Below are 115,343 nucleotides of genomic sequence, written 5' to 3'. Positions count from 1 at the left end.
GTCATATGGTGCAGGGTGTTGGCCAGCTTGCTCAGTTCGCCACAGGCCTGGGCGATCTGATGGGCGCCCTGGGCATTCTCGTCAGCGGCATTGTGAATGTTGACGATGCTGCGGTTGAGCTCTTCTGTCACCGCGTTCTGCTCTTCGGTGGCGGTGGCGATCAGAGTATTCATGTCGGTGATGCGCACTACGGCACCGTTGATGGTGTCGATACTGGTACCGGCATCCCGCGCCAGACCGACGCTCTCCTGCATCTGGTGACGGCTCAGTTGCATGGCGTTGCCCGCCTCGGCGGCACGGCTCTGCAGCAGCTCGATCATCTTGCTGATCTCGGCGGTAGAGTCCTGGGTACGTTGGGCCAAGGATCGTACTTCATCCGCAACGACTGCAAAGCCACGGCCCTGCTCACCGGCACGGGCAGCTTCGATGGCAGCGTTAAGGGCCAGCAGGTTAGTCTGACCGGCGATATCGCGGATCACATCCAGCACCACGCTGATGTTGGCGCTGTCGGCTTCGAGCTGCTGCACCACTGTGCCCGCCTGTTCAATCTTGACCGACACCTCTTCGATGCTGGCGATGGAGCTGCGTACCACTTCGCTGCCGGCAGCGGAGGTGCGGGAGGCATCCTTGGCAGCGCTCATGGCATCCGTGGTGTTGCGTGCCACTTCGTTAACGGTGGACTGCATCTCGTTCATGGCAGTCGCCACCTGGGAGACTTCATTCTGCTGAATGGCCATGCCGCTGGCAGACTGGCTGGAGATGGCGCTCACCTCCTCCACCGCGCTGCTGAGCTGGCTCACGGAACCGGCGATCTCGCTCACCAGATCGGAGAGGGAGCCCTGCATCCGGTTGATGGCGGCACCCAGTTGACCCAGTTCGTCGCGGTTGAAGCGGCTGTCACGGATCCACTGCTGCAGTTCGCCCTGACCCAGCTCGCCATTGGCGATGCGTTGGGCCTGACGGGCCAGCATGATCAGCGGATCGCGGATCTGACGAGTCAGTACCATAGAGAGCACCACCACCAGTACCAGACCGAGCACCAGCGCTATGGTGACGCTCAGCTTGGCGGATTGATAAGATTCGACCACATCCCCGCGAGACTCGGCTGCATAACCGTGGTTGATCTGGATAAGGGAGGCCACTGACTTGCTCAGCGCGGTGTAAAGGGGAACGCCCTCCTCAAGGAAGATGCGTTGGGCTTCGGCAAGCTGCTCGCTGTCTTGCAGCTGTTTGACTCGCTGGTGCAGGGCGACATAACGATCCCAGTCAGATTTCACCGTATCGAAGGTACGGCGCTCCGCCACATCCTCAGGCCAAATGGTCTTGTCATGGGCACTCAACTGCTGCGCGATCGAGTTAAGCTGTTGACTGGCAATATTCCGATATTCAGCCCTTTTTAGCGGCTCGGCTGCCACCATGAAATAGCCCAGCTCATAACGACGCAACTCACCGAGAGAATCCCCGATGGCACTGGTACGATTGACCGCAGGCAGAATACTGTCGGTAAACCGGATTGCCACATCATTCATATTGCCAAACTGGACAAGGGCAAAACCGCCAATAAAGGCGACCATCAAACCGAGCACGGCAAAGCCGGCGGTGAGTTTTTTACCTATGGTCATGGTACTGGTATTCATGGGATATCCTGGTGGTCGTTAAATTAAGTAGCACGCGTCAGGTCCATGCCCTCCAGGCATGCACAATCTGGCCACATATCTGTGGCATACCATCCAACCTTGATGAATATCTCTGAAATCCATGAGCTGCAGCGAGAAACGTGAGGGCGGTAGAATAGCCGGATTATTGCGGTTCGGAAAGAGTCTTTTGATTAAAATTCACCCAACCCAAATGACCCCCGTGCAAAACAGGGGCCTTTTGGATAAAAGCTCAACGATAAAGGAGTAACAACCTCAATAGCGGAAGCGCCCAATCTTGTCCATCACATCGCTAGCCAACTTATGCATCTGCTGACTTTGTTCATCCTGCTGGTTAGCCAAACGGGTCGATGCGGTTGCCGCTTCATGAATGTTGCTGACATTTCGACTGATATCATCGGTCACCTTGGACTGCTCCTCTGCCGCACTGGCGATCTGGGTCGCCATATCCTGGATCCGGTCTGCCGACATCACGATTGTCGCAAGCTCGGTCACGGCAAGCTCTGCATCCTGCAATGCCAGCTCACTCAAGTTTTTCCCCTCGCCCATAGTGCTCACAGCTTCTGCCGTGGTCTGACGAAGGCGCTCGATCATGCCCTGGATCTCTTTGGTTGATGCCTGGGTTTTGGACGCCAACCCCCTGACCTCATCCGCAACCACCGCAAACCCCCGGCCATGCTCCCCAGCACGAGCAGCCTCAATCGCTGCATTCAGAGCCAACAAATTTGTCTGTTCCGAAATGGTACGGATCACATCGAGAATCGAACCGATCTGTTGACCCTGTTGCTGCAACTCGGCAATCCGCTGTGCCACGACATCTACTTGCACACTCAGTTCACGGATCCCGCCAGCTGAATTACTCACCACATACTGACCTCGATGTACCGCTTTGCGGGTCTCATCTACTGCATCAGCGGTAATCTGTGCACTGCTGGAGACAGAATCCGCCGTCGAGGCCATTTCGTGGATGGCAGCTGCAACCAATTCAATCTCTTCCAATTGCCGATGGCTGTTGGACAATCCTTGCTGAGCCAGCTCGGCAGATTGGCGAGCAGCGAGCTGCAGGTCGCGGCCGCTTTGTGCCGTATCACTCACAATATGATGAATGGTGCTGACAAATCGGTTGATCCCTTCAGCCAACTCGCCAGTCTCATCTCTGCGCATTACATTGAGACGTTGGGTCAAGTCCCCTCCGGCGGCAGAAAGGCGTCCGACCATGCTGGCGGTCTGTTGTACCGGGAGGGAGATGGACCCGGCAGCCCAGGCCAGACCGACAAGACCAAGGCATGCCACCACGATCCCAACCAGCAGTTGCATCCAAAGACTCTCGCTGAAACCAGCGGCTCTCGCCTGTTCAGCCTGATCAGCATCTGCAAACAGCGCCGTATCAGCCACCTCTATGATGATCCCCCAGGCTTGAGTAACCCCTTTAAGATGGATTGGCACCAGCACGCGCAACTGACCCGAGACTTGCTGACTACTGGCCTCTCCCTTGTTGAGCAGAGCCATCAAGCCAGACTCTTCAAGCCGCCCCCCGATCACATCAGGTTGCGCCGAATCCGCGGCGATGATGCCGTGTGGACTGATGATCCTGACCCGGCTCTGGCCAGAGAACACCTGGCCACTTACCTGCTTGGCCAACTGTTGTAGGTAATTGAGGGAGTAGTCGACCCCGACCATCCCCAGATAACGGCCCTGATCCAGAACGGGCACCACAAAAGAGGTCAACAGCGTCGGTTGGCCATTCACGGTATAAACGGAAGGGTCGACAGCACAGGCTGCCTTGCCCTCCATCGGACAGAGATACCATTCCGATGCCCGGATACCGGTCTTGCTCAAACTCTTGCTGTAGTAGTCGCCCAGCGGTTTGATGGTGAACCCGGCTGGGCCACGACTCCAGTAGGGGGCAAAGTTGCCAGTGGCCTGGCTATGAACCCCGTCAGTCAAATATGCACTGTCCTGACCATCAAAGGTATTAGGCTCCCAACCACTGTAGATACTGAGAAAGTCTCTGTTCCGTTCAGCAACATCCTTGAGCAACGCCGTAACGGTAGCCCGGTCCAATGGCCTGGGTTGATGAACATTGCCAGCCAGCATGGCGGCAAGTGTCTCTGCTGTATTAAGGGCTTGTTCAAAGGTACCTGCAATCTCGCCGGCTTGTTGACCAGCCAGAGCCATCAGCCATCGCCCGGCATCCTGACGAGTTGTCTCGCGCATTTCGCCCTGAATACCACCTTGCATGGTCGCAAGAGACAGATAGCTATACCCGACCACACTCAACACGGTAGCCAGTAAAATACAGCCACCAAAAAACATGACCTGATGTTTGATTGAACGAAACACGGCGACTCCAACCTGTAAATGATGCCCTGCTGGTAATGGCAAGCATCTTAAGAGGAGATAGGTTGGTTCCGAAGAGCTACCAGTCAGAATTTTCACACTTTGAGCGTTCGATCACGAACATTAAATATTCGCTTACGAAAATAGAGAAAGTGGTCGATACAGGCTCGCCATCTCTGACCATCGTCCATAAAAAACGCCAGCAATGGTTGCTGGCGTCTCGTTTATTCAGATGAGTGGTTACAAAATAACCGTTACTATATCTTATCCGCGCAGGCCACCGAGAAATTCGGCCCGGGTATCAGGCTGGGTCTTGAATACCCCACCCAGCGAGGTGGTGGTGGTATGGGAGGTGGAATCCATCACCCCGCGCGCCTTGACGCAGTAGTGGGTCGCCCTGATGCTGATGGCCACGTCTTTGGTACTGAGCAGGGTCTGCAGCGCAAGCAAGATCTGCTGGGTCAGCCGCTCCTGCACTTGGGGGCGGCGGGCAAAAAACTGCACGATGCGGTTGATCTTCGACAGGCCAATCACCTTGCCGCGAGGGATATAGGCCACATGGGCCAGCCCGTCGATGGTGACGAAGTGGTGTTCGCAGGTACTGGTGAGGCTGATGTCCCGCACCATGATCATCTCATCCACCTGCATCTTGTTCTCGATCACCGTCACCTTGGGGAAGGTGGAATAATCGAGGCCAGAGAAGATCTCATTGACGTACATCTTGGCGATGCGGTGCGGCGTCTCGGCCAGACTGTCATCGGCCAGATCCAGCCCCAGCGTCTCCATGATGGAGCGCATATGGCCTTCGATCTTCTCCCGCTTCTGCTGGCTGTTCAGCTCGTTGGCGACCAGGGGAGTTTCCAGTCCCTGGGCTTCGAGGGCAGCCCTGACCAGCAAGGCTTCCTGACTAAGTGTTGTCATTCTCTTCTCTCCCACGCTCAGGGACTATGTGAGGGCCGCTCGTCGAGCGACCCCTTATGTTATGGCGACGCACAGAGCCGACGGCATCGTTGTAATGGTAGCCACATGAGATGTGACGGCCATCTGTTATGGCGGTATAGTAAACGGCCATTGCCGCCAAGATTCAAGTCAACTTGTGCGTCACCTCATACTTTATGGCCATCTCACCCCGTTTCAGCGCTGATTACCTCGAGATTCCCTTGAGATAACCTGCCCATCCCCGGGGAATTTTGTGATAATCCCGCCTTCAATCATAGAAAGAGGTCATGACGATGGGATTTGATACCAGCGGACTACTCCCCTTAAGCGATGCCCTGCAAGGGATGCTGGAGCAACTCGCCTGCTGCTGCGACAGCCAGCAGCTGCCCCTGCCAGAGGCTCTTGGCCGGGTACTTGCCAGCGATATCGCCTCCCCCCTCGCCGTGCCTCCGTTCGACAACTCCGCCATGGACGGTTACGCCGTGCGCCTTGCGGATCTCGCCGCCGGCACCCCGCTCATCATGGCGGGCAAGGCCTTTGCCGGTCAGCCCTATCAGGGCGAATGGCCCGCTGGCCACTGCGTGCGGATCATGACCGGCGCCCCGGTCCCCGCAGGGACGGATGCGGTGGTTATGCAGGAAGAAACGCAGGCCGACGGCGATCGGATCACTTTTTTGTGTGAACCGACTGCGGGGCAGAACATTCGGCTGGCGGGTAGCGACATCGGCAAGGGCGCCTGCGTCCTGCCAGCCGGTACTCGTCTCACCCCAAGAGAGATGCCGCTGCTGGCCTCCCTCGGCGTGGCCACCGTCGCGGTGCGCCGCCCACTGAAGGTGGCCATCTTCAGCACTGGCGACGAGCTCAAACCGGTCGGCACCCCGCTTGCCCACGGCGACATCTATGACTCCAACCGCTACGGCGTGCGAGCCATGCTGGCGCGCATGGGCTGCGACTGCCTCGACCTTGGCATCATCCCGGACGATCCCGCCCAGCTGCGCGCCGCCTTTATCCGTGCCGACGAAGAGGCCGATGTACTCATCACCACCGGCGGCGTTTCGGTAGGGGAAGCGGATTTTACCAAACAGCTGCTGGACGAGCTCGGCGAGATTGGCTTCTGGAAGCTCGCCATCAAGCCGGGCAAGCCATTTGCTTTTGGCCGCCTGCCCCGCGCCTGGTTCTTTGGCCTGCCGGGCAACCCGGTCTCCGCCATGGTCACCTTCGATCAGCTGGTGCAACCGGCGCTGGCCAAGCTGGCCGGTCAACAGTTCGTGCGGCCACTCCAACTGCAAGCCATTGCCGTCGAGCCACTCAAAAAGAGCCCGGGCCGACTCGACTTCCAGCGCGGCATTCTGAGCCAGGGACCAAACGGTCTCGAGGTGCGCAGCACCGGCTCGCAAGACTCTGCCGTGTTCAGCTCCCTGTCGCAGGCCAACTGCTACATCGTTCTTGAACGGGAGCGGGGCCACGTCGCCGCGGGCGAGACGGTGACCATCGAACCGTTCGGGGGATTGCTGCTGTGAGCGAGATCCTCAGCGATGCCGAACTGCTGCGCTACAACCGCCAGATCATCCTCAAATCCTTCGACTTCGAGGGACAAGAGGCACTCAAGCAGGCCAAGGTGCTGGTGATCGGTGCCGGTGGCCTTGGCTGCGCCGCCAGCCAGTATCTGGCGGTGGCCGGGGTTGGCCAGCTCACCCTGGTCGATTTTGACAAGGTGGAGCTCTCCAACCTGCAACGCCAGGTGCTGCACAGCGATGAGCGTATCGGCCACCACAAGGTGGACTCTGCCGCCCAGTCCCTGCGCGCGCTCAACCCCTGGCTGAACGTAGAAACCCATGCCGCCGTGGCCGATGAGGCGCTGCTCGATACCCTGCTACCCCTGCACCAGTTGGTATTGGATTGCACCGACAATCTGGCCATTCGCAACCTGTTGAATCAGAAGGCACGCCAGCACAGGGTGCCACTAGTCAGCGGCGCCGCCATCCGGTTGGAGGGTCAGCTCTGCAGCTTCACCTGGCAGGAAGATGAGCCCTGTTACGCCTGCCTCAGTGCCCTGTTTGGCGAACAGGCCCTCACCTGCGTCGAAGCGGGAGTCCTCGCCCCCGTAGTGGGGCTGGTGGGTAGCCTGCAGGCGCTGGAGGCGATCAAACTGCTGGCGGGCATGGGCAAAAGCTACAGCGGCCGCCTGCTGATGATCGATGGCCTCAGTGGCACCTTCCGCGAAATGAAGCTACCCAAGCGCCCCGACTGCCCGGTCTGCTCCCATCCTTAAACCCGCGCGATGTGTCTAGTCCTGAAATAGGTTTACACATTTTCGGCTAGCCTTTCTCCACTCAGAACCCCCGATGCACCGCATCGGGGGTTCTGTATTTCAACGCATGATGCGGTCGCTCCACGTTGTAAATATCCACCGCCTCACGCACCATCTCCCGCGCTTGCACCAGGTCCTGCGGGCTTTGCAACAACAACTCTCCTTTCAATATCCCGTTCACCCGTTCTGCCAACGCATTCTGGTAACAGTCATACCCATCCGTCATCGAGCATTTCACCCCGTGCCGTTCATGTAATGACTGATACAACCCCGAGCAATACTGCACGCCGCGGTCTGAGTGATGGATGAGTTCACCGCCGCCACGCCGTTGCTTCAGTGCTTTCTTGAACGCCATCGCCACCGACTCGGCATGCATCCCCTCGTGCACGTGATGGCCCACTATCTTGCGTGAATAGGCATCCGTCACCAGGCTCAAGTACAGCGGCCCGCTCCTGGCTGGCAGATAGGTGATGTCGGCGACCCACACTTGCTCTGGGGCCACCGGCGTAACCTGCTCTGGCCCAGCCTTGAGCAAGTTGGGATGACGATAGAAGCGGTGAAAACTGTGGGTGGTCTTGTGATACGCCCGTCTGGGCTGCACCAGCAGGCGGTGCTCGGCCAATATCCGAAACAGCCTGTCACGCCCTACCTTGAGCCCGCCATCATCCTGACCCTGCAGCAGATAATGCAGCTTGCGAGTGCCCACCCGAGGTTGTCGCAGTCGAACCTGACGCACAAAGCGCACCACCTGCAATCCCTGTGCATGGCGCAGGTCGGCGACTCGATTGCGCTTGTAGTAAGTCTGCCTGCTTATCCCCAGAAACAGGCAAGCCCTGACAATGGTCAGCCTCTCGACTTGCCGCTGCGAGAGGACTTGCCGGGTCGCTTTTTTACGATGGAGACGCCGTAGTCATTCTTCAGTACATCGACGACGGCCTCAAAAAACTGGGCCTTCTGACTCATCAGCGCCAGCTGCTGCTCGAGTTCCTTGATACGCTGTTCGGGCATCTGGTTGTCGGGGTCAGGCATGGTGATGCTCCTGCCGGCACGCACAGAAGCCCCCTGGCTCCAATCTTGCCGACCATGTTTACGCAACCATACCAGAACGGTTGAGCGGCCCTGAATGCCATAACGCACCTGAGCCTGTTTGTAGGTGAGCTCGCCTTTTTCAATCTGCTCGACCAGCGCCAGTTTAAAAGTCAGCGAGTAATCGCGCAGTGTCCGTTTCACACCTTGTCCCATCGGGTTCTCCATTTATTGGGGGGAAAGGTGTAAACCATATTCAGGACGGGACAATGCCTACAAAAAAGCCGAACCCTGTGGTTCGGCTTTTTGCATCAAGCTTGCGCAGATTAACCGGCGCAGTAGACCCGAGCCTCGCGCGGGGTGTAGATACCGAAGGTCACTACGGCCAGCAGCCCATTGACGAAGGTATGCTGTGCTTCAACACGCACAACCTTGTCGGCACCATTGCAAACGGTGGCCGCATCGATAGTTTTGCTCTGGCCCAAACCAGAAATGAAGAAATGATGAGTCACTTCTTTGGTGGGCTCTACTGCATTACCGGAATGCACGGTAAACCCTTGTTGGGCACAGCCGGTAATCATCATTGCAACGGCCGCAGTCAACACCATTTTTTTCATTTTATTATCCCTGACAATATTATTGTTCCGGCTTTTCCGGTGCCATACAAAGAGAAATTCATGCTTATTATCAATAAGATAAATAGAAAAACCCTAAGCTGTTGGCACACTATCAAAATCCGGACAGGGCAACAAGGCTTTATTTGAGACTTAACGTTACCAAATATCAGGTCAGAGATTGCAATAAACTCGGGCCGTTCTTGGGGTGTAAATGCCCAGTGTCAGGATAGCCATCAGCACATCTTGCGGACTCTGCTGCATTTCCACACGCACCACTTTTTTCGGGTCACCATGGCAGGCTAGTGAGGCATCAACCATTTCACTCTGGCCGATTCCCGCCAGTACAAAATCATGGCGCGCTTCTCTTGTTGGCTGACCCGGGTTTCCCTCGTGTACGAAGAAGGTCTGCTGGGCACACCCCGACAACAGCAAGGCGCAACACGCCATCCATACTACTTGTTTCATGCTTCTTATTCCTGGCTACTGCCATTGCGGGAACCTTAGAAGATCCCCTTGGCTTTGACCTTTTTCATATTGGCGACCTGACTCGAGAGATCCTCGATCAAGGGTTCTGCCTCCGTGCCGACAGCATTCTGTCGAGCGGGGGCACTGGCCAACCGCTGGATCAATCTGTGCTGCTCGCGGATCAGTCGGGATTGCTCTTCCAGTTGACGAGAGAGCAGTTGGATACTGCTGGCAAGGGGAGCAAGATCCTGCTCGGCCCCTGTTAATGGCAGTTTGCCAGCGATGGCTTCGGCCAGCTGATCATGATCCAGCACGGCTGGCAGTCCTTGTCTGAGTTCATCCCACATCTCGGCGGGTTGCTGCTCGCCAAGCCGGCTGACAATCTCGTCCACCAGTGACGTGGTATCACGCTGTCCCAGCTGCGGCGCCAGCCTGGCCACTATCTCGTCGATCATCACATCAGCGGCAGGCTGCGCATCGCCAGCCACCTCGCCCAGATTGAAACCACAGCTGGCAAAGGCATGACGCAGGGTAGTCATGCTCACCTGCTCCGGCCCCAACGCATTGGCGATCGCTTTGCAGAGGTTGGGTGCCAGCACGTACATGAACATGCCGGAGAGGTAGATATCCTTGTGAAAACGGCTCCTGGAGAAGTCAAACTCCTCGCTGCTATCCTGGATCTTGCGCGCCCGTTGATACCAGTTCTGCAATACCCCGACCGCATAGCGATCAGACTCCAGCGCACCCGGATCCATGTAAATGGAGAAGGTCATGCGCTTGAGTTGACTACTCATCATCAACCTCGGCCATCACAGACGCTTCGCGATAGACTTCATCCTCTTCAGTGGTGTAGAGGCAGATCTCGCGAGCCAGCGCGGACTGGGCATCGTCCAGCAGCTCGACACGGTCACCCAGGGTCGGATAGGCCGCCTTGATCGCGTCATAAATCAGGGACGCACCGCCACCGACCAGATAGACACGGTTCGGGTTCTTGGCAAACTTCTTCGCTTCATGTGCAACCTGAGTACCCAGCTCGTCGATTTTGTTTTGCATCTTCTCGAGGATTTTGGGGATCTGGCTCTCGTCGTTGACCACATCACGCACAAAGCTCATGTCGTGGCGACGCTTGATAAACTCGTTGGCCACCAGATAGCTGGAGTCGCTGTCTGCTGCGGCCAGCGCCTTGCGGGTGGCGTCGGTGACCATGGAGACACCGATCTCGTTGTTGCCGTAGACATCAGACACATCATCAAACTCGCCGACGATGATCCCCATATCCAGGGTGGTACCACCGCAGTCGATCACCAGGGTTTTGGTGAACTCGTTGCAGCCAGAGCCAATCAGGCGGGAGAGCGCAGCAGGCAGACTCTCCGGCATCACTTCGACGCTGACGATATTGAACAGTTCACCCTTGTTAAGGGTGATCGGACGCATCAGGTTGCGGCGTTTCTTCTCGATCTTCTCTTCGTTGCGCTGGCAATCGTCCGGGTTGTAAAACTCGGTGATGGGCAGGGTCACGGTGATGGCCACATCGCAGGGGGTCACCCCGCTCTGCAGCAGGGCATGATGAACGGAGAGCAGATTGAGATCGTCATACTGGTACTCCACATGGGTGGTTGCCAGAGACTTATCGGAGGTCGCGTCGTAGGTGTACTTGGTGTTGCCTATCTCGTAGTTATAGATCTTCTTGTCTTTACGCAATGCGGCGCTCTTCCAGTCCTTGCGAAAGGAGTTGGGAGAGATGACGGTCTTGAGCACCTTGTTCTCAATCCAGCTCACCTTGACGTTGGTCGAGCCATCATCGATGGCCATTTTCATTACTTCAGACATGAGGAAACACCTGTTAATAGATCAAAAATAGGTCCGATTGCGTTGCCTTATGCCCTTGGCAAGGCGATCGAACCAATACATACACGGTTAAAAGGGCGACAAGTTTAATGGGTTTCTAAAATCCGGTGAAGCAAATGATTAAAACCGGAAGGATCTTCCGCGGGCCAGGCGTGGTGACCGTTGGGGGTGTGGATGGTGGCGTTGGGCAGGGCGGCAAACTGCTCCACCCGTTTGGCCAGCGGCAGGTAGTCGTGACTGGTAGAGATGATGGCCACCGGCTGCCAGATGCTGCCGAGCCGAGCGCGCACCGACCAACCGGGTAGCGCCTCCAGCAGCGCCTTGTAAACCTTCTTTTTGTTGCGCACGAAACGCAGCCGGAAGGTATGGCGCACCTGCGCCAGATCCGGGCCTGGGAAGAGCTCGCGCCCCAGCCACCAGGCGAGCGGCCGCATGCCAAACCAGCGCAGCCACTTGAGGCGCTGGGCGTAGCGCTCCTGCTCCCTCGGCGTTTCCAGCAAAAATTCGCTGACACCGTTGACCAGCACCAACCCTCGCACCTTGTGTGGGAGTTGCAAAGCCAGCTCCAGCGCCACCATGGCCCCCAGCGACAATCCCACTACCCAGGCGGGCTCAGGTTGCTCATCGAGCCAGTTCGCCACATCAGCCGCCAGGGTTGATACGTCGAACGGCCCCTCCTGCATGCTCTGACCATGGCCGCGCAGATCCAGCGCCACCACCCGGTAGTGTTCGGAAAACCGTTCGATCTGCGCCTGCCAGTCGAGGCTGGAGGAGCCCAGCCCGTGCAGCAGCAACAGCAAGGGGCCCTCCCCCGCACTGCGCAGGGCAAGACCGTTGAATTTCATCACCTGATTGCGGCGCATCAGTGTATTGCCTCTCGACTCATCACCTGAACCATCTCTTGTTGTTATGTTGCCCGTGGCCATCCTGCCACGTTATCAGCGCGGCGCCCAATCAGCCTTCGCTGACCAGACTCACCGCCTTGATATAAGCGTAGATCTGCTGCTCCGGCGCCAGTGCCAGGCGCCTGGCAGAGCGGCTGGTGATCCGGGCCAGCAGTATCTGCTCCCCCAGCGCCAACTGCAACAGGGTCTGGCCGGGGCGCACCTCGCGCACCGCCAGCAGACGGGTGACGAGACAGTTGGAGAGGCTGGAGTGCTCGATGGGTGCTGTGGCAATCACCACATCTCGCCCTGCCACCTTGATCTGCAAGGGGCCGCTCTCGTCCGGCACATGGGTCATGGTGACCCGCAGCCGCTGCTCGCCGAGCTGCAGGGTCGCCATCTGCTCGTCCTCATCGTAGTGGGCCAAGGTAGCGTCCAGCATCACCCCGGCATCGTCACGGCTGGCGAGCGAGAGATCGGTACGGGCGAAGATCTCGCTCGGGCGCCCCTGCGCCTCGACCCTGCCACTTTCCAGCAGCACCAGCTGATCGCAGAGCAGGCTCACCTCCTCCATGGCGTGGCTAACGAAGATCATCGGGATGCCACTCTCCTGCTGCAAGCCTTTGAGCACATGGGCCTGATGGATGCGGCTGCGCCGATCCAGCGCCGAAAAAGGCTCATCGAGCAGCAGCAGATCAGGATCGGCCAGCAGCGCCCGCCCCAGCGCCACTCGCTGGCGTTGGCCGCCAGAAAGCGCATGGGCAGGCTGTCCCAGCAGATCGGCAAAACCGAGTCGCGCCGCCAGCGCCTCGGGCTGCCAACGCCCTCGCCCCTTGCGGGCCGCCAGTTGCAGATTGCCGAGCACCGACAGATGGGGGAAGAGGCGCGAGTCCTGAAACACCAGTCCGATACGACGCGCTTCGGGCAGCAGTTCTGCGCACTCCCGCCCGCGCCACAGCAAGCGATCCCCGCTTTGGCGATCGAGCCCGGCGATGATGCGCAGCAGGGTGCTCTTGCCGCAGCCGGAGGGACCAAACAGACCGAGGATCCCACCCAGCTCGAGGGTCAGTGCGCAATCGAGGATAAAGGGACCAAACACGCGCCGGGCACTGAGGTTCAGGGCATGGCAGTGTAGGGCGTTGCCTGGCAAAATCGTGGCTGGCTGGTTCATCCGAACACTCTCCGCTGTCTGCGCTGCAGCACGCCGTAGACCAGCACCAGCATCACCAGCGAGAAGCCCATCAAGCCCCCCGCCAGAATATGGGCGTTCTGGTAATCCATCGCCTCCACATGATCAAACAGGGCAATCGAAAGCACCTGGGTCTCGCCGGGGATATTGCCGCCAATCATCAGCACCACGCCAAACTCCCCCAGGGTATGGGCAAAGCCGAGGGCCGCCGCCATCACGAAGCTGGGCAGGGTCATCGGCAAAATGATATGGAAGAAGCGCTCCAGCGGGCCGAGCCCCAGAGTAGCGGCGGCCTCCAGCTCCTTGTTGCCCATGTTGACGAAGGCGGAGGTGAGCGGCTGCACCACAAACGGCAGCGAATAGAGGATGGAGGCAAACAGCAGGCCGAGAAAACTGAAGGCGAGCGGCGCACCGAAGTTGTCGCGCCACCAGGCGCCGAAGCCATATTCGGGGGAGAAGGCGAGCAGCAGATAAAACCCCAGCACGGTGGGGGGCAGCACCAGCGGCAGCGCCACCAGCGCTTCCACCAGCGGTCGCAGCCGGTTCTGGCTGCGCGACAGCCACCATGCCAGCGGCGGCGCCAGCAACAGCAAAATCGCGGTGGTACAGGCCGCAAGCTTCAGGGTGAGCCAGACCGCCAGCAGATCCCCGTCACTCATCGGACTCACTCCCAACGCCAGGTTCAGCACCAGACACGGCAAACGAGCCGCACTCCCGGCAGACCTGATCCTGAGTCAGGCAGGTCATCGCCAGCAGCTCTCTACTCATCGTCCGGCTCCCGGTTGAATGCGGCCAACGGCATGGTCTCTATCCTCATTGCAAAGAGTGGCCGACCACTCAGGGTATCGCGTCAGCCCCAAGCCCTTATTGGGGCAGGGCATAGCCCGCGGCCTTGATCTGCCCTTGACCCGGCCCCTTGAGCCAGGCGACCAGCGCCTCCACCGCAGCCCCTTTCTTCAATACCAGCCCCTGCTGCTTGATGGGTGGATAGAAGCTCGCAGGCACCGCCCAGGCTTCGCCGGTCTTGCCCGCTTCTACCAGATTGGCCCAGGCCACGAAGCCCAGCTCGGCATTGCCGGTATCGACAAACTGCCAGGTCTGGCTGATATTGGCGCCGGTCAGCAGCCGGTACTGCTTGGCATCGATCTTGAGATGGGCGAGGGTCGCCATGGCGGCAGCGCCGTAAGGGGCGGTGCGGGCATTGGCGATGGCGAGGTTGCCTTTCCAACTGCGCAGGGTCGCCTCGTCAGGGGCTGGGCCGCCCTTCTTCCACAGCCCCAGCTGGCCGATGGCGTAGGTGAAGCGATCGCTCCCCTTGCCCTCTTTTTCCAGCTTCTCGGGGGTCGCCACATCGGCGGAGAGGAAGAGATCAAACGGTGCTCCGTGACTGATCTGGGTGTAAAGCACTCCGGTGGCGGCAGACGAGATGGCCAGGGTATGGCCGGTCTTGGTGGTGAACTCCTTGCCGATACGCTCGATGGTGCCCTTGAAGTTGGCAGCCACGGCCACCTTCACTTCATCGGCCTGCACGGCACCGGAATGCAGAGCTGGGGCGCAGACCCCCAACATGACAACAGATAACAGCGGTTTCATTCCCTTTCTCCTGATGGGGCCCGCACATCCGCGCCCCGAAACGGGGCCATGGTTCCCGTTGAACCTGCGCCCCTCGTGATGAACAGGTCAGGCTTTCCAGCGGGCAGCGGCGGCGTTGTCGCGATCAAGCGCCTCGACCCAGCGTTGTACACCCTCGGCGGTCAGCTCTTTTTTCCAGAACGGCGCCCGGGTTTTCAAGAAATCCATGATGAAGTGACAGGCATCAAAGGCAGCGTCGCGATGGGCACTGCTCACCGCCACCAGCACGATTTGATCGCCAAGCCACAGCTCGCCGATACGATGAATGAGGGTACACTCCTGCAGCGGCCAGCGGCGGCGGGCCTCCTGCACGATATCGGCCAGCGCCTTCTCGGTCATGCCGGGGTAGTGTTCGAGGGCCAGCCCCTTCACCTCCTCCCCCTGATTGAAGTCGCGCACCTTGCCAACGAAGGTGACGATGGCGCCACTGTCGGCGCGGGTCGCAAGACGGGCATATTCGTCGGCCAGCGAGAAGTCCTCCCGCTGCACCACAATGCGATCTGTGATGGCTACGTCGTTCATGGCTCAGCCTCCGGTCACCGGCGGGAAGAAGGCCACTTCATCGCCATCATTGATAGGGGTATCGAGGGGCACCAGCGTCTGGTTGACCGCCACCAGCAGTTTGCCAGCCTCGAGGGCCAGTGCCCACTTGTCGCCGCGCTCACTTAAGTCGCAGCGCAGTTGCTCGGCGGTGGCGTAATCGCAGGGCAGGCTCAACTCGTCACAAGCTACTAGCTCACGCACTTGCGCAAAAAACAGTACCTTGATCATGCTTGCTCCCCGCTCGTTGACCCCAACTGAAAATGGCCTGACTTGCCGCCCTTCTTCTCTACCAGTCGCACCTGCTCGATCACCATGTCTTTTTGCACCGCCTTGCACATGTCGTAGATGGTCAGCGCCGCAACAGATGCCGCCGTCAGCGCCTCCATCTCCACCCCGGTCTTGCCGGAGAGCTTGCAGAGGGTGCGGATATGCACCTTGTGCTGCTCGGGCAGCGGCACTATTTCTACCTCTACCTTGGTCAGGGCTAGCGGATGGCAGAGGGGGATGAGATCGGAGGTCTTCTTGGCCGCCATGATACCGGCGATGCGGGCAGTGGCGAACACATCACCCTTGTGATGCTGGCCGCTCAGGATCAGCGCCAGGGTCTCGGGGGCCATGGCGACAAACGCCTCGGCACGAGCTTCACGCTCGGTCACCTGCTTGTCGGTCACATCCACCATATGGGCTTCGCCGCTTTGATTGATATGAGTCAGGTTGGGCTGGGTCTGCTTGGGATCGGTCTGGTTCATCGTTTGCTCTCAAAGGTGGGAGACAAAGTTGCACGGCTTGGTACGGGCATCGAGCTGATCGCGAATAAGCTGCTCCCAGCCCAGCCGGCACGCACCGGGGGAGCCCGGCAAACAGCAGATCAGGGTGCGATTGGCAAGACCGGCCAAGGCACGACTCTGCATGGCTGAACCCTTGATCTCGGCAAAGGAGAGCTGGCGGAACTGTTCGCCAAAACCTTGCACCGTGCGCTCGAACAGCACGCCGACCGCCTCAGGCACCCAGTTTTGCTCATTAAAGCCGGTGCCACCGTTTATCAGGATCGCCTGCACTTCGCTGTCGGCGATCCAGTCACTGACCAGCGCCCGAATTCGAAACAGGTTATCAGCACACAGCGCCCGACCTGCAAGCTGGTGTCCTGTCGCAGTGAGGGCTGATACCAGATAGTCGCCCGAGCTGTCATCGGCAGTAGTGCGGCTGTCGGAAACCGTCAATACGGCGATCTTGAGGGGAATAAATTCGTTGTTGTTCTGTCCCATCGGGCAGCTCCTTATGGCTATGGGCCGTCAACGAGGCAAAATGAGGAGGGGGAGCAAACAGTCATAGAGAGCAACAAGAACCCGCGTCTCCATCCCGTTAGCCCACGTGCCCAGACGTTTGACGGCGGGCTGATTCTACCAAAGGTTTCACGGGATATGGGATTTAAAAGATACACAAATCTGATGTTTGTCTCAGATATCAGTAAAACGCAGGCCGGGCGAACCCGGCCTGTGATGAGGGCGGATCAGAATCCCTTCACCCCTGTCATGTCGGGTAGCTGGTGCGCAATCCCCTTGTGACAGTCGATGCAGGTGCCCTGTCCCTCCTTGCCAAGATTGGCGGAGTGCATCTGGGCAGCCCGTTTACCTTGCAAAGAGAAATCCATGTACTCGAAGTTGTGGCAGTTTCGGCACTCGCGCGAGTCTGTCTCTTTCATCCGCTGCCACTCCCGCTCGGCCATCGCCCGACGATGGGTTTCGAACTTCTCGGGGGTATCCACCTTGCCAGTGACCATGCCCCACAGTTCTTTGGAAGCCTGCACCTTGCGGATGATCTTGTAGGTCCACTCGTGCGGCACGTGGCAATCAGGACAGCTGGCCCTCACACCGGAGCGGTTGGCGTAGTGGATGGTGTCGCGGTACTCCTCGAACACGTTGTCCTTCATCTCGTGACAGCTGGTACAAAACTTCTCGGTGTTGGAGGCTTCCATGGCGGTATTGAAGCCGCCCCAAAAGATCACTCCACCGAAAAATCCCATCATCAGCAGCACCCAGAGGGCCGCTTTTGACGGTGACTTGAAGGTGGTCCACAGACGCTGGATAAAGCCGGGTAATTTCATTGATGGACTCCTTAGTTCAGTGCTTCAACCGGCTTGAAAGTATTTTCCACCAGCGGCTTGGCATCCGCTTGCGGCACATGGCACTGCAGGCAGAAGTAGCGACGGGGTGAAACCTCACCCAGGGTTGTACCATCACGGGTCTCGAAGTGAGTCGGGCTGATCTTGGGGGCCTTCATGGCGCTGGCATTCTTGAAGCTGTGGCAGGCCAGGCACTTGTTGACCTTGTTATCCACCTCGTAGTTACGAATATCGTGGGGGATCAGCGGTGGCTGATGAATGTACTGGCGATCATACATATCACCGTCTTTGCGAAAATTCTTCAGTGGTACGGCATCCGCCTCGATCACCAGATCGGTGGCCCCCCGCTCGGATTTGATCCCTCCGGTACTATTGGTGATCTCGGAGGTGGCGGCCATCAAGGATCCCGCCATCAGGCAGGCCAGCATTGCTCCAATCAGCTTTTTCATTATTTATTCTCCAACGTTTTTTCTGCCTTGACGGCAAAACCTACAGTGATTTCAAAAACTTGTTCCGCGCAGACATCGATGCAGCGGCCACAGTTGGTACACTCCTGAGCCGCAATCAAGGGCCCGTGACCGCGCTTGGCACCGTGAACCGGCCCGCGCAGAATTGGGCGCTCCGGGCAGACCGCATAACAATCCATGCAGTTGCTGCACCGCTCGCGCCCCTTGGCAGAAATCTTGATAAATCCGACCCGGTTGACCAGGGCATAGAAAGCACCCACCGGACAGAGATGACCGCACCAGCCCCGCTCCAGCACGAACAGATCGAACAGGAACAGCGCCGCCAGCAGGGCCCAGCCCGCCCCCATGCCAAACAGCAGACCGCGCATGGCCAAGGACACAGGATTGACCAGCTCCCACGCCATCACCCCAACCACCGCAGGCACCACCAACACCATGGCCAGCAGCCAGTAGCGGGTCGTGCGGCTAAACTGGCCGTTGCCCTTGAGGCCAAGTCGCCCCCGGAGCCAGGCCGCGGTATCCGTGATAAGGTTGACCGGGCAGACCCAGGAGCAGAACACCCGCCCCCCGATCAGCCAGTAACCGGCCAGCACGATGGCGGCCCCCAGCCAGAGGGTGGTGATGGGCCAATGGCCCGCCGCCAGCGACTGCAACAGGGTCAGGGGATCGGTCAGCGGCACCGTCTCCAGCAACAGCGAGCTGGAGAGGTTGCCCTTGAGGATCCAGATGCCCGCCAGCGGCCCCAGCAAAAACAGCCCGAGCACGCTCAACTGACTCAGCCGACGCAGCAGCAGGAAGCGGTGAGCACGCCACCACCCCAGCTTGATGCGCGCCTCCTCTCCCGGATAACGACTCATAGCCCCTCCGGTTTGCGTGTCGGCAGGGTGAGCCTATCGCCGATGAGCGACTTGTTTCCCGCCTTGGCCTTCTCTTCCCAGCCGAGCCGGTAGTGATGACCCAGCTCACCCTTGGCGAGCTGACGGGGCACTACCTTGATGGCAGACTCCTCCAGCACGCAGGCGTGCTCGCACTTGCCACAGCCGGTGCAGGCATCGCTGTGCACCGTGGGCAGGAACATGGCATGCTTGCCGGTGCGCTGGTTATGCTGCAAATCGAGGGTGATCGCCTTGTCAATCAAGGGGCAGACCCGATAACAGACATCGCAGCGCAAGCCCAGATAGTTGAGGCAGGTCTCGTGATCTATGAGCACTGCCACCCCCATCCGCGCCTGATCGATATCGGTCATCTGTTGATCCAGCGCCCCACTCGGACAGGCCACCACGCAAGGGATGTCATCACACATCTCGCAGGGCACAGCACGCGCCTTGAAGTAAGGGGTGCCGGTGGTCACAGGGTCAAACAGCCGGGCGAGCTTGAGGGTGTCGTAGGGGCAGGCCAGGGCGCAGAGCCCGCAGCGCACGCAGGCGCCGAGAAACTCCGCTTCGTCGAGAGCGGCGGGCGGACGCAGCGCCTGGGCAGGCACAGCTTGTGCCTGCTGGCGGGCCACGCCACCGAGCCCCATGCCAAGCAGGCCCACACCGCAGGCCCCTTTTGCCATGTCGGCCAGAAACTGGCGACGACTACGACTCATCTCGCGCTCCCCCGCCTCAGGCCTTCATCACCTTGACGGCGCACTTCTTGTAATCGGTCTCTTTGGAGAGCGGATCGGTGGCGTCCAGGGTCAGCTTGTTGACCAGTTGGCTGGCATCAAAGAAGGGCATGAACACCAATCCCTTAGGGGGTTTATTACGGCCACGGGTCTCGACTCGGGTCTTCACCTCACCACGGCGGGAGGAGACGATCACCTCTTCCCCACGACGCACGCCGCGGGCCTTGGCATCGTCCGGGTGCATGAACAGCACCGCATCCGGGAAGGCGCGATAGAGCTCGGGGACTCGACGGGTCATGGTGCCGGTGTGCCAGTGTTCCAGCACGCGACCGGTGGAGAGCCACAGATCGTACTCCTGGTCTGGCGACTCGGCGGCAGGCTCGAACGGCAGGGCGAAGATCACCGCCTTGCCATCAGGCTTGCCATAGAAGCGCACCCCCTCGCCCGCTTTCACGTAAGGGTCGAACCCTTCGCGATAGCGCCACAGGGTCTCCTTGCCATCCACCACCGGCCAGCGCAGACCGCGCGCTTCGTGGTACTGATCGAACGGCGCCAGATCGTGACCGTGGCCGCGACCGAAGGTGGCGTACTCCTCGAACAACCCCTTCTGGACGTAGAACCCGAAGTGCTCGGCCTCGTCGTTCAGCAGCCCCTTGCTCTGCTCTTTCGGGAACTGGTTGACCTGACCGTTGGCATAGAGCACATCAAACAGGGTTTTACCCTTCACTTCCGGCATCTTCGCAATCAGCTCAGCCGGCCACACTTCCTCGACCTTGAAGCGCTTGGAGAACTCCATCAGCTGCCACAAGTCAGACTTGGCCCCTTCCGGCGCTTTCACCTGCTGATGCCAGAACTGGGTGCGGCGCTCGGCGTTACCGTAGGCCCCCTCTTTCTCTACCCACATGGCGGTGGGCAGGATGAGATCAGCCGCCTGGGCGGTGACGGTCGGGTACGGGTCGGAGACCACGATGAAGTTGCGCGGATCACGATAGCCAGGCAGGCGATCGGTATTCATGTTGGGACCGGCCTGCATGTTGTTGTTGCACATCACCCAGTAGGCGTTGAGCTTGCCATCTTTGAGCATGCGGTCTTGCAGCACAGCGTGGAAACCCACCTTGTCGGGAATGGTCCCCTCCGGCAGTTTCCAGATCTGCTCGGCAATGGCACGGTGCTTGGGCTCGGTCACCACCATGTCCGCAGGCAGACGGTGGGCAAAGGTACCCACTTCCCGCGCGGTGCCACAGGCAGAGGGCTGACCGGTCAGGGAGAAGGGGCCAGAGCCCGGCTCGGAGATCTTGCCGGTGAGCAGGTGAATGTTGTAGCAGAGGTTGTTGGCCCAAACGCCACGGGTATGCTGGTTGAACCCCATGGTCCAGTAGGAGACCACCTTCTTGCTCGGGTCGGCATAGATCTGGGCCAGCTTTTCCAGCTTCTCTTTAGAGACGCCGGAGAGCTTGGCGACCGACTCCACATCGTAATCCGCCACAAACTTGGCAAACTCGTCGAAGGTCATCGGGCTGGCATCGCCGCTGTCCGGGTTCTTCGCTTTCTGCTGCAGCGGATCGGTCGGGCGCAGGCCGTAACCGATGTCGGTGACCCCCTTCTTGAACACTGTGTGCTTGTTGACGAAGTCCCAGTTCACCTTGTCGTTCTGAATGATGTAGTTGGCGACATAGTTGAGGATCGCCAGATCGGTCTGCGGGGTGAACACCATGCCGTTGTCCGCCAGCTCGAAGCTGCGGTGCTCGAAGGTGGAGAGCACGTGCACCTGCACATCCGGGTTGGAGAGACGGCGATCGGACATCCGCGACCAGAGGATGGGGTGCATCTCGGCCATGTTGGAGCCCCACAGCACGAAGGCATCGGCCTGCTCGATATCGTCGTAGCAGCCCATCGGCTCATCCATGCCGAAGGTACGCATGAAACCAACTACCGCAGAGGCCATGCAGTGACGGGCGTTGGGGTCGAGGTTGTTGGAGCGGAAACCGGCCTTCATTAGCTTGGCGGCGGCATAGCCTTCCCAGACGGTCCACTGGCCGGAGCCGAACATGCCGACCGCAGTCGGGCCCTTCTCTTTCAACGTCGCCTTGAACTTCTCGGCCATGATGTCAAACGCCTGATCCCAGCTGATGGGAGCAAAGTCGCCATCCTTGTCGAACTGGCCGTTCTTCATACGCAGCATCGGCTGGGTCAGGCGATCCTGGCCGTACATGATCTTGGAAAGAAAGTAACCTTTGATGCAGTTGAGGCCACGGTTGACCGGCGCATCCGGATCACCCTGAGTCGCCACGACCCGACCATTCTGCGAACCCACCAGCACGGAGCAACCGGTACCGCAGAAGCGGCAGGGGGCTTTATCCCAATGGATGGCGGTCTTGTCGGTACTGGTGATGAGATTGGCCGCCAGCGTGGGGGCACTGACACCGGCCACGGCAGCGGCAGCAGCCACCGCGTTGGCCTTCATAAAGTCGCGTCGACTCAGCTTCATGGCATATCCTCGCATTGCTTATCGCGTAATAGTTGTCGAATCTGTCGAACGGGAGCCAGCCAACAGCGGCAGAGGGCACGCCCGGCATCCCATCACTCTTTTCAGTGACCGCCGAGTTCATCGAACTGGTGGTAAATCAGGGCGGCGGAGAGCACGCCCGGCATCGCCTGTATCGCATCAATGGCCGCCATAATCGGCCGCTGGCTCGGACCTTCCAGGGTCACCACCAGCTTGCCCTCGTCACTGACGGCGTGGATCTCGGCCCCTTCCAGGGCGCCAATCTGCTCGGCGAGCTGATGGCGCAAGGGGGGCTGGGTCAGCACCACCAGACTCGATACATGGAACTCCTGATCCATTGTGGCTTCTGTGTCACACGGTTTCTGACTCATTCTGACTCCTGCTTGAGGGTGGGCTGGCTGGCACCACCGGATGGGGCGGCTCGCCCGTCGACCTTGATGCTGCCAACCGGACAATCCTGCACACAGGCGCCGCAGCCGTTACAGCGATCCGGCTCCACCGTCGGGGTGGGCACTCGCCCCAGCACCGGAATAAAACGAATGGCATTGGGCTCGCAGCTGTCCTGGCAGCGCTGGCAGAACACCTGACCATTGGCCAGACAGTTGGCCTCGATATGGGCCTTGTAGTGCCAGGGAGAGTCGGTGGTCGGGCGAAACAGCGGCGCCTTGCAGACCGTGACGCACTCAGTGCAGAAGGTGCACTCGCCACGCTGGAAATCGACCACCGGAAAACCGCCCTCGCCAATCACCAGGATCTGCTCCGGGCAGGCGGCCAGACAGTCCCCACAGCGGGTACAGTCGGCGACAAATGCCGACCAGTTGACTGACCAGGGCAACTGCACCGGCGGTTCGGCGGTTCTCAGCCGCCCCCGAAACAGGCCGCGGCGGGCAAGATCGATCTCATCCGGCATGTTGACTCCTGTTCTGGTGAGGAAGGGTGCAGTGCGAGTCCATGATTGGCATTTTCGATACCAATTATAAGAGTGGGTGTATATTGCGATCCTGACAAGGTGAGGGATATACCACCAGGGAGATAAAAAGGGGGGATTCTTGCGCTAGATCAAAGCCTTGCAGCGCAATAAAAATGGAGGTATCGGTTAAAATACCTCCATGTGAGGATTGCTATTTAATCGTTGGGGATTTTTTGCAGTTATCCGCCGATGGAGGCGAGATGAGGAGTGATGCCGGCATTGCCTTCATGAAGCCGATGGCTAGCACTCTTGCCCGCCAGCGCGGCGCGAATGCGCTGTTGCAGCTCATCCGACTGCGCATCTGCGCTGAGCAAGTCCCGCAGATCGACGCCATTGTCACCAAACAGGCACAGATGTAGCTTCCCCAGCGAGGAGACCCGCAGCCGGTTGCAACCGGCACAGAAATCCTTGCTGTAGGGCATGATAAGACCGACCCCACCCTGGGATTCCGAGTGCATAAAGACCTGAGCGGGGCCGTCATCCTTGCCCCGCAACTGCTGCACCCAGCCACTCTCCAGCAAGCGCTGTTTGATCTGCTCGCCGCTGACATGGTGGTCGCGAAACAGGGTATCCATCTCGCCGGTCTGCATCAGCTCGATAAAGCGCAGCTCGATGGGCTTGTGCTTGATCCAGCCCAGAAAGGCATCGAGCTGGTAGTCGTTGAGCCCCTTGAGCAGCACCGCATTGATCTTCACCGATTTGAAACCGGCGGCCAGTGCCGCTTCGATCCCCTCCATCACCTCCGCCAGCTTGTTCTCACCGGTGATCTGGTGAAACTGGCGCGGGTCGAGACTGTCGACACTGACATTGAGGGCGTTGAGTCCGGCATCAAACCACTCTTGGGCCCGCTCCTTGAGGCGATAGCCGTTGGTGGTCATGGCGACCTTCTCGATGCCCGGCGTGGTGGCGATCACATTGACGATCTCGGTGAAATCACGGCGCAGGGAGGGTTCTCCCCCCGTGATGCGCACCTTGCGAGTGCCCATGGCGGCAAAACCGCCCACCACGCGACGGATCTCGTCAACCGAAAGAAAAGATTTACGCCCCTCTTTGTGGCCTTCCGGGGGGCGATAACCGTCGGGCAGGCAGTAGGTGCAACGGAAATTGCACACATCGGTCACTGACAGACGCAAATAGTAAAAACGACGGAAAAAACCATCTTCAAGTGGCAACATAAACACCTTTCCAAATACGGGAGGCCAGGGCATTTCTTTCCTGACCCTTACAGCTCGACCATTAGGTTCAACAATCGGCTGACGGCTGGTTTTCCCCTATCGCAAGGACGTAGGCAAAACAGCTCGGAGTTCATCTAGTTTTTCGATGCTAACACAAGTTGAAGTACACTCCCACGCATCTTGCAGAGTCATTATTACTGTCCAGAGGTGTTCATCAGCATGGGAAAACGGTTCAGAGTCCATTCGGTCAGCGGCGCCATCGGCCGTGCCATGGTGTTGATCCTCTTCATGGCCAGCCTGATCGCGCTGGTCGCCATGGTGACCCTCTTCTACTCGGTCCCCGATGCCAAGGCGATCAACCTCTCCGGCTCACTGCGGATGCAAGCCTACCGGATGGCCTACGAGATCGAGCGAGGTGACAGCGTGTTGGGGCGGCTCGCCCAGTTTGAAGAGACCCTGCACGCCGAAGAGCTGCAGGAGACCCAGCGCTGGATCACCCCCGCCTCGTTGCGCCGCACCTATGGTGAAGTACTCGGCCAGTGGGCGGTGATGCGCCAGCATATCGAAGAGCGCACCCCCAGACGGTACACAGATAACACCGAGCGGTTTGTGGCGGCCATCGACAATTTCGTCAATCAAATGCAATACCACGTGGAATTCAAGGTACGGATGCTGGCCCTGGCGGAGGGACTGGGGCTGCTCTCCATCATCACCATCGCCTGGTTTACGGTGCGCTTTACCCGCCAACAGGTAGTCGCCCCCCTCAATCAGCTGGTCTACTGCGCTCGCCAAATCCAGCGCCAGGACTTCGATCTCCAGCTGCCCGCCCACGGTGAAAATGAGCTGGGGGAGCTATCACGGGCTTTCGTCACCATGGCGGACGAGCTAGGCAAGCTCTATCGGGAGCTGGAGAACAAGGTGGAAGAGAAAACCGCCAAGCTGCAGCAGGCCAACGATACTCTCTCGTTTCTCTACTCGACCGCCCAGAAGCTGCACGCGGCACCGCTCAGCACCCGCACCCTGATCAAGTTGCTGGATCGCGCCGCCGCCCACCAGCATATCGACCATATCCGGCTGACCCGCTTCGAACACAACGCCATGCCGGTCTACATCTCGGGGCGCACCGGCTGGCCCGGTGATCTCGATGCGGTCGCCAACTTCTATCTGCAAATGGATGAACAGGAGTTCGGCCGGCTCGATATCATCAGCCAGCACCCCATCGACGAGCGGTTGATCAAGAACTTCACCATGCTGCTGGCTCAGGTGCTGCACAAAGACCAGACCCTGCTGCAACAACAGCGGCTGCTGCTGATGGAGGAGCGGGCAGTGATCGCCCGAGAGCTGCATGACTCGCTGGCGCAAGCCCTCTCTTATCTCAAGATCCAGTCCACCCTGCTCAAGCGCTCCTACGCCAAGGGACAGCAGGAGAAAGCACAAGAGGCGATGCAGCAGATAGACGAAGGGCTCAGCAATGCCTATACCCAGCTGCGCGAACTGCTCGGCACCTTCCGTCTCACCATTGGGGATGCCAATCTGGGGGAAGCAATCCGGGTGATGCTCGATCAGCTGCAACCCCAGACCCAGGCAAAAATAAGGTGCCATTACGAACTGGCCGATAGCGATTTGGAAGCGGGCCAGCACATCCATATCCTGCAACTGATCCGCGAGGCCGTCCTCAACGCCATCAAACATGCCAACGCGCAAGTGATTGATGTTAGCTGTGAGACCCTCGCCAGTGGTAACATCAACGTTCAGATTTCAGATGACGGTGTCGGGATCGGACTCGCCAGCTCGGCGATCAACCATTACGGTTTGAGCATCATGAACGAGCGCGCCAGCAAACTGCATGGTCTGCTGACCATCAGCGAGCTACAGCCACAAGGCACCTGCGTGCATCTGACCTTCCCCACCAGTCTAGCGAGAGACGCCTGATGGACGAGATGAAATACACTGTTCTGGTCGTAGATGACCATCCCCTCATGCGCAAAGGGATTGTGCAGTTGCTGGCTCTGGAAGAGAACATGGAGGTGACCGGTGAAGCCTCCAACGGCACAGATGCCGTGGCGCTGGCCAAGGAGTCCGAGCCGGACCTGATCCTGCTCGACCTCAACATGAAGGGACTATCCGGCCTCGATACCCTCAAGGCGCTGCGAGCCGAAGAGATCACCTCCCGGGTGGTGATCCTCACTGTCTCCGATGCCCGTCAGGATGTGGTGGCCCTGCTCAAGGCCGGTGCCGATGGCTATCTGCTCAAGGATACCGAGCCTGATCTGTTGCTGGCCCAGCTGGCAGACGTGATGACCGGCAAGCAGATCCTGAGCGAACCGCTGCGACCCTATCTCGAAAATATCTACGAGCTGGATCACCTGCAGCAGAAGCTGGAAAGCTTAACGCGTCGCGAAATGCAAATCCTGCGCGAAATTGCAAAAGGCCTGTCCAACAAACAGGTTGCCTCGGTACTCCATATCTCCGAGGGAACGGTCAAGGTTCACGTGAAGAGCCTGCTGAAGAAACTCGAGGCGCAAAGCCGCGTGGAAGCGGCTGTCATGTATCTGGAACAGCGTAACTAAGCGCCCTCTTCCTCCCGAAAAGCCACCCTCCGGTGGCTTTTTTCATTCTCTGGCACAGTCGCTGCATTGTCATATTCAGCAACTACTCAATGGAGGATGGAACATGAAACTACAACCTTTGGCACTGTTCCCCTTGCCTTCCCACATACTGCCGGGCGGCAAGCTTCCACTGCGTCTGTTCGAGCCACGCCACCTGCAGATGCTCAAAGAGTCATTCATCAATGATCAGGGTTTTGGCATCGTGATGGAAGAGTCGACCACCTCGGGACAATCCGGCCGCATTCTGCCGGTGGGCACCCGGGTCAAAGTGACCGATTTTTACACCCTCAATGATGGCCTGCTGGGGGTGACGGTGCTGGGCCTGGAACGCTTCTGCATCCACGAGATGGAAACAGATGAGATGGGCCTGCGCCGCGCCAAGGTGGAGCTGCTGCCCAACTGGCCGAGCACCCACTCCGATTTCAACGACAAACTGCTGGTCAACCGCCTGCGCGAAGTGTTTGAACAGTATCCGGAGCTTGATGAGCTCTATCCGGACAAGCGCTTTGAAGATGCCGCATGGCTCTGCCAGCGCTGGCTAGAGATATTGCCGATGCCGATTTATGAAAAGCAGATGCTGATTGCCAAACAGAACAGCGAAGCGGCCCGTAAATTCCTGCATCGCCTGATTTCGCAATAACAAAACGGCGTTGCAAAATGCAATTATTCCAAAAATGAAAATCACAAATTCGCATTTTGCAACGAGGTAGGAACATAACAAGAGAGAGCCGCTGCGCTAAACGGCCAATATGAACACAAAAGAGTCACTAAAAAGTTGGCATGGATTTTTCATATAAACTAATACAACCCGATTTATCCCGTGCTCTCTTCAGTATTTGCTGAAGAACTGGTCAACCCACAAAGTTGACCATTTTTTTTATCCGCGAATTGGCAAGCGTTGGCCAAAGTGGCGTAGCAAGCACTCTCGCAACCGCGATAACGTAATGGGTTTGGCAAGAAAATCATCCATCCCCTGCGCCAGGCAACACGCCTTGTCTTCAGCCATCGCATTGGCCGTCAGGGCGACGATAGGCATAGTGCATCCCAGCTCCCGCAACCGTCGGGTGGCTTCCAGCCCATCCATCAAAGGCATCCGCATATCCATCAGGATCAAATCCGGTAGCTGTTCATCCACCTGCGCCAGTGCTTCCAGACCATTGGCAGCCAAACGCACCTTGCTCACCAGTTTTTGCAGCATCAGCGACACCACCAGCTGGTTGACCGGGCTATCCTCCACCACCAGCACATCCAGCGGCATCAGCGCAGCCTGGCTCTCCTCTTGCCTTGGCCGACAATCACAAGGCAGTGCCATGCCTGATAATTCGAACCAGAAACAGCTCCCCTTACCAGGCTCACTCTCTAACAAAATCATCCCCCCCATCAGCTCAACCAATCGCTTGCTAATGGCAAGGCCAAGGCCGGTGCCGGAGAAACGGCGGCTGGCCGAATTATCGACTTGAGAAAAGGGCTCAAACAGCCGAGCTTGATCCGCCTGCGCTATGCCAATCCCAGTATCGGACACCGAAACCCGCAACTTGCCGTCCTGCCAGCCCAGGTGCAGGCTCACCTGCCCCTGATCGGTAAATTTGATGGCATTATCCAGCAGATTGCCCATCACCTGCGACAAACGCATGGGGTCACCCTGCAGGGCTAAAGGGACAGCCTCATCAATGTGGTAAACCAGCGAAATGCCTTTAACGCTGGCGCGGCCCTGCAGTGGCTCGACCAGGGATTGGCAAAGCTGGATTGGCTGCAGGGTCTCGCAGTGAAACGCCAGGGTTTGCGACTCGATTTTCGAAAAGTCGAGCACGTCGTCGATGATGGTTTGCAGCAATCTGGCCGAATGGGTGGCATGGCGCAGCAGGCTCTGCTGCTCAGGTGCCAACTCGGCATGTTGCACCAGATCGAGCATCCCCAACACCGCATTCATGGGGGAGCGGATCTCGTGGGTCATCATGGCCAGAAACTGGGATTTGGCACGGTTGGCGGCTTCGGCCTCATCCCGTGCCCGCGCCAGCTCCTCTTCCCGGCGGATCTGGGTGCTGATATCACGGGCGGTACCGCGATACCCGGTAAACAGGCCATGGTGGTCAAAACAGGGCTCGGCGCTCACCTCCATCCAGCAGGGGCCATCAAGCAGCGCCACCTGCATCCGCACCCCTCGCACCGACAGGCGCTGTTCCAGCAGTCGCAGGTATTTCTGCGCCTCGCTGCTCTGCTTATTGCAAACGTAGTCATAGAGAGTCGGCCGGGTCGCCAGCGGGGTCAGATCATCGATATAACCGGGCTCGGAGGCATAACTGAGGCGATGTTCGGCATCGGTCTCCCAAAACCAGTCAGAGGCCATGGCGGCGAAACTGCGAAAACGACGCTCACTGGTCTGCAGCGCGTCGGTTTTCACCGCGACTTGATCCTGCAGACGAGCCCGGTAGGTGATGTTGACCAGCGCCTGAGCGATAAGCGGGCGGCAGCGCTCAATGGCAGCCTTGCTGTTGAGATCGAAGGTACCCGCCCGTGAGTGACGGCAGATGAGAGTAGCGGTAAACCCTGGCGCCTGCAGCCCGGTAAGCATCACGCTGGCCCAGCCCGGCTCGCTCGCCAGCGGTGCCAGCTCGGGTAACTGGGAGGGGTCATAAATCACCAGAGTTTCACCCGCGATGGCACGAGTAAATGCCGGGGTCATACGCCAGCTACGGGCAAATATCATTGGCTCGGTACTGAGGTGGGTGATCCCGAGCTCACCTTCCCAAGCCACCACATCCGCATGTTCAAAGCCAATAAAGGGTTTGAGCACCTGGATAAGGCTCTCCAGCACCTCTTCAAGGGTTTTGGCATCAGCGAGAGTTGCCACCCCGCCCAGCAAGGTCTGGGATTCTTGCCGATATTTGGCCTCCCGCTCACGACAGCGCACGAGATCGACCAAGGTGGTCTGCAATTTATCGCCAAGGGCTTCCAGTTCACTGTTGCCAATCATCTTGTTGCCTGCTCTGTTATGTTTTGCCGACTCAAGGGGTCAGGAAAATCACGCTCGATACCATCAGATTGCCATGGGCCAGCTCGCCATTGGGCAGCCGCCCCTGCTCGCCGAAGGTAAAGGGGGTAATAAACGGGATCTTGCCGAGGCGAGCCTGGCTCTGTTCGACAAATTGGCACAACATATCACCTAGCGCCAAACGGCAACCAGCACAAAAAATGATTAGAGCACCGATGGGCTGCAATTCCACATCGACCCCATAGCCAGGCTCGACGCGCATGGCATTGAGGCTGCGCTGCAGCAACCCCTCCTGACTGCTGTACATCAGCAGCAGACGCTCCCCTTGCACCACATCGGTAAAGAGCCGCAGCCCGCCCTGTTCGGTCACCGCTTCGGGATGGGATAGCTTGTAGTAGGGAATGCCATCCAGTGCTCCCACCTGACGAGCCAGCGGGGTGAGCGTGGTCTCCCGCAAAATCGCCCCCACCGGCCAGGGCTGCTCGCGCCCGCACCAGCGGGCATAGACCTCGGCGGCGGGCTGGTGATCGATGGTGAGCACCTCCCGCCCGTCGCAGGCGGTGATCTCGCCGCTGAATTCGGCGGGCACATAACCTGAGTGAAACTGAAAGGCCAGCTGGCAATAGGGATAGAGCACCGCCAGACCGATGCCATCCTGACTCACAGCGTCATCCCAGCAGAGCTGCCAGTCACCACTGACACTGTTGTCTGCCGCCGAGCCGCCCACCACAGGTACCGATGCACCAAGTTCGGCCTCGATACCGGCCAGCAGCCCCTCCTCCTTGCCGGGACTGGCGTGAAACAGGATCAGCTGGGGCAACTCGCCCGGTCGACCGCAGTCACTCATGGCACGGCGCAGTAACTGCCGCACATCCACCTCGTCACCGCTGGCACCGGCCACCCCGAAGGCCCCTTTGTCGTCATACAGGGCCGCCACCGCCAGTCCATATCCGTCTCTGGCGTGGTGCCCCATCTCGGTCATGACGCCACCGCAGGAGCTGCACCCCAGCAGACGGGTGGTCGGGAACTGGCGTTTGAGCGCTTCGCGCAGTATCACCCCGTCATGGGCTTGGGTAAAATAGAGTAACAGCAGGGAGGGGGCCTGATTGGCATGGTGACGCAGCTGCACGCAGATATCTTGGGCCGCCAGCGATGAATTCTGGGCGAGGGAGTGAACGGTCAGAAATTTCAACACCATCTCCTTGTTTTATCGAATGGCGGTCTCAAGCAAAAATCATACCTTTATCAAACAATTATCTCGCTTCACTTGCTAACATAGCTGTCAACTGAGCCCAATTACAGGACGCCCATATGTGGCAAAAAAACATCAATGACTTCGATCGGGTCGTTGCCATCGGTGGTGGCCACGGCATGGGTCGAGTGCTCTCGTCCCTCTCGTTCCTCGGTCAACGACTCACCGGCATAGTCACCACCACCGATGATGGTGGTTCGACCGGACGCCTGCGCAAGAGTCAGGAGTGCATCGCCTGGGGCGATCTGCGCAACTGCCTGAACCAGCTGGTCACTGATCCCAGTATCGGCAGCCTGTTGTTCGAATACCGCTTCGCTGGCAAAGGCGAGCTGGCGGGCCACAACCTTGGCAACCTGATGCTGCTGGCGCTCGATAATCTCTGTGTCCGTCCTCTTGATGCTATCAAGCTGATCAGTGACATGCTCAAAATCGAGTCACAATTGCTACCCATGTCTGAATTTCCCACCGATCTTTGCGCCCATATGGAGTGTGGCACCCAGATCCTGGGAGAGGTCTCCATCGATCAACTGGCAACACCACCCCTCTCCCTCGGCCTGATGCCGGAGGTACAAGCGACCCGGGAAGCGGTGCTGGCACTGCAGCAGGCGGACATGATCATTCTGGGGCCGGGCAGTTTTCTCACCTCCATCATGCCGCCACTGCTGCTGGCCGAGATCGCCCAAGCCATCAACGAGAGCAGCGCCATGCTGGTCTTCGTCTGCAATCTGGTGGCGGAAAACGGCCCGGCCAGCCAGCTGGATCTGATGAGTCAGTGTCGCTGGCTGGAGTCGAGGGTGGGTCAGGGTCGGCTGGACGCCATCCTGGCTCCCCAGGGCACGGGTGATGCGGGGGCCTGGCAAGGGCGGTTAATCGAAGCCGAGCTGGGTGAGCTTGAGCTGCCCCATCGGCACGATCGGTTGAAGCTAAAACTGGCGCTGGACAGGATCATCCAGCAACTGCTCAACCAGCATTAAGCAACAGCCACGGCGCCACGGCATCCCTGCATGGCGCAGCTATTGATAATCAGCAAGAAACGCGAGCACTTGGGGCAAGGAGACTTCCAGCAGTTGCAATTGGCGCTCGGCCTCGGCCACATCCGCCTGCTTGCTGGCCATCTCCAGTGCCATCACCTGCTGGTAGCTCGGCATAGCGCCGTAGCTGCCACAGGATGATTTCATGCTGTGGGCCACCCGAGCCAACGCCTCCCACTCTCCCTGCTCATAGAGGGGTCTGAGCTGACTCAGCTGCTCGCCCACCTCTTCGATAAACACAGCAATAACCACCGGCAACATCTCTTGGCCTATATCATCGGCCAACTGCTGCAACACCTTGCGATCCACCCACTCCATGTCAGGCCCCTCCAGAAAGGTATTCAAACAGACCATACTATAGATAGTTTTCGAGCCCGTCACTCACTACCCGGTCACTCATCAGTGTCACACTCAGGACGCCAATTGGATGATGCTGGGGATCAAACAGCAATAAATGTGATCCGCCTCGAAAGAGTGACACTGAATGCCTTATGTAAACAACAAGTTAATTGCCAATAATTAACACGTGAGTAACAATCTTTATCGTCAGCGTGCTGCTGCTCAGCAACACCTCTCATCCCTTTTGCCATTTATGGCTGCTGCGAAGAACCAGGGTAGGAATCTACCCTGGTATTTTTTTATCTCGAGCAGCCACTCTGACTGGTCGCGACCCGTTCACCCATGCGGAACAGATTGAATTCGCCGGGTGCCATTCTGACCCAGTTTTCATTACCGGTCAGCGGGCGGGTGGTGATCAGAGTCACCACATCGTTGGGGGTGGTCTCGCTTTGAAAGTCGATCACCACCTCTTCATCCAGCAGGCTCGCCTCGCCAAAGGGCGCACAACGGGTCAGCCAGTGCAGGTTGTTGGTGCAGTAGCTCATCACATACTCCCCGTCGGAGAGCAGCATGTTGAACACCCCGAACGCTCTCAGCTCATCACACAGGGTGGCGAGATAGCGAAACATGGCGGGAAAGTTGGCAGGACGCTTGGGATATTTTTGCTCCAGCCGATCGAGCAGCCAGCAGAAGGCGTGTTCGCTGTCGGTATCCCCCACCGGACGGTGGCGACCGGTTGGCAGCTTCTTGTAGCGGGTCAGCTGACCGTTGTGGGCGAAGGTCCAGTAACGGCCCCACAGCTCACGGGTAAAGGGGTGGGTATTTTCCAGTGACACGCAGCCACGGTTGGCCTGCCGAATGTGGCTGACCACGGCGCAGCTCTTGATGGGCAGCGCCTGTACCAGTCTGGCGATGGGAGATTGGGCGCTGGGCTCGGGATCCTTGAAGGTGCGAAAGCCCTTCCCCTCGTAGAAGGTGATCCCCCAACCATCCTTGTGGGGCCCTGTCTTGCCGCCGCGCAGCATCAACCCGGTAAAGCTGAAGCAGATATCGGTCGGCACATTGGCACTCATGCCGAGCAGTTCGCACATATCTGGCAGACTCCTTTCATGATTTGGCTGGTGTCATATCCGACCCCCAGCCGCGTTGACAGACAGCAGGGGAAGGTGCAATTCCTTCCCCTGTGACTGGCAGCAACCAGCCAATGGCGAACCATGCAACCGGAGCTGCCCTTGTCTCAGCGCGATAACCTGATTACTTGGCCATCTCTTTTTCGACCAGCTGGATCAGGATGTGGATCACCTTGATGTGTACTTCCTGAATGCGGTCGGCATAACCGAAGTGCGGCACCCGGATCTCGACATCCGCCAGACCCGCCATCTTGCCGCCATCCTTGCCGGTCAGGGCGATGACTTTCATGCCTTTGGCGTGGGCCGCCTCGATAGCCTTGAGGATATTACCGGAGTTGCCGCTGGTGGAGATACCGAGCAGCACGTCACCACGACGGCCTACCGCTTCCACGTAGCGTGAGAAGACATAGTCATAGCCAAAGTCGTTGGAGACACAGGAGAGATGGCTGGGATCAGAGATAGCGATACCGGCGTAACCCGGACGGTTTTCGCGGTAACGACCCGTCAGCTCTTCAGCAAAGTGCATGGCGTCACAGTGGGAACCACCGTTACCACAAGAGAGCACCTTGCCCTCTTCTTTGAAAGAGTCAGCCAGCAGTTTGGCGGCCGCTTCGATGTTTTTCAGGTTCTGCTCATCAGCCAGGAAGGCCTGCAGCACACTGGCAGCTTCGGTCAATTCATTGCGGATCAGTTCTTGATACATGATGTCTCTTCCACTATTTGGGTCACTTATCGCTGGCGGCTATTCTCGCACAAGCCAATCCCGGAGTCGCCCCCCTACCCACCACGGCACGGGTGCCTCATGAACGTTACGGGGATCACAGAGAGAAGGTAATGAACTTGTAAACAGCTTGATAACTTTGTGCGTATCAATTACAACAGAGGCCATATCCAACAGGTCAGACCTCTGGATCAGTGATACCACGTTGGCAACTTTATACACGCAAGGAGCAAGCAATGACGACGACCCTCACTCTGCTTGGGGTGATCCTGGTTATCGGAGCCCTGGCCTATCGCCGGGCATCCCTGTTCATCTCCACCCTGGTCACCGGCGCCGCCCTGGTGCTTGGCGCCATCTATGGTCATGTGCCCTTGCTGGTCTGGGCGCTGTTTGCGGTGCTCGCCATCCCGCTCAACATGGTGGAGTTTCGCCGCAACCAGCTGACCAAGCCGCTGTTCAAGATCTACAAATCGATCATGCCGGAGATGTCCCGCACCGAAAAAGAGGCGATCGAAGCGGGCACCACCTGGTGGGAAGCCGATCTGTTCGCGGGCAACCCGGACTGGAAAAAGCTGCACGCCATCCCGGTAAGTACCCTCTCTGCCGAAGAGCAGGCCTTTATGGATGGGCCGGTCGAGGAAGTGTGCCGCATGGTGAACGACTGGGAGGTGACCCACGAGCGCGCCGATCTCTCCCCCGAGGTATGGCAATACCTGAAGGACCACAAGTTCTTCGCCATGATCATCAAGAAGAAATATGGCGGCCTCGAGTTTTCGGCCTATGCCCAGTCCTGTGTGCTGCAAAAACTGACTGGCGCCAGCGCCGTACTCGCCTCCACCGTCGGCGTGCCCAACTCGCTCGGCCCGGGCGAATTGCTGCAGCACTATGGCACTGAGGCCCAGAAAGACCACTACCTGCCCCGTCTGGCAGTCGGCAAAGAGATCCCCTGCTTCGCCCTGACCAGCCCGGAAGCGGGTTCTGACGCCGGTTCCATCCCCGATTTCGGCATCGTCTGCAAAGGCGAGTGGGAAGGCAAAGAGGTGCTCGGTATGCGCCTGACCTGGAACAAGCGCTACATCACCTTGGCCCCCATCGCCACCGTGCTGGGTCTCGCCTTCAAACTGCGTGACCCGGAACACCTGCTGGGCGAGGAAGAGGAGCTCGGCATCACCTGCGCCCTCATTCCAACTCATATCAAGGGTGTCGGCATTGGCCGTCGCCACTTCCCGCTCAACGTGCCGTTCCAGAACGGCCCGACTCAGGGCAAGGATGTGTTCGTCCCGCTCGACTTCATCATCGGCGGCCCGGCCATGGCCGGTCAGGGCTGGCGCATGCTGGTGGAGTGCCTGTCGGTCGGTCGCGGTATCACCCTGCCCTCCAACAGCACCGGTGGCGTCAAGATGCTAGCCCTGGCGAGCGGTGCCTATAGCCGCATCCGTCGCCAGTTCAAGCTGCCTATCGGCAAGATGGAAGGGATTGAAGAGCCGCTGGCTCGCATCGGTGGTAACGCCTACATCATGGGCGCTGCCGCAACCCTGACAGTGACCGGTATCGATCTGGGGCAAAAGCCCTCGGTCATCTCTGCCATCGTCAAATACCACCTCACCGACCGCGCCCAGAAGTGCATCATCGATGCCATGGACATCCACGGCGGCAAGGCGATCTGCATGGGCCCCAACAACTATCTGGCCCGTGGCTATCAGGGTGCCCCCATCGCCGTCACGGTGGAAGGGGCCAATATCCTGACCCGCAGCATGATCATCTACGGTCAGGGCGCCATCCGCTGCCACCCGTATGTGCTGCCGGAGATGCTGGCCGCCAGCCATCCCGACAAGGAGCAGGCACTGAAGGATTTCGACAAGGCGATGTTCAGCCACGTCGGCTTTGCCATCAGCAACCTGGTGCGCAGCTTCTGGCTGGGGATCACCGGCGCTCGCTTCGCAGCAGCACCTTACAAGGATCAGACCAAGGGCTACTACCAGCAGCTCTCCCGCCTCTCGGCTAACCTGGCATTTCTGTCAGACATGGCGATGGGCACCCTGGGTGGCGAACTCAAGCGTAAAGAGCGGGTCTCCGCTCGCCTTGGCGACATACTGAGTCAGCTCTATCTCGCCTCCAGCGCCCTCAAGCGCTATCAGGACGAGGGACGCCAGCAGGCCGACCTGCCGCTGCTGCACTGGGCTCTGCAAGATGCCATGTTCAAGGCGCAAGAGGCGATCGACGAGCTGCTGCGCAACTTCCCGAACCGCTGGATTGGCCTTGCCCTGCGCGCCGTGGTGCTGCCACTGGGCCGTGACCTCAACCGTCCGTGCGACAAGCTCGATAGCCAGGTCGCCCGTCTGCTGCAAACCCCGAGCGAAACCCGCAGCCGTCTGGCCAAGGGGCAGTATCTGACCCGTGAAGAGGGTAACCCCTTCGGACTGCTGGAGCAGGCGCTCGATGACGTGCTGGCCGCCGAGCCGCTGTTTGACAAGGTCTGCAAAGCAGATGGCATCAAGCGTCCCTTCACCCAGTTGAACAAGGTGGCCGACATTGGCCTGGCCGCTGGCGTACTGACCCAGAGTGAAGCGGAGCTGCTGCGCCGCGCCGAGGTGAGTCGCCTGCGCACCATCAACGTCGATGATTTTGACCCCATCGATCTGGTGGCCAACAAGAAGCTGTTTGAAGCCTCCGCTTACCATCACGCGGCCTGATAACCACGCCTCGACAACGCCTCCCTTGTGGAGGCGTTTTTTTATCTTCTCTCACCCCGGTCAATGACCTCCAATGCCATTGCCCGCGATCACAGCTCCCCCGACCAGCTGCGGGCCCCGTGTGGTCAGCCGGGAAAAAAGGCACAATAGCCGATAAATCGAATCACCAAGGAAGCCAAGATGACCCTTGAGCACCTGATCCTGTGGCGCCGCGACCTGCACCGCCTGCCGGAAGCCGCCTGGAAAGAGTTTCGCACCACCAGCCTGATTGCCCACCACCTAAGCGAGCTCGGCTATCGCATCGTGCTCGGCGACAAGCTGCTGGCCAGCAACCTGATGATGGGTCGTGATGTGGATGTGGCGGCCGAAAAGGCTCGCGCCCGCCGTCAGGGAGCCCATCCCGACTGGCTGGAGCGGATCGGCGATGTCACCGGGCTGATGGGTGAGCTGGATACCGGCCGTCCCGGCCCGACCTTGGCCTTTCGCTTCGATATCGATGCGGTGGAGGTAGAAGAGTCCAACGCCGAACAGCACCAGCCGCAGCAAGAGGGCTTTGCCTCTCACAACAAGGGGTGGATGCACGCCTGCGCCCACGATGGCCACACCGCCATCGGCATGGGGCTGGCCAGCCAGTTGATGGCGATGAAGGTGCAGCTGTGCGGGCGCATCAAGCTCTTCTTCCAACCCGCCGAAGAGGGGTGTCGCGGTGGCAAGGCGCTGGCCGCCGGGGGGGCACTCGATGACGTGGATGCCCTGCTCTCGCTCCATATCGGTATTCACGCCGGTAGCGGCGAGCTGGTGATCAACCCCACCGAATTTCTCTGCTCCACCAAGTTCGACGTCCACTTTATGGGCACCGCGGCTCACGCCGGGCTTGAGCCCAACGCTGGCAGCAATGCGCTGGCCGCCGCCTGCATGGCCACCACCGCCATGCTTGGCATTCCCCGCCACCGCGACGGCATGACCCGCATCAACATAGGCCAGCTTCACGGTGGCAGCGGGCGCAACGTCATTCCCGATCATGCCGTGCTGCACGGTGAAACCCGTGGCGCCGACAGCACCCTCAACGACTACATGTTCAGTCAGGTGCAGCGCATCGTCGAAGGCACCGCCCTCGCCCACGGCGTCACCTACCGCATCATCAAACAGGGTGAGGCAATTGCGCTGGAGAACAGCCCGGCACTGCAAGCCGAACTGGCGGCGCTGGCCCGCAAGCAGGGGCTCGCCACCATCCAGACTCGCCGCTTTGGCGCCAGCGAAGATGCCGGTTTTCTGATGGAGCGGGTGCAAAAACAGGGGGGCGAAGCAGCTTACCTCATTCTGGGGGCCGATCTGGCTGCGCCCCACCACCACAACGCCTTCGATTTCGATGAGCGGGTGATGCAAAGCGGCGTCGAGCTGCTGGCCGCCTGGGCCCGCGCCCGCTTGGGTGTGGCAGAACCAGTCCTGGGCTGACGCAGCCCGCCCTTGATATCTCTCGCAGTCCAATTACTGACTGACGGGATCAAAAAAAGGCGCCTCGGCGCCTTTTTTCTGCAAGAAAAACCTGAACGCTATTCGCTGCGTTTGCGATGCACATCGGGGCGACCACCGGTCACACTATCGGCTCTCCCCTCCTCCTTGGCCTTTTCTGCGCGCTTTTTACGCATCTCGCGCGGATCGGCGGTCAAGGGCCGATAAATCTCGATGCGATCCCCATCGTGCAGCAACTCGCCACCTTTCACCGGACGGCTGTAGATGCCGAACTTGTTGACCGCCAGATCGATCTCGGGGTGCTTTTGCACAATGCCGGACTGCTCGATGGCTGCCTGCACGCAGGTCTCGGACGGCACGCGTAACGCAATCACCGTCTGCTGTTGCGGCAAGGCATAGACAACCTCGATATTGAGCTGGTCAGACACCGTAGACCTCCTTCGCCCGCTTGGAGAAGGCGGAGACCATGGAGCTCACCAGATCGCGGAACACCTGACCAAATGCCATCTCGATCAGCTTGGAGGTAAATTCGAAATCGAGATCGAACTCCACCTTGCAGGCATCCACATCGAGCGGGGTAAAGGTCCACCAACCCGCCAACTTGCGAAACGGGCCATCGACCAGCTCCATCCTGATCTGACGGTTCACATCCAGCTGATTGCGAGTGGTAAAGGTCTTGGCAATGCCAGCCTTGGCCACATCCACCGATGCAGTCATGTAGTCATCACCCGCCTCGTGGACACGGCTGCCGACACAACCGGGCAAAAATTGCGGATAGGCATCCACATCGTTAACCAACTTGAACATCTGTTCTGCACTGAACATCACCAGGGCACTGCGCGTAATCCGGGGCATGGCTTTTCCTCATCCAATCGGCGCGATTTTATCACCATGTTTCCGGTTGTGGAGCGAAAACCTCAGCCAAACCGCTCATAAAGCCACCAGTTGACTTGCAGCGCGTTTTACAGCCGCTCACGCCTACGTATAATACGAGCCTCCTAGTCATTGCCGGAAATCGCCCGTCATGAGCAAAAAAAACAGTAAAAACAAAGCCGGGTCCAGCACCATTGCTCTGAACCGAGCCGCCCGCCACGAATACTTCATCGAAGAGAGAGTGGAAGCTGGCTTGTCCCTGCAAGGGTGGGAAGTCAAATCCCTGCGGGCGGGCAAGGCCAATATCAGCGAAGCCTACGTCATCTTCTTGCAGGGTGAAGCCTTCCTGTTCGGCTCCAGCTTCCTGCCGCTGAACGCCGCGTCCAGCCATGTGGTCTGTGATCCGACCCGCACCCGCAAACTGCTGCTGAGCCGCCGTGAAATCGACAAACTCGAAAGCCTGACCGCCCGTCAGGGCTACACCATAGTGCCACTGGCTCTCTACTGGAAAGAGTGCTGGGTCAAGGTCGAAATTGGACTGGTGAAAGGCAAGAAAGAGCACGATAAGCGCGAAGATACCAAGGCGCGCGAATGGGATCGGGAAAAATCCCGCATCATGAAGAACAAAAATCGCGGCTAATCTCCGGTTATCCGGACTCACACTCCGGATGTTCAGGGCCAGCAAGTCATTCTGCTCCCCCCTGCGCAGTTGACCCAAGTCAGCTGAGCACAATAAATCAGCAAACAGCCAAATGACCAGAGGGAATGGTTATCAACGCCTTGCTATAACAGCATTTTTGCGTACAATCGTTTCTAACAACTTGGGGCTGATTCTGGATTCGACAAGATTCACGAAACCCAAGGTGCATGCCGAGGTGCGGTAGGCCTCGTTAACAAACCGCAAAAAAATAGTCGCAAACGACGAAAACTACGCACTAGCAGCTTAATAACCTGCATAGAGCCCTTCTACCCTAGCTTGCCTGTGTCCTAGGGAATCGGAAGGTCATCCTTCACAGGATCGTGTGGAAGTCCTGCTCGGGGCGGAAGCATTAAAACCAATCGAGCTAGTCAATTCGTGGCGTGTCTCTCCGCAGCGGGTTGGCGAATGTAAAGAGTGACTAAGCATGTAGTACCGCGGATGTAGTAATTTTGGACGGGGGTTCAAATCCCCCCAGCTCCACCAAATAATGTTCCGGTCGGGAACGAAGAAGTACAGAAACCCGCACAGCGTAAGGCTTTGCGGGTTTTTTGTTGTCTTATACTGTCCAATGGGATGCGTTGCCATCCAGCCCTTTTAGGCATATCGTTAGGCATATCGTTTTGTATGCCTTCCGGAGCGTATGCCTATGCCTCGAATCACCCGCCCTTTGTCCCCAACCGAGATCAAAGCAGCCAAGCCCAAGGAGAAGGAATACACCCTCTGCGACGGAGCTGGCCTGGAGCTCGTCATCAAGCCCAATGGTTCTAAGTTGTGGCGCCTGCGCTACTACCGCCCTCTCACTAAGCAACGAAATATGATCAGCTTCGGCTCTTGGCCGGAGATGTCGTTGGCTGACGCGAGAGAGAAACGCTCCGAAGCTAAAACGTTGCTGCAACAAAACATCGATCCCCAACACCATCGTGATGAGCAGGTCTCCGCCGCGTTATCGCTGAGCGAGCATACTTTTGAGGCTGTCGCCAAGCGCTGGTTTGATGTCAAACGCCCTTCCGTCACCCCAGCCTATGCCGAAGATCTCTGGCGTTCGCTCGAAATGTACCTGTTCCCCGAGATAGGCACAGTGCCCGTGATGGAAATAAAGGCACAGCGAGCCATCAAGATCATCGAGCCCATCGCTGCTGCTGGAAAACTCGAAACCGTGCGTCGCCTCACGCAACGGGTGAACGAGATCATGACCTTTGCTGTTAACTCTGGTCTGATCGACGCCAACCCTTGCTCGGGGATCAGCAAGGTATTTCAGCGTCCAGCCAAACAGCACATGCCCAGCATTAACCCCAACCAGTTACCTGAACTGATGAACCGGCTTTCCAAGGCAAGTATCAATTTGCAGACCCGCTGTCTCATCGAATGGAGCCTGCATACCTTGGCTCGCCCCAGCGAGGCGGCCGGAGCTCGGTGGGCAGAGATCGATATGGAAAAGAAACTCTGGCGGATCCCGCCTGAGCGAATGAAGAAGCGCAGAGGGCATGACGTCCCCTTAACACCACAGACGCTTGCCTATCTGGAACTCATGCGACCGATCAGCGGCCATCGTGAATTTATCTTCCCTGGTATCCGTAATCCCAAAACGCACACCAACGAGCAAACGGCTAATGCGGCCTTGAAACGAATGGGGTATGAAGGGACCTTGGTCGCTCACGGCCTGCGAGCTTTGGGCAGCACGACCCTTAACGAGAGAGGATTTGATCGAGACGTTATAGAATCCGCCTTAGCGCACTCTGACAAAGACGAAGTACGTAGCGCATACAACCGCACGGATTATCTGGAACGTCGCCGAGAAATGATGGTCTGGTGGTCAGAGCATATAGATGCCGCATCCAGAATCGGCTCGGCGCTGACATGGATACCACCAACAATGGCGGGTTGAATCGCCACCAGTGCTCTAGACACGTCCCAACCGTTCTAGGGCAGGATCGTCTACTGGAGCGAGGTCCGTCTATCTATCAAGTGATCCTCCGTCCGCGGGTGGTGTTCCGAGTGAGACCAAGCTCAGTTCCAGCGATTCTGGAGAACTTAGGAGACGAGGCTCACACTTCCACAACTCAGCCTTAACTGTCCGTTTTCGGTGTGGTACTCAGTAGAGCATGTAGTACCAGCTGGAAACACACATGAAAACGACCAACAGTGATGGCATCAAACTGCGCGATAAGCTCAAACACCTACATGGTGCGGCACATGATCTAAAAAACAAGCTGCTCAAATTTAAGTTTATCTCTCGAAATGACTTACTGCTCACGATGCAAATCAGTCGAGAGCTTCTACGTAATGAACGACGGCTGGGTGCTTGGCAAGTTCATGGGGAAGCGCCTAAGCCAACCGATTTACCTTTGTTTGAATCAGAAAAGGGGCACTATGTAAATTGCCCTAAGATCCTGATGCCTGCTCGCCTATATCTACGACTTGCCTACTTAGGCCTCCGGCAGCAGCAGTATGAGCAAGCATGGAGCAATCTCACCCAAGCCAGCTATTACATCGGTGTTGTCGATACGGCTTTTTACTTCCTCTCACTTAGCAAACAAGCACAGGCTAAACGGGGAGGAAACAAACTGTTCGAAGTTAAAGCACGAGCCCGAGAATTGCTTACAGAACTGCAGCCCAGTGGTAAGACCGCAGAAGGAGGCTTGAGAGGGTGGAACAAAGATGTCGACGCGGCTGCAAATGCCATCGCTAGCAAACTGATAGAAGAAGTTAAGCTAGGTCAGCTTCGCTGGGGAAAAGACCTCACTGTTGTGGTCAACTAAATCCGGACACTTGGTTAGGCCGATCCTCGGCTTTTGCTGGCGCGATCCCGTCATTGTGTTGATGTGGACGCCGCCAGTTGTAGTAATCCATCAGGTAATAGCTGATATCCCGCTTCGCCTCCCGCAGGTTCATATATCCCGTTGTCGGGAGCCACTCTGTCTTCAGACTCCTGAACAACCGCTCCATCGGTGCATTATCCCAACAGTTGCCACGCCGACTCATGCTCTGGGTCATGCGATAGCGCCACAGCCGCTGCCGAAATGCCCGGCTGCCATATTGGCTGCCTTGGTCGGAGTGAAACAGCACACCTGATGGGCAACCCCGCTGCTGATAGGCCATCTCGAGCGCTTTTATTGCCAGCTCTGCATCAGTCTTGTCAGACATCGCCCAGCCCACGACTCGGCGGGCATAAAGGTCGAGCACCACCGCCAGGTAATTCCAACGACCACCTGCCCAGACGTAGGTGATATCGCCACACCACACCTGATTGGGTTGTTGGACATCAAATTCACGCGCCAGCAGATTGGGAATATCCGGTCGTTCAGACCGGGCGACCTGATAGCGATGAGCACCCGGTTGCTTGGATACCAGACCGGCCTCCTTCATCAGACTGCGCACTTTGAATCGGCCAATCTGATGCTCCAGCGCTCGCATCATCGACATCAAGGCGCGGCTGCCCGCTGAGTTCCGGCTCTCTTTGAACAAACGGCGCAACTCGCTGCGTTGCTGCATCCGCTCACGGTTAATCGTCCGCTTGCGGGCCAGATAGTCGTAAAAACAGGATGTTGGAACATCGAAAGCGCAGCAGACCATACTGATGGGGGCTTGCTCCCTTAATCGGTCTATCAGCGCGTACGTTTGAACTCGTCCGCCATCAAGAGAGCTGTAGCCTTTTTTAGAATGTCCTTTTCGCGCTCGAGCCGGTTGATGCGGGCTTCCAGCTCCTGGATTTTCTGCTGCTCCGGGGTCAGCGCTTTGCCGATTGGGGTGGTGCCGGTTCGTTCGGATTGGAGCTGCTGAACCCATCGGCGAAGTATGGTTTCACCGACATCCAGTGAACGGCTGGCTTCGGGGACAGAGTATCCCTGGTCGAGTACCAGGGATGCGGCTTCGAGTTTGAATTCAGCAGTAAATGAGCGACGTAATCTTGTCATTGAACACCTCAAGTCATGGTGGCGACTGTACCACCTAAAATGGTGTCCGGGATGATTAGACCACTACAGATATCCCTATACGCAGTAAACGATAAGCCAGGTAATCCCCAATAATCGCACTCGCAGCAACGCCATAGATCTGTGGCGGACCTTCTCCAATAGTTCGGCACTTTGCAACAGTGCGTCCTGGCTTACCAGGGCTCCGGTATCGCACAGCGCCGCCACACTCTCTTCAATCAGAGTACTGAATGCACTGGCCGCCGATACCTGAGGTTGGCTGGCTTGTTCCTGCTGGGTTTCCAGAGCCAGGACCATTTTGAATTCGGTATAGCCACGACAACCCACACCATGGCAGAGACGAGTCACGCTGGCTTCGCTGGTGCCACTCTCACGGGCAAGCTCGGTGATAGTCAGGTAGAGCACGCACTGCGTGCTGTTCCAACACAAATTGCCCCAACCGCTGCAAGGTCTGGCTGTAAGTGTTTAGTTGATAGCGAAGCAGCAAGAGAACACGTGGCGCCTCTATGGGTTGATTCAATGGGGACTCCTTCAGGGCAATCAGAGGATTCAAACTGCCATGACTTTAACGCGATATTCTCTGTGAATGTGAGTACGGTGACGACATAAAAATAATTATCATGACATTCGGATGTGTGCGACAAAAATTACTACCAATGCATTTCACTCGTGAAGATTTTTATCATGTCACAATCAGAAAAGACGGGAAGCTGCTCGTTTTTCGAGAATGCGCAGCGTTTTGGCAAATCATTTATGTTGTCGATAGCTTTGCTGCCTGCTGCAGGCTTGTTGTTGGGGATTGGTGGCTCGCTCTCTAATTCGAATACGCTGGTTGCTTACCCGTTTCTGGATGTGCCCTGGTTGCAAGGGCTGTTTATGTTGATGGCCGATACCATCGTGTTTGCCAACTTGGCGGTACTGTTTGCTGTGGGGCTGGCCCGCTCTGACAAGGGCTGCCGGTCTATCTGCGTTGCTGGCCTATCTGGTGATGAACGCTAGGATCAGCACCTTGCTCAAGCTCTCAGATACCCTGGCGAGTGGCAATCTGGGCGCGGCATGTCAAGGAATGGTGCTCGGGTTCCAGACGCTGGAGACCGGCGTATTCGGTGGCGTAGTGGTCGGACTGATGGCCTATTAGCTGCACAGTCATTACCTGGTTCAGGAAATATTCAGCTTCATGCCAGATTCGCATTGAAGGCCTACTTTGAAATTATTTAAACTATATGACTAATTTCGGTAGGACCCCTTTATGCTCCATCAATGTCAGCGTCTATTCCCCTTTATCCTGCTACTGCTCTGCTGCATGGGGGCGCACGCCAATACATCTTTGAATGAAGATGAACTGGATTTTGCTGAACGCGCTTGGCTCTCTTCTAACAAAGAGCTGATCATCGGTATGCCAATGATGGGGGATCCTCCCTACAGCTATAAAGATGCAGAACAGCGGTTTTCCGGTCCGGTCCCCGAGATGGCGCAGCAGATCGCCAGAAAGCTTGGCTTGACCCTGCGCTACAAAAGCTACTCTTCCTACGCCAAGGCCTTGATAGGCCTGCAAAACAGTGACGTTCACATACTGATCAACTATCAGCCCGGTGAACAATGGCGGGACAATCTTGTTTCCATCCCCTTTTTACTCGCCACACCACGGGGTGTATTGCTAGCTAATGGCAAAACGGTGCTGTCTCAGCAAGATGCCCACACCTTGCGCTGGGTCTGTGTCGCCGGTGTCAGCTCATGCAATGAATTGAAAAAATTGGGCATGAAGCGGGTGGTCGAGGCGGACAGCGATAGTGAGGCGGCCTTTATGATCAAGCAGCGGCTGGCTGATGCCTATATGACTGATATGCCGTCGTTGTTGATGCTGCAAGAGCAACACCCCAACACCGGATTTACCATAGCCATGCCAACCTGGGTTGCCCCCACGTCACTGGCTATCAATATGAATCAGCAACATGCGGCTCTGGTTAGCCTGGTCAGCAAGGCGTTTAACCAGATACCGGTTGAGGATCGCCGTTTCATGCTGAAGGTAACCACCACAAACCTGAATACCAGCTCCGGCCAGAGTAAATCACTGCAACTGAGTGCCGAGGAGCGACAGTGGCTCAGTCAACATCCCATCCTCACCTACGGTGTCTCCCCTCACTGGACATCAATGAGCGAGTTCAATTATTGGGGGCAGATGGTCGGATTTGTGGGCGACCTGATGGCGTTGATGCATCAATATTCCGGGCTGGAGTTTTCTCTGGTACGCACGAATAACTGGAGTGAAACCCAAAATCTGCTTAAATTACAACAGATTGATTTTATTCCTGCGATAACCCCCACTCGCGAACGCAATCATTTTGCGCTGTTTACCCCCGGATATCTGTTTATCGATCGGGTGGTCATTGGTCCCAAAGGCAGCACCGACTTCACCACTATTTCGTCGTTACAGGGCAAGCGAGTCGGCATAGTACTGGGGTCGGTAGACAAGGCACTGTTAACGACGGTTGGAGCACATGTCGTCGAAGTACAGAGTGAAGAGCGGTTACTGGAACTGCTGGATAACGGCGATGCAGATTATGTCATGATTACCCTGCCATCCATGAACCAACAGATTACCGAGCGCTACGAGGTCGTCTACACTGGGAAGGATTTGCGCCTCCCGCTGGCCATGGCGACTCGACCAGACCCCATGCTGCAGCAGATCCTGACCAAGGTGCTCTATTCGATACCACCTGAAGAGATCAAAAAACTGGAGCAACGCTGGCTGTCGATGAGCGTACAAACCGGGATCAATACCCAAACAGTGCTGCTCTGGTTCGTCATGGTTGGCATGGCGGCGACCCTGCTGTTTGCCCTGTTCTGGATGTGGACTCGAGCCCTGCAGCGCGAGATTGCGCAACGCCAGCAGGCCGAGGAAAAACTCAACCAGCAATTGTTGTTTGTGCAGACCCTGCTCGACTCCCTGCCCAATATGGTGGCCTTGCGGGATCGACAACACCAGCTAACCCTGTGTAACAAAGCCTATCGGTCGCTGTTTATCGGTGCGGATCCCACTGGCGATGGCTGGGGTCACATGCCCCCTCTCGAGCGAGAGCAGATACTGCGCGACGAGCAGCGGGTTTGGGACACCGGAGAAATGTTTGAAGGCACAGGTCAAACACGCCGGCCAGACAAGGATCCCCTTAATGTTGTCTATATCAAACAGCCTTACCGCGCATCAGATGGCACAATTCAAGGGATATTAACGGTATTAACCGATATCAGCGCCCTGACGGCGGCCGAAGACAAAGTACGTGAAGTGGAAGCCCGACTGCGGGATATCACCGACAGCATGCCCGGGGTGGTCTACCAATATCTGTGGCAAGGAATTGGCAAGGGGCGCTTTTTATACCTATCGCAAGGGGCGAGTGACATGCTGGGCATTCCCCAACAGACCTTGCTGGAATCAGAGTCCGGTGGTGCCATCTTCGGTCTGGACGAGGAGATTCTGGCAGTATTTGCCGAGGAGGTGGCCACCCATGCCCGCACCCTTGCGCCACTGGAGCTGGAAGTCAAAGTGCCCACCCTGCAAGGTGAACGCGATTTACAGATTCGTGGCAACTTTGTACAACAAAAGTGTGGCGATCTGTTGCTGAACGGGGTGGTGCAAGATATCACCATCCTCAAGCAGCAAGAGCACGAACTGCGTAAAGCCCGCGCCTATGCCGAGCATGCGATGCAGGCCCGTAGCCGCTTTTTGGCCACCATGAGCCATGAGCTGAGAACCCCCATCTCGGGCATGCACGGCATGCTGGAGCTACTGCGCATGAGCGAGCTCAATGATGACCAGCGCTATCTGCTGCGCAATGTGGAGAGCTCGGCCAATAATCTGCTTTATCTGGTCAACGACATCCTCGATTTTTCCAAAATTGAAGCGGATCAGCTCAACCTCAACACCCAATCATGCCGGTTGCAATCGGTCATCTGTGATGTGATCCGTGGCCATGCCACCTTGGCCTATGGCAAAGGGTTGAAAGTGGCGATCCACTGGGATGATGCCCTGCCTGATCTGGCAGATCTCGACCCGATCAGAGTCGGCCAGGTTATCTCCAACCTGCTCAATAATGCGGTGAAATTCACCGAGCGAGGCTCTGTTACTATCCGGGCCCGTTACGATGAACAGCAGTTGGTGATCGCCGTCGCTGACACCGGGATCGGCATCGCCACAGAGAAACTCGGGCTGCTCTTCACCCCGTTTGAACAGGTGGAATCCGATATCACCCGCCGCTTTGGCGGTACCGGTCTCGGTCTGACCATCTGTGAACAGCTAGTTAAAAAAATGGGCGGTACGCTAGCGGTTAGCAGTCAGGCCGGTGAAGGATCCTGTTTCAGTTTCACGCTCCCATTGGTGAATGGTCTGTGGGAACCGCTAGCCCTCGCGGGCAGCGAATGGTGGTTTGTGGGTGATGACCCTGGCTTGCAGGCCACCATGGCACGGCTGGGGGCCACATTAATGCCACTGGATGCACAGCTGCTTACAGAAGATCTGAGCGGTTTGCTACTGGCTGAAGAGTGCGCCCTTGAAACGGCGTTGGGGAGTGACTGGCACACCTTGTTGCAAAACAGTTCACTCAAAGGGGTGGTGGTCTCGCCTCGCGAAGCGCTGCGGGCACGCATGGGCTCCGAACATTGGTGGCGTCTGGGTCACTCCCCCCTCTATCCTGACCTCTTGCTCGAGAGCTGTCGCGAATTGACGACCGAGCGAGCAGTCACCCACGGGATAGCCAGCATCGAAAAACTGGGGGGCCGAGTGCTGGTAGCAGACGATCATCTGGTCAATCGTGCGCTGCTGACCCGCCAGCTGGCTATTTTAGGGGTAGATTGCCACATGGTGGAAGATGGCGAAAAAGCGTTGCATGCCTGGAAAAATGAGCACTTCACGCTACTGCTCACCGACTGCCATATGCCAAAGCTGGATGGTTACACTCTGACCCAAACCTTGCGGGCAGAAGGGGTAGAGGCCCCGATCATCGGGGTCACCGCCGATACCTCGGAAGAAGCCTCTGCTCGTATGGAGGCCGCGGGCATGAATGGCATGCTGTTCAAACCCTACTCGCTGGAGTCGCTGCGCCAGATGTTAACCCGCTGGTTGCCTGCAGCACCTGCAGTTGCAACCAGCTTGTCAGAGCCGGACACCGCCTCCACATTAGGCGAACGCTGGCAAGGGCTGTTTGGCGATCTCGAGACCGCCAAAAGCATGGCCAGTGAGTACATGGCTTCTAATCGCAAAGATTGCAAGGATATGGAGGAAGCGATCGCCGCGGGTGATAGCGAGGAGTTGGTGGAGGTCGCCCACCGTATCAAGGGGGCAGCCAGAATGGTTGGTGAAGTACTGTTGGCAGCACAGGCGGCTAAGCTTGAATCTGCGGCGCGTCTGAAACAACTCAATGAGCTTGAACATTTGGGGCAAGGGGTAAGCGAATTGATGAACGACGTTGAACATAAAATGGGATTGTGGCTCCATGAATAAAGCGGCAAATGAGCTGGTCATCATGGTCGTGGAAGACCATGCGTTTCAGCGCAAGACCCTGATGCACCAGATCCGTGGGCTCGGTTATCAACAGCTGCTGGAGGCGGGGGACGGCATCGAGGCGCTGACCCAGTGCCAGAATCACAGCATCGACATTGTGCTGTGCGACCTGCGGATGCCTGGCATGGATGGCATGGCGCTACTGCGTCGCCTCTCGCTGGGGGGCTTTCAAGGCGGAATCATCCTATCCAGTGCGCTGGAAGATGATGTGGTCGATGCAGTGCTGCGCATGAGCACCGCCTATGGCCTTCATGTACTGGGCCGCATCGACAAGCCGTCGAGCTCACAACAGTTGCAACAATTGATCAGTGCCTGGTCACCGGCCTCCACCCCTGCTGGCAAGGAGGATGGCCCCACCCTCACGGTGGATGAGTTGCAGCGCGCCCTCGACAATAACCAGCTGTTGCCCTGGTACCAACCCAAGGTCGCCTTTGCGTCTGGCCAATGGGTCGGGATGGAGGCGCTGGCACGCTGGCAGCATCCGCAATATGGCCTTATTTCACCCAACGTGTTTATTCCCCTGGCCGAAAATAACGGTCTTATCGATCAGCTGACCGAGGTCATCATCAACAAGTCGTTGCAAGATTGTCACCTGTGGGAACAGACCGGCCTCTCCCTCAATCTGTCGATGAACCTGTCAAGCACCTCGCTGATCGAGGGAGATCTCTGCCACAGCCTGATCAATCAGTGCCAGCGCTGGGGTGTCAACCCTGAGCTGATCACCCTGGAAGTGACCGAAAGCTCGTTCGTGCAGGATCTTGGCAAGGCACTGGAAGCGCTCACCCGACTGCGGATGCACGGCTTTGGCCTCTCTATCGACGACTTCGGTACCGGCTACTCCTCGATGCAACAGCTGACACTGTTGCCCTTTACCGAGCTGAAACTGGATCGCTCGTTTGTCGATCGCTGCTATGCCGATCCTTCACGCCTGGCCATTATCGAGTCCAGTATCGAACTGGCTCGCAAGCTGGGGCTCAAATCGGTCGCCGAAGGGGTTGAAGATGTACAGACCTGGCAACTGCTGGCCAAGTTGGGCTGCGATGTCTGCCAGGGATTTTTCAGTGCCCGCCCGATGCCGCGTAATGAGCTGCAAGACTGGCACCAGATTTGGCAAGCCAGATTACCGACGCTGATCTCGCACTGAGCCGAAAACCCACCCGGTGAGCGATTAAAAGCCCATTGGCACTGGCGGTTAAAGCCCTGATTTCCCCCGATAGCACAGCCACCTTGCAAGAGGTGGTTGCTTGTTACTAAGCAGCAGTTGTTCACGTCCAGACCCAGCTATCTCTTGCTGTGATATTTCCGAGCACGGACCCCAGTCATTGGGTCAGGTCACGACTGCCGGTCATACCGCATCACCTGATGCGGTTGCACTATCTACCACCTTCAAAAAAAGTTTAAAAAAACAGGAGCAATACAACCTGTTCCTGATGGACTCTGGTCTCTGTTACAACCAACTAAAATCTGACATGTACAGTAAAAAACGGCTTATATAGTAGGGAAAAGTAAGAAAACTTCTCATTTGTCCATCTAACTCTGGTCGTCACCACCACCCTGAAATCGTTTTCTTGTTTAGCGCAATAACCTGTCCAAAATCAAATAAAGTTGTAAATGACCTTTGCTATGGTGAGCGTATAGCAAGCGGCCTCCCTGTCGCTTCCCCTGCTGGCTCCGCCAGATGCAGCATTTTCTGCGCCTTGAAAGCGAGTTTATGACGCCATGATCACCATCACCCTCGATGGGGCTCAGTTGACGGTTGACCCGACCCAGACCCTGCTCCATATCGCCAAACAGCACCAGATCGACATCCCCTCTCTGTGCGGTGACAACACCAGCGCCCCCAAGACACCGTGCGATCTCTGCGTGGTGGAGATTGCCGGACTCGGCATCCGCCGCGCCTGCGAGATCCGCCCCGAGGCGGGAATGGTGGTCACGACGCAAAGCGATGCCCTGAGCACCCACCGCCAGCAGGCGCTCGGTCGCATCCTCTCGGATCACTACGCCGATTGCGAGGCTCCCTGCCAGCGCGCCTGCCCGGCCGGGGTGGACATTCAATCCTATCTGCACCACATCGCCATGGGGGATCATCAGGCGGCAATGGCCGTCATCAAGCAGACCCTACCAATGCCCCTCTCCATCGGCCGGGTTTGCCCCGCTTTTTGTGAGGCACAGTGCCGCCGCGCCCTAGTGGACGAGCCACTTGCCATTCGCCACCTCAAGCGCCACGCCGCCGATCTCGATCTGGCCGATGCGGCCCCCTATCAACCGGCCAAGAAGCCCGCCAAGGGCAAGCGGGTGGCCATTATCGGCAGCGGCCCGGGCGGCCTCACTTGTGGTTACTATCTGGGTTACGAGGGATTTGAAGTCGACCTGTTCGAGGCGATGCCCGAGGCGGGTGGCTGGCTGCGCTACGGCATCCCCGAGTACCGGCTGCCCAAGGCGATCCTCGATCAGGAGATCGACCTGATGTGCCAGAGTGGCATGCGGATCCACACCGAGCAGCGACTGGGCCACCAGCTCTCCCTCTCGGCGCTGTGCCGCGACTATGATGCGGTCTGTCTGGCGGTTGGCGCCTCCAAGGCCGTACCGATGGATTACCCTGGCAGCACCCTGGCCGGCTGTTATCTCGGGGTCGATTACCTCAAGGATCAGATGCTCACCAAGCGGCTCACCACCGGCAAGAGGGTTGCGGTGATCGGCGGCGGCAACACCGCCATCGACTGCGCCCGCACGGCGGTGAGGCTGGGGGCGGAAACCACCCTGATCTATCGCCGCACCCGCGCCGAAATGCCTGCAGAAGCGTACGAGATCGACGAGGCGGAGCAGGAAGGTGTGCGCTTTATGATGCTGACCAATCCGGTGGAGAATCTGCCGGATAGCCGTGGTCGCGTCTGTCAGGTGCGCCTCGAAAAGATGGCCCTCGGCGAGCCGGACGCCTCCGGTCGCCGCCGCCCCGAGCCCACCGGCGAATTCCTCATCGAAGAGTTCGATACCGTGATTGCGGCTGTGTCGCAGCAGCCGGATCTGAGCTTTATGGAAGGGGAGCCCCTCACCCTCCCCTTCACCCGCTGGCAGACACTGGAGTCCCACCCCGAGACCATGCACAGCGGCCACGGCAACCTGTTTGCCATCGGCGATCTGCGCCGTGGACCGGCCACCGCCATCGAGGCAGTCGCCGATGGCCGCAAGGCCGCACTGGCCATCGATCAGTTCCTCCACGGTGACATGGTTGATCCGGTTCGCCCCTTCAACGCCTGCAAGGCCCCCAAACTCAAGCAGGTGGATCCCGCCCAGTTTGCTCACCTGAAAAAAGTCGCCCGCAGCATCATGCCTCATTTGGCAGATAAGGATCGCGAGGGCAGCTTTGCCGAGGTAGAGCGCGGCATCAGTGACCAGGATGCCCGCAGCGAAGCCAGCCGCTGCCTGGAGTGCGGCTGTCAGGCCAACACAGATTGTGCGCTACGCGACTACGCCACCGAATACAAGGTCGACCAGCGCGCCCTCGATACCAGCCAGTGCCAGAAGTTTGCAGTGGATAACAGCAGCGAATTTATCGTGTTCGATGCCAACCGCTGCATCGGCTGCGGCCAGTGCGTGCAGACCTGTGGCGAACAGGCGGTACAGGGGGTGCTGCACTTTGCCAAAAACAGCGATGGCACCCTCTCGAACCGCCCGCAGTTCGATGCCGGGCTGGCAATGGGCGACTCCCACTGCGTGCAGTGCGGCACCTGTGTACAGGTCTGCCCCACCGGCGCCCTGGTGGATGCCCGCGACAAGTCGCAGGGGCGCACCGAGCTGCTCACGCCGGTCAATACCATCTGCACCTACTGCGGGGTCGGCTGCGGCGTCACCCTCTATGTCGATGAGGCGCGCAACCGCATCCGCTATGTGGAGGGGAACCGCAACTCGCCGGTCAATCAGGGGCTGCTCTGCGTCAAGGGGCGCTTCGGCTTTGACTTTATCCAGAGCGAGGAGCGCCTCACCACCCCGCTTATCCGCAAAGATGGCGAGCTGGTGCCCGCCAGCTGGCAGGAGGCCATCGCCCTGGTGGCCGAGCGTTTCACCGCCCTGCGCCAGCGCTATGGCAGCGATGCATTGGCGGGCTTCTCTTCGGCCAAAACCACCAACGAAGAGAACTACCTGTTCCAGAAGTTCATGCGCCGGGAGCTGGGCACCAACAACGTGGATCACTGCGCGCGGCTCTGCCACGCCTCCACCGTCACCGGGCTGGAGGCGTCCCTCGGCAGCGGCGCCATGACCAACGACATCCCGAGCATCGACCACTCGGATCTCATCTTCATCATCGGCTCCGACACCTCGGCGGCCCACCCCATCATCGGCTCCCATATCAAGCGGGCCGTCACCACGGGCAAGGCCCGGCTGGTAGTGGCCGATCCGAAACGGATCGAGATGGCGGACCACGCCAGCCTCTATCTGGCCCATCGCCCCGGCACCGACGTGATGCTGCTCAACGGGTTGATGCAGCAGATCATCCAGCACGGCTGGCACGACCAGGCCTATATCGCCGAGCGGGTGGAAGGGTTCGACGCGCTGCAAGCGGAGGTGCTCTCCCCCGCCTATGCACCGGACAAGGTGGCCCTCGTCACCGGCGTACCGGCCGAGCAGGTGATCGAGCTCGCCCGCCTCATCGGCACCGCCGAGCGCACCGCCATCTACTACTCCATGGGGATCACCCAGCACACCACCGGCCACGACAACGTGCGGGCCATTGCCAACCTGCAACTGCTGTGCGGCAACATCGGCATCGAAGGGGGTGGCATCAACCCGCTGCGGGGCCAGTCCAACGTGCAGGGTGCCTGTGACATGGGGGCGCTGCCCAACTGCCTCCCCGGCTATCAGAAGGTGGCCAACCCCGAGGTGCATGCCCGTTTCGTGGCCGCCTGGCAGCAGCCAAACTTGCCGCGCACGCCCGGCCTCACCCTCACCGAGACCATCGATGCCGCCTGCGCGGGCAGCCTCAAGGGGCTCTACGTGATGGGGGAGAACCCGGTGCTGAGCGATCCGGATCAGCATCACGTCATCGAGGGGCTCAAGCAGCTGGAGTTTCTGGTGGTGCAGGATATCTTCCTCTCGGAAACCGCCCAGCTCGCCGATGTGGTGCTCCCCTCCTGCTCCTTTGCCGAGAAGAGCGGCCACTTCACCAACACCGAGCGACGGGTGCAGCGCATCTCCCCCGCCCTCAAGGCGCCGGGCGAGGCGCGGGAGGATTGGTGGATCATCCAGCAGATCGCCAACGCCATGGGCGGCGACTGGCGCTATCAAAACCCGCAGGAGATCACCGCCGAGATCTGCCGGGTCACCCCGCAATACGCTGGCATCCAGTGGGATAAGGTGGGACCGGAGGGATTACAGTGGCCCTGCAACGACGCTGCTCCCGAAGGCACTCGCCTGCTCCACAGCAAGCAGTTCACCCGTGGCAAGGGAGCGATGGTCGCCACCCCGTTCCGCTATGCCGCCGAACTGCCCGACGAAACCTATCCCATCGTGCTCACCACCGGCCGCCTGCTGGAGCAGTTCCACACCGGCACCATGACCCGCAAGACCAAGGGGCTCGACAAGCTGGCAGGCCCGCGGGTGATGATGAGCGTGGTGGATGCGCAGCGGTTGGGCGTCAGCAACAGCGAGCAGGTGAAGGTCACCAGTCGCCGCGGCCATATCGAACTGCCCGCCTTCGTCACCAAACGGATGCAGCAGGGCGTGGTGTTCATCCCGTTCCACTTTGCCGAAGCCCCGGCCAACCGACTCACCATCAATGCCACCGACCCCCACGCCAAGATCCCCGAGTTCAAGGTCGCGGCGGTGCGGATCGATAAACTGCCCACCACCATCACCTCACCCGATGAGACGGTGGCGACAACCTGAGCAAGCTAGTGGGTTTACACAGCTAGCCCATCCGGGCAGAGCGAAAATCTGGCCATAAAAACAGAGCCACCCGACGGGTGGCTCTGAACGTATGACCAGTGAAGGTCATCAAATACCGTATGCCGTTACTTGGTGGCAGGCATGGCGTTGAAGGTGAGCAGGGCAGCCTTGTTGGCATCGCTCAGGGTCAGCTGGTTACCCTTGATGGAATAGGTAGCCACCTTCTCCAACTTTTGCAGGTACTCCATCTCTTTGTTCATATCATCGCCGATGCACATCATGCGGGTTGCCCCCATGGCACCCAGCGTCAAGACACCGTCACCCTGCTGGGTGATACCGCCAAAATAGCGGTTGCAGCCGCCCTTGCCCGCCACGTTGCCATCAGCAACTTGCAGGGTGAAGGTATCGCCGGTGGCGCCTTGCAGCTGCCAGCTGGATGCTTGCAGTTGAGCCATGCTGGAACCTGTTGCCATTGCGCAGCCTCCCAGAGCCAGCGCGGCCAGCAGAGTCAGTTTCTTGTTCATGGATTCACCTCTTAATAAATGGAGCCATCAATACGGCAGCCTGTTTATCATGGTCAGCGACCATGCCAAAGGATTTAATTGTGATCACGCTTCACTTTACTCCCAACTGGCATGTGCCATGCTTGTGCCATGCTTAGGCTCAGTTCCGGACCTAGGGAGGGGAAAAGAATGGTCAAACAGCTCATCATCACACTGCTTGCATCCTGCGCCAGCATGGCCGTACAGGCCGCCGACTGGGCAGTGGTCCAGCCACAATCCAACCCGTCTCTTTATGTCAAAAGTTACTCGGGGGTGCTGCTCAACGGCCATAGCCATCGCAGCGACAGTTTTGATCTCTGGCTGGTCAATAGCGGCTATCAATATCCGGTGGTGGATGATGTGACCCTCTTTATGGAAGCGGGGCCAGCGGTGGCGGATCAAAATCGCCAATCGGGTTTCAATATGAGCTCAGGGGTACGTTACCAGCTATCACCCGAGCTCAATATCGGCAGCCAGATCAAGCATCTCGACCTTACTCAGGGCAGCACATTGCTGGAGCTCAACTCCAGCCTGCTGCTGACCCCAAGACTCTCCCTCACTGCCAACTATGGCGTCAGTGCCTTCACCGCAGATCAAGCGTTGAGCCTCGGGGTCGGTTTCAACTTCTGATGATCACAGCAGCGGTGTGGCGCTCACCACCACGCCGTTGCGATCCGCATAGACGTAATCCCCTTCGTGGATGGTCACCTCGGCAAAGCTGACCACGGCCCCTAACTCACCCAGCCCCCGCTTCTCGGTCTTGACCGGACAAGCCGCCAGCGCCTTGACCCCGAGCGCCAGGGTTGCCAGAGTACCGACATCCCGCGCCGCGCCGTGGATCAGGATCCCCTCCCACCCCTGCTCCACCGCTTTAATGGCCAGTTGATCGCCAAGCAGTGCACGGCGCAGCGAGCCACCACCGTCGATCACCATCACCTTGCCCTGGCCGGGTCGGGTCACCAGTTCCCGCACCAGACTGTTATCTTCGTAACAGGAGAGAGTCACGGCGCGACCATAGAAGATGGCCTTACCGCCAAAATCCTGAAACACCGGGTCAGCCACTTGCAGCAGGTCGCCGTGCTGATCACAGAGGTCGGGCAAGAGATCCAGCATGATTAGATTCCTTTCAGATACATGAAGGTGTTCATTCTTTCATCAGGCAAGGTTTCTGGCAATCCAGAAGGATTCAATATTGCCCAGACAAACTGCTGATTTATCGGTCAATACCGGCACCAGCCAGAGCTGGCCATCCTCCACCCAGTAGATGGCATTCTGGCCAAAACGGGCTGCCACCTGACGGGCTTGCGGCAGGGATAGCGCCACTGCCAGCGATGACTCCTGCCAACACTCGTCCGGGTCAGATCCCCAAAACGGACCCGCCACCGCAGCCTGCAGTTCCAACGTCAACAGACGCCACAGTGCCCGTTCCCGCCGTCGATTGCGCCGCTCACCGACCCGCTGACTGACAGGGTTCCAGGCGGTGATAATGGCAAACCCAGGCCAGCATGGTGTCTCAAATGGCGCGATAAAGCAGATTTTCTTGTAGTTTTCCCACAAAATCATGTCAATCACATGTTACATTCCATTACATTTTATAAGGGCGAAAATGCGGTTCAGGCCAAGTATGATGCCGCTATGCCAGGGTTTGACCTATATCAAAACAGAGTTAAAAAGTTGCTATCTGACAGCAAAGAGTGTTGTTATGCTCCTGTTAACTGATAAAATGCGGCCACTTTCGTAATGGATGACCTTTCCAGGCTCTGCTCGACCAGACTTGTCGAGAACCTATAAGTGGCACAGGGATACTTGCCGGTACCAATGCCTAATTCGCGATATTCCGACCTGACACGCATACCCAGGATGACGTAATAAATTTTCAGGATCCGTCAGGAAATCGGTTTGAAACGCCAAAGAGTGTTAAATTTAAGATAATTAACTGATAAGAATCTGGGAATACTCATGCAAACACCACACATTCTGATCGTCGAAGACGAACTGGTCACACGCAATACCCTGAAAAGCATTTTCGAAGCAGAAGGCTACGCGGTTCTTGAAGCCAATAATGGCGATGAGATGCATCAAGCTCTCACCTCCCACACCATCAATCTGGTGATCATGGACATCAACCTGCCAGGCAAGAATGGCCTGCTGCTGGCTCGTGAGCTGCGTGAAAACGACAACATCGCTCTGATGTTCCTGACCGGTCGCGACAACGAAGTGGATAAAATTCTGGGCCTGGAGATCGGCGCAGATGATTACATCACCAAGCCGTTCAACCCCCGCGAGCTGACCATCCGTGCCCGTAACCTGCTGAGCCGCACCATGAACGTGGCAGCCGGTGGCGAAGAGAAGAAGCTGGTTGAGCGTTACCTGTTCAACAGCTGGGCGCTGGATATCAATAGCCGCGCACTGGTCAGCCCGACTGGCGACATGTTCAAGCTGCCGCGCTCCGAGTTCCGCGCCATGCTGCACTTCTGCGAAAACCCGGGCCAGATCCAGACCCGTGCTGAACTGCTCAAAAAGATGACAGGTCGTGAGCTCAAGCCCCATGATCGTACTGTCGATGTGACCATCCGTCGCATTCGCAAGCACTTCGAAAGCGTCAATGACACCCCGGAGATCATCGCCACCATCCACGGCGAAGGCTACCGTTTCTGTGGTGAGCTGGAGCAGGAATAAGCTCTCGCTACGCTGTTGATCTGAAAAGGCGCCCTCGGCGCCTTTTCTGTCTCTGCGGTTTCCCTTAATGCAGAGATAATGCAGAAATACGGTGATCGTTGCGTCAAACGGTGAACAAGATGAAAACAAAAAGCCCACTCGCAGGAGTGGGCTTTTTGTTTTGAAGCTGGAGCGGGCAGCGGGAATCGAACCCGCATCATCAGCTTGGAAGGCTGAGGTAATAGCCATTATACGATGCCCGCCTGGCATCTGAAATTGTTGGAGCGGGTGATGGGAATCGAACCCACGTATGCAGCTTGGGAAGCTACCGTTCTACCATTGAACTACACCCGCGTCAGGGCTCTTACTATATGCATTTTGCCGCCGAGCGCAATGCCGCATTTGCCACTTTTTTCAATAAATCAATCTGTTCGGACAAGGATTGAGCAGTCGGTTGCTTTTTCAAGCAAACATTTTCAGCACAGATAATTTACAAGGTTGCCAAGGCCAAACGGCAAGGATAGTCTTGCGCCACTCGACGCGAGGATGGTGGTAATGGATAAAAAAACGCAAAAACGTCTCTATGGCTGGTTGCGCAAGCAATCGAGTCACGGTCGCCGCTGGATCAGTCTCTCCATCGCTTTTGGCCTGGGTCAAGGCATGCTGATGGTGGCACAAGCCTGGTTGCTGGCAACCCTGCTACACCGCTTTATTATCGAGGGCTCAACTCCCGAACAATCCATCACGCTCTTTATTACCCTGCTGCTGGTGACCCTTGGCAAGGCAGCGCTGGCCTATGGCCGCGAAGTGGCCAGTTTCAAGGCGGGCAGCGCGGTGCGCCAGACCATCCGCCAGCTGGTGCTCACCCGCCTTAGCCGGCTTGGCCCCGCCTATATCCAGCGCCGCCCGGCCGGTAGCTGGGCCAGCCTGTTGCTGGAACAGATAGAAAACATGCAGGATTTCTTCTCCCGCTATCTGCCGCAGATGGCCATCGCCGTCTTTATTCCGGTGGTGATTCTGGTGGCGGTATTCCCGGTCAACTGGGCGGCTGGGTTGATCTTGCTCGGTACCGCCCCCCTTATCCCATTTTTCATGATCCTGGTAGGGGTCGGCGCCGCTGATGCCAACCGCCGCAACTTTAAGTCGCTGGCCCGCCTCTCTGGCCACTTCCTTGATCGCCTGAAAGGGCTGCGCACCCTGCAGCTCTTTATGCGCACTCAGGCAGAAGGGGAAGCGATCCGCGATGCCTCAGAAGATTTTCGCGAGCGCACCATGGAAGTGCTGCGCCTTGCATTTCTCAGTACCGCCGTGCTGGAATTTTTTGCCGCCCTCTCGGTAGCACTGGTCGCCGTCTACTTCGGCTTCTCTTATATCGATCACCTCAATTTTGGCCACTATGGCGGCAAGGTCACCCTCTTTACCGGCCTGTTCGTGCTGTTTCTCGCCCCCGAGTTCTACGCCCCGCTGCGGGAACTGGGCGCCCACTACCACGCCAAGGCACAGGCCATCGGCGCCGCCGAGCAGTTGCTGGAGTTCCTCGAAGCCGAGGTGAGCGAACCCGCTGCAGGCAACACCCCGTTCCAGGCCGACAGCCCGGTCAAGGTAGAAGCCAAAGGGCTTGAGGTGCTGAGCGCCGAAGGCAAGGTACTGGTCGGCCCCATCGACTTCACCCTTGAGGCCGGTTCGCGCACCGCCCTCATCGGCGTCAGCGGCGCAGGCAAAAGCTCGCTGGTCAATGCCCTGCTTGGCTTTGCCCCCTATCGCGGCGAGCTCAAGGTAAACGGGCAGGAGCTCGCCTCCCTCGACATGACCCAGTGGCGATTGCAATTGGGCTGGCTCTCGCAGAACCCGCAGCTGTTCCACGCCTCCTTGCGTGACAACCTGCTGCTGGCCAAGCCAACGGCCAGTGACAGCGAGCTGGAAGATGCCCTGAAACGGGCACAGGCGTGGGAATTTGCCATGGAGAAGGGGCTCGACTATCCGGTCGGCGATCAGGCGGGCGGCCTCTCGGTCGGTCAGGCCCAGCGCCTCGCGCTGGCGCGAACCCTGCTCAAATCGACCCAACTGATGGTGCTCGACGAACCGACCGCCAGTCTTGATCGCCACTCCGAGCGCGCCATCATGACCACGCTCGAACAGGTCATCGCCAACCAGACCCTGCTGATGATCACCCACCGCCTCGACCAGCTCACCAAGATGGACAAGATCCTGGTGCTGGCGCGCGGCCAGCTGGTGGAGCAAGGCAGCTTCCAGCAATTGAGTCAGGCCGGAGGGCCTTTTGCCCACCTGCTGTCCCAACGTACCGGAGGTTCTCTCGATGACTGATCTGTTGCCATTTCTGCGCCTCTATCGCCAACACTGGCTCAGCCTCACCATTGGCTTGCTGCTGGCACTGGTGACCCTGGCCGCTGGCATGGGGCTGCTCTCCCTCTCCGGCTGGTTCCTCTCCGCCGCTGCCGTGGCGGGGATGACAGTTGCAAGCACCCATGCTTTTAACTACATGACCCCGGCTGGCGGCGTGCGTTTCTTCTCCATCATCCGCACTGCCGGTCGCTGGGGTGAGCGGGTGGTGAGCCACGATGCCACCTTCCGGGTGCTGACCCGACTGAGGGTCTGGTTCTGGCAAAAACTCTCGCCGCTCTCCACCGGCACCCTGGCCGGTTTCCGCCAAGCGGATCTGCTCAACCGACTGGTGGCCGACATCGATGCGATGGATCACGTCTATCTGCGGCTGATCACCCCAATCGGCGCAGCCCTGCTCAGCTGTGCTGGCTTGGTCTTCTTCCTGTCGTTTTTTGATAGCCGCCTCGCCCTGATCCTCGGTGCCATTCTGCTGTTTGGCATGATCGCCCTGCCGCTGGTGTTCTACTTCCTCGGTCGTCGCCCCGGTCAGGCGCTGATTGCCGAGAAATCGACCCTGCGCACTCGGCTGGTAGACTATCTGGATGGTCAGGCCGAGCTGCAGATGTTTGCCGCCGCCCCCAAGGCGCTGGTTGAGCTGCAACAGGCCGAACAGGCGCTGCTCGCCGCACAGGCCCGCATGGCCAAGGTAAGCGGACTGGCCAACTTCTCGGTGCAGCTGCTGAGTGGCTGGACCCTGACCCTGATGCTCTGGCTGGCCGGTCATGGGGTAGCGGGTGCTACGCCCGACCCCATTACCGCGCTGATGGTGTTTGCCACCCTGGCAAGCTTCGAGGCACTGATGCCGCTGGCGGGTGCCTTCCAGCACCTCTCCACCAGCCTCACCTCGGCTCGCCGTTTGAATGAAATTTTGCAAGAGGCCAAGGCCCCCGAATGGGGCGACGAGCAGACCCACGCCACCGGTGGCACGCTGCAGATCAGTGACCTCTACTTCGGCTATCCCGGCAACACCCAGCCGGTGCTGCGCGGCTGCACCCTGCAACTGCAAGCAGGCCAAAAGCTGGCGCTGCTGGGTCAGACCGGCTGCGGCAAATCGACTCTGATGGGACTGCTGACCCGAGAGTGGAGCCCGCAAGCAGGCAAGATCATGCTCGATGGCAAACCACTCACCGACTACAGCGAAGGGGCACTGCGCGCATCTATTTCAGTGGTGAGCCAGCGGGTGCACCTGTTTGCCGATACCCTGCGCGGCAACCTCAAGCTGGCCGCACCGACCGCCACTGACGAGCAGCTGATTGCGGTACTGACCCAGGTCGGGCTGGCCAATCTGCTGGAAGATGAGGCGGGCCTCAACGCCTGGCTGGGCGACGGCGGCAGGCCGCTTTCCGGTGGCGAGCGTCGCCGCATCGGTCTTGCCCGCGCCCTGCTGCACGATGCGCCGCTCTGGCTACTCGATGAGCCGACCGAAGGGCTCGACAGCAAGACCGAGCGGGAGATCATCGATCTGCTGTTCAAGCTGGGGGCGGATCGCACCTTGCTGCTGATCTCCCACCGCCTGCTGGGGATGGAGCAGATGGACCGGATTGCCCTGATGGAAGAGGGGCAGATCCGCCTCTGCGCCCCTCACCACGAGTTGCTGGCGGATGATTACTACCGTAGCCTCTACCAACGGCTGGCTCCGGTCTGATATCAGCCTGATATCAGACTGATGGGGGTAACACCCTGACACCCGGGCGCAAAACGGGGCTGGTCGCCACAGGCGGCTGGCCCCTATAATGTCCCCCTCATTATTCAACAAGATGCCGACATGGATCGCCTGCGCCTTTCTACTGTCTTCATCGCCGACACAAGATACGAGATGATGAAACGCCTGATCCTGATGATGCCCCTGATTGCCTCCGGTTGTGCCAACTACGCCTTTAACAGCAATCTGGATAAAGAGAACTTCGACGAATACTTCAAACCCGGTAGCGTGCGCATCTACGAACAAGATGAGCTGGCTGACCTCAACTACCTCTACCTCGGCACCATCGAGGGTGAATCCTGCCAGGCCGATGCCAACCAGCCGGTGCCCAACGCCGGTGATGCCCGCACCCTGGCCCGCCGACGTGCAGCCGACATGGGCGGCAACGGCGTCACCATCGACAAATGCGCCGAATTCAGCGACACCCCGGGCTGCCTGAGACAAGTGATCTGCTACGGGCAGGCGCTGAAAGTGGCCGAAGAGAAGTAAGTCGCTGCCATGGCCCTCGCCATCGTTCGCCTTGGCAGCCCGCGCCAGCCCGATGAGGGGCTGCGGATCGGCACGGTGCGCCGCCCACCCCGCGGCGTACCCAAGAGCGAATTTGCCAGCCAGCATTGGTACGACGTCTGGTTTCCCAACCTCGCCCCCAGCAGCTAGACCATGAAGCTGGGTCAGGCTGCCGAGACGCCTGCCCAGTGGGCGGCGTTTGGCAAGCAGTACAAGGCCGAGATGGCGCAACCTGCCGCCAGGCACGATCTGGCGCTGCTGGCCGCCCTCTCCCACACCACCAATCTGTCCGTGGGCTGCTACTGCGAGCAGGAGTCCCGCTGCCATCGCACCATCTTGAAAGAGCTGCTGGTAGCCGCTGGCGCCGCCATTCGTTAGGACGGCGAGCGAAGACGGAGCGATAGGGAATCGAGTCAGCCGCTCTTCGGCAGCCATCTGGCATGGATAGACAGAGAGGGCATCCCGCGGGATGCCCTCTCTCGTTATGTTCGCACAACTGCCCTTCTCGGCAGCAGCGGCTCGATCAGCACGCCAATTTCTTATAGCACGCTGGGCTCCAGCAACTGCTGCCGCAGCAAGGCCTCTTGGGCCAGAGTCATGGCATTCGTTGCCACCCCGGCGGCAGGCTCGATGGCCAGCCAGTTGGCCAGATCGACGGCGGTCTCCTCCAGTGGCCGGAAATTCAAACCATGGACGATGGCCGCCTCGGCACTGACCGAGCCATAACCGGCAAACTCCGCCTGCTCGCAGGGCAGCAAGGTGGGATAGCTCTGCCAGGGCTCGATACCGGCCGCAATCAGGGTCGGCCAGGGCAGCCACTCGGGCTGGATGGGGCTGGCTGGTGGCAAGCGGGCGCTCAGCCGCTCCAGCCAGTCGCTCAGGGTAATGCCGGGCTTGAGCAGGTTGAAGATGCCCCCCAGCTGCTGCTCGGCGGCGCGCAGCACAAACTCGGCGCAGTCGCGTACATCGAGATACTGCAAGCGATCCTCACCACTGCCCGGCAGCAACCAGGGCCCCCCCTGCTGCACCCGCTTCACCCACCACGCCATGCGGCCGGTGGGATCATGGGGGCCGCACAACACGCCCGGGCGCAGGATGCAAAGCCGCTCCCCCCAGTGGGCGCGATACTGCGCCTCGCACAATACCTTGAGAGGGCCATAGTCGCTGGGCATCTCCCCTGCGGGGATAGGGTGCAGCGGCGCCGACTCATCCATCCCGGGCAGAGAGAAATCGCGATAGACGCTGATGGTGGAGATAAAGATCAGCCGCTCACAGCGCCCGAGCAAGGCTGCCGAGAGGCTCGCCGCCTGTTCGGGGCGATAGCAGCAGGTGTCGATGGCCAGATCCCAACGCAACCCCTCTCCTTGCAACGCCCCCAGATCCTTGTCTCGATCACCGGTGAGTTGCACCAGATCAGGCCAATCAGGGTGCTGACGCTGACCACGATTGAACAGCGTCACTTGATGGCCCCAATTCAACGCCAGCGCAGTGAGGTGGCGCCCCAAAAAGCCGGTGCCACCGATAATCAGCAGTTTCATCCCTCTCCCTCCCCGTCGGCGCGAGTGCGCACATTTCATCCTGATACTCCCGTTGCCTCCACCCTACGCAACTTGACGGTACGGCACAGCCCCCGACTGGCCGGGATGGGACAGGGATCACGGCAGCGCAGCAGAAATGGGCGTAATGAGGCAGAGCCTGCGTTTTGGGGCCGCCTGTGCTAAATTGCCGGGGTTTTCAGTCAGGATCCGCCATGAAGTTCGAAATCGACACCCTCGGGGTTATCCGCTCTCCCTACAAGGAGAAGTTCGCCATCCCCCGCCAGCCCGGTCTGGTCAAATCAGCCCGTGCCCGCCTCGAGCTGCTCCCCCCTTACGATCAGCCGGATGTGCTGCGCGGCATCGAGCAGTTCTCCCATCTGTGGCTCAGCTTCGTGTTTCACCAGACCATGGCGCAGGGCTGGCACCCGACGGTGCGCCCGCCGCGCCTTGGCGGCAACGAACGGGTCGGCGTCTTTGCCACACGCTCCACCTTCCGCCCCAATCCCCTCGGCCTCTCGGTAGTCGAGTTGCACGGGGTTGGCCGCGAGCGGGGCAAGCTGTGGCTGGAGCTGGGGGCGGTGGATTTGCTCGATGGCACCCCCATCATCGATATCAAACCCTATATCCCCTATGCCGACAGCCTGCCGAATGCCCGGGGCGGCTTTGCTCCCGACGCCCCCACTCCGCCGCTGGCGGTGAGTTTCAGTGCCGAGGCCGAGCAGCAGCTGCAACCCTGGCTCAAGGCCCATCCCGAGCTGCGCCAGCTGGTGAGCGAAGTGCTGGCACAAGATCCGCGCCCCGCTTACAAGAAGGGCAAGCCAGATGACAAGGAGTACGGAGTGCGGCTGTTTGACTGCAACGTCCGTTTCCGCATCAGCGAGCCTGCGTGTCTGGTGCTGGCTATCGAGCCCGCCTGATCCTTGGCGGGCCGAAAGGTCATCCACCATCGCTGATGCTATTTCACGTCGCCGATTTCACGCCGCCTTCACATCACAAGGGGCTTAATGAGCCTGTAAATTGTGTGGCATTGATCAGACTATCCACCCGGTTGCCAGTGATACCATGTAGACAGTAGAGGGCATCTCCTCTCTGACTGATGCCAGCGGCAGGCTGCCGGTTTATGGCAAACGTGGCAGCCCGGCTGTTGCCGCCAAGGGATCTGGCCTCGCCCCGACACGTTTGAGTGCGGGGATGCCACACGGATGTGACAACACTTCAAAGGAACAAACCTATGCTGATGAACAGTGAAAAACGCTACGGCACCCTGAGTATCGGGCTGCACTGGCTGACCCTGGTGGCGATGATCGCCGTCTACGCCCTGATCGAATTTCGCGACATCTTCCCCAAAGGGGACCCGGGCCGCGACCTGATGAAGCAGTGGCACTTTATGCTGGGGTTGCTGATCTTCGCCCTGGTGCTTGTCAGGCTGGTAGTGCGCAGGATGAGCCCGACACCCCGTATCGTGCCCGAGCTCTCGCCGATGATGCACAAACTGGCAAAACTGGCCCACCTCGCCCTCTACGGCTTTCTCATTCTCACCCCGCTGTTTGGCTGGCTGCTGCTGAGCGCCGCGGGCAAGCCCATCCCCTTCTTCGGGCTTGAGCTGCCGGCCCTGCTCGCCCCCAACCCGGATCTCAAAGGGCTGATCAAGGAGGTGCACGAAACCCTCGGCGATGTCGGCTATGCCCTGATCGGCCTGCACACGTTGGCAGCTCTCTATCACCACCATATTCTCAAAGACAACACCCTCACCAATATGCTGCCGCCGCGCCGCAGCTAACGAGAAACAGAAAAACGCAGAGGGGGCCATCGTGGCCCCCTCTTGTTATCTGCATGGCTGGCAAAGAGCCTTATGCCTGCTTGGCCAGCACCTCCGCCACCTTGCCTTTCGGCTCTTGCGGCAACTTTTTCACATTGTTCTTGTTCTCCGGCTGCTTGCTCTCTGGCGATCGGTTTTCAGACAAGGCTTGCAACACGGGATCGGCCTTGCCGGCAACGGTGGGCTGGGACTGGCCGACAAAGTTGCCACCCTTGCAGATGGAGAGGCTCCCCCCCTTGAAAATCCCCTGCATCTTGCCGCTCTCCAGGATCTCCACCTCGGCAGAGGTGCACGTCCCCTCCAGCAGGCCATTGATGATCACGTGGGGAGCACTCACATCCCCCTCAACACTGCCGCCCTGCATGATGCGCAGCACACCACCAGTGAGCTGGATGGTGCCATTGACGTGACCGCGCACCTCCAGATCCCCCTCAACCTGCATGTCGCCCTTGAAGCGGGCACCGGCAGCAATCACAGTCGCCCCAACCGAAGCAGCAGCCGCACCACCATTTTTTCTTCCAAACATCCGGACTCTCTCCACCAACCACACAAGCAGAACCAGCAGCATCGGCGCCACTGGCCACAGAAAACAGGGTGACCCCAGCGCGTAGAGCAGCAAGGCTCCACCCCAGCAGAGCCAGACAATATAGAGGAAGTCGCTGCGCTCCCGACCCTTCAGCCGCGCCAGCCACGTTCCGGCTACCTTTCTCATTTCGTCAAACCTTTCGCAGCATGGCGATCAGCATTGAACTGACCAAAGCGCCATCGACAACAACGGACAATGGATAAACGACCAGTTGCCGCAAACTCTGAAGCCCCCTGATTCAGTCCCGATACAGGAGTGGCAAGATAGGATTCGAATTGACTCGAAGCGACATTCACTTTCTAATTGGCAGCCCGGACCCCTATGACCGTTCACATCATGAAAATTTTATTGGTCGAAGACGACAAGCTGCTCAATCACCACCTCTCCTCCCTGCTGACCGAAGCCGACAATCAGGTCTACAGCACCGATCAGGCAGGTATTGCACTGCACTACGCCGCTGACTACCCCATTGATGTAGCGATCATTGATCTTGGCCTGCCCGACATGGATGGCCTGCAACTGATCCGTCAACTGCGCGAACGGCAGATCTCCTTCCCCATCATTGTGCTGACCGCTCGTGGCAACTGGCAGGACAAGGTCGAAGGGCTGGAAGCAGGTGCTGATGACTATCTGGTCAAACCGTTCCAGAAAGATGAGCTGCTGGCCCGCCTCAATGCGCTGGTGCGCCGCAGTGCCGGCTTTATTTCACCCAAGGTAAAGGCCGGTGATTACGAGCTGGATCTCTCCCGCAAGGAGCTGACCATCGCCGGTGAAGTATCGGTGCTCACCAGCTTTGAATACCTCATTCTGGAGTACCTGATGCGCAATGCCCGTCAGGTAGTCTCCAAGCAGCAACTGCTCGACCAGCTCTACGGTGATGGCGAAGGGGATCCCAACACCATTGAGGTGATGGTAAGCCGCCTGCGCAAGAAGCTGGATCCGGAAGGGACGATTCAACCCATCTCCACCATCCGGCGTCAGGGCTACATCTTCAACCTCTCGTGTAACTGATGCTTTCTCATCTGCCGCGCCCCATCAAGATGATCCGTCGCTCCCTGCACATCAAACTGCTGCTCAGCTCGCTGCTGGTCATCGCGCTGAGCATGGGGTTTGCGGTGTATGCCCTCTATATTGGTCACATCGAGGAGCAGACCCAAAAAGCCAGCGCCCGGATGCAGGAGAACCTGGCCAAGCTATTCTCCTCCACCGAACCGGACGACAAGGGGCCCACAGTCGAGCTGGGGCGGATGTCCCGTAATGCAGGCGATCGCAATCTCGATACCCTGATCTGCCGAGCGGATGGCGAGCTGGTCTGGTCCAGCCTCCATATGCCGGAAGTGATCAAGGCCAAACAGACCATCTGCGGTGACTTGATGCGCTACCTTGGGGGGATGGATCTCGACTACTTCTTCAAGAAGCACACCATCAAGAACGGCGAGAGCTACTTCGTCTATAGCCTGCGCTTTATCCGCAATCCCGGCAGCGGAACCACCGCCTACTACGTGGTGATGATCGACTCGGCCAAGCGTTATCACGCCGAATCGCGCGCCTACCTCTACCAGATTGCCCGTCAGGCGCTGCTCGCCTACCTGCTGCTGGCCGGACTGCTGCTGCTCACGACCTTCTGGAGTCTCGGCTCCCTGCGCACCATTGCCCGCCAGATCGACGATATCCGGGCTGGCAAACGGGATGCCCTCTCCAATGAATTTGAGCGGGAACTGGCCCCCTTGACCGACTCGGTCAACCAGCTGCTGGAGAACGAACGCCAGCAGACCCAGCGCTACCAGCACGCCCTCAACGATCTCGCCCACAGCCTGAAAACCCGGCTGGCGCTGATCCAGATGACCACCCAGGAGATCAAGTTGGGGCGGGAGATCCACGACAACATCAACGAACAGATCCTCACCATGGATCAGATGATCCAGTACCAGCTCAGACGCGCAGTCACCGGCCGCCAGCGCCTTGCCAGCAAGGGCTCCGAACCGGTGCCGCTGATTGAAAAGCTGCTCGCCAGCCTGACCAAGGTCTATCGCCACAAGAAGCTGCAAACCCACTTCAAGTTCGACGACGACGCCCTGTTTCACGGCGAACAGGGCGACCTGATGGAGCTGATGGGCAACCTGCTCGACAACGCCTGCAAGTTCGCCATCAGCGAGATCCGGGTGACTGTGTCTCGTCACCTTGAACGACTGCGTATCGAAGTGGAAGATGATGGCCCCGGCATAGACCCGGCCAAATCGGTGCAGATCTTCCAGCGCGGCGTCCGTGCCGACAGCTCCCCCGGACAGGGCATAGGGCTGGCGGTAGTGACCGAGATCGTCCACAGCTACGGCGGCCAGATCCGGGTCGATGAATCCCCCCTCGGCGGCGCCCGCTTTACCCTGGACCTGCCCTGATCGGCATGGCCCTGCATAGCCTCGCCAGTTATTGCCCTACCACAAGGCCTCCGATATCGGAGGCCTTGCCGTTTCTCCCCCTCGAATGATTCAATTTATTGATCCGGCACAGATTATCGCCCTCCAGCCCTTCCACCACCGGCTTCAATCGGTATCATGGGGGGGCGGCAAAAAGCCTCTCCCGGATCCACTCCATGAGCCTTCACTGTCACAAAGGTGTTATCCGCAGAAAATGGGTTAAAAGCAGCAAGCCAGGGGCTGTAACTTGAGGGCGGTAGCGTTGTTTAATTAAGTCATCTTAGTTGAGCAGTGCAATTTATTTTATAACTTATATATCTTCACATAGTTATATTTTGAAAATACATGTTTAATGAAGCATTGAAATGGGGAGGTATCACAATTGCAAAATTTATGGAAAAATATTGTAGTATCTATAGTTAGCTCTTTATTAGCGATTGCAGGGCAGCAATACTTTTTCGATAAGCAAAATGAAATACCAAAAATTGATGTCTATAAGAATTTCGATAATGCTTATCTATCTAAACCGAAATTCCCTGACTCTAAAGTTGAAATAAAAGTTGATGGAAATACTAAAGAGTCTATTGGTTTGTTAGAAATAGCACTGATAAATTTTAGTAATCAGTCATTTAATAACATTCCAATTATAATTGAAGTAAAACCAAAAAATGGAGATAAGTTTACTTACCTATCTCATTTTGTACACGGAGAAAAGGGTATAAGAGATTTAGTTAAAGAAATAAAACCTTATGAGATCGATAATGGCACTCACAGATTTTCATATAATGTAGTATCTCTAAACAGAACAGATGAAGCGAATCTGTCAATGAAATTAGGGATACTTTTCGAGGGACAACATGAGCCAGATGTTGTTGTATCTGCAGCTGGTGTAAATACCAGAGAGTTCAACATTGAAAATAGTCCTGCACGAGCAAATGTGCAACGAGATACATTTTTACTCATGATTGCATTCATTATTGGTCTACTTGCATTTACTTTTATTATTTTTGGACCAATCATCTCCCGATTCACTTTACCGCTCGATAAAAAGAGTGACAAGAGATATGCGAAACAAATTTTTGATGTTATGAGAGCCGACACCTACTACGAGTCTATGTCTGATGATACTCTCAAGCGCCATGTTGCAAGTTTTCTGTATAAGCGCCAATTAAACTGGTGGAATAATAAATCGTTTTTTGGGAAATGGTATCTTGGTATGAGAACACCTCAGCCTGATGACTATGAATTTTAATCGCTTTTTATGCTAGAAAAAATTATGACCGAACAAGAAAGAAACAAGTGGCTATCCATAGTTGGAATGATCTCTGAGTTAAAAAAATGTGATGAATTAGGTGTGATAACTGCATCTTTAGCAATGGGATTTATAGCAATTGATACGCTTGCAAATCTCACTCGAGATGAGGGTAAAGCTAGAGCAACAAGATCTGATTTTCAAAATTGGGTTGACTGTTACCTAAAAGCAGCCCCAGAGCAGCCTTATAAATACCGTGGTAAGGATGTATATGCTGCCAGATGTGCTTTCTTGCATTCTTATAGTTCTGATGCTGAACTACATGATAAAGATAATGACCTTATAAAATACATTTATCATGATGGCGGGAAACATGTATTCAATCCAGAAATCAACAATAAATTAGTTATAATCGCAACTAGGTCATTTGTTTATGACATTATATGTGCGGCTAATAATTTTATGGCCGAGTGTGAAATTAATTTTAAACTGAGGTCTATTGTTGAGAGTCGCCTAGATACTATTTTACAGTTCACACCATATCAACAAACATGTAAATAAACGCTCCGTAATTTTATATACTACTACGAATACCCGTTCAGGCTGCATTAATCGCCCAGCCTCAACATCACTCTTCGTTATTGAGGCCACTATGATCCGCCCATTATCAGCCACCGACCTGGATACCGTCGTCGAGCTCTGGTATCAGGCATCGGTGCAAGCCCACGACTTTATTCCTGCTATGTTTTGGCACGAGCAACGGGCAGCAATGCGCGATATTTACTTGCCCGCCAGCAAGAGCTGGGTCTATGAGGAGGATGGTCAGCTGCTGGGCTTTATCTCTTGGTATCAGGGTACTGTGGCGGCGCTGTTTATCTCCCCTGACCAGCAGTCACACGGGCTGGGTCGCCAATTGCTCAATCACCTCAAGACACAATATGACCAGCTCGATTTGACGGTCTACGCCGAGAATGAGCAGGCGCGGCGCTTCTATTGCCGCAACGGTTTTAAAGAGGGTGAGTCGCAATTGTGCGAGCACAGTGGCCGCCCCGAACTGATGATGCATTGGCAGCGGGACTGAGCGGGTCGCCAATAGAGATGGCGGGCGCTCTGTGTCTGTTTTTTGGCCGCCTTGAATGCCATGACGGCATTCTCTACAATGACGCACTTTTTATTCATTTCAGGTCATATCGATGAGCGATACCAACACCAAACCAGCACTGCCGGATCACCTTGCAGGCAACCCGCGTAGCCCACACCATGTTGCTGAGTGCTTCGAACACCACATTGGTATTCGCCTCAACGGCAAAGAGCGCACCGATGTCGAAGAGTACTGCATCAGCGAAGGCTGGGTGAAGATCCCCTCCCCCAAGGCGCTGGATCGCCGTGGTCAGCCAATCCTGATCACCCTCAAAGGCACCGTTGAAGCCTACTATATCGAAGAGGTTTAACCGCCACTGTCTGTTGCGCCGAGCTTATCAAGCCAGCGGCATCAGTCAGCGCAGTTAACGACCAAGGCCACCTCGCGGTGGCCTTGTTGTTTCTGGCATCTCCCCAAATTCTTTGCTGGCGGTGCTTATACCCCCAAGCGGTCGCGCAAGGTGTACCAGGCGGCGCCTGCGGCGGTGAAGGGGATACGCAGCAGGCGGCCACCCGGGAAGGGGTAGTGCGGCAGTTTGGCAAAGGCATCGAAGCGCTCCGCCTGACCACTCAGCACTTCGGAGAGCAGCTTGCCCGCCAGATGGGTACAGGTAACGCCGTGGCCGCTGTAGCCCTGCATGTAGTAGATGTTGGGGCCGATGCGACCAAACTGCGGCAGCCGCGACAGGGTGAGCAGGAAGTTGCCGGTCCAGGTGTACTCCACCTTGACCCCTGCCAGTTGCGGGAAGGTTTTGAGCATCTTGGGAATGATCAGCCGCTCGATATCCGCCGGATCCCGCGCGCCATAGACAACGCCGCCGCCATAGAGCAGCCGGTGATCGCCGGAGGTGCGGTAGTAGTCGAGCAGGTAGTTGCAATCCTCCAGACAGTAGTTTTGCGGCAGCAATGAACGGGCCCGCTCCTCCCCCAGCACTTCGGTGGCGATCACCTGGGTACCGCAGGGCATGCTCTTGCCAGCCAGCTCCGGTACCAAATTGCCGAGGTAGGCGTTGCCCGCCACCACGATAAAGCGCGCCTTCACCGCCCCCTTGGCGGTCTTGACCAGTGCCGGCTGACCCGGGGTGATGCTGGTGACGGCGGATTGCTCGAAGATCTGCCCCCCCTGCATGCGGATGGCTTCTGCCTCCCCCAATGCCAGATTGAGGGGGTGAATATGGCCGCCGCTCTTGTCGAGCAGGGCGCCGACGTAGCGATCGCTCGCCACCACCTCGCGCACCCCCTTGGCATCGAGCAGCTCCAGCTGGTCGTTGCCCCACTTCTGCCAGCGAGCGTATTGGGATTTGAGCTCGTGCAGCTGCTTCTCGGTCTCGGCGGCAAAGACGCCTCCCTGCTGCAGATCGCACTGGATGTTGTAGCGCTTGATCCGCTCGCGGATGATCTGGCCCCCCTCAAACAGCATGGAACCGAGCAGCCTGGCCTGATCCGGCGGGCAGTTCGCTTCTATGGTGTCGATGTCGCGGCTGTAGGAGTTGACGATCTGGCCGCCGTTGCGGCCACTGGCGCCAAAGCCGACCCGAGCCGCCTCCAGCACCACCACCTTGTAGCCCTTCTCCACCAGATGCAGGGCACTGGAGAGGCCGGTATACCCGGCCCCAATGACGCAGACGTCGCACTCCAGCTGCTCGGTCAGTGTCGGGTAGGGCGCGTGTTTATTTGCGCTGGCTGCGTAGTAACTGTTTACATGTTCGGTCATGATCCCTGTTTCCTTACCGGTTCTGTTGCCAAACTATTGTCAGGATTAAAAGCTCGCCGGGGTGTGGGCGCTGACGATGCGACAGGTCTGCCCCGACGGATTGCTGAAGCTGTGGGGCTCGCCGGTGTCGATCACATAGCTGTCGCCCGCTTCCAGCGGATAACTCTGGCCCGCCACCGTCAGGATCACAGATCCCTCCAGCACGGTTCCCACCTCTTCCCCCTGATGGGTCACCTGACCGCCGGTGTCGGTGCCGGGGGGATAGGTCTCCAGCATAAAGCCGAGCTGGCGGCGGTTGTTGCCGTTATGCACCAGCTTGAGAGAGACCCCCTGACTGCCCAGCTCGATCAGCTGATCCGCCTTGATCACCACCTCGGGAGTGCGGCTCTCCTCCTCGGCGAAGAAGCGTGACAGCGGCAAGCCGTAGACGGTGAGCAGCTTTTGCAGGGAGGCGACCGAGGGGCTCACCTTATCCTGCTCTATCATGCAGATGGCGCCGTGGGTCAGGCCACTCAGCTCGGCCGTCCGCCGCTGGGATAACCCGAGCTGATGACGTACCGCCGCCAATCGTTCGCCCATACTCTGCCGACTTGCGTCGTGCTCTGTATTGCCATGAGCAGCATGTAAGCTCTGTGGCCCGCTCATGGCAGACCGCCTCTCATGCTCTGTTTGCGTCCCTGCAACATCAGCACCTCTCTGTTGTTTCTGGTAAACGAGGCGAGTGGTTAAACGCCCCTGGCTGTTAAATCCGGGTGGTTAAAATAGCGGACCAGCCTTCCCTTGCCGTTTGCTATGTTACACAGCCTGACCGTTCATTATTTTGCACACGCAAATCCACTACTTCGCTCACAGCCCCTCTTTTGACGAGGTAAACTGCGCTACACAGCCCATTTTCTAGCATGGTGCCCCCCAACAATTCAAATATATTTAACACTTGAAAAACATTTAAGCTCAATTTATGGTCTTCCTGTGCTTATTATTTTATACGGCAGCGGCGTAGGAAGGGTCGGCTCACTCCGGCAACCAGCTGCTCTGACCCACACTCGAGGCTTGCTATGTCAGTAACATTGTCAGGAACAACCACCGACTCCAGCTTGATCACATCCCGCGCCTATATAGATGGAGAGTGGTGCGCTGCCGCCAGCGGCCGCACCTTCGAGGTCACCAACCCCGCCAGCGGGGCCGTCATTACCCAGGTGCCCGACATGGACGCCGAGGATACCCGCCGCGCCATCGCAGCCGCCCACGCGGCGCAACCCGGCTGGGCGGCGCTGACCGCCAAGGAGCGCAGCAACAAGCTCTACGCCTGGTTTACCGCCATCACCGCCCACAGCGACGAGCTGGCCCGCATCATGACCTGCGAACAGGGCAAGCCGCTGGCAGAAGCCAAAGGGGAAGTGGCCTACGGCGCCAGCTTTATCCAGTGGTTCGCGGAAGAGGGCAAGCGCGCCTATGGCCGCACCATTCCGGGCTTTAGCGGCGATCGCCGGTTGGCCACCATCAAGCAGCCGGTGGGGGTGGTGGCCGCCATCACCCCGTGGAACTTCCCCATTGCGATGATCACCCGCAAGGCGGGCCCGGCGCTGGCCGCCGGTTGCACCATCGTCATCAAGCCTGCTGCCGAGACCCCGCTCTGCGCGTTGGCACTGGCCGCCCTGGCCGAGCAGGCGGGCATCCCCGCTGGGGTCATCAATATCGTCACCAGCCATCAGGCGAGCGCGGTGGGCAACGAGCTGTGCAGCAATCCGGTGGTGCGTAAGCTCTCCTTCACCGGCTCCACCCACATTGGCAAGCTGCTGATGCGCCAGTGCGCCGACACCATGAAGAAGCTGTCGCTGGAGCTGGGTGGCAACGCCCCCTTTATCGTCTTTGACGACGCCGACCTCGACGCCGCCGTGGCCGGGGCGCTCGCCTCCAAATACCGCAACGCCGGGCAGACCTGCGTCTGCGCCAACCGGATTCTGGTGCAGGCCAGCGTCTACGACGCCTTCGTCGAGAAGCTGACCGCCGCCGTCAGTGCCTTCAAGGTGGGAGATGGCATGAGCGAAGGCACCCAGATTGGCCCGCTGATCAACCCCGCCGCCGCCAGCAAGGTGGCCGAGCTGGTGCAGCAATCGGTCGCCGCCGGTGCCGAGTTGTTGCTGGGGGGCGAAGCCCATCCCGCAGGCCCGCTGTTCTATCGCCCCACTATTTTGGGCATGGTGGATAAAACCAACCCCATCCTGCAGGAGGAGATCTTCGGCCCGGTGGCGCCACTGGTGCGCTTCGAGACCGAAGCCGAGGCCATCGCCATTGCCAACGACACCCCCTACGGGCTCGCCGCCTACTTCTATGGCCGCGACATCGCCCGGGTCTGGCGCGTCGCCGAGCAGCTCGAATACGGCATGGTCGGCATCAACGAGGGGATCATCTCCACCGAGCTGGCCCCCTTTGGCGGCATCAAGGAGTCAGGACTGGGCCGCGAAGGGGCCGCCGAGGGGCTGGAGGAGTATCTGGAGACCAAATACCTCTGCTTTGGTGGCATTCGCTAAGGCAACAGAAGGCCAAAGCATCGTATTCATCGATGCCTTGGCCACTTAATCCATCGTTTTGATAGATAGATGCTGGAGTTCGCCCGAGGCGGCAAGGGGCGAAATTTGGCCCACTGCGCCCCACAAGAGGGCTGCTGCAGTGCACACCACACGCCGCCGAATGTGCCCGATGGGCCAATCAGCGGTGTTGGGCGCCAGATCGCCCGCCACACATTCAGTCAGGGAATATCGGGGGCTGCGGCCCCTCAGGGAGGAAAGATGAGTCAGTCAGAATCAAACAAGGCGTGGCAAGCGCGCCGTGAAGCTGCCGTGGTCAACGGCGTAGGCACCCTGCTGCCGGTGTTTATCGACCGGGCGAAAAATGCCGAGCTGTGGGATGTGGAGGGCAACCGCTACATCGACTTCGCCTCCGGCATCGCCGTGCTCAACACCGGCCACAACCACCCGAAAGTGGTGGCGGCGGTGCGTGAACAGCTCGAAAAGTTCAGCCACACCTGCTTCCAGGTCACCCCCTACCCCGGCTATATCGAGCTTGCCGAGAAGCTCAACGCCCTGGTGCCCGGCCCGACCCCGAAGCGCACCCTGTTTCTCTCCACCGGCGCCGAAGCGGTCGAGAATGCAATCAAGATCGCCCGCGCCCACACCGGCCGCAGCGGCACCATCGCCTTCAAGGGGGGCTTTCACGGCCGCACCATGATGGGGATGGCGCTCACCGGCAAGGTCGTGCCCTACAAGACCGGCTTTGGCCCCTTCCCGGGTGAGGTCTACCACATCCCCTTCCCCGCCGACTATCTGGGGGTGAGTGAAGAGGATGCCCTGCACGCCCTCGAGCTCTGCTTCAGCGCTGACATCGAGCCGGGCAGAGTGGCCGCCATCATCATCGAGCCGGTACAGGGCGAGGGTGGCTTCTATCCCGCCTCCGCGAGCTTTATGCAAAAACTGCGCAGCGTCTGCGACCAGCACGGCATCCTGCTCATCTGCGACGAGATCCAGAGCGGTTTTTGCCGCACCGGCAAGACCTTCGCCACCGAGTATTCAGGGGTTGAACCCGACATCATGACCCTGGCCAAGAGTCTGGCGGGGGGCTTCCCCCTCTCGGCTGTGGTGGGCAAGGCGGAGATCATGAACGCGGCCAAACCGGGAGGCCTCGGTGGCACCTATGCCGGTTCCCCCATCGCCTGCGCCGCGGCACTGGCGGTATTGCAGGTGATCGACGAGGAAAAACTCAACCAGAAAGCGCTCGATCAGGGGGAGCAGATCAAGGCGGGGCTGGAACGCATAGCCGAGCGTTTTGACTGCATAGGTCAAATTCGCGGCCCCGGTGCCATGGTGGCCATGGAGCTGGTGAAACGGCGTGATGCCAGTCAGCCCGATCCCGACCTTACCAAGCGACTGGTGGCCGAGGCGGGCAAACGGGGGCTGGTCCTGCTCTCATGCGGGGTGCGCGCAAATGTCATCCGTTTTCTCGCCCCCCTGACAGCCCCTGCGGCAGTGATTGACGAGGGGCTGCAACTCCTTGAAAAATCACTGGAGGCCGCACTGGCCTGACCAGCAGCAAAGTGACCGCTCACTTGTGCAAAAAAATGCAGTTTTGCCCCCTTTTTTTCTTGTCAGGGGGGCCCTGCAAATGCACAATGCGCGGCCACTGAAAGAACCGATATAACACAAGGTTATCGGTTCTTTTTTAGACAGTGAACAAACCCATAAACGAGGCCGGATCACCCCCGGAAAAGATAGCGAGATTGGCAGCAATCTCCCGACACCAAGTCTAGTGAGGAACAACATGGGGCATCTCTATGCTTTCCAACCGGCCATGGCCGGTGTGCGCCACCCTGGCGCCTTTGATTCCCGGGCTTCCCTCCCGGTTTCGTTGATGGACCGTGCCACTCTGGCACTGCATGAGGAACATGCATAATGGCGGCCCAACAGGTTGGTCTGAAAAAGACCCTCAAACTGTGGCAGGTCGTGGTTATGGGTCTGGCTTACCTCACCCCCATGGCGGTATTCGACACCTTCGGCATCGTCACCGAGATCACCGAAGGCCATGTGCCGACCGCCTACCTGTTTGCCCTGATCGGCATGCTGTTCACTGCCCTGAGCTACGGCCATCTGGTGCGCAAGTTCCCGTCAGCCGGCTCCGCCTATACCTATGCCCAGAAGGTGTTTCACCCCTATGTCGGCTTTATGGTGGGCTGGACCTCCCTGCTCGACTACATGTTCATGCCGATGATCAACATGCTGCTGGCCAAGATCTATCTGGGTGCCCTGTTTCCTGAGGTGGAGCCCTGGACCTATATCTTCGGTCTGGCGGTGGTGATGACCGCCCTCAATCTGCGCGGCATCAAGCTGGTGGCCAACTTCAACAGCCTGATCGTGGTGATGCAATTCAGTATCATCGCCATCTTCATCGGCCTGATCGCCTGGGGCGTTCACAACGGTGAAGGGCTGGGAACCGTGGCCAGCAGCCGTCCCTTCTTCTCCGAACAGATCCACATTTCACCGGTATTGATGGGTGCCTCCATCTTGTGTCTGTCATTTCTCGGGTTTGACGCCATCAGTACCCTGTCGGAAGAGACTCCGGATGCGGATCGGGTGATCCCCCGCGCCATCGTGCTGACGGCGCTGATCGGCGGAGTGCTGTTCGTCAGTACCTCTTATTTTTTGCAGCTCTACTTCCCCGACATCTCCCGCTTCCAGCATCCGGATGCGGTACTGCCGGAGATCGCCCTCTACGTGGGTGGCAAGCTGTTCCAGTCGGTGGTGCTGGTTTGCACTACTGTGGCGGTGCTGGCTTCGGGGCTCGCCTCCCACGCCGGTGTATCTCGCCTGCTCTATGTGATGGGTCGTGATCGCGCGCTGCCCGCCCGCTTCTTCGGCTACATCCATCCGAAGTGGCAGACTCCGGCCTTCAACGTGCTGCTGGTCGGGCTGCTGGCGCTCTCTGCGGTATCGCTGGATCTGGAGATGGCACTGGCGCTGATCAACTTTGGCGCCCTGGTGGCCTTCACCTTCGTCAATCTGGCGGTGATTGCCCACTTCTATGTGAAGCTTGGCCGCAACAAAACCCTCAAGGATCACCTGATGTACCTGCTGCTGCCGCTCTGTGGCGCCGCCTGCATCGGGGTGCTGTGGCTCAACCTCGAACCCTCTTCCTTCGAGCTGGGGCTCGTCTGGGCGGCGCTGGGGGCCATCTACCTGTTCCTGCGCCTCACAGTGTTCCGCATCCCGCTGCACAGCGCGGATCAGATTGAAATCTCTCAGTAATCCCTGAGTGCCTGGAACCTGATCGACCAAGATCCTTGTCCATTATTTTGATGCTGTTCACCCCTCTTGTTGCAAGAGGGGTGAACAGGCTGTCGCCATGATGATGACAAGCACAGTGGCACAGTTCGCCACCAATAACGCTCTAGAGGATAAAGAGAGAGAGGGAATTAGGGTTGCTACTGACCAGCAGAGGATGCAGGGAGAGGGGGACCGCCATGGCACAGCCTTTTATGACCATGCACAGAGTGAACCTGCTTGACCCTGCAGCGTGGCCATACCAGCCAAGACGCCCCCTCAAGCCGGGGACGCCATCAAGGTCAATGAGGATTTTCGCTATAGGTGTATTGCTTGTACTTCTTGTTCTTCTTGCTGCTCGTCAGGCATTTCATCAAACAGGGGGTGATAGAGCACCTCACCCTGCACACCAGCAAAACCACTATCCTGCAGCTCCATCGCCATGAAACAGTCAGCGGGCACTTCATAGATGCAGTGCAGGCCAAACTCGCTGGCGGGACGGAAACCGAAACGGCTGTAGTAAACCGGATCGCCGAGTACCACCACCCCTTTCCAGTCCATTTCGAGTGCCGTATCCAGCCCTTCACGCACCAGATCAGACCCAATCCCCTGGCCTTGCCAGTCAGGATGAACCGCTACCGGCGCCAGACCGAGCCAGGGCCCTTCCATGCCGTTAATGGTGATCGGGCTTAGCATCAGGTGCCCCATGAACTCGAACTCTTCCTCTTCGACCATGGTCACCACGGCAGCGCCACATTCGCGCAGACGGTTGACCAGTTCAGCCTCTTCGGCACGACCGAAGGCGGCACTGACCAGTTCGTAGACCGGTAACATGTCACCGGGGCGCTCGGTTCTCAACATACAACGTTACTCCTCGTACAGCAGAGCGGGCATTATTCCACACAACTGCTGGTCATTCTGAGTACCTTTGTCCAAAAATGGGAGGGTGCACTCAGGAAAACGAGCTGCAAACTGCTGCTGCAAGGCTGCTAGTGTAGCTGGCGTGACCCTGTTCATCGCCTCGAGGTAGGCCAGCCAAAGGGCGGGGGCCTCCCGCGCCAGCCGCTCGAAGGTCAGTTGGGGCACTTGATGCCAACAGCCATCCAGCTCGTCGGCCAGCTCCGGCAACTCCACCAGCAGCCGTAACTGCTGATAGCGCATCTGCGGCAAGTCACCATGGCCGCCCAGCGCCTGCGCCATCAATTGGTTGAACCAGTGGAGCCTCGATGCGCGCTCCTCGCGGCTGAGCAGATCAGGCCCCTGACGCTGCAGCGCCGCCAGTTGCAGCAGCCATGCCAACCCCTGTTCATCCCGATCTTTAAGCAAGACACTACCAAGATGGGGCAACTGCTCCGGCTCGGCCTGCTCCAGCAGGGCAGCGAGGTAACAGTGCAGATCCAGCCTCCCCTCAAGATGCGGCGGGCAAAGCAAACGGCAGGGATCCTGCCCCGTTCCGGTCTCATCCACAAAGAGCGAGATGGCCAGCTTGCCGTTGGCACTCTGCCGATCTGACGTTGCAGGATCGCGCTGGATCACCACGGCGAACCGCTCATCTTCAAGCCAGCAAGTGACCTCATCAAGCAGGGGGGCTGGCAAGGAGAGGGCACGATCCAGTCGCCAGTAGCTCACCTCGCACGGCTGACGACCGCTGATATGGCGCCGCCCGCGATAGTGCATCCCCAGTTTTGCCATCACCCGGCCGGAGGCTAAATTGTCTGGCATATGGCGAGCCGTCAGCGCAGGCAGTTGCAGTTGGTCAAAGGCAAACGCCTTGACCAAGCCGGCGGCCCGGGTCGCCAGACCGCGATTCTGCCAGGGCACGCCGACCCACCAGGCGAGCTCGCCATTCCAATGCAGGGAGATCACCCCGACCAGCGCAGCCCCACCCTCCTCTGGCAAGGTGATGGCCCAGCTCCAGCCAAGCCCAAGCGCAGCCTTGCGCCAGCTGAGCGCCAGCCAGTCACGGGCCCCCTCTGGCGGATAGGGGTGAGGAATATTGAGGGTGTAGCGGGCCAGCGCCTCGTCGCTGCAGTAGCGCACTATCTCGCGATCATCGGCAGCCTGCAGTGGCCGCAGCACCACGCCAGCGGCGTGCGAATCCTCGGCCAACATAGGTATCATCACGCGGCGCGCCAGCAGGCGATTGAGCACGGCGCCCAAATCGGCATCGGCGGTGAGCGGCAGATCGGCCCCCACCGGACCAAGGGTCAGCAGCCCCTGCTCCTTGGCGAGGGTCAGCAGCGAGGTAGAGGCGCTGATCAGGATCTGGCGACTGGGATCAGCATGAAAATCCGCCAGCAGATCCCCATCGAGCCAGGCAGCCAGCAAGGCCCCCGGGCAAAGCACCCCGTCAGGGGGACAACTCGCCCAGGAAGCATTGCTTTGATCGAGGGCGGCCGCCGCCTCTTTGCCCAGCAGCAGTTGCCAGCGATGGCCTTGCTGCTGCCAGTGCCGCAACAGCGCAGCCCACTGCGGCTGCCACAGTGTCGCCTCGATCAGCAGTTCCATCAGCTGGCCTGACAGGCCGCAGGCAGCGTCCGGTGGCGGGGGTGGGCTTCGATACGGGCGATCCAGCTGCGAATGGCTGGCCACCCCTGCAGGGAGAAGATCCCCTCCTCTGCCACGTGGGTATAGGCATAAAGGGCGATATCGGCGATGGTCGGGGCATCGCCGCACAGGTAGGGGCTCTGTTTCAACTGTTGCTCCATCACCGCCAGCGCCTTCTCGCCACCGGCTTTCAGCCCGTCGAGCCGCGCCTCCTGCGACTCGGGGCGGCCGAGATAGTGAACGATAAAGCGGGCCACCGCGATATAGGGCTCATGGCTGTACTGCTCGAAGAACAGCCACTTGAGCACCTCGGCCTGCTGGCGCGGATCGGTGGGCCACAAGGCGCTGCCTTGCGCCAGATAGAAGAGGATGGCGTTGGATTCAGCCAGCGCATCGCCTTGGCCCATCTCCAGCACTGGGATCTTGCCATTGGGGTTCATGGCCAGAAACGCGGGAGTACGGGTATCCCCCGCCTGAATATCCACCGCAACCCACTCTAGGGGCAGATCCAGCCAGCGGGCCAGCAGCCACCCCTTGTAACAGTTGCCGGAACGCAGATCACCATACAGACGCATACACACTCCTTGTGAAAACGGATTTGAACAGCGCGATCAGGGGGCCAGACGCTCGATGTGCCAGCCATCCCCTTCGCGGGTGTAGTAGAAGCGGTCATGCAGCCGATGTTCGCCACCCTGCCAGAACTCCACCGTCTCGATCACCACCCGATAGCCACCCCAGAAGCTCGGCAGCGGCACTTCGCCATTGGCAAACTTCTGCTTGAGCTCGAGGAACTTGGCCTCCAGCACGCCGCGGGCCGAGATACGGGTCGACTGCTTGGAGACCCAGGCGGCGATCTGGCTATCCTTGGGGCGACTGTGGAAATACTTCATCACCTCGAAGGTGCTCATCTTCTCCACCCGGCCGGTCACATGAACCTGACGGTCGAGGGTGTGCCAGGGGAAGAGCAGGCTGATACGGGGGTTGCCTTCCAGCTGGTGCGCTTTGCGGCTGCCCATATTGGTGTAAAAGACCATCCCCTGTGCGTCGTAGTGCTTGAGCAGCACGGTGCGCTGCCAGGGCTGGCCATCGGCATCCACCGTAGCCACCACCATGGCAGTGGGATCGGTCAGTTTGGCCTCACAGGCCTGCGCCAGCCACTTCTCGAACAGCGCCAGCGGATCTGCCGGCAAATCGGCACGGTGCAGCCCGCCACGGCAGTACTCACGGCGCAGATCAGCAACATCCATCATCTTGATTTTCCTTCAAATAAATAATGGCTCCACGACCATCAAGAGAATGATTGCAGGCATTGTGCTCCGCCCGTCTGACGGTGACAAGCCATAACGCAGCGGGGAGGCAACTGCCTCCCCGCTGTAAATTCACGACACTATGATCATTGGTTACTGGCTGCAGGAGCCGATGGACAGTGAGTCACCATACGCTGGTTATATTCGCTGGCATAAGCACTCAGTTTGGCATGCATCTCTTGCTGGCCCGGCCTTATCACATCACCCAACCCATCGAGATAACGCACACCACAACGTCCCTTGGCCGCTGCCTGCTGCTCTGCAGCAATGCCGGGGGCCACCTCGCCTCGCCCGGCTCGCACAATCAGGCGGTAATCCTGTTTGGCTAAGTTGGCCGTGACCTCCTGCTCAAGGGGACTGGCATCGGCCTGACAACCACCGATCAAAGCGAACAGCAGCCCCCAGACGCCTTTCATTTAGCCCTCCGATGCCAACCGAGCAGCGCTAGTGCCAGCGTCCACAACCCGAGCGACCCGCCACCACCACCGCCACCACCTGAAGTCGAGCCACCTTGTACCAGAGGCAGTTTGAGGGGGCTGATGGCAAAGAAGATGTTGTCGCTGCAAGCCACTTTCAGCCTGACGCTGCTAGTGAGATTGGCGGGCAGCGTCACCGTTGCAGCGCCATTATTGGATTGTCCGACAGCAAGCATTGTCCAGTTGGCGCCCTCATCCTGGGTCACCGAGATGTCGACCTTGCTGCAGCTGATCGGTGCCTGGTCTGTCCCTGCCACATCCCAGGCGAGCGCTTGACTAGCCCCCGGGGTGAGCATCACCCCATAAAACGGGTTGGTGATGCGAAACACACTGCTGGTCTTGACCACCTGCACTTTCATGTCGTCGCTGGCAACTCCCCCCTGACCATCGCGTACCGTCAGTCTGAAATTGAGATCCCGGTTGGTGGTCGGCCAGGCATCCCCTTTGGCGAGAGTACCGGAAAGCAACGATGGCAAGCTTGGAAAAATCCGCTCTGGCGATGGGGTTGGAGCAACAAAGCGAAACAGTGGGCGGGTACCATCATCGATCATAGTCGCGGCGCTGCTCGATTCGGTGCCCAGATCGATCTGCTCCCAGTTATAAAGCAACGCATTCCCGTCCAGATCAGAGCCAGCTCCATTCAAGGCAAATGGCGTATTGGCCGGAATCACGTAATCCCTCCCGGCTACCGCTTGCGGGGTGTTGTTGCCCAGCGTGAGCGTCGTGCCACAACTCGTATTCGTTGCCATATGTGACCGCATCTGTTCGATGGATTTGCTATGAAAGTAAGGGTCACTGTTGGCTTGAATGTTCTCTTCACCGCAGATGCCGGCATACGCCATGATCGAGCTACCGCTACCTGGTTCATAGGCCTGACCGGCAACCCGGTTACCCCCACCACAACTGCCGCTCGTGCCGTTGAAGGTGTGATCGGCGCCGAACTGGTGACCGATTTCATGGGCTACATAGTCGACAAAAAAGGCATCCCCCACCGGGGTAGCTGAACCGGACATGCCACTCGACTTCTGGTTGGTACAGAGCACCGCCAAACCAGCCAGCCCGCCCCCACCGGTATTCAGTACATGGCCGATATCAAAGTTACCGAGCTTCATGTTGGTAAAATACAATGCCTGCACCCCGATATTGGTCTGGGCATCATTATCATTATTATCAAACGGATCAGTTGCGGGATTGGTGAAGACCACCTCGTCGTTACCCGTGGCCAATACAAACTCGGCCCCGACATCCCGCTGATAGACCTGATTGACCCGGTTGAGCAAGGTGGCGATAGCTGCCATCGCCAACACCTGGGAACCACCGTGATACTGAGTAAATTCCCCCGTCGCCGAGATGGCAATGGTGTAACGCTTGCGGGCGTTGCCATCCACCTGCACCTTGCGCGCCAGCTTGCTGACCTGCGCACCCAGCACCCTGTCAGCCTCCTCATCCAGACGGCTATGAGCATCCTGCTGGTAATAGACGGCATACCCTTCGGCATTGCGAAGTGGATCGACAAACACCATCTTGCCCTGATGGCTGAACATGGCATGGAAACCCTGTGGGCCCAGATCGAAACGCCCGGTATCAAGCGGGCGACTCGGATTGTGACCCCTGAAGGTACGGATCTGCGGATATTTGGCAGCAAGGTCTGCAGGCAGCAGGTCATAAGCTTCCAGCGTAAAGGTGACCTCACCCCCATCAGGTAGCGGGAGGGTCAGTTGCTTTGCCCCCGCTTGCAACCCGTCAAAATAGTCGAGCGGCACCTTGGCAACCCGAAACTGATTGGCTCGTACTTCATAACCTGTCGCGGCCGTCGCTCGGGCGGCAAGGGTGCTCCACTCACTGGCGATCAGGCTGGGTGAGGCCAACAAACTGCCCATCAGCAGGGCCAGCGAATATTTTTTGGTCACATGCATTTTTGTCATCCTTGTATCCATGCATTCATTTGAACCACCAACGGCATCCGTGTTTCAGCCACTCACCCCATGGGGAGTGTTGCGCCAACCCCGTCTAACCCCTATCATTGCGCGGATTTGTCAATTTTAGAACTGCCCCTCTTCACAAAGGTGCGGTTCATCTTTATCTGGCCAAGGTTAATCTCATGCTTAAGTCCCCACTGTTGCCCCGTTTCGGGGATCTGATCGTTGCCATTGTTGACGATGTGCTGGGCCAGGGTCTCACCCTGGACCGCGCCTATGCCCGTCACTTCTCTGGCATCGAACTCAAACCGCAAGAACAGGCAAGGATTGCCCTGGTCACCGGCGACCTGCTGCGTCGTCTCAGCCTCTATTGTGCCCTGACCGGCATTCAGGTGCGTCAGGCCGAGAAAAATGTCTGGCCGCTGCTGCATGCCTGGCACGCTTTTCACAAAATTGACCAGCCTAACCGCCCCACTCTGGATCGTTTCAATGAAGAGGCCTTTCGCCGCCGTCTGACCGAAGCGAAGAAAAATCCGGTGCTGATGGATGGTTGCCCGAGCTGGCTGGAAAAGCTGGGTAGCGAGCAGCTGGGCGAAGCCTGGCCTGCAGAACGTGCCGCCCTGGCCTGGATGCCCAAGCGCTACCTGCGGGCCAACACCCTCAAGTGCACCCGTGAAGAGCTGCAAGCCATTCTGGCCAAAGAGCATGTCACCACCATCCCGGTTGAGGGTGTTGATACTGCGCTGCAGGTCACCTCTGATACCGCCCTGTTCCGCACCAAGGCGTTTGCTGACGGTTGCTTCGAACAGCAGGACGCTGGCTCCCAGCTGGTCGCAGCTGCGCTGGAAGTGACCCCGGGCATGCGGGTCATCGACGCCTGCGCCGGTGCCGGTGGCAAGACCCTGCATATCGCTGCCATGATGCAGGGCAAGGGCCGTCTGCTGGCAATGGATGTAGAAGAGTGGAAGCTGGAGAACCTCAAGCAGCGCGCCCGTCGCGCCGGTGCCCACAACGTGGAGACCCGGGTCATCACCAGCAGCAAGACCGTCAAGCGCCTCAAAGAGACCGCCGACCGCGTACTGCTGGACGTGCCCTGCTCCGGTCTTGGCGTACTCAAGCGCAATCCTGATGCCAAGTGGCGTGATACCGCCGAGCGTCTGCCGGTGCTGGTAGCACTGCAAGAAGAGATCCTGCAGCGTTACAGCCAGATGGTGAAGGTGGGTGGTCTGCTGGTCTATGCAACCTGCTCCATCCTGCCTCAGGAGAACCGTCAGCAAGTGGACAAGTTCCTCGCGGCCAACGAGAACTTCCGTCTGCGTGACGATCACACCGTGAGCCCGTCAGAGACTGGCTTCGACGGTTTCTACATGGCCCGTATCGAACGGATCGCCTGATCCGCCCCGATGACCATATAGACAAAAGCGGCTGCCATTGGCAGCCGCTTTGTTTTGGCTTGCTGACACACTCCCGATGGGGGTTACAGCGCAGCAATCGCCTCAATTTCGATCTTCACATCCTTCGGCAAGCGGGCCACTTCCACGCAGGAGCGCGCCGGATACATGGCATCGTGCTCGGTAAAAAAGTCGTTGTAGACCTGATTCACCGCAGCAAAGTCGTTCAGATCCGAGACAAACACCGTGGTCTTGATGATGTTGCGCACCTGGGCGCCTGCCGCCTCGACAATCGCCTGCACGTTTTGCAGCGAACGCAGGGTCTGCGCTTCGATGGTCTCGGGGATATCGCCACTCACCGGATCCAGCGGGATTTGGCCCGAGGTGTAGATCATGTTGCCGGTCACGTTGCTGAGGGTTACGCCCTGCACATAGGGGCCGATGGCACCGGGTGCCGCTTTGGTACTGATAACCTGTCGCATCTTAGTTGTCTCCTTGATGTCATAAAACGGGGTTGGCCCGAAGCAAACCTGCTCGCTCCGGGCCCATAAGTCAGATCATGTTGGTAAAGGTTCTGGAAATCACATCCTGCTGCTGTTCGCGGGTCAGGGCGTTGAAGCGCACCGCATAACCGGAGACCCGGATGGTCAGGCTGGGGTACTTGTCCGGATTGTCGATGGCATCCAGCAGCATCTCGCGGTTCATCACGTTGACGTTGAGGTGTTGACCCCCTTCCACATCCCGCTCGTGATGGAAGTAGCCATCCATCAGCCCCACCAGATTGTTCTCGCGATTGGCGGGCTCCTTGCCGAGCGCCCCCGGTACGATGGAGAAGGTGTAGGAGATCCCGTCCTTGGCATATTTGAACGGCAGCTTGGCCACCGAAGCGAGCGAGGCGACCGCCCCCTTGCGATCCCGACCGTGCATCGGATTAGCCCCCGGCGCAAACGGCGCGCCAGCGCGGCGACCATCCGGGGTGTTGCCGGTCTTCTGGCCATACACCACGTTGGAGGTGATGGTCAGGATCGACTGGGTCGGCACCGCATTGCGGTAGGTCGGCAGCGCCTGGATCTTCTTCATGAAGCGCTCGACCAGATCGCAGGCGATGGAGTCGGCCCGCTCGTCGTTGTTGCCGTATTGGGGATACTCCCCCTCAATCACGAAATCGACCGCCAGCCCGTCAGCATCGCGCACCGGCTTGACCCTGGCGTACTTGATGGCCGCCAGCGAATCGACCGCCACCGACAGACCGGCAATGCCGCAGGCCATAGTGCGATAGACATCTCGATCGTGCAGCGCCATCAGCGAGGCTTCGTAGCTGTATTTGTCGTGCATGAAGTGGATAAGGTTCAGCGCGCTGATGTACTGCACCGCCAGCCAATCCATAAAGCTGTCGAGGCTGCTCATAACTGTGTCGTAATCCAGCACCTCGTCCATGATGGGCGCCACTTTCGGGCCGACCTGGATCTTCAGCTTCTCGTCCACCCCACCATTGATGCAGTAGAGCAGGGTTTTGGCGATGTTGGCGCGAGCACCGAAGAACTGCATCTGCTTGCCGATCACCATGGGGCTCACGCAGCAGGCGATGGCGTAGTCATCGCTCTCAAAATCGGTGCGCATCAGGTCATCGTTCTCATACTGCAGGGATGAGGTATCGATGGAGACGCGGGCCGCATAGGTCTTGAAGGCACGCGGCAGCCCTTCCGCCCAAAGGATGGTGAGGTTGGGCTCGGGCGCTGGCCCCATGGTCTTGAGGGTATGGAGGTAACGGAAGGCGTTCCTGGTCACCAGAGTACGACCATCCAGCCCCATGCCGCCGATCACCTCGGTGGCCCAGATGGGATCGCCGGAGAAGAGGGTGTCAAACTCCGGGGTGCGCAGGAAGCGCACCATGCGGATCTTCATGATGAAGTGATCGACCAGCTCCTGGGCGTCCTGCTCGCTGATCAGCCCCGCCTTCAAATCACGCTCGATATAGATGTCGAGGAAGGTAGCGGTACGACCGAGGGACATGGCCCCGCCATTTTGCGACTTCACCGCCGCCAGATAGGCGAAGTAGAGCCACTGCACCGCCTGCTGGGCCGTGCGGGCCGGGCCGGAAATATCGCAGCCGTAGCTCGCCGCCATCAGCTTGATCTGCACCAGTGCCCGCTGGTGCTCGGACAGCTCCTCGCGCTGGCGGATCACCTGCTCCAGCTGCTCGCCACGTTCGAGGGCCGGTTGCAGATCGGCAAACTGCAGCTCCCGCTCACGAATTAGATAATCTATGCCATAGAGTGCAACCCGACGATAATCTCCGATAATCCGACCACGGCCATAACCGTCCGGCAAACCAGTCAAAATCCCCGATTTTCGGCAGCGCAACATCTCGGGAGAGTAGACATCGAACACCCCCTGATTATGGGTTTTACGCAATTCGCTGAAGGTATATTCAAATTCAGGATCCATCTCCCGACCATATGCCTCAAAAGAGCTTCTGATCATATTTACACCACCAAACGGGTGCAGTGCTCTTTTCAGCGGCTGGTCGGTTTGCAGGCCAACGATTTTTTCCAGCCCCTGTTCGATATAACCGGGTCCGTGGGCGGTAATAGTCGTGGCAATATTGGTATCAAAATCGACTGGCGCGTGGGTCGCATTCTCGATGCGGATCCCTTCCATCACCTTGTTCCACAAGGTGGTGGTCGTCTCGGTGGCATCCGCCAGAAACTGTTCGTCACCTTCATACGGGGTATAGTTTTGCTGGATGAAATCACGAACGTTGATTTCATGTTTCCAGTTTTCACCGGCAAAACCTTGCCATGCCTGGATATAACTATCCTGCTCCAATTGCACATCAATTTTCATTCAATAAACCTCATTCACGATTCATGACATTACAGTTGAAATATTCAGACACACTCGGCCTGACGGATCTGTTGACCCAGACGAATGGCATCCAACGCGATCATTTTCTCTTCATTGGTCGGAATAACCGCTGCAAACATTGCTGAAGAGCGTGCTGATATAACGCGGCATCCCATGGCATTAGGTTGTTTATTCAACTCCTCGTTCATGGCGATGCCAAATACCTGCATGCGCTCACACACCAGTTGTCTGATAAAGGCCGAGTTCTCGCCAATACCGCCGGTGAAAATAATGGCATCCAGCTGGCGTAATGAGGTGGCATGGCCGCCAATATGGCGGGCAATACGGTGAACAAAAGCATGGATCGCCAATTTCGCCCCGGGATGACCTTCGTGATAAGCCGCCTCCAGCACCCGCATATCGGAAGAGAGACCGGAAATACCGAGCAAGCCGGAGTGCTTGTTCAAGACCCGCTCGATATCCTCGATGGATTGCCCGGTCTTGCTGGCAATATAGGCCAGCGCACCGAAATCAATATCACCGCTGCGACTGCCCATAATCAGCCCCTCCAGCGGCGTCATCCCCATCGAGGTATCGACGCTATTGCCATCCTGCACCGCGCAAATAGAGGCGCCATTGCCCAGATGGGCAATCACCAGACCGGCATCGTTACCATTTAGCCCAAGGAAAGAGACCGCCTGCTCGGCGACATAGCGATGAGAGGTGCCATGGAAGCCATAACGGCGCACACCGTAATCCTGCAAATATTGATAAGGCAGCCCATAGATATAAGCTTCCGGCTTCAAGGTCTGATGAAAGCCGGTATCGAATACCGCAATCTGGGGTTGTGTCGGAAATAACTGACGAGCCGCAATCACGCCGCTCAGATTGGCGTGATTGTGCAGAGGGGCCAAGGGTGACACCTGCTTTATTTTAGCCAAGACATTTTCATCAATGATCACGGCTTCGCTAAATTCACTGCCACCATGAGCAATGCGATGACCAACCAGTGCAATGGCATCCAGCAGATCTCGTTTTTTCAATTCCGCCGCGATGGCAGCCAATGCACAGGTGTGGCTATTTTCAGGTAAGGGGGTGACAGGCTCTTTGTCTACTTTTAATTGAGGATGGGCCGTTTCAATACCATCCGCCATACCGGATATCACCACTTCACAGGATTGACTATCCAGTACGGAGAATTTTACCGATGAGGAGCCGCAATTGATAACCAGAACCAACGAATCAAACTTCATTACATTGCCTCGATATAAATAGGGTCGAGTCACTGCAGTCAGGGCATTTCGCCCAGGTGTTTAAACAGCGGGTCAAATAACGGATAGCCTTGCCGATGACACAAATATTTGTGCCAACAAAAACCGCTGATTGATCGCGTCAGACTGCACCATCCAGACCCCGCCAGGGGGGCCTGAATGGTTAATGACTTGCAGAAAGGGTTTTCAGAACAGCTTGGAAACAATATTCAGGATGGTCAGCACACCGATAATGGTGACAAACAGGTTGCTGGCCTGACCTTTATATTTTGCCAGTGCTGGCGTCTTGCTCACAGCATACATCGGCAGCAGGCAGAGCAGAGAGGCGATAATGGGCGCGCCCATTGCTTCAATCAGGTCAAGGATGTTGGGGTTGACATAAGCGACCAGCCAGGTGGAGCCCATGATGAACAGCATGCTGATCATGTTAAGCTTTTTCGATGAGACCTTGGTCTTGTCACCTTGATAGCCAAACTTGAGGATCAAGCCGTTTAACCCTTCCAGGGTCCCCAGATAGTGGCCAAAGAAAGACTTGAAGATAGCAACCAGCGCAATAATGGACGCCGCATACTCCAGCGTGGTGGCAAACGTAGACTTGCTGCCAGTCATCGAGGAGAAGTGGTTGGCCAGATAGGAGAGCACCGGAATATTCTGGGCCTTGGCCTCTGCCATGTTTTGCGGTGACAGGGTAAACAGGCAGCTGAAGGCGAAGAACATCACCACGGCAACCATCAACATGCTGGCACCGGAGATGATTTTGGAGCAGCGCTTATCGGTAAAATCGCGACCGAACTCGTGCTCATACTCTTCCCGCTTGGAGACGATGAAAGAGGAAACAATCGGTGAGAAGTTGAAGGAGAAGACCATGATGGAGATGCCAAGCCAGACGGTAACCAGAATACCATCGTGACCGAGCAGGGATATTTCACTCAGATTGACCTGGTCAAATACCGCACTGTTCCAGTAAGGCACCAGCGAGAGCGAGATGATGATCAGACTGGCAATAAAAGGAAACACCAGATAGCTCATCACGCGAACCATCAGATCTTTACCGAAATAGATGACGAACGCCATGACTAGCAAGAGCCCAAGGGCGACCACACCCCGATTGAGCGGCACCATTTGCAGTTGATGCTCCCAGAATGCCATAAAGGTATTGGTAATGGTGACACCATATATCCAGAGCAGGGGGCAGATAGCAAAGAAGTAGAGGAAGGTAATCACCACACCGCCCATCTTGCCGAAATGCTCTTCGACGGTCTCGGTGATATTAGCGGAAGGGTTACTGCCAGAGAGGCACAATCTGGCGAGAGCCCGATGACAATAGAATGCTATCGGATAGGCAAGCACCATCATAATCAATATCGGGATTAAGCCACCATATCCAGCCCGGATGGGGAAAAATAGCACCCCGGCACCGATTGCAGTACCAAATAGGCCCAACCCCCAGGTTGTATCTGTTTTACGCCAAGCGCGGGTATTTTCTTTATCTTTGCTGCTAGTAACGACACTGTCTAATATCATGACCGCATTCCTTACAGGCTAAATTGAGGAATATTGTTCTGTTCGATTATCTCGACTATACGGGTAAGATCGATATTGCCACCCGAAATAATGCAGACGGTTTTTTTACCTTCAACATAATGCTGTAATTTACCACTTAGCAGTGCTGCAGAAGCGAGCGCCCCCGCACCTTCGGTGATGATTTTATTACGCTGGATCATGTCGACCATGCTGTGACGAATATCATCCTCAGAAACCAGAACAATATCATCAACCAGCTGCTTGACGATTTCAAAGGTCATGGAACCGGGTCTTGCTACATCACAACCATCTGCCAAGGTGCTGCTGGTTCTGTGATTAGTGATGGTGCCGGCATAGAAAGAGGCTGCCATACCGTGCACATTTTCAGATTGCACACCGATAATTCTGATTGTCGGATTGATTGATTTAATCGCCATCGCCACACCGGCAATCAAACCACCACCACCAATCGGCACTATGATGTTATCGACATCATACAAGTCTTCGATAATCTCCAGACCAATGGTTCCCTGGCCTGCAATCACTTTGGCATCATCGAATGGGGGAATAAATACCCGACCTTCCATTTCAACTATTTCACTGACTTTGGCAATGGTGTCATTGAAACTATTGCCATGGAGGATCACTTTGGCTGAATAATCACTGGTTGCTGCAATTTTTGATTTGGGGGCACAGCAGGGCATGACCACCTTGGCATCAATACCAAGCATGGCACTGGAGAGTGATACGCCCTGAGCATGGTTACCCGCAGAACAGGCGACAACACCTTTTTGTCGATCTTCCAGACTTAATGAGCTGAGTTTATTGAAAGCACCACGAATTTTAAAAGAGCCTGTACGCTGCATGTTTTCAAGCTTGAGGTAAACCTCACCATGACAACGTTCACTGATGTAATTTGAGGGTAGTTGCGCGGTCTTGTATATATGATTGGTCAGTCTTTTTTTGGCTTCAGTAATATCATGAAGACCAATGGGCAGATTGCTATACATCTTCATCGCAAATCTCTTTTTATTTATTAATTTGTAGGGTTTTACTTCACAGGACGCAGGGATACTAGATTTTATCAACTGCAATTAATGTGAGCATCAACACAAAAAAACATGCAAAGAGACTAGCTTGTGGTGAAAATATCAAAGAATGTGACAGCGGCAACATCCGAATCCTAAATGGATTAGAAAATATTATCAAAGATAGTGAAATTATATAATTAACAACTTAAGAACAACCATTTAATGATTAGTATTTTTAATGCTTTTTCGACTTTCTATTACCTTACATCAACACACCACATCGGTGCTGTGCTACCCGCCAAGCGCCACAATTCGATAAAAAAGGGAGCCATAATGGCTCCCTTTAACAACATAGGTAATGACGGTGTCCGCTTACTCGGCGGCGGCGTCATCCTGCTTGTACTTGGCGGCAGTTTCCTTGATCAGGGCCTGCAACTCACCGGCCTGAAACATCTCAATCATGATGTCACAGCCACCGACCAGCTCACCTTCAACCCACAGCTGGGGAAAAGTCGGCCAGTTGGCAAATTTTGGCAACTCGGCGCGGATATCCGGATTTTGCAGGATATCAACGTATGCGAACGGCTCGCCACAGGACATCAGAGCCTGGGAGGCCTGGGCAGAGAAACCACAGCTTGGTAGCTTTGGGGAGCCCTTCATGAAGAGAATGATGGGGTTATCAGCCAGCTGCTGCTTAATCTTTTCAATAGTTTCCATAGGTGCCTCACTAGAGCGATTTCGGCAGTCATTCTACTGCAATCTTGTCCGAGTACAACCCGACAAAGGGCCGACAATGAACGAATTACCCAAAGAACAGAGGCGGGCTTGATCGCGATCATGGCGCCAATCAAGAGTTGTTAGGCCATCTTTGATGCTGCTACAATCCCTTGGCTTTGGGCTACCCAGCCCCATCATTTTAAAAACAACTCTTTTCAGATATAGAAAAGAGTATGCAATGTCTTGCAACCGTCGCTTTCGCACGGACCAGCCAATGGAGAGTAGAAAATGGCATTCGAACTTCCCGCTCTGCCCTATGCAATCAATGCTCTGGAACCGCACATCTCCCAGGAAACTCTGGAATATCACCACGGCAAGCACCACAACACCTATGTGGTCAACCTGAACAATCTGGTGCCGGGTACCGAGTTTGAAGGCAAGTCTCTGGAAGAGATCATCAAGACCTCCAGCGCTGGCATCTTCAACAACGCCGCCCAGATATGGAACCACACCTTCTACTGGCACTGCCTCTCCCCGAATGGCGGTGGTGAGCCTACTGGCGATCTGGCCGCAGCCATCAACAAGGCGTTTGGTTCTTTCGCCGAGTTCAAAGATGCCTTCACCAAATCTGCCATCGGCAACTTCGGCTCCAGCTGGACTTGGTTGGTGAAGAAAGCAGACGGCTCTCTGGCCATCGTCAACACCTCTAACGCCGGTTGCCCGTTGACCGAAGCGGGTACTACCCCGCTGCTGACCGTTGACCTGTGGGAGCACGCCTACTACATCGATTTCCGCAACCTGCGTCCGAAGTACATGGAAACCTTCTGGACTCTGGTCAACTGGGAATTCGCGGCCAAGAACCTGGCAGCCTAATCAGCACCTCTTGCCAAAGCGCCTCGCTCTGCGGGGCGTTTTTTATGGTGACTGCCAAGACAACCGCGCCATAAATACAAAAGGCGCCCAGCGGCGCCTTGTCTCTTCACTGGTCGAGATTACTGATCCAGCTCATCCATATACTCATCGAGATTGGCATCATCAGCCTGCTCTTGCTGAGACTCTGTCAGCTCAGACTGCTTGCCCGTCACCTTGCCCTGATTGTACTGCAGATAGAAATCCTTGGTTAACGCATAAGGATCGAGGGCATTGTCGATGATCCGCTCCTGATCGATCAGCTTGGCACGTTTTCCCAAGCCATCCAGAGCCCAATGTGCGAACTTTATCGGGAAAGTCAGCAAGGCATAGGGGAAATAGAGGCTATCAATCGTATCGCCGACCAGCTCACGGGTGGTGGTCGGGCCGTAAACAGGCACCATGATATAGGCACCATCACCTATATCAGCCTTGCCCAGTACTGTATCCATCTCCAGCTTGTTGCGCTCGAGGCCGGCATGTTTGGCCACATCGAAGATCCCCAGCAAACCGACCGTGGTGTTGACGGTAAAGCGCCCCAGGTTGGTTCCCGCCCCTTTCAAATCGCCAGTGATCAGATGGTTCACCATGCTGCTCGGTTCATCAAAGTTGGCAACAAAGTTGGCAATGCCATCCTTCACCCCCACCGGAATGTAGCGGGCATAGGCATGTACCACAGGGCGTGCTACATAGGGCTCCAGCACATCATAGTTGACCGCCCACATTGCCCGGTTGGCACCTTGGAATGGGTCACGAGGATCGGCTGCCGTACTGGTAGCGCCCGGATGATTGATACCGGGATTAAGATCCAGGCTCTCTGGGCCTGGTTTCGGGGGGCCACCGGCACACCCAGCCAGCAATAAAGCTGACAGGAGGGTTCCTGAACGAAAATGCATATGGGAGTCCTGACGTTTTATTTTGATTTATCAGAAGTATAGATAACCCGGCCCCTATCCAGGGGCCGGGTTATCCAAAGGCATATTAGAGGGCGTGATCGATGCGGATGTCAATCGGCGCGGTGGGAATATCAGCCGTCTTGACCGGCACAGATACCCCTTCAAAGGCCCCCTCTTTATTCATTACATTACCGCCTCGGGAGAGACGTGCCTTGAATTGCAGCTCTGGGTAGGTGGCCAACTTGCTGCCTTCCATCATGGCATCGCCATCACCCAGCGATAGGGTGACCGGCAGTGCTGGCCCGGCGATACGCTTCACCGCGATGGGCATGGGCGGACCATTGGGCACCACGGCAAAGACGAACAGATGGGCATCTTCCGGCAGCTGAATGCCGGCCGCCAGGGTGATATGGATGGGGAACTCCCCCTCCTTCACCGCAAACTGCTGCCCTGCTACATCGGGCTCACTGGCTGCGCCAGCGTTTGTCACCTCGATACCCCGTTGCTTGAGCTGCGCGCGGGCATACTCCATGGAACGCTCGACCATCACGTAGCGGGGAGTTCCTTTCTCCATCAGCGGCAACATGAGTTGCCAGCGGGTCAATGCTGTCTGGAAATCCTCTTTTTGCAGCGCCATAAAGGCATAGACTGACCGAGCTTCGATATTGTCCGGATCCTGGGCGATAGCGGCCTGCAACAGGGCATCCGCTTGCGCCTCATCCCCCGTCATCATCAACGCCTGGGCGTAGGGCACCGCCACCAGCGACTTTTGTGGTGCCAACCCATAGGCCCGCTCCAGCGCTTCGCTGGCCATTTCGGGATCATTGCCATCAAGCGCCAAGCGCCCCAGCAGTAACCAGCCGCGATAGTCATTCGGTTCAGCCTTGAGACGGGTACGCAGTGCCAGCGTGAAATCCAGCAGATCCTGCTCGGTCACCTGGGCGTCCCGCTCCACCAGAATGCGATTGCTCAGCTCCCCCAGACGGCTGCTGGCATCTTGCCAGCGGCTCACCTCCTGCCAGGAGCCCAGTTTGTAGTAGAGCCCAAGGCTCACCACCACCAGCACCAGCACACCCGGGATCCAGATCAGACTCTTGCCACCCCGTGCGGTTTGTTCCACATCGGGAATATCATCCAGCAGGCTGCGCTGCAGCTCGACCAGCGAATCGGACTCTTCGGCCAGTACACCCTGCTCGCGCTCTTCGCCAATCTCCAGCAGCCGCTGGCGATAGAGCTGTTTGTTGAGCGCCGAACGACTAATGCTCTGCTTGCCTTCACCACGCCACAGCGGCACCACCAACACCAGACTCACCAGCACCAACAGGGCCGCGATCACTATCCAAAAGGCGGTCATTGTTTCTCTTCCTCTTTGAGCAACTCGGCCAGACGGCGCAGCTCCTCTTCACTAAGGCCATTATCCGTTTTCTTGGTCGGCACAGGAGCGCGGCGGCTGCGCATCAGGACCACAGCGCCGCCGATCAGGATCACCAGCAAGGGGCCCAGCCACAGGATCAGGGTGGAGGCCATCAGGGGCGGGCTATAGAGAATAAAGTTGCCATAGCGGGCCACCATGTAATCCACTATCTGCTCTTTATCCTTGCCCTCGCGCACCATCTGGTAGGTCTTGTCACGCAAGTCCTTGGCCAGCCCTGCATTGGAGTCGGCGATATCCTGGTTCTGGCACTTGGGGCAGCGCAGCTCCTTGGTTAACTCACGAAATATCTGTTCCTGGTTATCGCTGTCGAAGGTATAGACATCGATGGCGGCCATGGCCGGGGCTTGTATGGCCAATCCCAACACCAGCAGCAGGGATGCAATCACTACTCTCATCCGGTTCACCTTCACTTCATGGCATCAAAGATGGGTTTGAGGGTCGCGGCCCAATTCTCGGGGTTGATATCCCCTACGTGGCGATAGCGAATGATCCCCTGACTGTCGATAAAGAAGGTCTCGGGCGCGCCGTAGACCCCCAGATCCAGCCCCAGCATACCGTCCGGATCATAGAGGTTGACCTGATAGGGGTTGCCCAGCTCCGCCAGCCATTTGATCGCCTTGTCGCGCTCATCCTTGTAGTTCATGCCGATGATAGGAACACCCTGCCCCGCCAGCTGCTTGAGGTAGGTATGCTCGCCGTAGCAGGTCGGGCACCAGGTGGCCCAGACATTGAGCAACATGGGGCGGCCGGTCAGGATGGTGCGGTCATGCTGCTTGTCCAGATCATAAATGTCCTGCAAGGTGAACACCGGCACCTCCTTGCCAACCATCACGGATTCGAGCTTGGTGGGATCGGAATAGAGTCCTTTAAACAGAAACACCGCCCCCAGCAGGAACACAATAAAGGGGATCAGGAATAACCAGGTCTTCTTGCTCATGCCTTGACCTCCTCTTCACGACGGCCGAAACGGTAACGCTTGTCGAGCATCGACAGCACCCCACCGATCGCCATAAAGACACCGCCAAACCAGATCCAGCGCACGAAGGGCTTGTAGTAAATCCGTACCGCCCAGGCACCGTTATCGAGCTGCTCGCCGAGCGCCGCATAGAGATCACGGGTGATACCGGCATCGATGGCAGCTTCGGTCATTGGCATTCGCGACACTTTATACATCCGCTTCTCTGGCTTGAGCAGCGCCACCTGCTTGCCGTTCTTGTGGACTTCCAGCACGCCCTTGAAGCCATCGTAGTTGGGGCCGTTCTTCTCTTTGATCCCGGTGAAGACAAACTCGTAATCGGCAAACTGCACCCGATCACCGGCCTGCATCCGCAGATCCTTCTCAATGCTGTAGTTTTGGGTGCAAGCGATACCTATGATGCTGACCGCCAGCCCTACGTGGCCCAAAATCATCGCCCAGTGACTGTTACCCAGCTTGCGCACCCCCACCTGAAACGGGTGCTTGTGGGTGGCACGGATCCAGGTCTCCTGCACGCTGGTGATGATGATCCAGGCACCCAGACCAATCCCCAGCGCCGCCCACGGCTTGAAGGTCTCGGCAAACGTCAGTGGTAGCACCAAGGCAGTGGCCAGGCTCAGCGCCAAGGCGAAGATCACCTTGCCTTTGAGCTCTCCCAACTGCTGACGACGCCAGCGGAACAGCGGGCCAACCCCCAGCAACAGGGCAAACGGAATGATCAGCCAGCTATAGATGTGGTTGAAGAAAGGTGTACCAATCGAGATGCTACCCAGCCCCAGCTCCTTGTGGACCAGCGGCAACAGGGTGCCGAGCAGCACGGTCAACAGCGCCGCCATCAGCATGATGTTATTAGCCAGCAGCAGCGTCTCGCGGCTCCACAGATCGTGCTTGCCGTGGCTCTTCACCTGAGAGCCTTTAAAGGCAAACAGCAGCAAGGATGAACCGACCACCGCCAGCAGGAAGCCGAGAATAAACAGACCGCGGGTCGGGTCAGAGGCAAAGGCATGCACCGACACCAGCACCCCGGAGCGCACCAGGAAGGTCCCCAGCAGGCTCAACGAGAAGGCCGAGAGCGCCAGCAGCACGGTCCAGGCCTTGAAGCTGGCCCGCTTTTCGCTCACCGCCAGTGAATGGAGCAACGCCGTACCCGCCAGCCAGGGCATAAAGGAGGCATTTTCTACCGGATCCCAGAACCACCAGCCACCCCAGCCGAGCTCGTAATAAGCCCACCAGGAGCCCAGCACTATGCCGAGAGTCAAGAATACCCAAGCTGCCATGGTCCAGGGGCGAGACCAGCGCGCCCAGGTCGCATCGAGGCGACCGGTCATCAAGGAGGCGATGGCAAAGGCAAAGGCTACCGAGAAACCCACATAGCCCATGTAGAGCATGGGCGGATGGAAGATCAGACCCGGATCCTGCAGCAGCGGGTTGAGGTCGCGACCATCCACCGGGAAATAGGGCAACGTACGGGTAAAGGGATCAGAGGTAAAGAGCACAAAGGCGGTGAAACCAACCGAGATCAGCCCCAATACACCCAGCAAACGCGCCACCGCATCCAGCGGCAATTGGCGACTGAACATGGCCACCGCCGCAGTCCAGCCTCCCAGCGTCAACACCCACAGCAGCAAGGAGCCTTCATGAGCACCCCACACCGCCGAGATACGATAAGCCAGTGGCAGCAAGCTGTTGGAGTTAGTGGCCACATACTGCACGGTAAAATCGTTATCGATAAAGGCCCAGGTCAGGCAGAGAAACGACAACAGCAGCAACAAAAACTGGGCATAGGCGAGCGGGCGGGCCGCCGACATCATGCCAAGACGCCCCCAGCTGGCGCCAAGCAGCGGATAGCTCCCCAGCAGCAGTGCGGTAGCAAAGGAGAGGATCAGCGCAAACTGACCTAATTCCGGGATCATGACGGGATTCCTTTCAATTGAACGGTGACAACAGCCGCATCACGAACGGCAAGCAAAGCAGAAAAGGCAAACACCGCAGGGATCACGGCTTGGCTCCCTTCAACTGCGCCTCGGTATATTCGGGTTTGAAATGCATGCCATTGGTGGCATCGGCCACTTCCGGCGGCATGTAGTTCTCATCGTGCTTGGCCAGCACCTCGAACGCCTCCACGGTCGTGGCATCCTTGAGGGTGCCCTGCGCGACAATGCCCTGCCCTTCGCGGAACAGATCCGGCAGGATGCCGTCAAACTCGACGGTCACCAGATGGCCACCGTTATCCACCAGCTTGAACGCCACCTTGAGGCTCTGGGGATCCCGCTGCACCGAGCCCGGCACCACCAGCCCACCAATGCGCAGACGCTGCCCCTCTTCCGGCTTGATCTTGTCCGGTCCCTTGCCTTGCACCAGCTCGCTCGGGGTATAGAAGAGGTCGATATTCTGGCTGAGGGCATAGAGGATCAGCCCAATCACCAGGGCGCAACCTGTGCTGATCGCCAGGATGATGGTGAGGCGTTTTTTGCGTCTCGGGTTCATAGGGTGTTCTCCATCTGCCGGGCCGCCATGCGACGAGCCTCACTGGCCTGTTTGCTACGCAACTCCCCCAGCAGGCTGCGGGTCTTGATACGAGTCGAAATAATGATGCCGATCAGGCAGGCGAACGTGATACCAAACGATAACCAGACATAAAAGGCGTAACCGCCCATCGCCATAAAGTCACTGAAAGAGGCAAAGTGCATGCTTACTTCTCCTGCTCGGCAAGCTGTTTGACCCAGGGGCGGTGCCACTCCCGCATCAGCAGCTCATTGCGAAACCGCATCAGGGTCAGGGCGCCAAGAAACGCGGCAAACGCCAGGATCATGATCAGCAGCGGCCACAGCATCTCGGGGGAAATGGAGGGTTTATCAAACTTGGTAATGCTGGCCCCCTGATGCAGGGTGTTCCACCACTCCACCGAGTAGTGAATAATCGGCAGATTGATCACCCCCACCAGTGCCAGAATGCCAGCGGCACGGCCCGCGACTACCTTGTCGCTAAAGGCGTTGTAGAGGGCAATGACCCCCAGATAGAGGAACAGCAGAATAAGCTCGGAGGTCAACCGTGCGTCCCAGACCCACCAGGTGCCCCACATGGGCTTGCCCCAGGCAGCACCGGTAAAGAGGGCGATAAAGGTGAACACGGCGCCGACCGGCGCAATGGCCGCCACCGTCATATCCGCCATCCGCAGTTGCCATACCAGACCGATAAAGGCCGCCACCGCCATGGTGGAGTAGGCCCCCATCGAGAGAATGGCGGATGGCACATGGATATAGATGATCCGGAAGGAATCCCCCTGCTGGTAATCCGCAGGCGCAAACGCCAATCCCCAGACGGTACCGATCACAAACGAGAGCAGACTAATCACCGCAAACCAGGGCAACAGGGTACCGGCCAGCTGATAGGCCCGCTCCGGTTTGGCATAAGGGTGCAACCATTTCCACATAGCTCACAAAACCTTTTGTTATTAATCGTTTGGCGAGGCCTACCATACCGACCACGGGACGGCATCAAATACCCCGAAAGCAATAAGCGGCACTATCCTTGATCCATCGCAACTTTATTTTTCAGCACAATGCTCCGTACGGAGCCACCTCTCTCCTGCCCAACCCATCATCAGTTAAGACTGACCCGCAATGCCGCCGAGACGGCCAGCGGCGTCAGCGTCAGGGCGCCGACCAACATGGCTGCCAAGATGGCAAGTTGTCCGCCATAGGGCAAGTGCATTCCCGCTGCATCGATGGCAGAGGTAGCAAAAATCAATACCGGAATATAGAGCGGCAGGATCAGCAGGCTCAGCAAGACACCGCCCTTGCGCAATCCAACCGTCAGGGCAACGCCCACCGCCCCCAGCAAGCTCAGCACCGGGGTGCCCAGTGCCAGCGTCGCGACCACCGCCAGATAGGTGTTCATATCCAGCGACAGCAAGATCGCCAGCAAAGGTGAGATCAGCAGCAGCGGCAATCCCGTCAGCAACCAGTGAGCAACCACTTTCGCCAGCGCCAGCAATCCCAGTGGATGGGGCATCAGCATCATCTGCTCCAGCGCGCCATCACTGAAGTCATCGCGAAACAGTCGCTCCAGCGACAACATCGCCGCCAACAGCGCCGCCACCCAGATAATGCCGGGGGCAATGCGGGCCAGCAGCTTGGGCTCCGGGCCAATTCCTAATGGAAACAGGGTAATAACGATGAGGAAAAACCACAGCGGATTGAGAATATCGGAACGCTGGCGCAGAGCCATCAACAGTTCACGGCGGATCAGGTGCATTGCGGCGCGCAACATAGGGTTACTCCTGCAACAGGGGCGTCAAGGAGAAGGGGGTCAGCGACAGGGTTTTCAGCCGTCCCTGCATCAGGGTCAGATCCTGATGGGTAGTGAGGATCACCATGCCGCCCCGATCTGCGTGGGCCAAAAACAGCTGTTCAAGCACCTTGACCCCCTGCTTGTCGATGGCGGTAAAGGGTTCATCCAGGATCCAGAGCGCCGGTTTGGCTGACAACCAGAGCCGCGCCAAGGCCACCCGACGTTGCTGGCCAGCGGAAAGCTGCCCGGTTGGATGCTCTTCAAAACCGGCAAGCCCAACCCGTGCCAATATCTGCCACAGGTCGGCATCCGCATCTGCAGGATGATGTAACTGCTGGTAGAAGGTCAGGTTTTCAAAGGGCGTCAGGGCCGCTTTGACACCGGGCTGATGGCCCAGATAGAGCAGATCGGCATGATACTCATCACGGCAGTGACGAATGTTCTCCCCATTCCAGCACACCTCACCGGCAAACGGCTGTGACAGCCCGGTCAACAACCGCAACAGGCTGGTCTTGCCAACCCCGTTGGGGCCTTCAATTTGCACCAGATCGCCGGGTGAAACCGAGAAAGAGAGATGTTCAAACAGAGTGCGATCTTCGCGCACGCAGCTCAGATTGTGAACTTGAAGCAGCATGGGGATAGTTTCAGAGACAATGAAGCGGCCTGCATCTTAACACAGTATTGGGATACGTCTTTTCAAAGATGCAACAATTGAGCGGACTGGCGATCAGGATCACACACCAAAATGCCCCCGCCACCGGCCACTTGAAACGACCAGAAACAGGGCCATTCCCGCCATGCAGATCCGCCTTTCTGAATCATCACCCGCCATCTTGGTGTGGCGTGGTTGGGGGGCTAGGGGGAGTTGAATGGGGAGAGCTGGCATATCCCGATGCAAGCGTGTGTAATAGCCGTTTGTTTTCAGCAGGCGCGCGCACTTCATGCAACTCAAACCCCTTCTCAAGGGGCGCTTTCAGCCCCACTGGCAGGCCGGCCACGATCTGATCGAACAGGTGGTCAGCTCCTGCATCACGGAGCGGCGGCTTATCCCGGAAGGGGAGCCCCTGATGCGCCAGGGGGAGCCGTTGCGGGATCTGGTGCTGGTGCCGAGCGGCCGCATCGCCATGGGCCACACCGCCATGAACGGTCGCCGCTTTCAGCTCGGCACCCTGGAGTGTGATAACCAGCTGTTTGGCGAGATGGAGTTCTTCACCGGCTACCGCTGCCAGCTCGACATCATGGCCGAGGAGCCGATGGAAGTGGCCCGCATCGACGGTGAACGGCTGGAGCAGGCGCTGGTCGCCCACCCCAGAGTGGCGCTCTTCTTCGCCACGGCCATTGCCATCGACTATCAGGACACGGTGGATATCTTCACCTGCCGCATGCTCTATCCCATCAGCTACAACATCGCCCTCGACCTCTATCACAGCCACTGCCACGACAACCCGGTGAGCGGCTTTCGCAAGGGGTATCAGGAGGCAGAGCGCTTCGGCACCACGGACCGCGTCTACCGGCGGGCGGTGAAAGAGCTGATGGATAAAGGATTGGTGGAGCGCGGCGAAGAAGGATTGCAGATCCGCGATCTGGCGGGGCTCAAGGCGTTTCTGGAACAGCCATAAACAAAGCAGGCAACGCCCGCCAACAGGGTGCAATAACAGGATAAAAAGAGGGGCGGTCGATACCGCCCCTCTTGCTATTCAATCCCTACATCAGGCCAGACAAGGCTGGGGCCGGGCCATCCGCAGCGAGGCCACCAGCATGGCAAGGATCAGGCCGTAGATCAGCGGGATGGCGTACATCACCGCCTGCAAGCCGATCACCTGCTCCAGCAGGGCGCTGATGGCCGGGCTGAACATGGCCCCCGCGCTGCCGCTGATAAGGATGTAGGAGACGTTCTTGCTCGATGCCTGGCGCACAAACGACACCCCGTAGGCGATAAAGGCGTTGTAGAGCGCGGCGCAGACAAAGCCGTAACCATAGGTGAGGTAAGGCAGATGGCTCAGGTTGTCGGTGGTAACGATCAAGGTCGTCATCCCCATCGCCAATGTGATGATCACCAAGAGGAAGGTGCGGATCGGAATGCGGGTCACGATAGCGGTAGAGACCAGGGCGCCGAGCAGGGCCGCCGTCCAGTACTGGGTAATGATGTTGCCCGCCTCCTCGAAGGGGATGCCGAACTTGTTCTTCACGAACATGGGCGCCCAGGTGAGGAAGGTGTAAAGCGCCAGCATGCCGAGAAAGAGCCCCAGCCCGCCGCTGATGATGCCGAGGTTCCACTCCGATTGTTCGTTGCCGGCACTCTCGCCCCCCGCCTCGCAGCTGCGAAAATTGGTCAGCACCGCCACCAGCATGGTGGCCAGCGCCACCACGCCCACCGCCAGATAGCTCCAGCTCCACGCCATGGCGTGAGTCAGGGTGTAAGTGGTGATGAGAGGGAAAACCACCCCGGCCACGTTGAAGGTGGCATCCTGCACCACCAGCATGGTGCTCTGGATCCGCGCCTTCCAGACACTGACCACCAGGGTCCCCGCGATGCAGAGCCCCACCCCGCCGCACAGGCCGATCACCGTCATGGCCGCCATCACCACATAGAGGGAACCGGTCAGATGGAGCGAAGCCGCCGCCAGCGCGATCAGACCGTAGCAGAGCAGCGTCATCCGCTTGAGCCCCACCTTCTCGATGAGGAAGAAGGCGGCAATGGTGCCCGCCAGCGCCCCGCCGTTAAGCAGGGAGAAGATGGAGGCCACCTGATTGACATCGGCGCCAAACTTGGCGGCGATGGGTTCGATCAGCATGCCGAACTGGGTCGCAAAACCGGCCATCACGAAGTTGGCCAGGAAGCTGATGGCAGTGAGGGAGAGCTTATTGTTCATATTGGGTCTCTCATAAAGGTCAGGGTGCGTGCAGGGTTGGGCCGCGGCGCTTACAGCGCGGTGTGCAGCGCCAGCTCGATCATCTGGTTGAAGGAGAGCTGCCGCTCTTCGGCAGTAGTTTCTTCACCGGTCAGGCAGTGGTCGGAGACCGTCAGGATGGCGAGCGCCTCGATCCCCTGCTGATGAGCCAGCCCGTAGAGACCGGCCACCTCCATGTCGATGCCGAGCACGCCGAACTTTTCCAGCGCCGGGATCAGGTTTTCGTCCGGATCGTAATAGAGATCGCCGGTGAAGATATTGCCCACCTTGACCGGAATGGCCTTCTCCTGCGCCAGAGTGAACGCCTTGTGCAGCAGGGCGAAGTCAGCCGAAGTAGCCATCTGGTAACCGGCGCTGCGCTTGGCGTTGGTCGGGGAATCGGTACCCGCCGCCTGCGCCAGAATGACGTCACGCATCTGCACGTGGCGCTGGGTCGCTCCCAGACTACCGATACGGATGATGCGCTTGACCCCGAAGTCGTTCACCAACTCGTGAGCGTAGAGCACCATGGAGGGGATCCCCATGCCGTGGCCCATCACCGAGATGCGCTGGCCGTTGTAGTAACCGGTGTAGCCCAGCATATTGCGCACATTGGTCACCTCGCGCGCATCGGTCAGAAAGGTCTCGGCGATATAGCGGGCCCGCAGCGGGTCCCCCGGCATGATGACGGTTTCGGCAAAATCACCCGGGTTGGCATTGATATGAGCGGTCATTATTGTTGTGCTCCAGTTTGACTCGTGTTGATGAGCGCATCCTAGCCCCCGCCCCGCCGCCCCTTGCAGGACAAAAGTCCTGTTGCCCCGATCGAGATCCCAGTTCCGGCAACTTGTTGTCTGCTGCGTTGTTTGCTGCCTTGTTTTCTACGTGGCTTGCCCGCCACGGTCACCCGCCACTCCTGACCTACCGGGCAAGCGGCATAAAAAAGCGGAAGGGCGACAGCCCTCCCGCTCGATAGACCCTGCCACTGGCGCAACGGGCCGATGAAATGGTTCGCTCTGCCGGTTAACGCTTTCACTACGGCAACAAACGCTGGCCTAGCTCAAATCATGCAGCGCCTTGCCAAGGGGCGGCGTGAGGCGCAGATCCGAGAAGTGCACCGCCAGCCCCTGCCGCTCCGGGGTGCAGCACATCACTCCGATAAAGCAGCGCTCGCCGGGCGGGAACGGGGCGAGGCGCAGCAGCGGCCACACCTTGCCATCGGTGGAGTATTGCAGACGCAGGCAATCGGCCAGCCGGGTCAACCGCAGCCAGAAGCGACGCGGATTGCCGGTGAAAATGCCGGTGGCCCAGTCGGAGCGCGGATTGGTGAGCACGCTGCCGATCATCGGCTGGGCATCGTTGTATTCGATCCCCGCTTTGAGCCAGTGCGCGTCGTCTTGCAGCAGCATCAATCCCGCCTGATCGTAGAGGGTGGTGAACTCCCCCTCGACGCAGACCTGAAAGGTAAACTCCCCCGCCACCTCACAGCCATAGAGATGCCCGTTGTGGCGCTCGAAACCATACCAGGTGCTGCGCCAAAAATCGGTCTGTTTGTCCGTGACCACCTGCAAACCATCGCTGGTCTGGTGCCACTCGGCCGGCTCATTGAGCCAGCGCCACGCCTTGCCTTCCATCATCCTGCTTTGCTCCTCTTATCTCGCGAATGATCCCGCCATCGCCAACATGCACCGGGTCGGTCACGACTGGTCATGGCTGCACCTCTGCGGAACCCATAAAAGGAGTCAATAGTGTCGCTATTGCCGCCCCGATACAAGGTTTGTGCGTTGCGCCATCAGTGCGCCCAAAAAGCGCAGGGGGCCTGATGGCCCCCCGCAAACACACCGGATGAGAAAATGCCTTACTTGGCGGCGCTATCTTTCACGCACTTCTGGACAAAGCTGTTCTTGGCCGCACCAGCCAGCTTCTTGTCGGCCGCCGCCTTCTCGCACTTGGCCGCCGGATCCACCGCCGCGCCCGTCTTCACGCACTTCTGGATAAAGCTGTTCTTGGCCGCACCGGCCAGCTTCTTGTCAGCCGCTGCCTTCTCGCACTCGCCGGTCGCAGCGCCAGCGGCATCTTTCACGCACTTGCCGACAAAGCTGGTCTTGGCGGCGCCATTTAGCTTTTTGGCCGCAGCCTGCGCCTCGCACTGCAACTGGGCTGCGTCGTTGGCAAAGACCGGATTGGCCAGCAGCACGCTGCCGCAGAGCAGGCCGAACAGGATGGTACGCTTCATGGGAGATCCCCCCTCTATCTGGTGATGTGTCTGCATGGTCATATTTGCATGACGATGTGTTGCAAATGGCTGTGATGGCAACAGCTGATTGTTGCCGCAGATCCCCCGCCTCGCCAGCTTGGGAGACGGAGCAGAGAGCAACCATCGCCCGCACTATAGCGCCGATTGGCTAAGCGGGATTGCCCTCAGCCAGCCCTTCCCCGACGGCAAGTCTGCCCCCTACTTTCCTGCCACGCCCGCCAACCCCAATAAAATCAAGGGCTATGGGAATCCTGTATCGTGCCGCTGCTATTTTTTGAGCTGGCGCATAAAACGTGAATTTTCCAATAGTTACGTCATCTTCTGACTGGCACATCCAGATCGACGAGGCTTATGATAGCCATCCGGTGCCTATTGTTGCGATGGGCTACTGCCCTCGCTGGTTAATTGCGCATTTTGGAATGCTGTAATCCACGGGCGGTAGCGTGGGGTTTTGCACAGTGATTGAAAATTCGTAGGTTGTCGCGGAGCGCAGCGAAGCTGCAATAAACGGGAGATATAATTTCCAAAATACGATAAGCATTTTGTCAAAAAATATCAAAAGCTAATTTTAATTTTCTCGGTAAATGTTTGACTCAACTTCGTTTTTTACCAATCTACAAGATTTAACCCAACATACGAGATGTATAAACGGGCTTTCAACACACCCAAATAATGATGGTAACCCATGATGAAAATGAAACCAACTTGTTCGCACTGCGCTTAATCATGCATACGAAATGAGATTAAAAATGCATATAAACATATCTATCGAAGATCACGTTGTACCACAACTATTCACTACTGCAATTGAAGCATATGAGATAGAACATCGAGCTCATCTGAATGGTAAATCTCATAAAAACCTTGAAACCTTTGGGTTGCTATGGGGATATTCAATCCCTCAAAAGGGAAGCCTTCCGGCACGAATTGTATCTACCATGGCAACTGTTGAAACATCTGCTTTAAGACATCAAAATTGGGTGCAACCAGATTTTGAATCAATCCAATCCAAAAAGAAGTTTTTCGAAAAATATTGGCCAAATATAGAATTAGTCGGCACATTTCACTCTCATCCTTATGACAGCCTGAGTGAAGTGACAAAGATAAAGGGATGGAGGGCTTCAGGCATTAGAGCTACAGGCAATGCTGGAGATGAAGAATTTTGGCCATTATTTCATAAAGAAGTATCACCTGAGCAACCTCATTTAGCTCATCTAATCATAACTATTGCAAAGTTAGAAAAAAGAGGATGGGCTTATCCTAATAGATTGCAAGGACAAGAAGAATCAAAAGGGTATGTTCTCTCTGCTGACGATCGAAAGCTATGGCTTCGAGCATATGCAACCGAAGCAAAAACTCAGAACACTATATTAAATTTCATTTTCTCAGATGAAGTGATTCTTGACATTCCTTCGCTACAAAAGAGATTCCTGTAAATTAACATTTCAACAACACCACTCCTAAGTAAACACATACATTAACTTAAAGAGATACTACTATGAGTAATGAATTATCTGAAAGTAAAGTAATGCAAGCTCTTGACTGGGCTTATGATAAAGCAATCAATGGTGTATCCGGCTTAGATTCCGCCTCAGAGTTAGCTGATAGTTATATGAAGACGAACAGTTCTCCAGTCGACATGGCGAACTCACTTATTCGTTGGCAAAATACCAAAGCCGGCACTTCAGGTTTTTTATCTGGCTTGGGCGGCATTATAACTATGCCGGTCACAATCCCCGCAAACATCGCAAGCGTAATGTATGTTCAAATAAGGATGATTGCAGCTATTGCTCACATAGGCGGGCATGATATCAAGGATGATAGAGTAAAAACCTTGGTATATGCATGCCTTACTGGGAATGCAGCAAAAGACATAATAAAGGATGCAGGCATTGTTATTGGAACTAAACTAACAACCAATGCAATCAAAAATATCTCTGGAAAAACCCTCATTGAAATTAATAAAAAAGTTGGCTTCCGCCTATTCACAAAATTTGGTGAAAAAGGTGTAATCAATCTAGGGAAGGCTGTGCCATTAGTCGGAGGAATTATCGGTGGCAGTATGGACTCTATAGCAACCAATACCATTGGAAATATTGCCAGAGATACATTCATTACAAACTAACGACAAAAAACCATAATAAATCCCCCGTTACCGGGGGATTTTTATTTCTATCGATTATCTCAGCTCAGCGGCTTAACCCACTAAAAACGCCCTTAACCGGGCAAACTCCGCAGGAAAATTAACAGAGAGCAGCGGCAGCTCGGCGTGCTTGGCCAGCGGGCCGGGTAGCGGTACATCGAGATTGAGGATCTCGTCCACCGACTCCTTGAACTTGGCAGGATGAGCGGTGCAGAGGAAGACCCCTACTTCGTCCTCAGCCAGCTGTTCGCCCAGCAGATCCCAGGCGATGGCGCCGTGGGGTTCACACAGGTAATCCAGCTGGTGCAGGCGTTTAAGGGCATCGCGAGTCTCGGCATCGCTGCGCATGCCGGAGCCCAGGGTTTCCAGCGCCCAGCCGTTGCGGCGGCACAGCTCTTCTACTCGCGGCCAGTTGTTGGGGCGGCTAACATCCATGGCGTTCGACAGAGTCGCCACCGTCTGGTGCGGCTCCCACTGACCGGTTTTCAGGTAGCGTGGCACGGTATCGTTGGCGTTGGTGGCGGCGATAAAGCGCTTCACCGGCAGCCCCAGCGCCTTGGCGATAAGACCTGCGGTGAGGTTGCCAAAGTTGCCGGACGGCACGCTGATGACCGCCTTGGCGCGGTCGGCTTTCGGTAGCTGGGCCACTGCTTCGAAGTAGTAGCAAACCTGCGCCAGCAGACGGCTGATATTGATGGAGTTGGCGGAGTTGAGACCAATGGCCTTTTTCAGCACCTCGTCGTCAAAGGCCTGTTTTACCAGCGCCTGACAGGCATCGAAGTCGCCATCGATGGCGATGGTGCGGATATTGCCGCCGAGGGTGCAGAAGAGCTTCTCCTGCAAGGGGCTGATCTTGCCCTTGGGATAGAGGATCACCACCTCAATCCCCTCCAGCCCGTAGAAGGCGTGGGCCACGGCGGCGCCGGTGTCGCCGGAGGTGGCGGTGAGGATGGTGATCTTGTCGTTGGTTCTAAAGGCCGCGAGACACTGGGCCATAAAGCGGCCGCCGAAATCCTTGAACGCCAGGGTCGGGCCGTGGAACAGTTCAAGGGCATATATTTTGCGATCGGAGCCATCCTTGAGTTTCACCAGCGGCGCCGGGAAGGTGAAGGCGGCATTGATCAGCTCGCTGACCTTGGTGGCGGGCACTTCGTCCCCCAGCAGGTGGCTGATGATGCGGGCAGAGCGTTCGGCCAGCGGCAGATCGAGCAGAGCATCCACATCGGCCAGCGGCGCAATCACTTCGGGGAAGAACAGACCCTGATCGCGACCCAGACCCTGACGCACCGCCTGCGCGAAGCTCACCTGTTCACTGTTGTCCTTGATATTGTAAAGATTCATAGCTCGCTTCCTGTTACCCGTGCCCCGGCCATGTCCAGTTTGCAGACCTGGGCAAATCCATCTTCGTTCTGCACGAAATGTGCTTCCATCCAATCCTTCATCCGCTCGGCCTGCGCCAGATCCTTCATCACCACAAACACGGTGGGACCGGAACCTGAGATGCCGGTGGCCAGCGCCCCGTTCTGGGCAGCCTGAGCCCGCACTTCGGCAAAGCCTTCGATCAGCGCCGCGCGGTAGGGTTCGGCAATCACGTCTTTCAGTACGCTGGCAGCCAGCCCCTCCTGCCCTGTGTAGCTGGCGTGGACAAAGGCAGCCAAGCGGCGACCATAGGTGAGGCAATCCTGACGGCGATATTGGGCTGGCAGAATGGCGCGGGCGGCGGCGGTGGAGACCACTGTGCCCGGGTAGCAGACAACCCAGTACCACTCGTCAAACACCGGAATGCCCTGACTAATGACGCCGTGCTCTTCCAGCACCAGCTGCATGCCGCCCAGATAGCAGGGGGCCACGTTGTCGTAGTGGACAGAGCCGGAAATGCGACCCTCCATCTCCCCCATCAGCAGCAGCATGTCGTGCTCATTGAGCGGCTCGCCGTGGAAGGCGTTGAGCCCTTCAAGGGCCGCCACCACGCTGCAAGCACTGGAACCCAGACCCGAGCCGACCGGCAGGTTCTTCTCCAGCACCATCGCCAGCGGCTTGAGTGTCAGACCGCGCTTCTCCAGCGCCTCGCCATAGGCGACCCAGCAGTCGAACAGGATATTCTTTTTCGGATCATCCGGCAGTTTGTGGGCGTAACGGCCCACAGAGGACAGCGCAAAAGGCACATCAGCGACTTTCACCTGCACCCGATCGCCGAGCAGGGAGCCATCCACGGGGGCGAGCGCCGCCCCCAGTACATCGAATCCCACGCTCAGGTTAGCGCTGGAGGCGGGAGCATAGGCGACCACACTTCTGTCATTACCCATGGCGCCTTCCGTCATATAGGGGGGGGACATGTCTGAACTCATGCTTACAACTCCTGCTTCCAGTTCTGGGTGCGCAGCACGTCGGCAAAGACGCCCGCCGCGGTCACTTCGGTACCGGCGCCATAGCCGCGCAGCACCAGCGGGATCGGCTGGTAGTAGGTGGAGAAGAAGGCGAGCGCGTTCTCCCCATCTTTGACCTTGAACAGCGGCTCATCGCCACCGACCGCCTTGATGGCGACCTTGCACTTGCCACCCTCAATGGAGCCCACATAGCGCAGCACCTTGCCTTCACGCTGGGCGGCCGCGAACTGATCGCGGAACCAGCCATCCGCTTCGGGCAGACGGGCCATAAAGGCTTCCACGTCGCCGCTGGCGTCAAAGCCCGGCGGCAGCGCCTGCTCCACGTCCACATCGGAGAGCTCCAGCGCCATGCCCGCCTCACGAGCCAGAATGAGCAGCTTGCGCGCCACATCCATACCGTTGAGATCGTCGCGGGGATCCGGCTCGGTAAAGCCGTTGCCACGAGCAATCTTGGTGGCTTCAGAGAAGGCCATCCCCTCATCCAGCTTGCCGAAGATAAAGGAGAGGGAACCGGAGAGGATGCCGTCGAAGGCACGCAGCTTGTCACCAGCCTTGATCAGGTTTTGCAGGTTCTCGATAACCGGCAGACCGGCGCCGACGTTGGTTTCATAGAGGAACTTGCGGCGAGTCTGGCGGGCAGTGCGACGCAGCGCCTTGTAGTAATCGAGCGAACCGGTGTTGGCCTTCTTGTTCGGAGTGACCACGTGGAAACCGGCGGCCAGGAAGTCGGCATACTGGACGGCAACCGCCTCGGAGGAGGTGCAGTCAACGATCACCGGGTTGATGATGTGGCTATCTTCCACCAGCTTTTTCACCCCTTCCAGCGAGAAGCTGTCGCGGGCTTCCACCAACTGTTCGCGCCAGTTGGCGAGGTTCAGGCCATCCTTGTTGACCGCCATCTGGCGGCTGTTGGCGATGCCCACTACCCGCAGGCCAGTGCCCTGCTCGGCCAGTACCGGTTGCTGGCGGGCGATCTGATCCACCAGCGCGGCGCCGACGCCACCGACCCCGACCACAAAGAGATCGATAAACTGCTGGCTGCCAAAGAAGTTCTGGTGACACGCCTTGATGGCTTCCGCCACCTTGCGATCCCGCACTACCGCCGAGATGGAGCGCTCGCTGGAGCCTTGGGCGATGGCGACGATATTGATGGAGGCTTGCGCCAGCGAAGTGAAGAAGCGGGCCGCCATCCCTTTGCTGGTGCGCATGCCGTCACCGATGAGGGAGATGATCGCCAGATCGCTGATGATATCCAGCGGCTCCAGCAGCTGGTTTTTGAATTCGAGCTCGAACTCGCGCTCCAGCACCTTGCGGGTCTTGTCCTGGTCGTAGCTGTGGATACAGAAGCTGACGCTGTATTCGGAGGATGACTGGGTGATCAGCACGATGCTGACCCCGGCGCGGGAGACAGCTGAGAAGATGCGACCGGCCATGCCGACCATCCCCTTCATGCCGGGGCCGGAGACGTTGAACATGCACATGCCGGAGAGATCCGAGATGGCCTTCACTTTCAGGTCATCATCGCCGCTCTCCGGGCCAATCAGGGTGCCCGGCCCCTGCGGGTTGAAGCTGTTCTTGATGAGGCAGGGAATATGGAACTGGGCCACCGGCGCGATGGTTTTCGGGTGCAGCACCTTGGCGCCGAAGTAGGAGAGCTCCATCGCCTCCTTGTAGGAGAGAGTTTTCAGCAAGTAGGCATCCGGCACCAGACGGGGATCGCAGCTGTAGCAGCCCTCGACGTCAGTCCAGATCTCGCAGCACTCGGCATCGACACAGGCGGCCAGCACGGCAGCGGAGTAGTCGGAGCCGTTACGGCCCAGCAGCACGGTCTCGCCCTTGTCGCTGCCACCGGTAAAGCCCGGCATCAGGTAGAGGCAATCGTTACGCAGCCCCTTGGCAGCAAAGCGCAGGCGGGAGGCTTCGATATCGACGTGGGCTTCCAGATAACCGCCGTCGGTGACCAGCAGCTCTTCCGGTACGATCAGCTCCAGATCCAGACCGCGCACCCGCAGCAGTTCGTGCATAAAGGCGATCGAGAGGTTCTCGCCACGGCTCAGAATGCGCGCCTGCACGTTGTCCGGGCAGAGGCCCAGCAGACGGATGCCCTGCATCAGGCGCTCCACCTGATCCAGCTCGGCGGTGAGACGGGCCAGCAGCGCCTTGTCATCGAGCGCCGGATAGGCCGCCTTCAACCCGGCCAGCAGTCGGGAGAAGATACCGTTGACTTCAAACAGGGTGGAACTGGCATCCATGCCGCGACTGGTCTGCTCGACCAGCGCCACCAGATGATTGGTCACCTTGGCAGGTGCAGAGAGCACCAGGGCTACCTGAGATTGGCCGTGGGTGTTGACCGCGATATCGGCCACCCGTAAAAAACGCTCTGCATCGGCCAGTGAAGACCCGCCAAATTTCAACACTCTCATCGCTTTCTCTCCCTGTAAGTCTATGAAATTCAATCTAAAAACCAATCCAACAAAAAGGCCCGTACTGGGTGGGTACGGGCCTTTTTTGATTTCTGTGCTTGTTCGTCAGCGCATCAACCGGCCCCAGTGCCACCTGTG

106 protein-coding genes, 2 tRNA genes, 1 other RNA gene, 1 pseudogene and 1 riboswitch (1 of these 111 only partly in view) are annotated in these 115,343 nt (G+C 57.8%); of the genes and pseudogenes, 39 read left to right on the top strand and 71 right to left on the bottom strand.

Features of this window, described 5'->3' with window-relative positions:
- The 3 genes from CK911_RS02885 to folE all read right to left on the bottom strand — a co-directional run.
- Positions 1-1,637: the 5' portion of a methyl-accepting chemotaxis protein gene (locus CK911_RS02885; RefSeq protein WP_098968913.1), read on the bottom strand. Its footprint begins 19 nt before the window's first position; the window shows 1,637 of its 1,656 coding nt (coding positions 1-1,637); the start codon lies at positions 1,635-1,637; the stop codon falls past the left edge of the window.
- A gap of 273 nt (positions 1,638-1,910) precedes the next feature.
- Positions 1,911-4,094, bottom strand: a complete 2,184-nt coding sequence (locus tag CK911_RS02880; RefSeq protein WP_253860367.1) for a methyl-accepting chemotaxis protein — start codon at positions 4,092-4,094, stop codon at positions 1,911-1,913.
- A gap of 165 nt (positions 4,095-4,259) precedes the next feature.
- Positions 4,260-4,916, bottom strand: coding sequence for a GTP cyclohydrolase I FolE (folE, locus tag CK911_RS02875; RefSeq protein ID WP_098968911.1), 657 nt, complete (start codon positions 4,914-4,916; stop codon positions 4,260-4,262).
- Between the two features lie 311 nt (positions 4,917-5,227).
- Between folE and moeA the strand changes: the two genes are divergently transcribed.
- Both moeA and moeB read left to right on the top strand, forming a co-directional pair.
- A complete protein-coding gene (gene moeA, locus CK911_RS02870; RefSeq protein WP_098968910.1) occupies positions 5,228-6,454 on the top strand; it encodes a molybdopterin molybdotransferase MoeA in 1,227 nt (408 codons plus the stop codon).
- The gene (gene moeB, locus CK911_RS02865; RefSeq protein WP_098968909.1) at positions 6,451-7,206 is read left to right on the top strand and encodes a molybdopterin-synthase adenylyltransferase MoeB; all 756 of its coding nucleotides are present in this window, start codon (positions 6,451-6,453) and stop codon (positions 7,204-7,206) included. Before moeA ends, moeB begins: the two co-directional genes overlap by 4 nt.
- Before the next feature lie 61 nt (positions 7,207-7,267).
- On the opposite strand, the gene CK911_RS02860 is transcribed toward moeB, so the two are convergent.
- The 21 genes from CK911_RS02860 to moaA form a co-directional block, all read right to left on the bottom strand.
- Positions 7,268-8,487 (bottom strand): IS3 family transposase gene (locus CK911_RS02860; RefSeq protein ID WP_098968908.1). Its coding sequence is split into 2 segments (ribosomal slippage): positions 7,268-8,139 and positions 8,139-8,487, totalling 1,221 coding nucleotides; the frame shifts between segments, so codons are not numbered across the junction.
- Between the two features lie 110 nt (positions 8,488-8,597).
- Positions 8,598-8,888, bottom strand: a complete 291-nt coding sequence (locus CK911_RS02855) for a Bor family protein (RefSeq protein ID WP_098968907.1) — start codon at positions 8,886-8,888, stop codon at positions 8,598-8,600.
- Between the two features lie 171 nt (positions 8,889-9,059).
- Positions 9,060-9,353, bottom strand: coding sequence for a Bor family protein (locus CK911_RS02850; RefSeq protein ID WP_098968906.1), 294 nt, complete (start codon positions 9,351-9,353; stop codon positions 9,060-9,062).
- 35 nt (positions 9,354-9,388) lie between these two features.
- A complete protein-coding gene (locus CK911_RS02845) occupies positions 9,389-10,150 on the bottom strand; it encodes a hypothetical protein (protein WP_253860366.1) in 762 nt (253 codons plus the stop codon).
- On the bottom strand, positions 10,140-11,183 hold the full coding sequence (gene parM / locus CK911_RS02840) for a plasmid segregation protein ParM domain-containing protein (protein ID WP_253860365.1): 1,044 nt from the start codon (positions 11,181-11,183) through the stop codon (positions 10,140-10,142). Before parM ends, CK911_RS02845 begins: the two co-directional genes overlap by 11 nt.
- A 104-nt stretch (positions 11,184-11,287) precedes the next feature.
- Positions 11,288-12,064: an alpha/beta fold hydrolase gene (locus CK911_RS02835; RefSeq protein ID WP_172953943.1), complete on the bottom strand. Its 777-nt coding sequence runs from the start codon at positions 12,062-12,064 to the stop codon at positions 11,288-11,290.
- 91 nt (positions 12,065-12,155) lie between these two features.
- Positions 12,156-13,256: a molybdenum ABC transporter ATP-binding protein gene (gene modC, locus CK911_RS02830; RefSeq protein WP_172953942.1), complete on the bottom strand. Its 1,101-nt coding sequence runs from the start codon at positions 13,254-13,256 to the stop codon at positions 12,156-12,158.
- On the bottom strand, positions 13,253-13,933 hold the full coding sequence (gene modB, locus CK911_RS02825) for a molybdate ABC transporter permease subunit (RefSeq protein ID WP_098968904.1): 681 nt from the start codon (positions 13,931-13,933) through the stop codon (positions 13,253-13,255). The genes modC and modB overlap by 4 nt, the downstream gene beginning before the upstream one ends.
- 205 nt (positions 13,934-14,138) lie before the next feature.
- A complete protein-coding gene (modA, locus tag CK911_RS02820) occupies positions 14,139-14,867 on the bottom strand; it encodes a molybdate ABC transporter substrate-binding protein (protein WP_098968903.1) in 729 nt (242 codons plus the stop codon).
- Positions 14,868-14,954: 87 nt separating this feature from the next.
- Complete coding sequence (gene moaE, locus CK911_RS02815) at positions 14,955-15,428, bottom strand: molybdopterin synthase catalytic subunit MoaE (RefSeq protein WP_098968902.1); 474 nt, start codon at positions 15,426-15,428, stop codon at positions 14,955-14,957.
- 3 nt (positions 15,429-15,431) lie between these two features.
- Positions 15,432-15,677 (bottom strand): molybdopterin synthase sulfur carrier subunit, encoded by a 246-nt coding sequence (gene moaD / locus CK911_RS02810; RefSeq protein WP_042020352.1) that lies wholly within the window; start codon positions 15,675-15,677, stop codon positions 15,432-15,434.
- The gene (gene moaC / locus CK911_RS02805) at positions 15,674-16,198 is read right to left on the bottom strand and encodes a cyclic pyranopterin monophosphate synthase MoaC (RefSeq protein WP_042020351.1); all 525 of its coding nucleotides are present in this window, start codon (positions 16,196-16,198) and stop codon (positions 15,674-15,676) included. Before moaC ends, moaD begins: the two co-directional genes overlap by 4 nt.
- Before the next feature lie 9 nt (positions 16,199-16,207).
- Positions 16,208-16,714, bottom strand: a complete 507-nt coding sequence (gene moaB / locus CK911_RS02800; protein ID WP_042020350.1) for a molybdenum cofactor biosynthesis protein B — start codon at positions 16,712-16,714, stop codon at positions 16,208-16,210.
- 245 nt (positions 16,715-16,959) lie between these two features.
- Entirely contained in the window at positions 16,960-17,553 is a 594-nt protein-coding gene (locus CK911_RS02795) for a NapC/NirT family cytochrome c (RefSeq protein WP_098968901.1), read from the bottom strand.
- A gap of 11 nt (positions 17,554-17,564) precedes the next feature.
- On the bottom strand, positions 17,565-18,020 hold the full coding sequence (locus tag CK911_RS02790; protein ID WP_098968900.1) for a nitrate reductase cytochrome c-type subunit: 456 nt from the start codon (positions 18,018-18,020) through the stop codon (positions 17,565-17,567).
- Complete coding sequence (napH, locus tag CK911_RS02785; protein ID WP_098968899.1) at positions 18,020-18,895, bottom strand: quinol dehydrogenase ferredoxin subunit NapH; 876 nt, start codon at positions 18,893-18,895, stop codon at positions 18,020-18,022. Before napH ends, CK911_RS02790 begins: the two co-directional genes overlap by 1 nt.
- Positions 18,892-19,629 (bottom strand): ferredoxin-type protein NapG, encoded by a 738-nt coding sequence (napG, locus tag CK911_RS02780; protein WP_068977003.1) that lies wholly within the window; start codon positions 19,627-19,629, stop codon positions 18,892-18,894. Before napG ends, napH begins: the two co-directional genes overlap by 4 nt.
- A 16-nt stretch (positions 19,630-19,645) precedes the next feature.
- A complete protein-coding gene (napA, locus tag CK911_RS02775) occupies positions 19,646-22,135 on the bottom strand; it encodes a nitrate reductase catalytic subunit NapA (protein ID WP_098968898.1) in 2,490 nt (829 codons plus the stop codon).
- Positions 22,136-22,236: 101 nt separating this feature from the next.
- Positions 22,237-22,491, bottom strand: coding sequence for a chaperone NapD (locus tag CK911_RS02770; RefSeq protein ID WP_031227438.1), 255 nt, complete (start codon positions 22,489-22,491; stop codon positions 22,237-22,239).
- 29 nt (positions 22,492-22,520) lie between these two features.
- On the bottom strand, positions 22,521-23,063 hold the full coding sequence (napF, locus tag CK911_RS02765; protein ID WP_098968897.1) for a ferredoxin-type protein NapF: 543 nt from the start codon (positions 23,061-23,063) through the stop codon (positions 22,521-22,523).
- 239 nt (positions 23,064-23,302) lie between these two features.
- Positions 23,303-24,298, bottom strand: a complete 996-nt coding sequence (gene moaA / locus CK911_RS02760) for a GTP 3',8-cyclase MoaA (protein ID WP_098968896.1) — start codon at positions 24,296-24,298, stop codon at positions 23,303-23,305.
- A riboswitch (molybdenum cofactor riboswitch) is annotated at positions 24,286-24,439 on the bottom strand. It overlaps the preceding gene by 13 nt.
- Positions 24,440-24,517: 78 nt before the next feature.
- Between moaA and narQ the strand changes: the two genes are divergently transcribed.
- The 3 genes from narQ to CK911_RS02745 all read left to right on the top strand — a co-directional run bounded on the left by narQ (position 24,518) and on the right by CK911_RS02745 (position 27,547).
- Entirely contained in the window at positions 24,518-26,230 is a 1,713-nt protein-coding gene (gene narQ, locus CK911_RS02755) for a nitrate/nitrite two-component system sensor histidine kinase NarQ (protein WP_068977007.1), read from the top strand.
- Positions 26,230-26,868 carry a two-component system response regulator NarL gene (narL, locus tag CK911_RS02750; protein WP_005334471.1) on the top strand — a complete coding sequence of 213 codons (639 nt, stop codon included), beginning with the start codon at positions 26,230-26,232 and terminating at the stop codon, positions 26,866-26,868. Before narQ ends, narL begins: the two co-directional genes overlap by 1 nt.
- Before the next feature lie 103 nt (positions 26,869-26,971).
- The gene (locus tag CK911_RS02745; protein ID WP_042020342.1) at positions 26,972-27,547 is read left to right on the top strand and encodes an LON peptidase substrate-binding domain-containing protein; all 576 of its coding nucleotides are present in this window, start codon (positions 26,972-26,974) and stop codon (positions 27,545-27,547) included.
- A 237-nt stretch (positions 27,548-27,784) separates the two neighbouring features.
- Here CK911_RS02745 and CK911_RS02740 read toward each other — a convergent pair whose 3' ends face one another.
- Both CK911_RS02740 and CK911_RS02735 read right to left on the bottom strand, forming a co-directional pair.
- The gene (locus CK911_RS02740; RefSeq protein ID WP_162511927.1) at positions 27,785-29,881 is read right to left on the bottom strand and encodes an ATP-binding protein; all 2,097 of its coding nucleotides are present in this window, start codon (positions 29,879-29,881) and stop codon (positions 27,785-27,787) included.
- Between the two features lie 31 nt (positions 29,882-29,912).
- The gene (locus CK911_RS02735; protein WP_098968895.1) at positions 29,913-31,097 is read right to left on the bottom strand and encodes an FIST signal transduction protein; all 1,185 of its coding nucleotides are present in this window, start codon (positions 31,095-31,097) and stop codon (positions 29,913-29,915) included.
- A 113-nt stretch (positions 31,098-31,210) separates the two neighbouring features.
- Between CK911_RS02735 and yvcK the strand changes: the two genes are divergently transcribed.
- Positions 31,211-32,125 carry a uridine diphosphate-N-acetylglucosamine-binding protein YvcK gene (gene yvcK / locus CK911_RS02730; RefSeq protein WP_098968894.1) on the top strand — a complete coding sequence of 305 codons (915 nt, stop codon included), beginning with the start codon at positions 31,211-31,213 and terminating at the stop codon, positions 32,123-32,125.
- Between the two features lie 39 nt (positions 32,126-32,164).
- Here yvcK and CK911_RS02725 read toward each other — a convergent pair whose 3' ends face one another.
- The 3 genes from CK911_RS02725 to lpcA form a co-directional block, all read right to left on the bottom strand.
- The gene (locus CK911_RS02725) at positions 32,165-32,500 is read right to left on the bottom strand and encodes an Hpt domain-containing protein (RefSeq protein WP_098968893.1); all 336 of its coding nucleotides are present in this window, start codon (positions 32,498-32,500) and stop codon (positions 32,165-32,167) included.
- 320 nt (positions 32,501-32,820) lie between these two features.
- On the bottom strand, positions 32,821-33,612 hold the full coding sequence (locus tag CK911_RS02720; RefSeq protein WP_098968892.1) for a class II glutamine amidotransferase: 792 nt from the start codon (positions 33,610-33,612) through the stop codon (positions 32,821-32,823).
- 163 nt (positions 33,613-33,775) lie between these two features.
- Positions 33,776-34,354 carry a D-sedoheptulose 7-phosphate isomerase gene (lpcA, locus tag CK911_RS02715; protein WP_042020336.1) on the bottom strand — a complete coding sequence of 193 codons (579 nt, stop codon included), beginning with the start codon at positions 34,352-34,354 and terminating at the stop codon, positions 33,776-33,778.
- A 254-nt stretch (positions 34,355-34,608) separates the two neighbouring features.
- Here lpcA and fadE point away from each other — a divergent pair, with 254 nt between their 5' ends.
- Both fadE and CK911_RS02705 read left to right on the top strand, forming a co-directional pair.
- A complete protein-coding gene (gene fadE / locus CK911_RS02710) occupies positions 34,609-37,065 on the top strand; it encodes an acyl-CoA dehydrogenase FadE (protein ID WP_098968891.1) in 2,457 nt (818 codons plus the stop codon).
- 180 nt (positions 37,066-37,245) lie between these two features.
- Positions 37,246-38,520: an amidohydrolase gene (locus CK911_RS02705; protein ID WP_098968890.1), complete on the top strand. Its 1,275-nt coding sequence runs from the start codon at positions 37,246-37,248 to the stop codon at positions 38,518-38,520.
- Between the two features lie 98 nt (positions 38,521-38,618).
- Here CK911_RS02705 and CK911_RS02700 read toward each other — a convergent pair whose 3' ends face one another.
- Entirely contained in the window at positions 38,619-38,966 is a 348-nt protein-coding gene (locus tag CK911_RS02700) for an RnfH family protein (RefSeq protein WP_098968889.1), read from the bottom strand.
- The gene (locus tag CK911_RS02695) at positions 38,959-39,393 is read right to left on the bottom strand and encodes an SRPBCC family protein (protein ID WP_042020332.1); all 435 of its coding nucleotides are present in this window, start codon (positions 39,391-39,393) and stop codon (positions 38,959-38,961) included. The genes CK911_RS02700 and CK911_RS02695 overlap by 8 nt, the downstream gene beginning before the upstream one ends.
- 169 nt (positions 39,394-39,562) lie before the next feature.
- Here CK911_RS02695 and smpB point away from each other — a divergent pair, with 169 nt between their 5' ends.
- From smpB to CK911_RS02675, 4 genes are all read left to right on the top strand, one after another.
- Positions 39,563-40,051 carry an SsrA-binding protein SmpB gene (gene smpB, locus CK911_RS02690; protein WP_042020331.1) on the top strand — a complete coding sequence of 163 codons (489 nt, stop codon included), beginning with the start codon at positions 39,563-39,565 and terminating at the stop codon, positions 40,049-40,051.
- A 183-nt stretch (positions 40,052-40,234) separates the two neighbouring features.
- Positions 40,235-40,594, top strand: a transfer-messenger RNA (tmRNA) gene (ssrA, locus tag CK911_RS02685).
- A gap of 163 nt (positions 40,595-40,757) precedes the next feature.
- Positions 40,758-41,996 carry an integrase domain-containing protein gene (locus CK911_RS02680; RefSeq protein WP_098968888.1) on the top strand — a complete coding sequence of 413 codons (1,239 nt, stop codon included), beginning with the start codon at positions 40,758-40,760 and terminating at the stop codon, positions 41,994-41,996.
- 241 nt (positions 41,997-42,237) lie between these two features.
- A complete protein-coding gene (locus CK911_RS02675) occupies positions 42,238-42,870 on the top strand; it encodes a hypothetical protein (protein WP_098968887.1) in 633 nt (210 codons plus the stop codon).
- On the opposite strand, the gene CK911_RS02670 is transcribed toward CK911_RS02675, so the two are convergent.
- Positions 42,863-44,025 (bottom strand): IS3 family transposase gene (locus CK911_RS02670; RefSeq protein ID WP_098968687.1). Its coding sequence is split into 2 segments (ribosomal slippage): positions 42,863-43,770 and positions 43,770-44,025, totalling 1,164 coding nucleotides; the frame shifts between segments, so codons are not numbered across the junction. The genes CK911_RS02675 and CK911_RS02670 overlap by 8 nt on opposite strands.
- Positions 44,026-44,100: 75 nt before the next feature.
- On the bottom strand, positions 44,101-44,448 hold the full coding sequence (locus CK911_RS02665) for a MurR/RpiR family transcriptional regulator (protein WP_216640691.1): 348 nt from the start codon (positions 44,446-44,448) through the stop codon (positions 44,101-44,103).
- A 264-nt stretch (positions 44,449-44,712) separates the two neighbouring features.
- Between CK911_RS02665 and CK911_RS02660 the strand changes: the two genes are divergently transcribed.
- From CK911_RS02660 to fdhF, 5 genes are all read left to right on the top strand, one after another.
- Positions 44,713-45,042: a PTS transporter subunit EIIC gene (locus tag CK911_RS02660; protein ID WP_216640690.1), complete on the top strand. Its 330-nt coding sequence runs from the start codon at positions 44,713-44,715 to the stop codon at positions 45,040-45,042.
- A 10-nt stretch (positions 45,043-45,052) separates the two neighbouring features.
- Positions 45,053-45,181: a hypothetical protein gene (locus CK911_RS21570; RefSeq protein ID WP_301337401.1), complete on the top strand. Its 129-nt coding sequence runs from the start codon at positions 45,053-45,055 to the stop codon at positions 45,179-45,181.
- Between the two features lie 111 nt (positions 45,182-45,292).
- Entirely contained in the window at positions 45,293-49,537 is a 4,245-nt protein-coding gene (locus CK911_RS02655) for a transporter substrate-binding domain-containing protein (protein WP_098968886.1), read from the top strand.
- Positions 49,530-50,741, top strand: a complete 1,212-nt coding sequence (locus CK911_RS02650; RefSeq protein ID WP_098968885.1) for an EAL domain-containing protein — start codon at positions 49,530-49,532, stop codon at positions 50,739-50,741. Before CK911_RS02655 ends, CK911_RS02650 begins: the two co-directional genes overlap by 8 nt.
- 575 nt (positions 50,742-51,316) lie before the next feature.
- On the top strand, positions 51,317-55,480 hold the full coding sequence (gene fdhF, locus CK911_RS02645; protein WP_098968884.1) for a formate dehydrogenase subunit alpha: 4,164 nt from the start codon (positions 51,317-51,319) through the stop codon (positions 55,478-55,480).
- Positions 55,481-55,605: 125 nt separating this feature from the next.
- Here the strand turns inward: fdhF and CK911_RS02640 are convergent, their stop codons facing one another.
- Complete coding sequence (locus tag CK911_RS02640) at positions 55,606-56,004, bottom strand: META domain-containing protein (protein ID WP_098968883.1); 399 nt, start codon at positions 56,002-56,004, stop codon at positions 55,606-55,608.
- Between the two features lie 168 nt (positions 56,005-56,172).
- Here CK911_RS02640 and CK911_RS02635 point away from each other — a divergent pair, with 168 nt between their 5' ends.
- Complete coding sequence (locus tag CK911_RS02635; RefSeq protein ID WP_098968882.1) at positions 56,173-56,652, top strand: hypothetical protein; 480 nt, start codon at positions 56,173-56,175, stop codon at positions 56,650-56,652.
- 3 nt (positions 56,653-56,655) lie between these two features.
- On the opposite strand, the gene CK911_RS02630 is transcribed toward CK911_RS02635, so the two are convergent.
- Together CK911_RS02630 and CK911_RS02625 are read right to left on the bottom strand one after the other, a co-directional pair.
- Positions 56,656-57,135 carry a putative 4-hydroxy-4-methyl-2-oxoglutarate aldolase gene (locus CK911_RS02630; protein ID WP_098968881.1) on the bottom strand — a complete coding sequence of 160 codons (480 nt, stop codon included), beginning with the start codon at positions 57,133-57,135 and terminating at the stop codon, positions 56,656-56,658.
- Positions 57,136-57,177: 42 nt separating this feature from the next.
- On the bottom strand, positions 57,178-57,585 hold the full coding sequence (locus tag CK911_RS02625; protein ID WP_098972402.1) for a DUF3293 domain-containing protein: 408 nt from the start codon (positions 57,583-57,585) through the stop codon (positions 57,178-57,180).
- Positions 57,586-57,981: 396 nt separating this feature from the next.
- Here CK911_RS02625 and arcA point away from each other — a divergent pair, with 396 nt between their 5' ends.
- Entirely contained in the window at positions 57,982-58,701 is a 720-nt protein-coding gene (gene arcA / locus CK911_RS02620; protein WP_042020749.1) for a two-component system response regulator ArcA, read from the top strand.
- A gap of 167 nt (positions 58,702-58,868) precedes the next feature.
- On the opposite strand, the gene CK911_RS02615 is transcribed toward arcA, so the two are convergent.
- Together CK911_RS02615 and CK911_RS02610 are read right to left on the bottom strand one after the other, a co-directional pair.
- Positions 58,869-58,943: transfer RNA gene (locus CK911_RS02615), tRNA-Gly, on the bottom strand.
- Between the two features lie 17 nt (positions 58,944-58,960).
- Positions 58,961-59,034: transfer RNA gene (locus CK911_RS02610), tRNA-Gly, on the bottom strand.
- 201 nt (positions 59,035-59,235) lie between these two features.
- On the opposite strand from CK911_RS02610, the gene cydD reads away from it, so the two are divergent.
- The 4 genes and pseudogenes from cydD (at position 59,236) to CK911_RS02590 (ending at position 63,670) form a co-directional block, all read left to right on the top strand.
- The gene (cydD, locus tag CK911_RS02605; protein ID WP_098972400.1) at positions 59,236-61,005 is read left to right on the top strand and encodes a cysteine/glutathione ABC transporter permease/ATP-binding protein CydD; all 1,770 of its coding nucleotides are present in this window, start codon (positions 59,236-59,238) and stop codon (positions 61,003-61,005) included.
- Entirely contained in the window at positions 60,998-62,728 is a 1,731-nt protein-coding gene (gene cydC / locus CK911_RS02600) for a cysteine/glutathione ABC transporter ATP-binding protein/permease CydC (RefSeq protein WP_098968880.1), read from the top strand. The genes cydD and cydC overlap by 8 nt, the downstream gene beginning before the upstream one ends.
- 174 nt (positions 62,729-62,902) lie before the next feature.
- A complete protein-coding gene (gene rcsF, locus CK911_RS02595; RefSeq protein WP_098972397.1) occupies positions 62,903-63,274 on the top strand; it encodes an Rcs stress response system protein RcsF in 372 nt (123 codons plus the stop codon).
- Positions 63,275-63,283: 9 nt separating this feature from the next.
- Positions 63,284-63,670: pseudogene (locus CK911_RS02590) on the top strand (DUF488 domain-containing protein).
- Positions 63,671-63,831: 161 nt separating this feature from the next.
- Here the strand turns inward: CK911_RS02590 and CK911_RS02585 are convergent.
- The gene (locus CK911_RS02585) at positions 63,832-64,830 is read right to left on the bottom strand and encodes an NAD-dependent epimerase/dehydratase family protein (protein WP_098968879.1); all 999 of its coding nucleotides are present in this window, start codon (positions 64,828-64,830) and stop codon (positions 63,832-63,834) included.
- A 212-nt stretch (positions 64,831-65,042) separates the two neighbouring features.
- Between CK911_RS02585 and tsaA the strand changes: the two genes are divergently transcribed.
- Positions 65,043-65,747 carry a tRNA (N6-threonylcarbamoyladenosine(37)-N6)-methyltransferase TrmO gene (gene tsaA / locus CK911_RS02580; RefSeq protein ID WP_098968878.1) on the top strand — a complete coding sequence of 235 codons (705 nt, stop codon included), beginning with the start codon at positions 65,043-65,045 and terminating at the stop codon, positions 65,745-65,747.
- A gap of 314 nt (positions 65,748-66,061) precedes the next feature.
- Positions 66,062-66,610: a cytochrome b gene (locus CK911_RS02575; RefSeq protein WP_098968877.1), complete on the top strand. Its 549-nt coding sequence runs from the start codon at positions 66,062-66,064 to the stop codon at positions 66,608-66,610.
- Positions 66,611-66,680: 70 nt separating this feature from the next.
- On the opposite strand, the gene CK911_RS02570 is transcribed toward CK911_RS02575, so the two are convergent.
- Positions 66,681-67,361 carry a polymer-forming cytoskeletal protein gene (locus CK911_RS02570; RefSeq protein WP_098968876.1) on the bottom strand — a complete coding sequence of 227 codons (681 nt, stop codon included), beginning with the start codon at positions 67,359-67,361 and terminating at the stop codon, positions 66,681-66,683.
- Between the two features lie 210 nt (positions 67,362-67,571).
- Between CK911_RS02570 and CK911_RS02565 the strand changes: the two genes are divergently transcribed.
- The 6 genes from CK911_RS02565 (at position 67,572) to CK911_RS02540 (ending at position 72,352) form a co-directional block, all read left to right on the top strand.
- On the top strand, positions 67,572-68,246 hold the full coding sequence (locus tag CK911_RS02565; RefSeq protein WP_042020784.1) for a response regulator transcription factor: 675 nt from the start codon (positions 67,572-67,574) through the stop codon (positions 68,244-68,246).
- Positions 68,246-69,631: an ATP-binding protein gene (locus CK911_RS02560; RefSeq protein ID WP_042020739.1), complete on the top strand. Its 1,386-nt coding sequence runs from the start codon at positions 68,246-68,248 to the stop codon at positions 69,629-69,631. The genes CK911_RS02565 and CK911_RS02560 overlap by 1 nt, the downstream gene beginning before the upstream one ends.
- Before the next feature lie 400 nt (positions 69,632-70,031).
- Positions 70,032-70,901: a hypothetical protein gene (locus CK911_RS02555; RefSeq protein WP_098968875.1), complete on the top strand. Its 870-nt coding sequence runs from the start codon at positions 70,032-70,034 to the stop codon at positions 70,899-70,901.
- Positions 70,902-70,925: 24 nt separating this feature from the next.
- A complete protein-coding gene (locus tag CK911_RS02550; protein ID WP_253860364.1) occupies positions 70,926-71,462 on the top strand; it encodes a hypothetical protein in 537 nt (178 codons plus the stop codon).
- 91 nt (positions 71,463-71,553) lie between these two features.
- Positions 71,554-71,982, top strand: a complete 429-nt coding sequence (locus CK911_RS02545; protein WP_098968873.1) for an N-acetyltransferase — start codon at positions 71,554-71,556, stop codon at positions 71,980-71,982.
- Between the two features lie 112 nt (positions 71,983-72,094).
- Positions 72,095-72,352: a DUF3297 family protein gene (locus CK911_RS02540; RefSeq protein WP_068977037.1), complete on the top strand. Its 258-nt coding sequence runs from the start codon at positions 72,095-72,097 to the stop codon at positions 72,350-72,352.
- Positions 72,353-72,477: 125 nt separating this feature from the next.
- Here CK911_RS02540 and CK911_RS02535 read toward each other — a convergent pair whose 3' ends face one another.
- Positions 72,478-73,755, bottom strand: a complete 1,278-nt coding sequence (locus CK911_RS02535) for an FAD-binding oxidoreductase (RefSeq protein WP_098968872.1) — start codon at positions 73,753-73,755, stop codon at positions 72,478-72,480.
- A 45-nt stretch (positions 73,756-73,800) separates the two neighbouring features.
- Positions 73,801-74,400, bottom strand: a complete 600-nt coding sequence (gene puuR / locus CK911_RS02530; protein WP_098968871.1) for an HTH-type transcriptional regulator PuuR — start codon at positions 74,398-74,400, stop codon at positions 73,801-73,803.
- Positions 74,401-74,810: 410 nt separating this feature from the next.
- On the opposite strand from puuR, the gene CK911_RS02525 reads away from it, so the two are divergent.
- The 3 genes from CK911_RS02525 (at position 74,811) to CK911_RS02515 (ending at position 79,550) form a co-directional block, all read left to right on the top strand.
- The gene (locus tag CK911_RS02525) at positions 74,811-76,286 is read left to right on the top strand and encodes an NAD-dependent succinate-semialdehyde dehydrogenase (protein ID WP_098968870.1); all 1,476 of its coding nucleotides are present in this window, start codon (positions 74,811-74,813) and stop codon (positions 76,284-76,286) included.
- Positions 76,287-76,544: 258 nt separating this feature from the next.
- Positions 76,545-77,834 (top strand): 4-aminobutyrate--2-oxoglutarate transaminase, encoded by a 1,290-nt coding sequence (gene gabT / locus CK911_RS02520; protein WP_098968869.1) that lies wholly within the window; start codon positions 76,545-76,547, stop codon positions 77,832-77,834.
- A 366-nt stretch (positions 77,835-78,200) separates the two neighbouring features.
- Positions 78,201-79,550 (top strand): APC family permease, encoded by a 1,350-nt coding sequence (locus tag CK911_RS02515; protein WP_068977042.1) that lies wholly within the window; start codon positions 78,201-78,203, stop codon positions 79,548-79,550.
- Between the two features lie 333 nt (positions 79,551-79,883).
- Here CK911_RS02515 and CK911_RS02510 read toward each other — a convergent pair whose 3' ends face one another.
- From CK911_RS02510 to CK911_RS02485, 6 genes are all read right to left on the bottom strand, one after another.
- Complete coding sequence (locus CK911_RS02510) at positions 79,884-80,426, bottom strand: GNAT family N-acetyltransferase (protein ID WP_098968868.1); 543 nt, start codon at positions 80,424-80,426, stop codon at positions 79,884-79,886.
- Positions 80,427-80,432: 6 nt separating this feature from the next.
- Positions 80,433-82,073: a GNAT family N-acetyltransferase gene (locus CK911_RS02505; protein ID WP_098968867.1), complete on the bottom strand. Its 1,641-nt coding sequence runs from the start codon at positions 82,071-82,073 to the stop codon at positions 80,433-80,435.
- Positions 82,073-82,687 carry a glutathione S-transferase family protein gene (locus tag CK911_RS02500; RefSeq protein ID WP_098968866.1) on the bottom strand — a complete coding sequence of 205 codons (615 nt, stop codon included), beginning with the start codon at positions 82,685-82,687 and terminating at the stop codon, positions 82,073-82,075. Before CK911_RS02500 ends, CK911_RS02505 begins: the two co-directional genes overlap by 1 nt.
- A 36-nt stretch (positions 82,688-82,723) precedes the next feature.
- A complete protein-coding gene (gene pdxH, locus CK911_RS02495) occupies positions 82,724-83,362 on the bottom strand; it encodes a pyridoxamine 5'-phosphate oxidase (RefSeq protein WP_098968865.1) in 639 nt (212 codons plus the stop codon).
- Positions 83,363-83,505: 143 nt separating this feature from the next.
- Positions 83,506-83,835, bottom strand: coding sequence for a hypothetical protein (locus tag CK911_RS02490; RefSeq protein WP_098968864.1), 330 nt, complete (start codon positions 83,833-83,835; stop codon positions 83,506-83,508).
- Positions 83,832-85,811, bottom strand: a complete 1,980-nt coding sequence (locus CK911_RS02485; RefSeq protein WP_098968863.1) for a reprolysin-like metallopeptidase — start codon at positions 85,809-85,811, stop codon at positions 83,832-83,834. Before CK911_RS02485 ends, CK911_RS02490 begins: the two co-directional genes overlap by 4 nt.
- A gap of 185 nt (positions 85,812-85,996) precedes the next feature.
- On the opposite strand from CK911_RS02485, the gene CK911_RS02480 reads away from it, so the two are divergent.
- Positions 85,997-87,208, top strand: coding sequence for an RsmB/NOP family class I SAM-dependent RNA methyltransferase (locus CK911_RS02480; protein WP_042020721.1), 1,212 nt, complete (start codon positions 85,997-85,999; stop codon positions 87,206-87,208).
- An 83-nt stretch (positions 87,209-87,291) separates the two neighbouring features.
- Here the strand turns inward: CK911_RS02480 and CK911_RS02475 are convergent, their stop codons facing one another.
- The 6 genes from CK911_RS02475 to CK911_RS02450 form a co-directional block, all read right to left on the bottom strand.
- Positions 87,292-87,687 carry a RidA family protein gene (locus tag CK911_RS02475; RefSeq protein ID WP_098968862.1) on the bottom strand — a complete coding sequence of 132 codons (396 nt, stop codon included), beginning with the start codon at positions 87,685-87,687 and terminating at the stop codon, positions 87,292-87,294.
- A gap of 70 nt (positions 87,688-87,757) precedes the next feature.
- Positions 87,758-90,052: a formate C-acetyltransferase gene (gene pflB / locus CK911_RS02470; protein ID WP_098968861.1), complete on the bottom strand. Its 2,295-nt coding sequence runs from the start codon at positions 90,050-90,052 to the stop codon at positions 87,758-87,760.
- Between the two features lie 44 nt (positions 90,053-90,096).
- Positions 90,097-91,338, bottom strand: a complete 1,242-nt coding sequence (gene tdcD / locus CK911_RS02465) for a propionate kinase (RefSeq protein ID WP_301337400.1) — start codon at positions 91,336-91,338, stop codon at positions 90,097-90,099.
- A gap of 171 nt (positions 91,339-91,509) precedes the next feature.
- On the bottom strand, positions 91,510-92,847 hold the full coding sequence (gene tdcC, locus CK911_RS02460) for a threonine/serine transporter TdcC (protein ID WP_098968859.1): 1,338 nt from the start codon (positions 92,845-92,847) through the stop codon (positions 91,510-91,512).
- Positions 92,848-92,858: 11 nt separating this feature from the next.
- On the bottom strand, positions 92,859-93,863 hold the full coding sequence (gene tdcB, locus CK911_RS02455) for a bifunctional threonine ammonia-lyase/L-serine ammonia-lyase TdcB (protein ID WP_042020711.1): 1,005 nt from the start codon (positions 93,861-93,863) through the stop codon (positions 92,859-92,861).
- Between the two features lie 387 nt (positions 93,864-94,250).
- On the bottom strand, positions 94,251-94,595 hold the full coding sequence (locus CK911_RS02450; protein WP_042020708.1) for a Grx4 family monothiol glutaredoxin: 345 nt from the start codon (positions 94,593-94,595) through the stop codon (positions 94,251-94,253).
- Positions 94,596-94,883: 288 nt separating this feature from the next.
- Here CK911_RS02450 and sodB point away from each other — a divergent pair, with 288 nt between their 5' ends.
- Positions 94,884-95,468, top strand: coding sequence for a superoxide dismutase [Fe] (gene sodB, locus CK911_RS02445; protein ID WP_042020706.1), 585 nt, complete (start codon positions 94,884-94,886; stop codon positions 95,466-95,468).
- A 119-nt stretch (positions 95,469-95,587) separates the two neighbouring features.
- Here the strand turns inward: sodB and CK911_RS02440 are convergent, their stop codons facing one another.
- The 10 genes from CK911_RS02440 to ccmA form a co-directional block, all read right to left on the bottom strand.
- Positions 95,588-96,400 carry a VacJ family lipoprotein gene (locus CK911_RS02440; RefSeq protein ID WP_068977053.1) on the bottom strand — a complete coding sequence of 271 codons (813 nt, stop codon included), beginning with the start codon at positions 96,398-96,400 and terminating at the stop codon, positions 95,588-95,590.
- An 85-nt stretch (positions 96,401-96,485) separates the two neighbouring features.
- Positions 96,486-97,754, bottom strand: coding sequence for a c-type cytochrome biogenesis protein CcmI (gene ccmI / locus CK911_RS02435; RefSeq protein WP_098968858.1), 1,269 nt, complete (start codon positions 97,752-97,754; stop codon positions 96,486-96,488).
- Complete coding sequence (locus CK911_RS02430; protein ID WP_098968857.1) at positions 97,751-98,230, bottom strand: cytochrome c-type biogenesis protein; 480 nt, start codon at positions 98,228-98,230, stop codon at positions 97,751-97,753. The genes ccmI and CK911_RS02430 overlap by 4 nt, the downstream gene beginning before the upstream one ends.
- Before the next feature lie 11 nt (positions 98,231-98,241).
- Positions 98,242-98,772: a DsbE family thiol:disulfide interchange protein gene (locus CK911_RS02425; protein ID WP_042020699.1), complete on the bottom strand. Its 531-nt coding sequence runs from the start codon at positions 98,770-98,772 to the stop codon at positions 98,242-98,244.
- The gene (locus tag CK911_RS02420; RefSeq protein ID WP_098968856.1) at positions 98,769-100,724 is read right to left on the bottom strand and encodes a heme lyase CcmF/NrfE family subunit; all 1,956 of its coding nucleotides are present in this window, start codon (positions 100,722-100,724) and stop codon (positions 98,769-98,771) included. The genes CK911_RS02425 and CK911_RS02420 overlap by 4 nt, the downstream gene beginning before the upstream one ends.
- An 82-nt stretch (positions 100,725-100,806) precedes the next feature.
- Positions 100,807-101,298: a cytochrome c maturation protein CcmE gene (gene ccmE / locus CK911_RS02415; protein ID WP_098968855.1), complete on the bottom strand. Its 492-nt coding sequence runs from the start codon at positions 101,296-101,298 to the stop codon at positions 100,807-100,809.
- Entirely contained in the window at positions 101,295-101,501 is a 207-nt protein-coding gene (ccmD, locus tag CK911_RS02410; RefSeq protein ID WP_042020694.1) for a heme exporter protein CcmD, read from the bottom strand. The genes ccmE and ccmD overlap by 4 nt, the downstream gene beginning before the upstream one ends.
- Before the next feature lie 2 nt (positions 101,502-101,503).
- On the bottom strand, positions 101,504-102,244 hold the full coding sequence (locus CK911_RS02405; protein WP_098968854.1) for a heme ABC transporter permease: 741 nt from the start codon (positions 102,242-102,244) through the stop codon (positions 101,504-101,506).
- Between the two features lie 170 nt (positions 102,245-102,414).
- Entirely contained in the window at positions 102,415-103,083 is a 669-nt protein-coding gene (gene ccmB / locus CK911_RS02400) for a heme exporter protein CcmB (protein WP_042020690.1), read from the bottom strand.
- Positions 103,084-103,087: 4 nt separating this feature from the next.
- Positions 103,088-103,738: a cytochrome c biogenesis heme-transporting ATPase CcmA gene (gene ccmA / locus CK911_RS02395; RefSeq protein ID WP_042020688.1), complete on the bottom strand. Its 651-nt coding sequence runs from the start codon at positions 103,736-103,738 to the stop codon at positions 103,088-103,090.
- 307 nt (positions 103,739-104,045) lie between these two features.
- Here ccmA and CK911_RS02390 point away from each other — a divergent pair, with 307 nt between their 5' ends.
- On the top strand, positions 104,046-104,723 hold the full coding sequence (locus CK911_RS02390) for a Crp/Fnr family transcriptional regulator (RefSeq protein WP_098968853.1): 678 nt from the start codon (positions 104,046-104,048) through the stop codon (positions 104,721-104,723).
- A gap of 90 nt (positions 104,724-104,813) precedes the next feature.
- Here CK911_RS02390 and tsgA read toward each other — a convergent pair whose 3' ends face one another.
- The 4 genes from tsgA to CK911_RS02370 all read right to left on the bottom strand — a co-directional run bounded on the left by tsgA (position 104,814) and on the right by CK911_RS02370 (position 108,231).
- The gene (tsgA, locus tag CK911_RS02385) at positions 104,814-105,977 is read right to left on the bottom strand and encodes an MFS transporter TsgA (protein WP_098968852.1); all 1,164 of its coding nucleotides are present in this window, start codon (positions 105,975-105,977) and stop codon (positions 104,814-104,816) included.
- Between the two features lie 50 nt (positions 105,978-106,027).
- On the bottom strand, positions 106,028-106,729 hold the full coding sequence (gene deoD / locus CK911_RS02380; RefSeq protein ID WP_098968851.1) for a purine-nucleoside phosphorylase: 702 nt from the start codon (positions 106,727-106,729) through the stop codon (positions 106,028-106,030).
- A gap of 321 nt (positions 106,730-107,050) precedes the next feature.
- The gene (locus tag CK911_RS02375) at positions 107,051-107,632 is read right to left on the bottom strand and encodes a DUF1349 domain-containing protein (RefSeq protein ID WP_098968850.1); all 582 of its coding nucleotides are present in this window, start codon (positions 107,630-107,632) and stop codon (positions 107,051-107,053) included.
- Between the two features lie 221 nt (positions 107,633-107,853).
- Entirely contained in the window at positions 107,854-108,231 is a 378-nt protein-coding gene (locus CK911_RS02370) for a hypothetical protein (protein WP_005338113.1), read from the bottom strand.
- A gap of 770 nt (positions 108,232-109,001) precedes the next feature.
- Here CK911_RS02370 and CK911_RS02365 point away from each other — a divergent pair.
- Both CK911_RS02365 and CK911_RS02360 read left to right on the top strand, forming a co-directional pair.
- Positions 109,002-109,688, top strand: coding sequence for a hypothetical protein (locus CK911_RS02365; RefSeq protein WP_098968849.1), 687 nt, complete (start codon positions 109,002-109,004; stop codon positions 109,686-109,688).
- A gap of 62 nt (positions 109,689-109,750) precedes the next feature.
- Positions 109,751-110,377, top strand: a complete 627-nt coding sequence (locus CK911_RS02360) for an EcsC family protein (RefSeq protein WP_098968848.1) — start codon at positions 109,751-109,753, stop codon at positions 110,375-110,377.
- A 72-nt stretch (positions 110,378-110,449) separates the two neighbouring features.
- On the opposite strand, the gene thrC is transcribed toward CK911_RS02360, so the two are convergent.
- The 3 genes from thrC to thrA are packed head-to-tail and all read right to left on the bottom strand — an operon-like array spanning position 110,450 to position 115,205.
- Positions 110,450-111,736, bottom strand: coding sequence for a threonine synthase (gene thrC / locus CK911_RS02355; RefSeq protein WP_098968847.1), 1,287 nt, complete (start codon positions 111,734-111,736; stop codon positions 110,450-110,452).
- Positions 111,733-112,743, bottom strand: coding sequence for a homoserine kinase (gene thrB, locus CK911_RS02350; RefSeq protein ID WP_172953941.1), 1,011 nt, complete (start codon positions 112,741-112,743; stop codon positions 111,733-111,735). The genes thrC and thrB overlap by 4 nt, the downstream gene beginning before the upstream one ends.
- Before the next feature lie 2 nt (positions 112,744-112,745).
- On the bottom strand, positions 112,746-115,205 hold the full coding sequence (thrA, locus tag CK911_RS02345; protein ID WP_098968846.1) for a bifunctional aspartate kinase/homoserine dehydrogenase I: 2,460 nt from the start codon (positions 115,203-115,205) through the stop codon (positions 112,746-112,748).
- Between the last annotated feature and the right edge of the window lie 138 nt (positions 115,206-115,343).

The sequence above is a fragment of the Aeromonas sp. CU5 genome, from assembly GCF_002586745.1.
Taxonomy (GTDB): domain Bacteria; phylum Pseudomonadota; class Gammaproteobacteria; order Enterobacterales; family Aeromonadaceae; genus Aeromonas; species Aeromonas sobria.
This window is presented reverse-complemented; position numbering and strand designations above follow the sequence as displayed.

Excerpts from the sequence above, each read along its gene's own strand:
- smpB (WP_042020331.1), top strand. The coding sequence starts at position 39,563 with ATGAGCAAAAAAAACAGTAAAAACAAAGCCGGGTCCAGCACCATTGCT.
- CK911_RS02705 (WP_098968890.1), top strand. The coding sequence starts at position 37,246 with ATGACCCTTGAGCACCTGATCCTGTGGCGCCGCGACCTGCACCGCCTG.
- CK911_RS02450 (WP_042020708.1), bottom strand. The coding sequence starts at position 94,595 with ATGGAAACTATTGAAAAGATTAAGCAGCAGCTGGCTGATAACCCCATC.
- CK911_RS02795 (WP_098968901.1), bottom strand. The coding sequence starts at position 17,553 with ATGAAATTACCCGGCTTTATCCAGCGTCTGTGGACCACCTTCAAGTCA.
- CK911_RS02570 (WP_098968876.1), bottom strand. The coding sequence starts at position 67,361 with ATGAGAAAGGTAGCCGGAACGTGGCTGGCGCGGCTGAAGGGTCGGGAG.
- pflB (WP_098968861.1), bottom strand. The coding sequence starts at position 90,052 with ATGAAAATTGATGTGCAATTGGAGCAGGATAGTTATATCCAGGCATGG.
- CK911_RS02370 (WP_005338113.1), bottom strand. The coding sequence starts at position 108,231 with ATGAAGCGTACCATCCTGTTCGGCCTGCTCTGCGGCAGCGTGCTGCTG.
- CK911_RS02640 (WP_098968883.1), bottom strand. The coding sequence starts at position 56,004 with ATGAACAAGAAACTGACTCTGCTGGCCGCGCTGGCTCTGGGAGGCTGC.
- napF (WP_098968897.1), bottom strand. The coding sequence starts at position 23,063 with ATGCCGGATGAGATCGATCTTGCCCGCCGCGGCCTGTTTCGGGGGCGG.
- tdcC (WP_098968859.1), bottom strand. The coding sequence starts at position 92,847 with ATGATATTAGACAGTGTCGTTACTAGCAGCAAAGATAAAGAAAATACC.
- lpcA (WP_042020336.1), bottom strand. The coding sequence starts at position 34,354 with ATGTATCAAGAACTGATCCGCAATGAATTGACCGAAGCTGCCAGTGTG.
- CK911_RS02525 (WP_098968870.1), top strand. The coding sequence starts at position 74,811 with ATGTCAGTAACATTGTCAGGAACAACCACCGACTCCAGCTTGATCACA.
- CK911_RS02695 (WP_042020332.1), bottom strand. The coding sequence starts at position 39,393 with ATGCCCCGGATTACGCGCAGTGCCCTGGTGATGTTCAGTGCAGAACAG.
- puuR (WP_098968871.1), bottom strand. The coding sequence starts at position 74,400 with ATGAGCGGGCCACAGAGCTTACATGCTGCTCATGGCAATACAGAGCAC.
- moaB (WP_042020350.1), bottom strand. The coding sequence starts at position 16,714 with ATGGGACAGAACAACAACGAATTTATTCCCCTCAAGATCGCCGTATTG.
- CK911_RS02560 (WP_042020739.1), top strand. The coding sequence starts at position 68,246 with ATGCTTTCTCATCTGCCGCGCCCCATCAAGATGATCCGTCGCTCCCTG.
- parM (WP_253860365.1), bottom strand. The coding sequence starts at position 11,183 with ATGTCTGAAGTAATGAAAATGGCCATCGATGATGGCTCGACCAACGTC.
- CK911_RS02390 (WP_098968853.1), top strand. The coding sequence starts at position 104,046 with ATGCAACTCAAACCCCTTCTCAAGGGGCGCTTTCAGCCCCACTGGCAG.
- CK911_RS02725 (WP_098968893.1), bottom strand. The coding sequence starts at position 32,500 with ATGGAGTGGGTGGATCGCAAGGTGTTGCAGCAGTTGGCCGATGATATA.
- gabT (WP_098968869.1), top strand. The coding sequence starts at position 76,545 with ATGAGTCAGTCAGAATCAAACAAGGCGTGGCAAGCGCGCCGTGAAGCT.
- narQ (WP_068977007.1), top strand. The coding sequence starts at position 24,518 with ATGGGAAAACGGTTCAGAGTCCATTCGGTCAGCGGCGCCATCGGCCGT.
- narL (WP_005334471.1), top strand. The coding sequence starts at position 26,230 with ATGGACGAGATGAAATACACTGTTCTGGTCGTAGATGACCATCCCCTC.
- ccmB (WP_042020690.1), bottom strand. The coding sequence starts at position 103,083 with ATGTTGCGCGCCGCAATGCACCTGATCCGCCGTGAACTGTTGATGGCT.
- CK911_RS02505 (WP_098968867.1), bottom strand. The coding sequence starts at position 82,073 with ATGGAACTGCTGATCGAGGCGACACTGTGGCAGCCGCAGTGGGCTGCG.
- CK911_RS02655 (WP_098968886.1), top strand. The coding sequence starts at position 45,293 with ATGCTCCATCAATGTCAGCGTCTATTCCCCTTTATCCTGCTACTGCTC.
- ccmI (WP_098968858.1), bottom strand. The coding sequence starts at position 97,754 with ATGACCGCCTTTTGGATAGTGATCGCGGCCCTGTTGGTGCTGGTGAGT.
- CK911_RS02770 (WP_031227438.1), bottom strand. The coding sequence starts at position 22,491 with ATGGATCAGGAGTTCCATGTATCGAGTCTGGTGGTGCTGACCCAGCCC.
- CK911_RS02545 (WP_098968873.1), top strand. The coding sequence starts at position 71,554 with ATGATCCGCCCATTATCAGCCACCGACCTGGATACCGTCGTCGAGCTC.
- moaD (WP_042020352.1), bottom strand. The coding sequence starts at position 15,677 with ATGATCAAGGTACTGTTTTTTGCGCAAGTGCGTGAGCTAGTAGCTTGT.
- CK911_RS02855 (WP_098968907.1), bottom strand. The coding sequence starts at position 8,888 with ATGAAAAAAATGGTGTTGACTGCGGCCGTTGCAATGATGATTACCGGC.
- tsgA (WP_098968852.1), bottom strand. The coding sequence starts at position 105,977 with ATGAACAATAAGCTCTCCCTCACTGCCATCAGCTTCCTGGCCAACTTC.
- CK911_RS02485 (WP_098968863.1), bottom strand. The coding sequence starts at position 85,811 with ATGCATGTGACCAAAAAATATTCGCTGGCCCTGCTGATGGGCAGTTTG.
- cydD (WP_098972400.1), top strand. The coding sequence starts at position 59,236 with ATGGATAAAAAAACGCAAAAACGTCTCTATGGCTGGTTGCGCAAGCAA.
- CK911_RS02735 (WP_098968895.1), bottom strand. The coding sequence starts at position 31,097 with ATGGTGTTGAAATTTCTGACCGTTCACTCCCTCGCCCAGAATTCATCG.
- modB (WP_098968904.1), bottom strand. The coding sequence starts at position 13,933 with ATGAGTGACGGGGATCTGCTGGCGGTCTGGCTCACCCTGAAGCTTGCG.
- CK911_RS02850 (WP_098968906.1), bottom strand. The coding sequence starts at position 9,353 with ATGAAACAAGTAGTATGGATGGCGTGTTGCGCCTTGCTGTTGTCGGGG.
- moaC (WP_042020351.1), bottom strand. The coding sequence starts at position 16,198 with ATGAACCAGACCGATCCCAAGCAGACCCAGCCCAACCTGACTCATATC.
- modA (WP_098968903.1), bottom strand. The coding sequence starts at position 14,867 with ATGAAACCGCTGTTATCTGTTGTCATGTTGGGGGTCTGCGCCCCAGCT.
- ccmA (WP_042020688.1), bottom strand. The coding sequence starts at position 103,738 with ATGCTGCTTCAAGTTCACAATCTGAGCTGCGTGCGCGAAGATCGCACT.
- cydC (WP_098968880.1), top strand. The coding sequence starts at position 60,998 with ATGACTGATCTGTTGCCATTTCTGCGCCTCTATCGCCAACACTGGCTC.
- thrC (WP_098968847.1), bottom strand. The coding sequence starts at position 111,736 with ATGAATCTTTACAATATCAAGGACAACAGTGAACAGGTGAGCTTCGCG.
- CK911_RS02745 (WP_042020342.1), top strand. The coding sequence starts at position 26,972 with ATGAAACTACAACCTTTGGCACTGTTCCCCTTGCCTTCCCACATACTG.
- moaA (WP_098968896.1), bottom strand. The coding sequence starts at position 24,298 with ATGTTGCCACTTGAAGATGGTTTTTTCCGTCGTTTTTACTATTTGCGT.
- CK911_RS02565 (WP_042020784.1), top strand. The coding sequence starts at position 67,572 with ATGAAAATTTTATTGGTCGAAGACGACAAGCTGCTCAATCACCACCTC.
- CK911_RS02500 (WP_098968866.1), bottom strand. The coding sequence starts at position 82,687 with ATGCGTCTGTATGGTGATCTGCGTTCCGGCAACTGTTACAAGGGGTGG.
- CK911_RS02585 (WP_098968879.1), bottom strand. The coding sequence starts at position 64,830 with ATGAAACTGCTGATTATCGGTGGCACCGGCTTTTTGGGGCGCCACCTC.
- moeA (WP_098968910.1), top strand. The coding sequence starts at position 5,228 with ATGGGATTTGATACCAGCGGACTACTCCCCTTAAGCGATGCCCTGCAA.
- tsaA (WP_098968878.1), top strand. The coding sequence starts at position 65,043 with ATGAAGTTCGAAATCGACACCCTCGGGGTTATCCGCTCTCCCTACAAG.
- modC (WP_172953942.1), bottom strand. The coding sequence starts at position 13,256 with ATGAACCAGCCAGCCACGATTTTGCCAGGCAACGCCCTACACTGCCAT.
- CK911_RS02540 (WP_068977037.1), top strand. The coding sequence starts at position 72,095 with ATGAGCGATACCAACACCAAACCAGCACTGCCGGATCACCTTGCAGGC.
- CK911_RS02635 (WP_098968882.1), top strand. The coding sequence starts at position 56,173 with ATGGTCAAACAGCTCATCATCACACTGCTTGCATCCTGCGCCAGCATG.
- CK911_RS02365 (WP_098968849.1), top strand. The coding sequence starts at position 109,002 with ATGCATATAAACATATCTATCGAAGATCACGTTGTACCACAACTATTC.
- thrB (WP_172953941.1), bottom strand. The coding sequence starts at position 112,743 with ATGAGTTCAGACATGTCCCCCCCCTATATGACGGAAGGCGCCATGGGT.
- CK911_RS02845 (WP_253860366.1), bottom strand. The coding sequence starts at position 10,150 with ATGATGAGTAGTCAACTCAAGCGCATGACCTTCTCCATTTACATGGAT.
- napG (WP_068977003.1), bottom strand. The coding sequence starts at position 19,629 with ATGAGTCGTAGTCGTCGCCAGTTTCTGGCCGACATGGCAAAAGGGGCC.
- CK911_RS02550 (WP_253860364.1), top strand. The coding sequence starts at position 70,926 with ATGACCGAACAAGAAAGAAACAAGTGGCTATCCATAGTTGGAATGATC.
- CK911_RS02740 (WP_162511927.1), bottom strand. The coding sequence starts at position 29,881 with ATGATTGGCAACAGTGAACTGGAAGCCCTTGGCGATAAATTGCAGACC.
- CK911_RS02790 (WP_098968900.1), bottom strand. The coding sequence starts at position 18,020 with ATGAAAAAGCTGATTGGAGCAATGCTGGCCTGCCTGATGGCGGGATCC.
- CK911_RS02480 (WP_042020721.1), top strand. The coding sequence starts at position 85,997 with ATGCTTAAGTCCCCACTGTTGCCCCGTTTCGGGGATCTGATCGTTGCC.
- CK911_RS02510 (WP_098968868.1), bottom strand. The coding sequence starts at position 80,426 with ATGTTGAGAACCGAGCGCCCCGGTGACATGTTACCGGTCTACGAACTG.
- CK911_RS02375 (WP_098968850.1), bottom strand. The coding sequence starts at position 107,632 with ATGATGGAAGGCAAGGCGTGGCGCTGGCTCAATGAGCCGGCCGAGTGG.
- CK911_RS02630 (WP_098968881.1), bottom strand. The coding sequence starts at position 57,135 with ATGCTGGATCTCTTGCCCGACCTCTGTGATCAGCACGGCGACCTGCTG.
- CK911_RS02625 (WP_098972402.1), bottom strand. The coding sequence starts at position 57,585 with ATGATTTTGTGGGAAAACTACAAGAAAATCTGCTTTATCGCGCCATTT.
- CK911_RS02535 (WP_098968872.1), bottom strand. The coding sequence starts at position 73,755 with ATGACCGAACATGTAAACAGTTACTACGCAGCCAGCGCAAATAAACAC.
- CK911_RS02515 (WP_068977042.1), top strand. The coding sequence starts at position 78,201 with ATGGCGGCCCAACAGGTTGGTCTGAAAAAGACCCTCAAACTGTGGCAG.
- CK911_RS02490 (WP_098968864.1), bottom strand. The coding sequence starts at position 83,835 with ATGAAAGGCGTCTGGGGGCTGCTGTTCGCTTTGATCGGTGGTTGTCAG.
- CK911_RS02420 (WP_098968856.1), bottom strand. The coding sequence starts at position 100,724 with ATGATCCCGGAATTAGGTCAGTTTGCGCTGATCCTCTCCTTTGCTACC.
- arcA (WP_042020749.1), top strand. The coding sequence starts at position 57,982 with ATGCAAACACCACACATTCTGATCGTCGAAGACGAACTGGTCACACGC.
- ccmD (WP_042020694.1), bottom strand. The coding sequence starts at position 101,501 with ATGCACTTTGCCTCTTTCAGTGACTTTATGGCGATGGGCGGTTACGCC.
- CK911_RS02650 (WP_098968885.1), top strand. The coding sequence starts at position 49,530 with ATGAATAAAGCGGCAAATGAGCTGGTCATCATGGTCGTGGAAGACCAT.
- CK911_RS02430 (WP_098968857.1), bottom strand. The coding sequence starts at position 98,230 with ATGAGAGTAGTGATTGCATCCCTGCTGCTGGTGTTGGGATTGGCCATA.
- CK911_RS02425 (WP_042020699.1), bottom strand. The coding sequence starts at position 98,772 with ATGAGCAAGAAGACCTGGTTATTCCTGATCCCCTTTATTGTGTTCCTG.
- folE (WP_098968911.1), bottom strand. The coding sequence starts at position 4,916 with ATGACAACACTTAGTCAGGAAGCCTTGCTGGTCAGGGCTGCCCTCGAA.
- pdxH (WP_098968865.1), bottom strand. The coding sequence starts at position 83,362 with ATGATGGATGTTGCTGATCTGCGCCGTGAGTACTGCCGTGGCGGGCTG.
- thrA (WP_098968846.1), bottom strand. The coding sequence starts at position 115,205 with ATGAGAGTGTTGAAATTTGGCGGGTCTTCACTGGCCGATGCAGAGCGT.
- CK911_RS02835 (WP_172953943.1), bottom strand. The coding sequence starts at position 12,064 with ATGCGCCGCAATCAGGTGATGAAATTCAACGGTCTTGCCCTGCGCAGT.
- sodB (WP_042020706.1), top strand. The coding sequence starts at position 94,884 with ATGGCATTCGAACTTCCCGCTCTGCCCTATGCAATCAATGCTCTGGAA.
- CK911_RS02675 (WP_098968887.1), top strand. The coding sequence starts at position 42,238 with ATGAAAACGACCAACAGTGATGGCATCAAACTGCGCGATAAGCTCAAA.
- deoD (WP_098968851.1), bottom strand. The coding sequence starts at position 106,729 with ATGACCGCTCATATCAATGCCAACCCGGGTGATTTTGCCGAAACCGTC.
- napH (WP_098968899.1), bottom strand. The coding sequence starts at position 18,895 with ATGAGTCGTTATCCGGGAGAGGAGGCGCGCATCAAGCTGGGGTGGTGG.
- rcsF (WP_098972397.1), top strand. The coding sequence starts at position 62,903 with ATGAAACGCCTGATCCTGATGATGCCCCTGATTGCCTCCGGTTGTGCC.
- fadE (WP_098968891.1), top strand. The coding sequence starts at position 34,609 with ATGACGACGACCCTCACTCTGCTTGGGGTGATCCTGGTTATCGGAGCC.
- napA (WP_098968898.1), bottom strand. The coding sequence starts at position 22,135 with ATGAAGCTGAGTCGACGCGACTTTATGAAGGCCAACGCGGTGGCTGCT.
- ccmE (WP_098968855.1), bottom strand. The coding sequence starts at position 101,298 with ATGAACCCGAGACGCAAAAAACGCCTCACCATCATCCTGGCGATCAGC.
- yvcK (WP_098968894.1), top strand. The coding sequence starts at position 31,211 with ATGTGGCAAAAAAACATCAATGACTTCGATCGGGTCGTTGCCATCGGT.
- CK911_RS02405 (WP_098968854.1), bottom strand. The coding sequence starts at position 102,244 with ATGTGGAAATGGTTGCACCCTTATGCCAAACCGGAGCGGGCCTATCAG.
- tdcB (WP_042020711.1), bottom strand. The coding sequence starts at position 93,863 with ATGAAGATGTATAGCAATCTGCCCATTGGTCTTCATGATATTACTGAA.
- fdhF (WP_098968884.1), top strand. The coding sequence starts at position 51,317 with ATGATCACCATCACCCTCGATGGGGCTCAGTTGACGGTTGACCCGACC.
- CK911_RS02360 (WP_098968848.1), top strand. The coding sequence starts at position 109,751 with ATGAGTAATGAATTATCTGAAAGTAAAGTAATGCAAGCTCTTGACTGG.
- moaE (WP_098968902.1), bottom strand. The coding sequence starts at position 15,428 with ATGAACGACGTAGCCATCACAGATCGCATTGTGGTGCAGCGGGAGGAC.
- CK911_RS02720 (WP_098968892.1), bottom strand. The coding sequence starts at position 33,612 with ATGTGCGAACTGCTCGGCATGAGTGCCAATGTGCCGACCGATATCTGC.
- CK911_RS02440 (WP_068977053.1), bottom strand. The coding sequence starts at position 96,400 with ATGCATTTTCGTTCAGGAACCCTCCTGTCAGCTTTATTGCTGGCTGGG.
- CK911_RS02680 (WP_098968888.1), top strand. The coding sequence starts at position 40,758 with ATGCCTCGAATCACCCGCCCTTTGTCCCCAACCGAGATCAAAGCAGCC.
- CK911_RS02575 (WP_098968877.1), top strand. The coding sequence starts at position 66,062 with ATGCTGATGAACAGTGAAAAACGCTACGGCACCCTGAGTATCGGGCTG.
- CK911_RS02475 (WP_098968862.1), bottom strand. The coding sequence starts at position 87,687 with ATGCGACAGGTTATCAGTACCAAAGCGGCACCCGGTGCCATCGGCCCC.